Consider the following 113,674-nt stretch of genomic DNA (forward strand, 5'->3'; position numbering starts at 1 on the left):
CCAAGCTGCTGCCGGCCGAGCAGTACAAGAATGCGTACCCGATCGCCGATCCGGCGGCCTGGGAACAGAGCGCCAAAGCGCTGCCGCGTCTGTGGCAGGAAAACGTCATTATGTTTATGCAGCAGTGAGTTAACGCACCATGAAAACGATCCTCGTGCTGCTGGACGGCCTCAACTACCGGGTGGCGCACGACGCCATGGGGTATCTGCAGGCCGAATGCGCGGCGGGACGCGGGCGGTTGTACCTGCTGGAGAGCGAGTTGCCCTCGCTCTCCCGGCCGCTGTATGAATGCATCCTCACCGGCGTCACGCCGGTGGAGAGCGGCGTGGTGCACAACCACGTCTCGCGCCTTTCTCATCAACAAAGCGTGTTTCATTACGCGCGCGCCGCCGGGCTGACCACCGCCGCCGCCGCGTATCATTGGTTCAGCGAATTGTATAACCGTACGCCGTTCGACGCCGCGCGCGACCGCCACACCGACGCTCCCGAGCTGCCGATTCAGCACGGCCATTTCTATTACGACGACGGCTATCCCGACAGCCATCTGTTCGACGACGCCGAAAGCCTGCGCCAGCGTCATCAGCCGGATTTCCTGCTGATCCACCCGATGAACATCGACGACGCCGGGCACCGCTTCGGCCTCTCTTCGCCGCAGTACCGCAACGCGGCGCGCCGCGCCGACGGCTCGCTGTCGCGCTATCTGCCCGAGTGGCTGGCGGCCGGTTATCAGGTGCTGGTTACCGCCGACCACGGCATGAACGACGATCGCAGCCACGGCGGGGTGTTGCCGGAAGAGCGCCAGGTGCCGCTGTTCGTGTTCGGCGCGGGCTTCAGCCTGGACGACGCCGATCCGCAGCAAACCGAGCTGTGCGGCACGATCTGCGATCTGCTGCAGGCGCCGCACGACAAGCCGCGCTGTCGGGCGCTGCTGGCGCAGGATGCGCGATGAACAGCAAAACCAAATGGATCGCCGCGCTGTGCCTGCTGCCGTTTATCGTGCTGTTCGGCGCGTTTCAGATCGCCCCGCTGGTGTGGATCGCGGTTCACAGCTTTTTCAGCGAGAGCGGCGGCTGGGGATGGGGCAACTATGTCGATATCCTCACGTCGCCGTTCTACCTGCAGGCCTTTCAGTTCTCGCTGGAGATCTCGCTGTGGTCGAGCGTCTACGGCTTGCTGATTGCATTAGTGGGCAGTTACTCACTTCGCCAGCTCGGCCAGACCCGCTTTCATGACTTCGTGATGTCGTTCACCAACATGACCAGCAACTTCGCCGGGGTGCCGCTGGCGTTCGCCTTCGTCATTCTGTTGGGGTTGAACGGCTGCCTGACGCTGCTGCTGCGCAAATACGGTTTGATGGAGAGCTTCAACCTCTATTCGAAGAGCGGCCTGATCGTGCTGTATACCTACTTCCAGATCCCGTTGGGCGTGCTGTTGCTGTATCCGGCGTTCGATGCGCTGCGCGCCGATTGGCGCGAGTCGGCGGCGCTGCTCGGCGCCGGCCCCTGGCGCTACTGGCGGCATATCGGCCTGCCGGTGTTGGCGCCGGCGCTGATGGGCACCTTCGTCATCCTGCTGGCCAACGCGCTGGGCGCCTACGCCACGGTGTACGCGCTGACCACCGGCAACTTCAACGTGATCCCGATCCGCATCTCGGCGCTGGTGGCGGGGGACATCTCCCTCGATCCGAACCTGGCCAGCGCGTTGGCGATGCTGCTGGTGGCGATGATGGCGTTTATCACGGTGATCCACCAATGGATGCTGCGCAGGAGCTACCTCAATGCGCGCTCATAATCGGATGGAGAATGCTCATGTCGCGTGTTGAACGCCTGTACCACCGCACGGTGACCGGCCTGCTGCTGTTGATTCTGCTGCTGCCGCTGGCGGCGACGCTGGTTTACGCGCTGGCCACCCAGTGGGGCGCCACCATTTTGCCGGACGGTTTTACCCTGAAATGGCTGACGGCGTTGTGGAGCGATTCGCGCTTTTTGCTGGCGCTGTGGCACTCGCTGCTGATCTGCTTTGGCACGTTGCTGCTGTCGGTGGTGGTGATCCTGCCGGCGATGTTTGTGATCGCTTACTACTTCCCCAAGCTGGACGCGGTGATGAACGTGCTGATCCTGCTGCCGTTCGCCGTGCCGCCGGTGGTGTCGGCGGTGGGGCTGATGCAGCTGTTCGCCGCCGATCCGCTGCCGCTGCTCGGCACCCCCTGGATTTTGGTGGGCTGCTATTTCACCATCGCGCTGCCGTTTATCTACCGCGCCATCAGCAACAACATGCAGGCGATCAACCTGCGCGATCTGATGGACGCCGCGCACCTGCTCGGCGCCAGCACCTGGCAGGCGGCGCTGTGGGTGGTGCTGCCGAACCTGCGCAAGGGCGGAACGATCGCCGTGCTGCTGTCGTTTTCGTTCCTGATCGGCGAGTTCGTGTTCGCCAACCTGCTGGTGGGCAGCCAGTATGAAACGCTGCAGGTCTATCTGTTCAATATGCGCAACGGCAGCGGGCACTTTACCAGCGCGCTGGTCATCTCCTATTTCGCCGTGGTGCTGCTCGTCACCTGGCTGGCGAACCTGCTGAATAAAAACAAGGGCTAACCCGATGGCTTATCTCAACGTCACCCGCCTGAACAAACACTATGGCCAGACCCAGGTGTTTCAGGATATCGATTTCACCGCCGAAGAGGGGGAGTTCGTCACCCTGCTGGGGCCTAGCGGCTGCGGCAAATCGACGCTGCTGCGCTGTCTGGCCGGCCTGACCCCGGTCGACAGCGGGCAAATTTTGCTGCAGGGCCAGGATCTGGTGCCGCTGGCGCCGCAAAAGCGCGGCATCGGCATGGTGTTTCAAAGTTATGCGCTGTTTCCCAATATGACGGTGGAAGGCAACGTGGCCTTCGGCCTGAAAATGCAGAAGCTGGCGGCCGGGCAGATCGGCCAGCGGGTGCAGGAAGCGCTGGCGCTGGTGGAGCTGAGCGATCTGGCGAAGCGCTATCCGCATCAGTTGTCGGGCGGCCAGTGTCAGCGCGTGGCGTTGGCGCGATCGCTGGTCACTCGCCCGCGTCTGCTGCTGCTCGACGAACCGCTGTCGGCGCTGGATGCGCGTATTCGCAAACACCTGCGCGAGCAGATCCGGCGCATTCAGCGCGAGCTGAACCTGACGGCGATCTTCGTCACCCACGATCAGGAAGAGGCGCTGACCTTGTCGGATCGCATCGTGCTGATGAATAAGGGGCAGATCGTGCAGAGCGGCGATGCGGAAACCCTGTATACCCAGCCGGCGGATGCCTTCGCCGCCGGGTTTATCGGCAACTACAACCTGCTGAGCGCCGAACAGGCCGGCCGCTTGACCGGGCGCAGCTATGTCGGCAAGGTGGCGATCCGCCCCGAATCGATCGGCCTGTTGCCGGCCGGACAGGGGATCGGCGGGGTGATCCTGGGTCACAGTTTGCTCGGGAATGTGGTACGGTATCGGATTCAGGTTTGCGAGGTAGAATTGCTGGTTGACGTGCTCAATCGTTCGGTGGCCGACCTGCGGCCCGACGGCGCGGAAATTGGGCTACACTTGGAACCTGTTGTATTGCGGGAAGTTGCATGACTTCGCAGCGCGGCGCCGGGGCCTTCCCGCCGCCGCATTAACCCTTCTCTTCTGCGGTCTGCCGCCCGCCCGCTGTCCTGCCAGACCCACGCCCGGCAGGCGGGACCGCGCGCTGTATCCGTCATCCTTTGGCTCGCCTCTCTGCGTCGCGTGACAAGCATCGGGTATCAGCCTCCTTTGGCCGGGCGTTAATGGAGCGTATCTTCCGTGCTGACCCTTCTTCACCTGCTTTCGTCCGTGGCGCTGTTGGTGTGGGGCACCCACATCGTGCGCACCGGGATCATGCGGGTTTACGGCGCCAATCTGCGGCGCGTGTTGAGCGACAGCGTTGAGAAAAAACCGCTGGCGTTCGTTTCCGGCATCGGCGTGACCGCGCTGGTGCAAAGCAGCAACGCCACCGCACTGCTGGTGACCTCTTTCGTCGCGCAGGGGCTGGTGGGGCTGGCGCCTGCGCTGGTGATCATGCTGGGCGCCGACGTCGGCACCGCGCTGATGGCGCGCGTGTTGACCTTCGATCTTTCCTGGCTGTCGCCGCTGCTGATCCTGGTCGGCGTCTTCCTGTTCCTCAGCCGCAAACAGATGCGGATCGGCCAGATCGGGCGCGTCCTGATCGGCCTTGGGCTGATCGTGCTGGCGCTGGAGCTGATCGTCGCCGCCGCCACGCCGATCACCCAGGCGGCCGGGGTGAAAGTGCTGTTCTCGTCGCTGACCGGCGACGTGATGCTGGATGCCCTGACCGGCGCGCTGTTCGCCATCGTCAGCTATTCCAGCCTGGCGGCGGTGCTGCTGACCGCCACCCTGACCGCATCCGGCGTGATTTCGCTGAAGGTGGCGCTCTGTCTGGTGATCGGCGCCAACCTCGGCAGCGGCCTGCTGGCGATGATCAACGCCAGCGGCCAGAACGCCGCGGGGCGGCGCGTGGCGCTCGGCAGCCTGCTGTTCAAGCTGGTGGGCTGCATACTGGTGCTGCCGTTCGTCTCCTATCTGGCGGATTTGATGGCTCAACTGCCGGGCGGCAGCGAAGAGCTGGTGATCTATTTCCACGTGTTCTACAACCTGATCCGCTGCCTGGTGATGATCCCGTTGGCCGGGCCGATGGCGACGCTGTGCGAACGGCTGATCGTCGACGAAGCGGCTGACGATCCGCGCATGCGGCCGCGCCATCTGGACGCCAGCGCGCTGGACACGCCGACGCTGGCGTTGGCCAACGCGGCGCGCGAAACGCTGCGCATGGGCGACGTGGTGGAACACATGATGATCCTGCAACGTGAGGTGCTGCACGGTAAGCAGGGGGTCGATAAAGAGGTGCGGCGCCTCGACGATGACGTCGACGTGCTGTACACCGCCATCAAGCTGTATCTGGCGCAGATCCAGAAGGAAGATCTGGGCGAGGAAGACTCGCGCCGCTGGGCGGAGATCATCGAAATGGCGCTCAACCTGGAACAGGCGGGCGACATCATCGAGCGCATGGCCGGCGATGTGGGCGCCAAGTCGCACGCCGCGCGCCGCGCTTTCTCGGCGGAAGGGTTGGCGGAGCTGGACGGACTGCACGAACGGCTGATCGGCAATCTGCGCCTGGGGCTGTCGGTGTTCCTGTCCGGCGACGTCACCAGCGCCAAGCGCCTGCGCCGTTCCAAGCACCGTTTCCGCATTCTGGATCGCCGCTACGCGCACGCGCACGTCGATCGTTTGCACCAGCAAAACGTGCAGAGCATCGAGACCAGTTCGTTGCATTTGGGATTGTTGGGGGACATGAAGCGCCTGAACTCGCTGTTCTGCGCCGTGGCTTACAACGTGTTGGATCAGGATGCCAAGGACGACGATCGCGACTGGGAAGACACCCCGAGCACGCTGTAAAAAAAACGCCCCCGGTTTTAACCGGGGGCGTTGCGTTGGGGGGCGTGTTATTTGCCGCTGAACACCCCGGCTTTGGCGTCCGCTTGCTGAGTTGAAGCATGGCCGCTGGCGAACGGTACGTTGCCGTCAACGCTTTGCTTCGCCGCGCCGCCTAGCAGCCCGCCGATCGTGGCGGCCGCATCGACGCGGCCGCCGCCCTGATAGCGCTGGCCGCTGACGTCCTGCTGGCTGACCTTGCCGCCGCCCAGTTCCACCTTGCCCTGCTGGCTGCGGATCTCGCCGCCGGTCAGTTGGGTTTGGCCGCCGACCTGCAGCGCCACGCCGTTCTTGCCGGTAATCGCCGACTGCTCGCCAACCGCGTTGTTGTTCACCACGTCGGCATTGACCTTGAGGTGCCCCTGGCGACCGGCCGGGCCGGTGATGCTGTCTTTCACCGCGCCGCCGACGGTGCGTGCGCCGCGATCCCACAGCGGGCCTTGCGGTTTTTCACCGGCCGGCGTTGCCGGCAGCGTGACTTTGCCGTCGGCCTTGCTGAAGCTGACCGCGCCGGTGGTGTCCTGCTGCGGATCGAGGCGACGCGCCACGCTGTTGTACTTGTCGGTGGTGGCGTCGGCCACTTTGTTTACCCCGGCCTCCAGTTTCTCTTTCACCTTACCGGCGTAGCGCGGCGTGCCCACCTTCGACAGCTTGGAGGTGACGCTGCTGCCCGGATCGTTGCTGTGGCTCAGGCCGGCATCCACATCCACCTTCACGCCTTTCTCAACGTCTTTGCGGCTTTCAATGCGCAGATCGCCGCCCACCTTGCCCTGGACGCTGTCGGCATCGACGCGCGCCCCGGCGAGACGGGTGTCCTTGCCGCTGTTGATCGCCACGTCGCCCGCGGTGATGCCGGCGTTGGCGTGGGTGGTTTTATCCTGCTGTTCCACGCCGACCTTCAGACCGGCCCCCAGCGTATGGGTGTCTTTGCCGGTGTTCGGATCGATCTTGCCGCCGGCGTCCTTGTTGAACGTTTGGCCGCCTCTGGCGTTGGCTTTGATGCCCAGATTCCAGTTGTCCTTATGCTGCTCGTTTTTGGCGGACTCCAGCAGGATGCCGCCGTTTTTCGCCTCGAGCGCGGCGCTGCCGCCGCTGACTTTGGCACCCTGCAGATGCAGCGCGTCATCGCCTTTGCCGTTGGCGGACAGGGTGACCTTGCCGTCTGAGGCGATAGTGGCGCCCTGGCGTTCTGTCGCGGACTCATTCACCTTGGCGATGTCGAATGCGACGCCGGCGGAGAGGCTGCCGCCGGTTTTTTCCTTGCTGTCGCTGCTGCCGGCGCCCAGATCGATATTGCCGGACAGCTTGCTCTCCTTACGCGTTTGGGTCGATTCCGCCGCCCGCAGCGCGACCTGATTGCCCGCGCTCAGAGTGACGTCGCCCCGGCTCTTGACGTCGGTGCCCTGCAGCGTCAGATCGCGGCCCGCCTTCAGCTCAACGCCCTGTTGGCCGCTGACGTTGCCGACCTGCGCGGTGCTGCTGCTGCTTTCGCCGTTATGGGTGCCGCCGCCGAACCCGGCGCCGAAGTTTTTACTGTCGGCGGTGAAACCGCCCTTGGCGGAGGCTTTGACGTTAAAGCCGCTGTGGCTTTCGCTCTGTTTGTCGCTGGCCTGATCAAGACGGATATCGCCGCCGGCGTTGACGGCGGTTTTACCGCTGCCCCCGTTCAGCGCGGTGCCCTGATAGACCGCGTCTTTTTTCACGTTGACGTTGATGCCGTTGGCCGCGTCGATCGAGCCGGTCACCGCCTGGCTCGCGCTGCTGTTGCTGCGCTGAGTGCCGCCTTCGCCCTTGGCGTCCACGGTCAGATCGCTGCCGGTGGTGGTGTAGACGCGCACGCCGGCGCTGCCGCGGGTGTCGCGGCTCTGCTCGTCCTGACGGTTCGCCGCGGCTTCGCTGCGGTGGCTGTCCGCCGTCAGCGTGACCGCGCCTTTGTCAGCTTGATATTGCGTGCCCTGATCGCGCACTTCGCCTTTGGCGTTGATGTCGATGCTGCCGGCTTTCACCGAGCTGACCACCGCCTGCGAGCTGCTGCTGCGTTTTTCGCTGCTGCCGCCCTGTGCGCCGATATCCAGGCCGACGTTAGGCGCGCCGATGCCGCCGATGTCGTTGATGACGCCGGTGGCGTCCAGCTTGGCCGCCTTGCCGACCGCACGCTCGACCGGACGAGTGACGGCGCTGTAATCGACGTTGGCGCCGATGTTCACGCCGACGTCGGTTTTGGTGGTGGTGCTGCTGGTGGTGTCGGCGGCGGCCAGATGATCGACGCCCGCGGCGTTTTCTTGATAGGCGCCGCCGACGCTGTGTTGCGCGCCTTGCTGGGTCAATTTGTCACGGGCGTTGACAGTCAGGTTGCCTTTGACGTCGCTGCCGGAGGTGACTGCCTTGCTGCTCTGCGCCTGCGTTTTGCTGTTCTCGTAACCGGCCTCTACGCCGCTGCCGAGCTTGTCGATGCCGCCGGTGTAGTAGAAACCGCCGCCGACCTTGGTCTGCTCGGTGTTCGAGGTGGTTTTGTCGTCGGCCGCCAGGAACGAAACCTTATTGCCGCTGACGCTGGCGTCGCCTTTGTCGGCGACCAATTTGGAGCCGCTGAAGGTCACGTCCTTATCCGCTTCGAGCTTCACGCTGCCGCCGCTGAGGGTGGCGCCACGATTCTCGGTGCGGGTAGTTTTCTCGCTGTCGCGGGTGTGTTCGATGCGTACACCGGCGCGGTATTGCTTGTCGCCGGCTTCTTTGGCGTAGCCGTTGACGGTAAGCGCGGTCTTCTGCTCGTCGATGTTCTGCTGCTGCTCGGCGGCCTTGACGTTGATGTTGCCGGTCTGTGAGGTGACGTTCAGTTCGCCGCCGCTGGCGACCTGGCTGCCGATCACGTCGGTATCCTTACGGCTGACCAGCTTCAGGTTGGTGTCGGACTTCAGTTCGCTGGCGGTACTGCTCTGGTAGCTGTTGTCTGCCTTGTGCGAGCTGCTGGTGATGTTGAACACGGTGCCGGTGCGCGCGTCGATTTTGTCCACGGTGGTGCTCAGCGCGTTGTCGATGCGCAGGCCGCCGTGGGTGGCGGTGACTTCGCCACCTTTCTGGCCGCGCGCCTTGCTGCCGGTGATGGTGACGCCCTGCTGGCCGTTCAGGCGCAGGGTGCCGCCGCTGGTCAGTTCGGAAGCGTGGCTGACTTCGCGGCGGTTGCTGTTGTTCTTGTTGTCGCCGCCGCCGATGCCGCCCCAGGAGGTTTTGTCATCGCGCACCGCTTTGGCGTTGGCGGTTTTCTGCACCCCGATCTGGATCTGGTTGTCTGCGTCGATCGTCAGATCGCGCTGGGCGTGGACCCTGGCGCCCTGGGTTGCGACATTGCGGCCGGCTTTCAACGTCAGTTCGCCCTGGCTGCGCAGTTCGCTGGCCTTCAGGCTTTCGCTTTCGTCGCTGCTGCTCCAACTGCCGGTGCGCAGGCTGGAGGTGTGGTTGCGCTGGTAGCCGCGTTCGCTGGACTTATCCTTCTCCACCAGCCCGGCGAGGTGCGCGTCGCGCGCCGCTTTGACGCTCAACGCCCGGTCGGCGCTGACGTTGGCGCCCAGCAGCGTCACGTCTTCCCGGGTGCTGACGAGTTTGGCGTTGCCGCTGGCGGCGACGGTGCTGCCCGCCTGCTGCTGCTGCTCGCGCTCGCGGGTGACGTCGTATTGCCAGGAGTAGAACCAGCGGTTGTCGGTGTGACCTTGGGTTTGCTTCAGCTGTTGGCCGTCGAGCGTCAGCTTGCCGCCCTGCAGGGTAATGTCTTCGCCGCGAATATCGGTGGCGGTAAGGTGCGCGTGATTATCCGCCACCAGGCTGATGTTCTTGCCTTTCAGCTCGGTGCGGGTCAGCTTCTGGCTGCTGCTGCGATCGTTGACGTAGATGCCGCCGCGGTAGTTCTGGTAGTTGTCGCCGCCGTTGCGGTTGCTGCCGGCGTCGTCGACGCGGCTTTCGCTGCGGATATCATAGGCTTTCACCTTGAGCTCGTTGCCGGCGGCCAGCTTGCCGGCCAGCTTCACGCCGCTGCCTTGCGCGGTGTTGATGATGTTGATGCGCCCGGCCTGCATGCTGCCGAGGTAGTAGCTGTCCAGCGCGGTCGTCGGTTGCTCGCTGGCCAGCACCTTGCCGTCGCGCGCCACGCGGTTAAGGCCGCTGATGGCGTTGATCGCCGCCGGCGTCACTTTGCCGTTGCGGTGGGTGAAGTCTTGTACGATGACGTCGCCGCGGCTGTCTATCTTCGGCGCGATCAAATCCAGCACGCCGCCGGCGTTCAGGGTGCCGTTGAGGCTCAGGGTATTGCGGTTGCCCAGAGTGCTGTAGCCCTGCAGCAGGCCGTTTTCCACCAGCGGGTTGCCGACCACCAGCGAGGAGCGGCTGGTGTTGATGAACCCGCAGCCCTGGCAACTGATGCCGTTCGGGTTGGCCAGCACGTAGTCGGCCGCCATGCCGAAGATCTCTTGCTGGCCGTGCAGCAGCGACGGATTGCGGCCGATCACTTCATTGAGGATCACGCTGGCTTCGCGCCCGCCCAGATTGGGGTTGGCGCCCAGTTGGCCGGCCAGCTGCGACAGCCCCGCCTCGCGGGAGTTGTTCAGCACCGCGCCGGGCTGGTTGACGTTGAAGTCCTGATATTGGTTATGCGACAGCCCGTTGCCGTTCGGCGCGACGATGTCGACCACCTGGGCGCCGGTGGCGGCGGTGGAAACGCCGGGGCCGTTGGCGCCGTTGGCCGCGACGATCTCACCGGCGTAGGCGCCGGCGGAAGCGGCGAGAATTATCGCCAGCGCGGCGGCCAGTTTGCCTGCCGCCGAAAGTCTGAAGTTATTATTTTTCATCCATGTATCTCCGTATATTGCCGTGGGGTCCTGCAAACTGCTGATTAAAAGGTGTAAGAAAAGCGCGCCAGCACCTGAACGGGATCTTCAGGCGTGGCGTGGTTCGACAAAATCCAGCCGCGGCTGACCTCCAGATCGACCAGCGCCTGCCGGTAGCGTAACGTGGCGCCGCTGCTCACCCCGGCGCTGCTGCGCCAGCCCGAGTTGTCCTGACGCGGCAGAATGCGGCCGACGTCGGCGCCAAGGCGCGGCGTCAGCGTGGCGGCACCTAAATTGAAGCTGCGCGACAGCGTGTTCTGCAGATACCAGCCGTTGTCGCCGGACTGGGTGCTGCGGCTGAAGCCGCGCACGGCGCTGCGATCGGTAAGGCTAAGCCACTCCACGCCGGGCAGCGGGTCGCGGCTGTATTGGCCGTAGAACAGGTTGTTGAGCTGATAGGTGGCGTCACCCAGCTTGAGGCGCTGGCTCAGGTTGGCGAACAGCTTGCCCTTGGTGAACTGGCTGTCGAGGTGCACCGAACTCGGGTGGCGATCGGCGCCCAGCCAGGGCAGGCCCTGCTCGACGCTGAGGTTGGCGCTGAATACCCCATGGGGCAGAATTTGCAGGTGGCTGGCGCTCAGCTCGGCCAGGGTCAGCGTTGGGCTGCTGACCTCAAGACGCACGCTTTCGAAGTAGTTGTCGATGCGCTTGTAGGTCAACTGGCCGCTCAGGCTGTCTATCTGATCGTGGTCGCGATAAAACACGTAGTCGCTGCGCAGCCCGTACTGTTGAGTCTGACCGTGCAGTTTGACCACGTTGTGCGGCAGCTGCTGGTGGTTCTCATAGGACGAGAAGCTGGCGAACCCGCTGAAGGTGAACGCGCCGTACGGCAGCGAATAGAGCAGGGTGTAGGCGCGGTTGTAGCGGTGAGCCGGGTTTTCCAGCGTGCTGTTGGCGTTCAGGCTGACGAAGTCCGACAGGCCGAACGGGCTGTCCAGCGTGGCGGTGGCGCGCGCCAGCCACTGGCCGGTGCTTTTCTGACCGTAATTATCCGTGCCGGCGGTAATCAGCCAGGGCTTGGCGTGCTGATTGCGCAAACGAATGACCGAACCGCCAACCTGGCGGCCGGGTAATATATCCAGCTTGGTGGTATTCGATTGCAAACGATTGGCCTGATCCAATCCTTGATCGAGTTCGGTTAATTTCAGCGGCTTGCCTTCCAGCCCAGGAAATAATAATCGGCTGTTGACCCAGCGATCGCCGCCTTCTATTTTCTCGATAAATCCTTCGGTCACGCTCAGCCCCAATTCCCCCTGCGAATTAGGGCGAACAATTTGCACGCGCGCGGTGATATAGCCTTTTTGCACATAAAGGCGCGTTAATTCGCGGGTCAGGCGATTGATATCGTTGCTGCTGATGCAGTTTTCCGGCAGCGCGCTCAGGGCCGACAAATCGGCCGGCGAGAGCAGGGTAATGCCTTGCAGGTAAACGCCGGCGATCGGCAGGCACTGCGCGGATTGCGGCAGGGCGGGCGCGGCCGGTTCCGGTTCCGCCAGCAGGCGCTGTTGCTTCAGTTGCTGATAGCGGCGCTGTTCAATCAGCTGGTTGACTTCACGCGTGCTGTCTTGCAGCGCGCGGCGTGATTCCCCCATCGACATATCCCGCATCATGTGGGCATCCGGCAGGGTTTCAGCGGAAAGGGCCGTGCTGACCAGCAGCATCAAGGCGGTGATTTTTTTTATCATTGTAATCCATTATGAGAGGCTGCCGGGGCAGCCAGCCCAATCCATGAGGTTAACCACGGGCGACCGACGGCCGGCCCGAAATAATGAGCGACATGCACATTGCGAGGTATCTCGATTTGCCGCAGCAAATAAGACGGTGGGTATAGATCTAAATAATAATTAGGCTGCTTCTTTTTTGGCGGGCAACCCTGGTGACTTAATTAATTAAAAAAAGTGGAGCATCTCTCCCCCTTGCCAACATTATCGGCATGGATAGGAAGAATCTGAATTTTTATTTTTCACGGATGATAGAGGATGGGGGGAATTATGACAATCCGACCAGTGGGAAATACGAAATTTCGCAGAGAAGAACGGGGACGCAATTGTTTGCGTCCCCGCAGGCGGTTTATTTTTTCTTGATGGGGCGGCCGGACCAATAACCCGCCAGCAGCGAGCCGGAGAGATTGTGCCAGACCGAGAACAGCGCGCCCGGCAGCGCGGCCAGCGGCGAGAAGTAGATTTTGCCCAGCGTGGCCGCCAGCCCGGAGTTCTGCATGCCGACTTCAATCGCCAGCGTGCGGCAGGTGGATTCGTCGAAGCCGAACAGCTTGCCGCCCCAGTAGCCGCTCAACAGACCGATGCCGTTGTGCAGGATCACCGCGACGATCACCACCAGGCCGACCGAGGCGATGTGGCTTTGGCTGCCCGCCACCACCGCGCTGATGATCGCCAGGATGCACACCATCGACAGCGCCGGCAGCAGCGGCTCAATGCGCTTCACCGTTTTGGTCAGGGTATGGTGGACGATCAGGCCCAGGCCGATCGGGATCACCACGATCTGCAGGATGCTGAGCAGCATGCCCATGATATCGACGCTGATTTCGGCATCGACGTACAGGCGGGTCAACAGCGGCGTGGCGAACACCCCCACCAGCGTCGAAACTGCCGAGATGGTCACCGACAGCGCCACGTCCCCCTTGGCCAGGTAGATCATCACGTTGGACGCGGTGCCGCTGGCCACGCTGCCCACCAGCACCATGCCGGCGGACAGATCCGGCGGCATGCGGAACAGCATCGCCAGGATCCAGGCCGCCAGCGGCATGATCAGATAATGCAGGAAGATGCCTGCCGCCACCGGGCCGGGGCGCGCCAGCACGCGTTTGAAGTCGTCGAGCCGCAGCGTGACGCCCATGGCGAACATGATCAGCATCAGCAGCGGGCTGACGTAGGGGCCGATGCCGGTAAAGGTGCTCGGCGTGTAATAGGCGGCGACGGACAGCAGTATCGCCCACAGGGGGAATAAGCGCGTGAGTATTGCCAGCATGCAGGTTTTCCTTAGCCAGATTGAGAACGGTGGGTGTGGTTGTGTTTTTTTGCGGGTTCAACAAGCTGAACCCCTGCCGGTTTTGAACGGATTTTTTAGACGCAGGGGCGCAGCATGCTGCGCCCGCAATCAGGGATAATGACTTATTCGAACAGGTTGTGGTGCAGGGTGCGCACCACCTGCTCGGCTTCTTCGCCCGGCACCAGGAAGCACAGGTTATAGCTGCTGGCGCCGTAGCAGATCAGGCGGATGTTGAACGGATCGAGCACGCCGAACACCTCTTTGCCCACGCCGCAGGCCCGCGACAGCTGGTTGCCGATGATCGCCACCAGCGCCAGGTTTTCTTCCACTTCCACCCGGCACAGCGACGACAGCTCGGTCAACAGCGAGGTAGTCAGCAGGCTGCCGCCGACGGAGGTGGCGCCGGTGGTATCCATGGTCAGCGCGATGCTGACTTCCGAGGTGGTGATCAGATCGACGGAGATATTGTGGCGCGCCAGAATGTTGAACACCTCGGCTAGGAAGCCGCGCGCGTGCAACATGTTCAGGCTGTGCAGCGTCAGCAGCGTTTGCTTGCGTCGCAGCGCCAGCGCGCGGAACAGCGGCGGGTTCTCGGTGGTGTTGCACACCAGCGTGCCGCCGGCCGCCGGATCCTTGCTGGAGCCGACGAACACCGGAATGTCGCTGCGCACTGCCGGCAGCAGGGTGGCCGGATGCAGCACTTTGGCGCCGAAGGTGGCCATTTCCGCCGCCTCTTCGAAACCGATTTTATCGATGCGCTTGGCCGCCGGCACCACGCGCGGATCGGTGGTGTAGATGCCCGGCACGTCGGTCCAGATATCCACCCGGCCGACGCCGAGCGCCTCGCCGAGCAGCGCGGCGGTATAGTCGCTGCCGCCGCGGCCGAGCGTGGTGGTGCGGCCTTTCGGTTCGCTGCCGATAAAGCCCTGGGTGACCACCAGCGCCTCTTGCAGACGCGGCCGCAACTGCGCCTGCGCCAGTTCGCTGAGCGCGGCGCTGTCCGGCACGGCGCGGCCGAAGTGATCGTCGGTGCGCATCACTTTACGCACGTCGAACCATTCGGCCTGCACGTTGCGGGCGCGCAGGATTTCAACGAACAGCAGGGTGGACATCAGCTCCCCATGGCTGACCAGCTCGTCGGTCAACGCCGTCGAGGTGGCCAGCGACGCGGCCTCCGACAGCATGGCGATGTTTTCCAGCAGGCGGTCTATCTCGTCGCGGATCACCGCAGGTGCCGCGAGGCGATCGAGGATGGCGTACTGGATGCGACGAATTTCATCAAGCTGGTAGTTGCGCTTCTCGGCCTCGCAACCTTCGGCCAGGGCGACCAACAGGTTGGTGACGCCCGCCGAGGCGGACAACACCACCAGGCGGACCTGCGGGTTGGCCAGCACGACGTCGGCGCTGCGGTTCATGGCTTCAAAGTCGGCGACGCTGGTGCCGCCGAACTTGGCTACCACGGTGGAATTCTGGGGTACTGCTTGGTTCATGTAGAAACCTCGTGTCAGGGATGCCCGTTTGGGGGCACTGTAATTCCATAGCCTTGGCACAAGGGGAGAGCGGTAAACAGGGGGCAGGCGTAGAGGTCAGGCTACGATACACCCAGAAGCGCCCCACCTTGTCGATCGCCCTGCGGGCGATCCCCTGGTGACAACCCAGGGGATTCAGCCCCTGTAGTCGATACGATAATGGCCGGCCATTACCCTACCTCGGCGTCGCTCCCCCTCGGGTGCCGTCAACGGAGAAACGGCTCCTCTGACACTCTACCTGGGCGACGCGCCTCTTCTGGCTTGCGCACCGGGTGCGCAAGTAGGCTGTTAGGAATAGCCGGTTATCGTCATTCTGTCAACGTACAGACGGTGAGGGATTTTCATCTTGCACCAGCGCGATAAGCGTACAGGGCATCGCAGGCGTGGAACCGGCGCCAATCGGTTGCAGAGAACCGTCTTCCTTTTGGCTGAATAACGGGATAACGCCCTGATGTTTTTCCAAATACTCCAACCAACCGAAATTTTCGTTCAATTTGGTCGCTTTGATGGTGGCCCCCCTGGCGAGCAGGCTGCTCAGACGGCCGTAGGTGGCTTCCTGATTAAATAAAATTTCGTGCCGGCGGAAACGCGAACTTTCCGCGCTGGCGCCGCGCCCTTTCAACGGCGCCCCCGAACGAATGGCGAACACGTGATCCTCGCCGAAGAGGTGGCCGAAGTGATAGACGGCCAGCGCGTTTTGGTGACGATTGGGCGACAGCGCCAGCACCTGGGCGATATTGCTCAGATCGAGATAGTTCTCGGCGTGTTCGGAGTAGGCGTGGCCATAGTAGGCCGGAATGCCGTCCATGCGCGCCTGACGGTAGTATTCCCAGCTGCTGTCGGTGACGATCACCGGCACGTTCAGCTTGATCAGCGCCTGCGCCAGCATGCGCGCCACGCTGTTGGCGCCGACGATCAGCACGCCGCGCGGTTTCTGCTGCTGCACCCGCAGCCAGCGCGCCATCATGCCGCTGGTCAGGCTTTGCAACACCACGGTGCCGATGATGATGGCGAACACCACGGTCACCAGCCGGTCGGCGCCCTGATAGCCACTGCGCTGCAGCGTCAGCGCGAACAGCGAGCTGACCGCCGCGGCGACGATGCCGCGCGGGGCGATCCAGCACAGCAGCAGCCGATCGCGCCAGTGCAGGGAAGAGCGCCAGGTCGACACCGCGATGCACAGCGGCCGGGCGATGAACTGCACCGCCAGCAGCAGCAGCAGCAGCGGCCAGCCCATGTTCCACAGCGCCTGGATGTCGAGCCGCGCCGCCAGAATGATGAACAGCGCCGAGATCAGGATCGCCGACAGCTCCTCTTTGAACGCCAGAATATCGCTGGTGTCCACGTCGCGCATGTTGGCCAGCCAGATGCCCATGACCGTGACGGTCAGCAAACCGGATTCGTCGGCGATGGCGTTGGAAACGCCGAAGGCGGTCAGCATGATCGCCAGCACCGCCAGGTTCTGCAGGTAGCGCGGCAGCCAGACGCGGCGCAGCGCCAGGCCCAGCAGGTAGCCGAACAGCGCGCCGGCGATCAGGCCGACGGCGGCGGTCACGCCCAGCGTCCAAAACAGGTGGGTATAGGATTCCGCATTCTGCTTCAGCACGATGAACTCGAACACCAGCAGGGTGAAGATGGCGCCGACCGGATCGATGACGATCCCTTCCCAGCGCAGCACCTGGTTGATATTGGCGTTCGGCCGCACGACGCGCATCAGCGGGGCGATCACCGTCGGCCCGGTCACCACCGTCACCGCGCCGATCAACGCCGCCAGCTCCGGCGGGAAATCCAGCAGCCACCAGCTGGCGAGGCTGATGACCAGAAAGGTGACCAGCATGCCGACGGTGACCAGATTGCGCACCACGCCGCCAAGGCCGCGAATTTCCTCGAAACGCAGCGTCAGCGCCCCTTCGAACAGGATGATCGCCACCGACAGCGACACCAGCGGAAACAGCAGATCGCCAAACAGCAGATCCGGCTGCACCAGATGCACCGTCGGGCCGAGCACGATGCCGAACAGCAGCAGCGGCAAGATGGCCGGCAGGCGCAGCAGCCAGGCCAGCCACTGCGCCAGCAGCGACGCCAGGCCGATAAGCACCAACATGAGTGGGGCGGATAATTCCATAAGCGAGATCCCTTTCAAATGACGAAATAAGCGACGATGACACAGCCTGATGACAATTCGGCAACCCCGATAACAGGCCGTTAGCCAAAAGTATAGAGTGAAAGCTGAAACGAGGCGGCAATGCGTTGACAGTTAGCGCCTATCGCAAGAAAAGCGATCATAATCACAGTCGAACAGGCTACAATCGGACAAACGCGTCATTTTTATTCTCAAGCCTAAGAGTGTTGCTATGAAAAATATCAATCCTAGTCAAACCGCTGCTTGGCAAGCCCTGCAGCAACATTATGCACAGATGAAAGACGTACGGATCGCCGACCTGTTCGCCGAGGACAGCGATCGTTTCTCCAGGTTCTCCGCGACCTTCAACGATCAAATGTTGGTGGACTATTCCAAGAACCGCATCACGCAGGAAACCCTGGAGAAGCTGCAGGCGTTGGCGAAAGAAACCGATCTGCAAGGCGCCATCAAATCGATGTTCGCCGGTGAGAAGATCAACCGCACCGAAGATCGCGCGGTGCTGCACATTGCCCTGCGCAACCGCAGCAACAGCCCGATCCTGGTCGACGGCAAAGACGTGATGCCGGAAGTGAACGCGGTGCTGGCCAAGATCAAACAGTTCTGCGCGCGCGTCATCGGCGGCGAGTGGAAAGGCTACACCGGCAAGCCGATCACCGACGTGGTGAACATCGGCATCGGCGGTTCGGATCTCGGCCCTTACATGGTGACCGAAGCGCTGCGCCCTTATAAAAACCACCTGAACATGCACTTCGTCTCCAACGTTGACGGCACCCACATCGCCGAAACGCTGCAGCCGCTGAACCCGGAAACCACGCTGTTCCTGGTGGCGTCCAAAACCTTCACCACTCAGGAAACCATGACCAACGCCCACAGCGCGCGCGACTGGTTCCTGAGCAGTGCCGTCGATCAACAACACGTGGCCAAGCACTTCGCTGCGTTGTCCACCAACGGCAAAGCGGTGGCCGAGTTCGGCATCGATACCGACAACATGTTCGAATTCTGGGACTGGGTCGGCGGCCGTTACTCGCTGTGGTCGGCGATCGGTCTGTCGATCGCGTTGTCCATCGGTTACGACAACTTCGAGCAGCTGCTGAGCGGCGCGCACGCCATGGATAAGCACTTCGCCGAAACGCCGGCGGAGAAAAACCTGCCGGTGCTGCTGGCGCTGATCGGTATTTGGTACAACAACTTCTTCGGCGCCGAAACCGAAGCCATTCTGCCGTACGATCAGTACATGCACCGTTTTGCCGCTTACTTCCAGCAGGGCAACATGGAATCCAACGGCAAGTATGTCGATCGCAACGGCAATCCGGTGGATTACCAGACCGGCCCGATCATCTGGGGCGAGCCGGGCACTAACGGTCAGCACGCGTTCTACCAACTGATCCACCAGGGCACCAAGCTGGTGCCGTGCGATTTCATCGCGCCGGCCATCAGCCATAACCCACTGGGCGATCACCACGCCAAACTGCTGTCCAACTTCTTCGCCCAGACCGAAGCGCTGGCGTTCGGCAAGTCGCTGGAGACGGTGGAAGCCGAGTTCGCGGCGCAGGGTAAAACCCCTGAGCAGGTCAAACACGTGGCGCCGTTCAAAGTGTTTGAAGGCAACCGTCCGACCAACTCGATCCTGCTGCGTGAAATCACCCCGTTCAGCCTGGGCAGCCTGATTGCGCTGTATGAGCACAAGATTTTCACCCAGGGCGCAATCCTGAACATCTTCACCTTCGATCAGTGGGGCGTGGAGTTGGGCAAACAGCTGGCCAACCGCATCCTGCCGGAACTGGCGGGCAGCGAGAAAATCAGCAGCCACGACAGCTCGACCAATGCGCTGATCAACCGCTTCAAGGAATGGCGCTAATCGCCTGATCTGAGCCAATAAAAAAACCCGCCGCGGCGGGTTTTTTTACGTCTGCGAAAAGTTACAGGTTGATAGGCACTTCGAAGCTGACGCCCGCACCTACGTCATCAGCGGTGCTGTGATCGTTGTCGGTGTACCACAGGCTGGTGTCGAACTTAACCTGTGACGGGAAGGTGTAACCCCAGCCGAGCTGAATGCCTTTCAGCGTATCGGAACGCGGGAATGCCCGGTTGATGGTTTGGTTGTTCGGATTCACCTTGGCGTATACCAAGCGGGTGCTCCAACGCTGGCTGTCGTCCAGCACCAGCTCGACGCGACCGGACAGCATCTGGCCGTCGCCGCCCATCGCATGGCCCAGCGGGTAACCTTGCTGGTAGTAACCGCCCCGATAGACGTAGTGGTTGTACATCACGTTGTTGGCGTTGCCGTTAGAACGGGTATCAGAACCTTCGATATGCCAGTTGATGGTGGTCGGGCCCCATTCCGGATGGCCTTCAAGCCCCAACATATAGGCATTATGCGAAGGCAACATGCCGGCTTCATCTTCGCCGGTGATTTGGCCATAAAGGCTGACCGGCATGCCGACTAGCGGCTGCAGCTTGAGTTTGAAGTCAAAACCGCCCAACTGGTTGCCCGGATCGTTTTTCGGATCGCCGGTATTGTCGTTGCCGGTTACGCCATCCCAGAAGGAACGCCAGGAGTGCGGACGGCCATCACCGCCCCACATCATGACGCGTGAAGCGCCCAGCTCCAGGAAGTCGGTCGGCATCATGGTCAGGCGACCGCCGAACAGTTTGGTATCCGGCACGGCAGCGTACTGCGACAGCTGGCCGGCGGACAACTGGTATTGCCAGCGGCCGATCCACGACAGCCACGGGGTTTCAAATGGCGATTGGTCGGCGCGCTGCAGCATGAAGCCGGCGACCGGGCGCGCGGCATCGGAGCGGATCAGGCTGCCGTCGTAACCCGGGCCCCACCACTGGGAGACCTCGCCGAAGGAGAGCCATTGGTTCCAGATTTTCACCGCGCCGTAGGAGCCGTTCATATTGAATTTGGAGCCATCGCTGACGCGCTGGTCGCCTTCCACCGAGCCTTGCAGACGCACGTCCCAGAACTCGCCGTTGGCGCCGGCGCCGATGGTCAGGCGATCGTCGGCGTACTCGTTTTGGCCGAAGCCCTGCGGGGTGCCGGGTTTATCGGTCGAGGCGTAACCGCTGACGCGGATGTTGGCTTTCAGGGCGTCAACGCGGCGTTGCACGCGGTCGATGACGTTTTTCTCGGTATTGGTGACCGGTTTGGCCTGCGCGATAACGGAACTGATCTCTTCCTGACTCAGCGGCCAGGTGGACAGGCTGACGTTGATGACGCCGCGGTCAGACAACCAGGCGAGATCGTTACGCAGATCGTTGTCAGGGGCTACCAGGCCGGCGGCGTGGCCGGACAATGCACAGGTAAACAGGCCCGCAGCGACCAGTCCGTTAAGTTTAGCGCGCATAAAGAATTCCCTTGTTAATTCGAGGTTATTGGTTTTATGTAAAGATCTCTGTGACCCATGATAGTTGACATTTCGATTTGCTACAAATCTATAAGCCAGAAACATCTTATTATAACTTTATGAATTAAATGGGGTTTAAAGTGCTTTCGCGAAGGGCGTAATTTTTAGGACAATGCCTATATTGGCAAGCTTGAATCATATAAGCGGTATTCAGAGAGAGGTTTTATGGCAAAAACGTCGCGTTCGATAATGATAGCGAAAGGGCTGCAGCGAGTGCTGAACGTGGGCCTTCTGCTGCTGGCGGCAATTCTGGTGGTGTTTCTGGTCAAGGAAACCATCCATCTGGCGAAGGTGTTATTTATCAACAGCGAAGAGTCGTCCTCTTACCTGTTGATTGAAGGCATCGTGATTTATTTTCTGTACTTTGAATTTATCGCCTTGATCGTCAAGTATTTTGAGTCGGGTTATCATTTCCCGCTGCGCTATTTTATTTATATCGGCATTACCGCGATTATTCGTTTGATTATCGTGGATCACAAAAATCCCATCGACACCCTGATCTACGCGGCGGCGATATTGGTGCTGGTGGTGACGCTCTATCTGGCCAACACCGATCGCCTGAAACGGGAGTAGCGATAAAAATGGCGGCCAAAGGCCGCCAAAGACACAGGATATCATTACCCGTCGTCTTTCAAGCGACAGCGTTGTTGACTGCACTCGCTAACCCCAGTTACTTACTGAAGTAAGCGCCTGGGCTTAGCGAGCTGGTCGCCTGGCTGTAACTTGAAATCCATAGGGTAAAAGATAAGGAAAAACATCAAACGCACTGCAGTGGCACAAATTACCCCTTCACGCCGCCGGCCGTCAGGCCGCCCACCAACCAGCGCTGCGCCAGCAGGAACACGGCGGTAATCGGTATCGCCGACAGCACCGCGGCGGCGGCGAAATCGCCCCACAGGTAGTTCTGCGGGTTGAGATATTGCTGCATGCCCACCGCCAGCGTGTAGCTGTTTACATCGCGCAGCAGCAGCGACGCCACCGGCACCTCGGTGATGGCGGCGATAAACGACAGAATGAACACCACCGCCAGAATCGGCACCGACAGCGGCAGGAGCACCAGCCGGAACGCCTGCCACGGCGTGGCGCCGTCCAGCGCCGCCGCCTCTTCCAGCGAATTGTCGATGGTTTCGAAATAGCCCTTGATGGTCCAGACATGCAGCGCGATGCCGCCCATATAGGCGAAGATCACGCCGCCGTGGGTGTTGAGGCCGATAAACGGAATGTACTGGCCCAGGCGATCGAACAAGGCGTACAGCGCCACCAGCGACAGCACCGCTGGAAACATCTGGAAGATCAGCATGCTTTTCAGCAGCGTGCTCTTGCCGCGAAAACGCATGCGGGCGAAGGCGTAGGCGCAGGTGGTGGACAGCGTCACGATGCCGATGGCGGTGATCGCCGCGATCTTGACTGAGTTCCACAGCCACAGCAGCACCGGGAACGGCGGCGGCGTCACGCTGCCGTCGGCGTGGGTGACGCTGAAGCCGAGCGCCAGCCGCCAGTGATCCCAGGAGAGGGTTTCCGGTATCAGGCTGCCGGTGGCGAAGTTGCCGGCGCGCAGCGAGATGGCCACCACCATCAGCAGCGGGAACATGATCAGGGCGATAAAGCACAGCATCAAAATGTGGGTCATCCACAGGCGCAGGCGCTGGGATTTGGGTTGAACCATGGCCATCGTTATTCTCCCTAATCGAAGTTCATCTTGCTGGCTTTCAAATTCAGGATCGCCAGCGCGCCCACCAACAGGAAGATCAGCGTGGCGATGGCGGCCGCCAGCCCGAAGTCTTGCCCGCCGCCGCCTTCGAAGGCGATGCGGTAGGTGTAGCTGACCAGCAGATCGGTATAGCCGGCCGGCGTGGTGGTGCCGATCATGTCCGGGCCGCCGTTGGTCAGCAGCTGGATCAGCACGAAGTTGTTAAAGTTGAAGGCGAAGCTGGCGATCATCAGCGGCGTCAGCGGCTTGATCAGCAGCGGGAAGGTGATGCGGAAGAAGTTTTGCCACGGGTTGGCGCCGTCCATCGCCGAGGCCTCGTACAGATCGTCCGGGATGGCCTTCAGCAGCCCCATGCACAGGATCATCATGTACGGGTAGCCGAGCCAGGTGTTGACGATCAGGATCATGCTCTTGGCGGTGAGCGGATCGCTGAACCAGGCCGGTTTGATGCCGAACAGGTGGCTGAGCATCATGTTGATCTCGCCGAAGCTCTGGTTGAACAAGCCTTTGAAGATCAGGATCGAGATGAACGACGGTACCGCATAGGGCAGGATCAGCAGCACGCGGTAGATAGCCTTGCCTTTCAGCGCTTCCCACTGCACCACGCAGGCCAGCACCATGCCGACCGCCACGGTGAGGATCACCGTCATCACCGAGAACACGAGGGTCCAGATGAAGATCGACACGAACGGTTTTTTGATGCCCTCGTCCTGCAGCACCCGCAGGAAGTTTTTCCAGCCGGTGGTGACGGTATAGCCTGGGCTCAGGGTTTCCTGCGCCCAGCCGCCGTCGGCGTTGATCGCCTGATAGAAGCCGATGTCGCCGTTCGGCCGGTAGCGCACCTGAGTCTGGTTATTGGTCAGCGTGCTGCCGTCTTGGTCCAGCGTATACAGCGGACGGGTGCCGGAGAACTGGCGCAGGGAGCTCATGCGCAATTCATCGCCGTCCGGCAGCTGCGCCACCAGTTGGCTCAGCGCCTGCCGGTTCTGGGTGATCACCCGCAGCGTGGCGGGTTCGCCCTGCGGCGCGGCGCTCTGGGCCGTCAATTTCAGGGGGAGCGGCGGCGTCGCGTCGAGGCGGAAAGGCTCGGAAATCAGCGGCTGTTCACTGTCCGGCGAGGTCAGCTGCAGGCGCCACTGCTGGTTTTCCGCCGGGTAGAGGCCGAAGGTGAACGTTTTGCCGCTTTGGAACTGACGCTGCATCAATACCGATTGCGCGCGCTCAAACGTCAGCTGGTTGGTGCTGCTGTAGTTGGTAAAGGCGATGGCGATGGTGCAGATCAGCGGGAACAGGACGAACAATCCCATGCCGGCGACGCCGGGATACACATAGCGCCAGGCGTAGGCGCGGCGGTTGGCGAAGACGTAAAGCCCGGCGCTGACCAGGATCAGCGTCAGGATAGCGAACAGGTATTCACCCTGTGCATACATCAACACAATCAGGTAGCAGGTCACCAGGCTGAACAGGCCGACCACCAGCCATTTCAGCGCGTCGCTTTGCCACCACTTCGATTTTTTACGCGCGGGCGTCCCGGCGTGAGCGAATTGCATAGGGCGTTCCTTTCTGTGAAGCAACGGCGGGGCGCCACGGCGCCCCGCACGACGACATTACTTGGTGATACGGGTCTGCACATCGTCCAACGCGGCTTTCACCGTTTGGCGGCCGCTGACGGCGTTGAGCACCGCGCTGCGTTCGGCGTACCAGAAAGCGCTCATCTGCGGAATGTTCGGCATGATCTCCCCGTTTTGCGAGTTCTGCATGGTGGCGGCGATCTTCGGATCTTTGGCCAGCGTTTCCTGGTAGGACTTCAGCGCCACCGCGCCCAGCGGTTTGTCTTTGTTGACGTCCGCCAGCCCTTCGTTGGTCAGCAGATAGTTCTCGAGGAACTCGGTCGCCAGTTCTTTATTCGGGCTGGCGGCGTTGATGCCGGCGGTCAGCACGCCGACGAACGGTTTGGACGGTTTGCCTTTGAAGGTCGGCAGCAGCGTCACGCCGTAGTTGATTTTGCTCTGCTCGATGTTGTTCCAGGCCCACGGGCCGTTGATGGTCATCGCGGTCTGGCCTTTGTTGAACGCGGCTTCGGCGATCGAGTAATCGGTATCGGCGTTGATGTGTTTGTTTTTCACCAGATCGACGATGAACTGCAGGCCGGCCTGCGAACCGGCGTTGGCGACGCCGACATCCTTGATGTTGTATTTGCCGTTCTCATACTTGAAGGCATAACCGCCGTCGGCGGCGATGATAGGCCAGGTGAAGTAGGGTTCCTGCAGGTTCCACATGATGGCGCTTTTGCCGCTGGCGCGCAGCTGTTTGTCCAGCGCCGGGATCTCTTCCCAGGTCTTCGGCGGCTGTTTGACCAGGTCTTTATTGTAAATCAGCGACAGCGCTTCGACGGCGATCGGGTAGCCGATCAGCTTGCCGTCATAGCGCACGGCGTCCCAGGTGAACGGGAACAGCTTGTCCTGGAAGGCTTTGGACGGGTGGACTTCGGCCAGCAGGCCGGACTGCGCATAGCCGCCGAAGCGATCGTGGGCCCAGAGGATGATGTCCGGGCCGTCGCCGGTGGCGGCCACCTGCGGATATTTCTCTTCCAGCTTGTCGGGATGCTCGACGGTGACTTTGATGCCGGTGTCTTTTTCGAATTTCTTGCCGACTTCGGCCAGGCCGTTATAGCCCTTGTCGCCGTTGATCCAGATAACCAGTTTGCCTTCCTCTATCTTGGCGAAGGCGGAAGAAGAGAGCACCAGAGTAGCCAGTGCCGAGAGCGCCAGCGTACGGGCGAGGGTAATGCTGCGAGTCATAATCCAGTCCTTCTTTTTGTGGGCACATAAATCAAGGAGAGACGTTTCGCGATCATAGTGGGTCACAACGCGACATATTCTCATCCTCCCCCCCTCTACGCCCCAGAGATGAGGAGTGTGATCCAGTTAACGTTGCGCTCTATTCTGTGGCGTCAGGCACAAAATAGGGGGGCGATTTTTGCCGGTTTGATCACAGATTTGCCTTAAGCGCGGAACTTCTCATCGCCGCGGTCGTTCTCTCATCCTCCCGTCTCCTCCCCCATGAAAAATCCTGTTACGGATGATTACCCTTTCCGGCGACTCCCGCACTATCGGCCCATCGATTTTCAACGCCACGCGCAGCAGGGATACCGGATTTATGTCGTCAATGCCTATCGCCACTCAGCCCACCCTGTACCGGATCCATCCGGCCAGTTTCCGTGACGGAAACGGGGACGGCGTGGGCGACGCGCACGGCATGCTGGCGGCGCTGCCGTACCTGAAAGCACTGTCGATCGACGGTCTGTTGCTGCCGCAGACGCTGGCGCCGGAGGCCGAAACGGCGGTGACGGGCGAAGGGCTGACGCTGTGGTATGCCGACGAAGCCCATCGCGTTCGTCATGCCGCCGCCGCGCAGCGGTTCGCCCACGGCGCGCTGGCGCTCGACGTGATGCCGTTCAGCGCGGAAAAGCTGGTGGCGGTGCTGCACGCCCGCCGCGCCACGTTGGCGGACAGCCTGTGGAGCACCGGCGACGCCGATCAGCCTCGGGTGGTCAGCCGCTGGGGGCAGGGCGACCTGCGTTCCGCCGCCGCCTTTTTGACGCTGCTGGCGATGTTGCCGGCGCCGATCTGCCTGTACCAGGGCGAGGAGCTGGGGCTGCCGCACGCCGCCGGCCTGCAGGATCCGCGCGGCGCGCAAACGCCGATGCCGTGGCATGAAGCCCCCGAACAGGTCACCGCCGGGGAGATCAGCTGGTATCAGCAGGTGGCGATCGAACACCGCGCGTTGGCCATCAGTCGCCAACAGCACGACAGCCACTCCACCTTGCGTTACTGCCAGACGCTGCTGGCCCTGCGCCGTTCGCCGCTTTTCCAGCGCGGCGAGCTGAGCGCGGTCAGCCAGCGCGATGGCGTGGTGCGCTTACTTATTACCCATCAGGATCAATGCCTTGAAGCGCTGATAAACCTGCAGCCTTATACTCAGGCGGCCGCGCCGTCTGAGGCGACCTTGCCGTTGGCATGGCAGCACGGCGCGCAGCAAGAGGGTCATCAATGGGTTTTGGCGGGTTTTGCCTCCGCCATTTTCACACGACATGTTAACTGCGAAAGCAGGGGAGTAACGCATGGCTAGCGTGACACTGCGCAGCGTTTATAAGGCCTTCGGTGAGGCCGTGATTTCCAAAGACGTCAATCTGACCATCGAAGACGGCGAGTTTGTGGTGTTTGTCGGGCCGTCGGGCTGCGGCAAATCGACGCTGCTGCGCATGATCGCCGGGCTGGAGGACATCACCTCCGGCGACCTGCTGATCGGCGAGAAACGCATGAATGAAGTGCCGCCTTCCGAGCGCGGCATCGGCATGGTGTTCCAGTCTTACGCGCTGTATCCGCACCTGTCGGTGGCGGACAACATGTCGTTCGGCCTGAAGCTGGCCGGCGCCAAGAAAGCGGAAATCAATCAACGGGTGAACCAGGTTTCCGAGGTGCTGCAGTTGGCGCACCTGCTCGATCGGCGGCCGAAGGCGCTGTCCGGCGGGCAGCGTCAGCGCGTGGCGATCGGCCGCACGCTGGTGGCCGAGCCGGACGTGTTCCTGCTCGACGAGCCGCTGTCCAACCTCGACGCCGCGCTGCGGGTGCAGATGCGCATTGAGATCTCCCGTCTGCACAAGCGCCTGCAGCGCACCATGATTTACGTCACCCATGATCAGGTCGAAGCGATGACGCTGGCCGACAAGATCGTGGTGCTCGACGCCGGTCGCGTGGCGCAGGTCGGCAAGCCGCTGGAGCTGTATCACTACCCGGCCAACCGCTTCGTCGCCGGGTTTATCGGCTCACCGAAGATGAACTTCCTGCCGGTCAAGGTCACCGCGGCGGAGCCGCGACAGGTGCAGGTCGAACTGCCCAACCGCCAGCTGGTCTGGCTGCCGGTGGAAGGCGCGGGCGTCCAACCCGGCGCCAACCTGTCATTGGGCATTCGCCCTGAACATCTGCTGCCCGGCGAAGCCTCTGAAGTGCGGCTTACCGGCGACGTGCAGGTGGTGGAGCAGCTCGGCAACGAGACGCAAATCCATATCCAAATCCCGGCCATCCGTCAAAACCTGGTGTACCGCCAGAATGACGTGGTGCTGGTAGAAGAAGGTGCCACATTCGCCATCGGCCTGCCGCCTCACCGCTGCCACCTGTTCCGTGAAGACGGTACGGCATGTAAACGGCTGCACCAGGAGCCGGGCGTTTAAAGCATCAAAGTCGGTATAACAGGAGAATAATGATGACTACTCTGCGCAAACTTCCTCTGGCACTGGCTGTCGCCGCCGGTGTTCTCTCTACTCAGGCGCTGGCCGTGGATTTCCACGGTTACGCCCGTTCCGGCATCGGCTGGACCGGCAGCGGCGGTGAGCAACAGTGCTTCAAGGCCACCGGCGCCGCGAGCAAATACCGTCTCGGCAACGAGTGCGAAACCTACGCCGAGCTGAAACTGGGGCAGGAAGTGTGGAAAGAAGGCGACAAGAGCTTCTATTTCGACACTAACCTGGCCTATTCGGTTTCGCAGCGTTCTGACTGGGAAGACGTGACCCCGGGCTTCCGCGAAGTGAACGTGCAGGGTAAAAACCTGATCGAATGGCTGCCGGGCTCCACGCTGTGGGCCGGTAAGCGTTTCTATCAGCGTCATGACGTTCACATGATCGACTTCTACTACTGGGATATCTCCGGCCCGGGCGCCGGTCTGGAAAACATCGATCTGGGCTTCGGCAAGCTGTCCGCCGCCGTGACCCGCAACTCGGAATCCGGCGGCTCTTACGGCTACCTGGATAACGAATGGAAACAGCGTCCGACCGTCAACGATACCTTCGACGTGCGCTTGGCCGGGCTGGAGCTGAACCCGGGCGGCACCCTGGAGCTGGGCGTGGACTACGGCCGAGCCAATGCGCAGGACCACTACCGCCTGGCCGACGGCGCCAGCAAAGACGGCTGGATGTTCACCGCCGAACACACGCAAAGCATCCTGAACGGTTACAACAAATTCGTGCTGCAGTACGCCACCGACTCGATGACCTCGCAGAACAACGGCCGCAACGAAGGCGCCACCATCGATAACAACGGCAAGATGATCCGCGTGTTGGATCACGGCGCCATCGACTTCAACGATCAGTGGGCGCTGATGTACGTCGCCATGTTCCAGGACATTGACCGCGACAACAACAACGGCACCACCTGGTACACCGTCGGCGTGCGTCCGATGTACAAATGGACGCCGATCATGAGCACCCTGCTGGAAGCCGGCTACGACAACGTCAAATCTCAGCGCACCGGCGATCGCAACGGCCAGTATAAAGTGACCCTGGCGCAGCAATGGCAGGCGGGCAACAGCATTTGGTCGCGTCCGGCCATCCGCCTGTTCGCCACCTACGCCAAGTGGGACGAGAAGTGGGGCTACGCCACCGGCGATGACACCGGGTATAACGCCGGCACCGCTTACAACGACACCAGCATGCATACCTTCAGCCGCGGCAAGGATGACGAAGTCACCTTCGGCGCCCAGATGGAAATTTGGTGGTAACGACAGGGCGGGGAGGGCCGCCGGCTCTCCCCCAACCGCATTCGCCGCGACCCGATCTCTTGCCTGATCCGCCGCGGTGCTGAAAGAGGATATAACGATGAAAAAGAATCTGCTGTCACTCTGCCTGTCGCTGGCGCTGACCGTCGGCGCGCCTTTGGCGGCCAACGCCGATACGCCGGCCAACGTTTCCGTCGCCCCGGCCATCAGCGCCGACACGCTGCAAAGCCTGACGTGGCAGCCGCTGCAGCCGCCGGTGTCGCAAGAAGTGAAGCTCGACGCCGTTAGCCCGCAGCTCAATCAGGGCGACATTCAGGGGGCGATCGCCGCCTATACGCTGCCGGCCGATCGCGGTTCGCTGGAAGTGACGCTGAGCAGCCTCGCCAAGAACAATTCGCTGTACGCGCCGAGCGTGCTGGTGCTGGACGAGCATCTGCGCCCGGCGGCGTATTACCCGAGCAGCTATTTCCCTTACCAGCCGCCGGGAGCGATGTCCTCCGATCGCCTCGAAGGCACGTTGAAACTGACGCCGGCGCTCGGTCAAAAACAGATTTACCTGCTGGTGTACACCACCCGTCAGGATTTGGCGAAAACCACGCAGCTGACTAACCCGGCCAAGGCCTACGCGCAGGGCGTGGGTAACGCGGTGCCGGATATCCCGGATCCGATCGCCGGCCACGCGACGACCGGCACGCTGAAGCTCAAGGTGACCGCGGAACAGGGCACCGGCAACGTGATGATCGGCATGCTGCAGCCTGCGCCGACCGTGGCGCCGGTGGTGGTGGGATCAACCGCACCGGCCGCCGTGACGGCGCCTGCACCGACGCCGGAGAAACCGGCGGAGCCGATGCTCAACGATACCGAAAGCTACTTCAATAACGGCATCAAGCAGGCGGTGAAGGCGGGCGATATCGACAAGGCGCTGAAACTGATGAATGAGGCCGAGAAACTGGGCTCGACCACTGCGCGTAAAACGTTTATCAGCAGCGTAAAAGGCAAGGGGTAACACCCGACGCTGCCGATGCTGGCTCGATGATTGGTGCGCTTTGGCGCACCTTTTTTCATCCGCGGGCCAGCGTTGCGCCAATCAACGCCAGCAGACGGGCGTTATCGACCTGCTGCATGATGCGCACCGGCTTACCCTGCGGCGGCGGCATGCCGACCGTCAGGCGCAGGCTGTCCGGCCGCCAACGGCGTGAGCTGCCGCGCGTCAGCGCCCCTTCCAGCGCCACATCCACATGGAACATCTCGGTCGTGACCAGCTGCGGTGCCAGCAGCCAGGCGATCACCAGCGCATCATGGATCCAGCAGCCCGGCAGGCGCCGCGTATGGCGCGAATAATCGATCCACGGCTGCGTGGTGGCGCGCAAATAGCGGCACAGCGGCGTATCCGGCTGCGTCAGTGCGGCCAGATCCGCCTGGGTCAGCATGGTCTGGGTGGTGACGTCCAGCGGCGCCAGCGTGATAGCGGCGCCGCTGTTCAGCACCAGCCGCGCGGCTTCCGGATCCAGGCCGAAATTGGTGTCCTTGATGTATCCCTCGACGTTGAACACGCCGCCCATGATCACGATCTCTTTTACCGCCTGCGCCATCTGCGGGTACAGCTGCATGGCGTGCGCAACGTTGGTCAGCGGGCCGATCGCCGCCAGCGTTATCTCGCCGGGATGGCGGCAGATCAGCTCGCCGATGGCGATGGCGGCGTCCGGTGCGGGCGCGTTGGCGAGTGAGGGCGCAGGCAAGTCGCGCCACAGCGCCGCCAGCTTGGGATCGGCGATCGGCCTGTCCAGATGCGCGCGCCATGGCTCCGGCGGCTCGCTCAGGGCGCGCGCCGCGCCGAGGGCGACCGGCACCTGGTAGCCGCTTTGCGCCAGCAGCTCGCTGGCGACGGCGAAGCCCACTTCGCGCGGGGTGTTGCCGGCCACGATGCTGATCAGTTCCAGCTGCAGCTGCGGTTTGGCCGCCAGCGCCAGGGCCAGCGCCAGGCCGTCGTCGACGTTGGCACCGGGAACGCCGTTGCCGGGATCGCAATCAATGATCAAACGCATAGAAGGTGTCCTGAAAAACCGCTAACAGCCGCACGAGCGGCGGATGCGCAGTTGAAAAGCGAATTCATGCAGCTCGGCGGGCGCGGCGCCGGCGGCCAGCATGGCGATGGCCCGCTTGGCCATGGCGTCGATAGGCTGCTCGACCGCGCTGAGCGGCGGCACGCTGAATTCGGATTGCTGCGTGCCGTTAAAACAGATCAGCGCCAGATCGTCCGGCGCGCGCAACCCATGCTCCGCCAGCGCCGACAGGCAGCCGAGCGCCTGCTGCTCGTTGGAGGTGAAAACGGCGCGCGGGCGCGGGCCTTGCACCAGGCGCTGGGTGGCCTGGTAGCCGCCCTGGCGGGTGTAAGGCGCCTCGAAAATCCACTCGTCGCGCGGCGCAATGCCCGCCTCCAGCAGCGCATCGCGCCAACCGTTCAGGCGATCCTGCGCGTTGAGCATGGTTAGCGGACCGATAAAAATGCCGATGTCGCGATAGCCGTGCTGCAGCAGATGGCGGGTCGCCTGGCAGGCGGCGTCGCGCTCGTCGACGCGGATGGCGCAGACGCCAGCCTGGCTGTCGATAGTGTCTATCATCACGCAGGGCGTGCCGGAGGCGCGGATCAGCTCGAACCACGGATGGCGATCGACGCTGGTGTACAGCAGGCCGTCGACCTGGCGACGCAGCAGGTTATTGATCAGCTCATACTCGCGCTGCCGGTCATCGCCGGCGTCGCCCAGCAGCAGCACGCGGCCGCGGCTGAAGGCCTCCTGCTGCAGCGCCCGCGCCAGCGTGGCGAAGAACGGGTTGGAAATATCCGGCACCACCAGCCCGTAGGTTTGCGTGCTGCCGGAGGCCAATGCCCGCGCGATGTCGTTCGGCCGGTAGCCGGTCTGCTCGATCGCCGCCAGCACGCGCAGCCGGGTGGCTTCCGCCACCGGGCGCGGGCCGTTGTTGATCACATAGCTGACCACGGCGACGGAGGTGCCCGCTACGCGGGCCACGTCGGCGCGGGTAACGCGTCGCGCGGAGTGATTATCCAAATTGAGGTCCTGTTCGCCTTCTCGCTACGCGGCATCCTGCGGCAGGTTGAGATCGCGGCCGCGGGTTTCGGGAGCAAAGAAGGTGGTGATTAAGCCGATGGCCGCCATTACAACAAAATAGCAGGCGACAGGCCACCAGTGACCGAAACCGGACAGCAGCGCGGTGGCGATCAGCGGCGCGGTGCCGCCCGAGAGGATCGAACCGAGCTCTTTGGCGAACGCCATCTTGGAGTAGCGATTCTTCACGCCGAACAGTTCGACGCCGTAGGCCGCCTGAACGCCGAAGATCCCCAGCGACGCGATGCACATGCCGACCACGATCACCGAGATGACGATAGCCGGTTCACGGCTGTCGAGCAGCCAGAACGCCGGGAAGGCATACAGCACCAGCAGCAGGCAGAACCAGCGGTAGGTAATGCGGCGGCCGAAACGATCGGACAGCCAGCCGGCCAGCGGGATCACCAGAAAACCGCACAGCGAGGCGATCAACACCGCCAGCGCCGGCACCGATTTATCGACCATCAGCACCTTGGCGACATAGCCGACGATAAAGCCCTGGCACAGGTAGGAAGGGCCGTTTTCGCCGATGCGCAGGCCGAGCATCACCCAGAACGCTTTGGTACGTTGCAGGTAGCTGCGCGTATCCGGCGCGGCCTGGGCGGCGTCCAGCATGCGCTGGTGGTTTTGCTGCAGCTCGCGTTCGAACACCGGCGTTTCCCGCACGTGACGGCGCAGGTACAGCGCCACCCCGGCGATCAGAATGCTGGCGAGGAACGGAATGCGCCAGCCCCAGCTCATCAGATCTTCCTTGTCCAGCTGCAGCACCAGCAGCCATACCAGCGACGCCAGCAGGGTGCCGCTGTTGGAGCCGATGGCGATGATCGACGCCACCAGCCCGCGCCGCTTGGCCGGCGCGTATTCCGCCAGCATCACCGCGCCGCCGGACAGCTCCGCACCGGCGCCGAACCCCTGCGCGAAGCGCAGGATCACCAGGCAGGCGGGCGCCCAGACGCCGATTTGCGCATAGGACGGGATCAGGCCGATCAGCGTGGTGGAGAGGCCCATCAGCGCCACGGTGGTGATCAGCACCACGCGGCGGCCTTTGCGGTCGCCGATCCAGCCGAACACCAGCGCGCCGATCGGCCGCGCGACGAAGCCGACGGAGTAGGTGGCGAAACTGGCCAGCAGCGCCACCAGCGGCGTGGCTTCCGGGAAGAACACGTCGCCGAACACCATGCCGGCCGCCAGGCCGTACAGCGCGAAGTCGACGTATTCCATGGCGGTGCCGAGCCAGCAGGAGAAGGTGGCGCGCCAAAATTGGCTGCGCCCCTCTTTGGTCGCCAGGCGTTCATCGGCCGCCAGCGCGGCGTCGGCGGTCTGTGAAGGGGCAAGCGTTGTTTCGCTCATGGCAGTGCTATCCTCTTTTGTTCTGCGCCTGGAGGGGCGCGGTTAAAGATGGTTTCCCTGGTGCCGGCAACAAAGGTGTGCCGACAAATCATGTCGGACGCATGGCGATTCAACGCTGCTGTATCAGGGTATCTACGCGCGTAGATAACACAACGCGAGGAAGCTGAAACTTTGCGGGCGATCACAGAATCGTCAGCGCGCCGGGAAATGAAGATAGAGAATGCGGATGGCAAAAAGATGACAGAACCCCGGTTTTTCCGGCCGATAGGCCTGCCGTTTTCGCCACGAATCAGCCTGCCGCTTTCGCATTTCTGCGCTACAATGGGGGCCTGTTAACAGTTTGTATCGTCTGGCGCGCCGTACCGGCTGCGGTTCAGGCGAGGAGTAAAGCAATGTCTGGCATCAGGGATTCCATCCTGCCGCCGCTGGAGTGGTTATCCGAACAGGATCCTCCGGCGCCCGCCGCCGTCAGCGACTGGCTGATGGAGTTAGGCTCCATGACCCGCCGATTTGAACGCCATTGCGCCCAGGTGCGCGTTGAACCGCAGCGCGAATGCTTCGTCACGCGCGAGGCGCTGGGCGACGAGGCGAACCACCTGCCCGACAGCCCGCGCTACTGGCTGCGCGAAGTGGTGCTGCTGGGCGACGACCAGCCCTGGCTGCTGGGGCGCACGGTGATCCCGGAACATACGCTGACCGGCCCCGATCAGGCGTTGGTGGATCTGGGGACGCTGCCGCTCGGGCGCTATCTGTTCAGCAGCGGCGATCTGACCCGCGACTATATCCATATCGGCCGGCAGGACGCGCTGTGGGCGCGTCGTTCACGGCTGCGGCTGGCGGGCAAGCCGCTGCTGCTGACCGAACTGTTTTTACCGGCTTCGCCGCTGTATTCAGCGGTTCCCGCATAAGAGAGGAGAGCAAGACGTTGGAGGGAAGCGTGACTCAAAGTAAATGGCGGGCTTACAGCCATTTGATGCGCATTGATAAACCGATCGGCACGCTGTTGCTGTTGTGGCCGACGCTGTGGGCGCTGTGGCTGGCCGGGAAAGGCGTGCCGCCGCTGTCGATTCTGGTGGTGTTCGTGCTCGGCGTGTTCCTGATGCGCGCCGCCGGCTGCGTGGTGAATGATTACGCCGATCGCGCGGTGGACGGCTACGTAAAGCGCACCGCCGGGCGGCCGATGCCGAGCGGCCGGGTGAGTGCGAAAGAGGCCAAGGTGCTGTTCGTGGTGCTGGTGCTGATCTCGTTCTGCCTGGTGTTGACGCTGAATGCGATGACCATCTGGCTGTCGCTGGCGGCGCTGGCGCTGGCCTGGGTGTATCCTTTTATGAAGCGGGTGACCAACCTGCCGCAGTTCGTGCTGGGCGCCGCGTTCGGCTGGGGCATTCCGATGGGCTATGCGGCGGTCAGCGAATCGCTGCCGCTCAGCTGCTGGCTGCTGCTGCTGGCGAACATCTGCTGGACGGTGGCCTATGACACGCTGTATGCGATGGTCGATCGCGACGATGATCTGAAAATAGGCATCAAGTCCACCGCTATCCTGTTCGGGCGTTATGACAAGCTGATCGTCGGGCTGTTGCAGTTCGCGACGCTGTTGTTGCTGGTGTGGGTCGGTTATCTGGCACAGCTCGGCGGCGCGTTTTACTGGTCGCTGTTGCTGGCGGGCGCGCTGTTCATTCACCAGCAGAAGCAGATCGCCGGGCGCGAGCGCGAGGCCTGTTTCAAGGCCTTCCTGCAGAACAATTATGTCGGGCTGGTGGTGTTTATCGGCATCGCGCTCAGCTATCTGCCGGCGTAACGGTTTCCTGCAGCAAGAAAAAAGGCACCCCTCGGGGTGCCTTTTGTGTTTCCGCGCCGGGCGAAATCACTCGTCTTTCTCTTCTTGCGCATCGGTTTGCGGCAGAGCGTTGGTCTCTTCCGGCATGTTGACGCTTTCGATAGTCAGCTTGATTTCCGGCGTGATCAGATCGCTCAGCATGTTGTACACCTCGAGGGTGTGCTCGCGGATCGCATCGCCGCTGTCGTTGATGTAGCCTTCTTCGCGCAGCGTCGCCACCAGGGTGGAGAATACCGCCTTGTCGAAGAACTCCGGCGCGTTGATGCCGTGCAGCACCGACAGACGCTGCGCCATGATGCGGCTCTCTTTCTCCAGCGCGCCGCGGTTGATGCTCGGGTTGGCGCTGAGGATCGACATAGTGATGGCGTAGCGTTGCAGGGTTTCGCGCACCCCGGCGGCCAGCAGCTGCAGCGGGCGAATGCGCGCCGGGTTCAGCACCAGCTCGTCGCCTTTGTCGCAGATCAGCTGTTGGCGGATCAGCTCGTCGATCATCGGCCGCAGTACGTCCGGCAGCTGCTCCTTGTCGTTATGCAGGAACAGCTCGGCTTTCAGCATCGGGTAAATCATGCCAATCTGGCGCAGCAGTTCGGCGCGCGATACCCGGCGATGATGCATGACGATGCTGGCGATCAGCGACGGCAACACCAGCAGGTGGTGGATGTTGTTGCGGTAATAGGTCATCAGCACCGCCTGCTCGCGCGGCAGAATGATGATGTCGCCGATGTTGTCCTTTTCCACCTCGAACTTGTTCATGTTCAGCGCGTGATCCAGCAGCTCGTCCGGCGTCTGCGACGGTACGGTGACGTCATGCGCGTAAGGCGCGTTGCGCATCAGCTGCAGGTAGCACTCGAGCTGCTCGAGCAATTGTTCGCGGGTCAGCGAACGCTGGCGCGAGGCCAGCAGCGCGGTGGAACACAGGTTCATGGCGTTGGCCGCGGCGGCATTGTTGATGCGCACCATGATCTGGCCGGCGAGATCGTTGACCGTCGGCGTCAACCAGCTTGGGCGCTGAGCTTCGATCGGATCGATCGACTCGCGCCACTGCGGCACGTGCTGGTTGAGGTAAGCGGTCAACGGCAGCGGTTCGCCGAAGTTGACGTAACCCTGGCCCAGATTGCGCAGTTTGCGCAGGCCGCGCAGCATCTGCAGCAGGCTCTCTTTTTCCTTGGTGGCGCCGCGCAGCTCTTTGGCGTAGGTGCCCACTTCCATCACATGCTCGTAGCCGATGTAGATAGGCACCAGCGTGATCGGACGGGCGCCGCCGCGCAGCATCGCCTGGATGGTCATCGACAGGGTGCCGGTTTTCGGTTCCAGCAGACGCCCGGTGCGGGAACGGCCGCCTTCCACGAAGTATTCCACCGAGTAACCGCGGGTGAACAGCTCGCCGAGGTATTCGCGGAACACCGTCGAGTAAAGCTTGTTGCCCTTGAAGGTGCGGCGGATGAAGAACGCGCCCAGACGACGGAAGATCGGGCCGGCCGGCCAGAAGTTGAGGTTGATGCCCGCAGCGATGTGCGGCGGCACCAGGCCCTGGTGATACAGCACGTAGGACAGCAGCAGATAGTCCATGTGGCTGCGGTGGCAGGGCACGTAGACGATCTCGTGGCCGTCCTGCGCCAGCTGGCGCACGCGCTCGGCGTTGGTGACGTTGATGCCCTGATACAGCCGGTTCCAGGTCCAGCTCAGCACGCGATCGGACAGACGCACGGTTTCGTAGGAGAAGTCGGCGGCGATCTCTTCCATCAGCGCGATGGCGTTCTGCTGGGCCTTCTCGTGCGAGATCTTCTTGCTGCGCGCTTCGTCCTCGACCGCTTTTTCGATCGCTTTGGACGCCAACAGCTTGTTGAACAGATCCTGACGGGCCGGCAGGCTTGGGCCTACTGCGGCCAGGCGCTGACGCGAGAAGTGCATGCGCGCCACGCGCGCCAGTTTCTGCGCGATGGTTTTATCCGTGCCGTGTTCGGTGGCCATGCGGCGCAGCGAAACGGTGTTGGAGAAGCGCACGAAGCTGTCGCGGCCGAGCCACAGCACGGCGAAGAATTTTTGCACGCCGTTCAACAGACGCAGGTGCGGCGTGCCGTGGCCTTCGCGGCCCGGCGAGCGGCCGAACATGACCGAAACCGGCAGCATCTGAATGTCGAGATCCGGATTGCTGCGATGCAGATCCAGGTAGTCGTGGAACAGCTTTACCGACTCTTCTTTCGGGGTGTAGTAGCGGAACACGCGCGGGCCGTCGTGAATGAACACGTAGCTCGGCAGCACGGTGCCGTCGATCTCCAGCGCGTTGAGCGGATCGGGCAGATCCTGCGCCAGGCACTGGGTGCGCAGCGTCAGCAAATCCGCCTTGGAATTGTAAGGTAAAACATACAAAATCGGCCGTGAGGGATCCAACCCTAGCTCGGTAACCGGATCTGAAGGGATGACCTTACTTCTTACCAACAATTTAAGTGGTAAATTCAATATTTTATAATAAATTTTACGCCAACCTGACATAACAACGTGAAGCCTCTTGTTAGCAATGCGCCGCAAGCATACCAGAAACCGGGTAGCAGATCTGTGGTGTTCGAAAACCGAGAGCCGTCAGCGCGGACTGTTCTAGACTCTTTTTATTATGACCGACCTCTGAGAAAGGCACGAAAACATGGCAAACCAAGCAACCGGATTGACCCGCATCATCAAGGCCGCCGGCTATTCTTATAAAGGGCTTTCCGCCGCCTGGCAACACGAGGCGGCGTTCCGCCAGGAACTGGTGGTGACCCTCCTGGCTATCATACTGGCTGTCTGGCTGGACGTGGGTGCGATAGCGCGCATTTTATTGATCGGATCGGTGACGCTGGTGATGATCGTCGAGATCCTGAACAGCGCGATCGAGGCGGTGGTGGATCGCATCGGCAGCGAACACCATGAGCTGTCCGGGCGGGCCAAGGACATGGGATCGGCGGCGGTATCGCTGGCGATCGTACTCGCGCTGTTCGTTTGGGGCACGGTCTTGTGGCAGCATTTTGGCTGACGCAAAGCGCCTACTGACTGATTTTTATTTATTCTTCGGTTCCCAATCCGCGCTTACCTGTATATACTCACAGCAAGACTGTATAAACAAACAGGGGGCGGAATGAAAGCACTAACTACCAGACAGCAAGAGGTCTACGATCTGATTCGCGATCATATTTCGCAAACGGGCATGCCGCCGACGCGTGCCGAGATCGCGATGCGTCTGGGGTTCCGTTCGCCTAACGCCGCCGAAGAGCACCTGAAGGCGCTGGCACGCAAAGGCGTGATCGAAATCGTCTCCGGCGCGTCGCGCGGTATCCGCCTGCTGATGGAAGAAGAAGAAGGGCTGCCGCTGATCGGCCGCGTCGCCGCCGGCGAGCCGCTGCTGGCGCAGCAGCACATCGAAGGGCACTACCAGGTGGATCCATCCCTGTTCAAACCGAGCGCCGATTTCCTGTTGCGGGTGAACGGCATGTCGATGCGCGACATCGGCATTCTGGACGGCGATCTGCTGGCGGTGCACAAAACGCAAGACGTGCGCAATGGCCAGGTCGTGGTCGCGCGCATCGAAGACGAAGTGACGGTCAAACGCTTGAAAAAGCACGGCAACGTGGTTGAACTGCTGCCGGAGAACAACGAATTCCAACCGATCGTGGTCGATCTGCGCCAGCAGAATTTCACGATCGAAGGGCTGGCGGTCGGCGTGATCCGCAACGGCGACTGGATTTAATCGCCGCGCCATTACCGCCGCTCCCTGTATCAATCGCCCCTGTTTTGGGGCGTTTTTGTTTCTGACTTCGCCCTTCGTCACTCTGTCACAGGAACATCCCATCATGCGCCTGATTTCCGCCTTCACCAGCGACACCGATAAAGCCCTGTGGCGCCTCGCCCTGCCGATGATTTTCTCCAATATCACCGTGCCGCTGCTCGGGCTGGTGGACACCGCGGTGATCGGCCACCTCGACAGCCCGATCTATTTGGGAGGCGTGGCGATCGGCGCGGTGGCGACCAGCTTCCTGTTCATGCTGCTGCTGTTCCTGCGCATGAGCACCACCGGCCTCGCGGCGCAGGCGCTGGGAGCGAAGAACCCGCAGGCGCTGGCGCGCGCCTTTATGCAACCGCTGCTGCTGGCGTTGTTGGCCGGAGGGGCGATCGTCCTGTTGCGCTACCCGCTGATCGAACTGGCGCTGCGGATCGTCGGCGGCGATGGCGAGGTGCTGGAGCAGGCGCGGCGTTTTCTTGAGATCCGCTGGTTGAGCGCGCCGGCGGCGCTGGCCAACCTGGTGCTGCTGGGCTGGCTGCTCGGCGTGCAGTACGTGCGTGCGCCGGTGATCCTGCTGATCGTCGGCAACCTGCTGAACATCGTGCTGGATATTTGGCTGGTGATGGGCCTGGGTTGGAACGTGCGAGGGGCGGCGGCGGCCACCGCCATCGCCGAATATGCCACGCTATTGCTCGGCCTGTGGCTGGCGTGGCGGGTGATGCGTCTGCGCGGTATTACCCTGGCGATGTTGCGTCAGGCCTGGCGTGGCGATCTGCGTCGCCTGCTGGCGCTCAATCGCGACATCATGTTGCGTTCATTGCTGCTGCAGCTGTGCTTTGCGTCGCTGACCATTTTCGGCGCTCGCCTGGGGAGCGATGTGGTGGCGGTTAACGCGGTGTTGATGAACCTGCTGACGTTTACCGCCTATGCGCTCGACGGCTTCGCTTATGCGGTGGAGGCCCATTCCGGCCACGCCTACGGCGCCCGGGACGGCAGTCAACTGCGTAAGGTGTGGCACGCGGCCTGCAGGCAGGCGGGGCTGGTCGCGTTGGCCTTCGGCCTGGCGTATGCCGTTACCGGCCAGCAGATCGTGGCGGCGTTGACCTCCCTACCGGAGCTGCGCGCGTTGGCCGCCCACTATTTACCGTGGCAGGTCATTTTGCCGCTGGTCGGGGTGTGGTGCTATTTGCTGGATGGTATGTTTATCGGCGCCACGCGGGGCGCTGAGATGCGTAACAGCATGGCGGTGGCCGCGGCAGGGTACGGTCTGACGCTGTTCAGCGTGCCGTTGCTTGGCAACCACGGGCTTTGGCTGGCGCTGGCGGTGTTTCTGACGTTGCGTGGCGTGGCATTGGGCTGGATTTGGCACCGCCACCAGGTGCGCGGCAGTTGGTTTACTGCACATTAAACCGGACGTTTTGTTGGGTTAATGGTTAGTTTTTCTTATGATTTTGGTCATGTTTGCTTACATGTTTTCAGCCTTGGTCTGTTCGCGTTAGTTTGTTGTTTGTTGGCGTTTTTTGTTTTTATTTTGTTTGTTAATGGTTTTTTATTCTGTGCTTTGGCTTTTTTATTTCCATGTTTAACTAGAATGAATCATGTGGCTGGTAAATGAAGGGGAGCGGTGCTTCTTAAGGTGAAGGAAACATCGGCCAGAAAAATTTCTGGTTAACCCCGGCCGGCAACAGGGATCACTGATTCACCACAGGTTAACGGAGAGACTATGAATAAAGATCAAGCCGACGGTAACTGGAAGCAGCTGAAAGGCAAAGTGAAAGAGAAATGGGGCAAGCTGACCGATGACGATCTGACGGTCATCGAAGGGAAACGCGAACAGCTGGTCGGCAAAATTCAGGAGCGCTACGGTTACCAGAAAGAGGCGGCCGAAAAAGAGGTGAAGGCCTGGGAAGATCACACCAAACACCGCTGGTAACACGCAGGGCCGCCACTGACGGCGGCCGGCAACAGCGCAGGTCGGCGTCGCTCCATCCTCTGGCGCCCCGGCCGCAGGTACAGGGAAGTACCTGACTTCGTCTTACTTCTTCTTGATGGCGATGCTGTGATCGTGTTCGGCGCAGTCATGCTTGCTGTCACAAGCTTCAACTTCAACGCAACCGGCGCACAGACCGTGCGCTTCCACCACGCTGTGCCGCAGTGCAAATCCGGCTTCCTGTGCCAGCTTCTGCAGCGTTTCCTCCACGCCTTCGGTGGTGCGTTCGGTCACCTGGCCGCAGCGGTCGCAGATAAACAGCGCGGACGTATGCATCGGCTGTTCGAAATGGTGGCACAGCACGTAGCTGTTGGCCGATTCCACTCTATGGATAAACCCTTGCTCCAGCAGAAAATCCAGCGCGCGGTATACCGTCGGCGGCTTGGCCTGCGGTTCGGCGACGCGCAGCAGATCGAGCAGGTCATATGCGCTGATTGCACCGGGTTGCTGAGTCATCAGACGCAGCACTTCCAGCCGTTGCGGCGTCAATCGCACATTGCGTTGCTGGCAGAGGCGTTCAGCCTGCGCCAGCAGCTTTTCCTGGGTGGTTGAGTTCATCGCAAATATCCCGGTACGTAAAAAAGCCGATTTTACCATGATTACGGCGAATCGCCGAGAGTTGCCCCCTTTTCCCCTGATGATAGCGCAGGGAAAGGCGCGTCGATCGCGCTAAAAGAGAGATGCGTCACAACTTTTCCCCGCCGTCGGGTGGCAAATCAACGTTGCCGGTTTTAGCGCTGGAGAGCGGGGGGCGAGCGCGGTATAACGCCTTTCACCCGCGTGATGAGCAGGAGCCCTGTGTGATGACGGAAAGAGAGAAGCTGTTAAGCGGCCTGGAGTACAACAGCCGCGATGAAGAACTGATCGGGATGTACCATCGGGCGAGGGCGTTGATCAAAAGCTTGGGGGCGCTGGACTCGCATCAGGCGGACGAGAAAAACCGCCTGCTCGGTGAGCTGTTCGGCGCCTGGGGGGAGGCGAGCTGGATTGAAACGCCATTCTGGTGCGACTACGGGCAGCATGTCCGCATCGGTAAAAACTGTTTTATCAACGTCAACGCGGTGTTCCTCGACTGCAATACCATCACCATCGGCGACAACACGCTGATCGGCCCCAACGTGCAAATCTATACGCCGAGCCACCCGCTGAAGGCCGCAGAGCGCTTCACCGGCGATCCGGATTTCCCTTTCCGCACCTCGGCGCAGCCGGTGTCCATCGGCAACAACGTCTGGATCGGCGGCAACGTAGTGATCCTGCCGGGAGTGACTATCGGCGACGGCACCACCATCGGCGCGGGCAGCATCGTCACCGGCGACATCCCGGCCAACGTGCTGGCGCTGGGGCAGCCATGCCGGGTTATCCGCTCGTTGGAATAGGGCGTTATCGACGAGCAGGAGGCAAGGGGGCGGGATGGCGTTCTTTGCGGTGCGGGCCGTCGTTTGCCAACGGGCGGTCATCGGCCAATGCCAGGCGTGCGGCCGCCAAACGGCTCATGACGGTGCCGATCGGCACCGCCAGCACTTTTGCGGCCTCCCGGTAAGACAGCCCTTCGACATACACCAGAAACAGCGCGTTGCGCTGGGCCGTCGGCAGCCGGCTGACGCGCCGCATCACTTCATGGAGCCAGACCGGCTGTTCGCCGTTGTCCGCATCGCCCAGCTCTTCCGCCGCCATGCAGCCTTGCCCCTGGCGAAGATGTTGGGCGCGAACTTCATTGAGCCAAATGGAGTGCAAGATGGAAAACAGCCAGCGATCCAGGTGTGAACCGGGGGTGAATTGCGCGGCGCGCTCCAGCGCACGCAGGCAGGTGGCCTGCACCAGATCGTCGGCGACATCCCGCCGGTGCGAGAGCACCAGCGCATAGCGCCACAGGCGGGAGAGATAGTGGCCGAGTTCATCGCGTATCGCATCGCCGCTGATAGTCACCTCCGCAGGCGCGTCGGATCACGATTCCGGGTGGCGGTCGATGGCCGCCGCCAAATCGCGGTACTCCTCGCACCCGGTGCCGCACAGCGACTGGATCACCTGCAGCTGTTGGCGAGCCAGATCGGGCCGGCCTTTCAGCATATAGGCTTCCCCCAGGTACTCGCGCACTTTGGGGTATTTCGGATCGAGGGCTACTGATTTTAAATAATAGCCGATCCCTTCATCGGTGCGGCCAAGCTTGCGCGTGGCGTAGCCACGATAGTTCAGCGCAACGGCGGTGTTGGGATTTTTCAACGTATTGAGCATATCGAGCGCTTCCTGATAACGGCCGCTTTTCGCCAGTGCATAGGCGTAGTGAGTGCGGTCGGCGTCGTCGACCTTGCCGCTTTTATCTACCATGCAAGTCTGAGTTTTGCTGTCGTAGACCTGGCCTTTCGGACAGGTTGGCGGGGTTTGGCCGCTGCCGTCGCCGCCCATCGCCAGCGCCGCGCCGGACAACAGCAGGCAGCCGGCAATGGCCGATGCCAGCAGGCGTTTAATGAAGCTGTTCATGGTTATGTCCTCAAGGCAGAGGCGCCGTGCGCGCCCGTAATGAGATAACACCTGAACGAGCGGGTTTATTCGCCTTGTCTCCGCTTATTTTTGCCGGCGGCAAGCGGGTTTTCCCAACGGCGCCGATTGTCGTTATAATAGCCGTTTGCGGCCGCGTGCCGTTCGTTGAACCCAGACAGACTCAGGTAGCCAGTAACTCAGCATGACGAAAGACAACCACGCCCCAACCTACGCCGCCAATCGTTTCTCCATCGCGCCGATGCTCGACTGGACCGATCGTCATTGCCGTTACTTCCACCGCCTGCTGACCAAGGAAACGCTGCTGTACACCGAGATGGTGACCACCGGCGCGATCATCCACGGCAAGGGCGACTATCTGGCCTACAGCGAAGAAGAGCATCCGGTGGCGCTGCAGCTGGGCGGCAGCGATCCGGCCGCGCTGGCGCATTGCGCCAAGCTGGCGGAGCAGCGCGGTTACGATGAGATTAACCTCAACGTCGGCTGCCCGTCCGATCGGGTGCAAAACGGCATGTTCGGCGCCTGTCTGATGGGCCAGGCGGCGCTGGTCGCCGATTGCATCAAGGCGATGCGCGACGTGGTGTCGATCCCGGTGACGGTGAAGACCCGCATCGGCATCGACGATCAGGACAGCTACGCCTTCCTGTGTGACTTTATCCAGACCGTCGCCGGGCGCGGCGAGTGCGACATGTTCACCATCCACGCGCGCAAGGCCTGGCTCTCCGGCCTCAGCCCGAAAGAAAACCGCGAAGTGCCGCCGCTGGACTATCCGCGCGTCTATCAGCTGAAGCGGGATTTCCCGGCGTTGACCATCGCCATTAACGGCGGGGTGAAAACGCTGGAAGAGGCGCGGCAGCACCTGCAGCACTTGGACGGCGTGATGATGGGGCGCGAGGCGTATCAGAATCCGGGTATCCTGGCGCGGGTCGACAGCGAACTGTTCGGCGCGCAGACCGCGGTGCCGGACAGCGTGGCGATCGTCGAAGCGCTGTATCCGTATATCGAGCGCGAGCTGTCTAACGGCACCTATCTTGGCCACATTACTCGCCATATTCTCGGTCTGTTCCAGGGCGTGCCGGGCGCGCGCCAGTGGCGTCGCCATCTGAGCGAGAACGCCCACAAGCCGGGCGCCGATGCGCGGGTGGTCGAGCAGGCGCTGGCGCTGGTGCGTCAGCCGCGCGTCGAAATGGCGTAATCCACAAAAAATTTGACCAACAGTTAGTCTTTTTCGCCAGGCGTTCGGTGCGTTACCGGATGCCTGTCCTCTGTTTTCAATAGGTTAGCCCATCCGCCGTTCTGGCACGCTTCTTGTAATCCACTCTGCAGATACGTTGTATTGCAAAGGAGCAATCATGTTGGAAATCTTCTTTCTCATTGGTTTTGTGGTGATGCTGACGGTGACCGGCATCTCGCTGCTGGGGATCTTCGCTGCGCTGTTGGTGGCGGCGGCATTCATGCTGTTGGGCGGGCTGTTCGCGGTGGTCATTAAGCTGCTGCCGTGGCTGATTTTGGCGGTGGTTGGGGTATGGATTTACCGTTCAATGCAGAAACCCCAGATCCGGCGTTACTGATTTTTTGCTGAATAATCAGACAGTCACACTGAAACTTGCACAATTTCCCGCACCGCGAATGCGGCAGCGATCACAGCTTGGCAGTTTTCCCCGGCGATGTGGCACATAAAGCGTGTTTTTTGCCGGACGGGGCTGTTAGGATGTGGGTCGATGCAGTGATGCGACCGATTTCATCACCGTGAGAGACAACCAAAATTCGTGTTGCTAAAGCAACCCCTGTCTCTGGCGGACTCTGCTCTACCCCTACAAAACGCAGTAACAGAAAGGGCTCCGCAAGGAGCCCTTTTCTTTGGCCGCGATCAGGGGATCAGCAGGCTGGAACCGCTGGTGCTGCGGCTTTCCAGCACCTGGTGCGCACGCTGGGCGTCGGCCAGCGCGAATTTCTGCTCGTCTCTCACCCCCACCCGAATGGCGCCGCTGCCGATCAGCGAGAACAGCTCGTTGCTGGCGTACTGCAGCTCGGCGCGGTTGGTGATGTAGCCGTTGAGGGAAGGGCGGGTGACGTACAGCGAGCCCTTCTGATTCAGCAGCGCCAGATCAACGCCGGTCACCGGGCCGGACGCGTTGCCGAAGCTGACCATCAGGCCGCGCCGCTTCAGGCTGTTGAGCGAGGCCTGCCAGGTGCTTTGCCCCACCGAATCGTACACCACGCCGACCTTCTCGCCGTGCGTCAGCTCGGCCACCCGCTGGGCGATATCCTCTTTATGGTAGTTGATGGTGGCCCAGGCGCCGGCCTGCTTCGCCAGCGCCGCCTTCTCGTCGGAGCCGACGCTGCCGATCAGGCGCGCGCCCAGCGCTTTGGCCCACTGACAGGCGATCAGCCCGACGCCGCCGGCGGCGGCATGGAACAAAAATACTTCACCCGGCTGCACTTCGTGGGTCTGGCGCAGCAGATAGTGCACCGTCAGCCCTTTCAGGAAAGAAGCGGCGCCTTGCTCAAAGCTCAGGTTGTGCGGCAGCAGCGCCACTTTCTCTTCCGGCACGTTGTGGATCTCGCTGTAGGCGCCGAGCGACGACTGCGCATACACCACCCGGTCGCCCGGTTTGATCGCGCTGACCCCGGCGCCGACCTTGACCACCACGCCGGCCGCTTCGGTGCCGAGGCCGCTCGGCAGGCTGGCCGGCGCGTACAGCCCGCTGCGCACATAGGTGTCGATGTAGTTGATGCCGATCGCCTTGTTCTCGATCTGCACTTCACCGGCAGCCGGATCGAGCGGTGTAAAATCAACGTATTGCAAGACTTCCGGTCCGCCGACGGCGGAGAATTGAATGCGCTTGGCCATAGGGTTACCTCGTTGGAGTGTCTGATTTCACCCTATTCTTTTTAGTATCGGAGATCCAGTTCGCCCGTGCGGGGGTCAATACCTTTTTTGCATCGGTTATGACGCAAAAATCACGTATACTCTCGCGTCAGGATCCTTCATTCGCAACCGGATAAAGACTACGTTTCATGGCAGGAAAAAAACCAACCAACAAAACAAACGCGGACGAAACCAGAGAGCGTTCCAGAGATCGTCAGATGGAAGGGCTGAAGATGCCGCCGCACTCGCTGGAGGCCGAGCAGTCGGTGTTGGGCGGTTTGATGCTGGATAACGAGCGTTGGGACAACGTGGCGGAACGCGTGGTCGCCAACGACTTCTTCAGCCGCCCGCATCGCCTGATCTTTACCGAGATGCAGCGTCTGCTGGAGATGAGCAAGCCTATCGACCTCATCACCCTGTCCGAATCGCTTGAACAGAAGGGCGAACTGGACTCGGTGGGGGGCTTCGCCTACCTGGCCGAGCTGTCGAAAAACACCCCGAGCGCCGCCAACATCGGCGCCTACGCCGACATCGTGCGCGAGCGCGCGGTGGTGCGCGAAATGATCTCGGTGGCTAACGAAATCGCCGACGCCGGCTACGATCCGCAGGGCCGCAGCAGCGAAGACCTGCTCGATCTGGCGGAATCCCGCGTATTCCAAATCGCCGAGAACCGCGCCAGCAAAGACGAGGGCCCGAAGGGCATCGAACGCATCCTGGAAGACACCGTCTCGCGTATCGAACAGCTGTATCAGCAGCCGCATGACGGCGTGACCGGGGTAGATACCGGCTATCAGGACCTCAACAAGAAAACTGCGGGCATGCAAAAGTCCGATCTGATCATCGTCGCCGCCCGTCCATCGATGGGGAAAACCACCTTCGCCATGAACCTGTGCGAAAACGCCGCGATGACCCAGGAGAAACCGGTGCTGATCTTCAGCCTGGAGATGCCCGGCGAGCAGATCATGATGCGTATGCTGGCGTCGCTGTCGCGCGTGGATCAGACGCGCATCCGTACCGGCCAGCTCGACGACGAGGACTGGGCGCGCATTTCCAGCACCATGGGCATCCTGCTGGAGAAGCGTAACATGTACATCGACGACTCCTCCGGCCTGACGCCGACCGAAGTGCGCTCGCGCGCGCGGCGCATTTTCCGCGAGCACGACGGGCTTAGCCTGATCATGATCGACTACCTGCAGCTGATGCGCGTGCCGGCCTTGTCCGACAACCGTACGCTGGAGATCGCCGAGATTTCGCGCTCGCTGAAGGCGCTGGCGAAAGAGCTGCAGGTGCCGGTGGTGGCGCTGTCGCAGCTGAACCGAAGCCTGGAGCAGCGCGCCGACAAACGCCCGGTCAACTCCGACCTGCGTGAATCCGGCTCCATCGAGCAGGACGCCGACCTGATTATGTTCATCTATCGTGATGAGGTGTATCACGAGAACAGCGATCTGAAAGGGATCGCGGAAATTATTATCGGTAAGCAGCGTAACGGCCCAATCGGCACCGTGCGCCTTACCTTTAACGGCCAGTGGTCGCGTTTCGATAACTACGCGGGGCCACAATACGATGACGAATAATCAGCTAAGGAACTGAAATGAAAGCGGCAACCGCTGTAATCGACCGCCGCGCTCTGCGACATAATCTGCAACAGGTGCGCCGCCAGGCGCCGCAAAGCCGCCTGATTGCCGTTGTGAAAGCAAACGCTTATGGACATGGCCTGCTGGAAACAGCACACACCCTGCAAGACGCCGACTGCTACGGCGTGGCGCGTATCGGCGAGGCGCTGATGCTGCGCTCCGGCGGCATCGTCAAGCCGATCCTGTTGCTGGAAGGCTTCTTCAGCGCCGAAGACCTGCCGGTGCTGGTGGCGAACAACATCGAAACCGCGGTGCACAGCATCGAACAGCTCGAGGCGCTGGAACAGGCCGAACTGGCGCGCCCGGTGCCGGTGTGGATGAAGCTCGATACCGGCATGCATCGGCTGGGGGTGCGCCCCGAACAGGCGGAAGCGTTTTATCAGCGCCTGTGCGCCTGCCGCAACGTGGCGCAGCCGGTCAATATCATGAGCCACTTCAGCCGCGCCGACGAGCCGGAGTCCGACGCCACCCTGAAACAGATCGCCTGCTTTGAGCAGTTCGCGCGCGGTAAACCGGGCCAGCGCTCGGTCGCCGCTTCCGGCGGCACGCTGCTGTGGCCGGACGCCCACAACGAGTGGGTGCGTCCCGGCATCATTCTGTACGGCGTGTCGCCGCTGGATAACGGCAGCGGCGCCGAGCATGGTCTGCAGCCGGCGATGACGCTGAAATCCAGCCTGATCGCGGTGCGCGAGCACAAGGCTGGTGAAGCGGTGGGCTATGGCGGCACCTGGATCAGCCCGCGCGATACTCGCCTTGGCGTGGTGGCGATGGGGTACGGCGACGGCTACCCGCGCAGCGCGCCGACCGGCACGCCGATCCTGATCAACGGCCGCGAAGTGCCGATCGTCGGCCGGGTGTCGATGGACATGATTTCGGTCGATCTCGGGCCGGACGCCGCCGATAAGGTGGGGGATGAAGCGGTGCTGTGGGGGCCGGCGCTGCCGGTCGAGCGCATCGCCGTCTGCACCGGCATCAGCGCCTACGAGCTGATCACCAAGCTTACGCAGCGCGTGGCGATGGAATACATCGGCGACTGATACGCCGCAGGGGCCGACGCGCGTCGGCCCCGTTTCTCAGCGGGTTACTTCTTTACCGCCAACCACTTGTCGATAACCTTCTGATACTCGCCGGTCGCCTTGGCCAGGTGCAGCCACTGATCCACATACAGTTTCCAGCTCAGATCGTCGCGCGGCAGCATGTAAGCCTTTTCGCCGTACTGCATCGGTTTGGTCGGATTCACCGCGCACAGCTTCGGATAGCGCTTCTGCTGGTACAGCGCCTCGGAGGCGTCGGTGATCATCACGTCCGCCTTGCGATCCACCAGCTGCTGGAAAATGCTCATGTTGTCGTGCGTCAGCGTCAGCTTGGCTTTTGGCAGATAGGCGTGCACGAAGGCTTCGTTGGTGCCGCCCGCCGGTTCCAGCAGACGCACCGATGGTTTGTTGATCTGTTCTATCGTGCGGTATTTCTTCACGTCGGTGCAGCGCACCAGCGGAATTTTGCCGTCGGTATCCAGCTTGTCGGCGAAGAACACCTGTTTTTGGCGCTCCAGCGTGACGGAGATGCCGCCCATGGCGATGTCGCACTTGCCGGAGGCGAAGTCCGGTGTCAGGGTTTTCCAGCTGGTTTTCACCCACTTCACCTTGGCGCCGAGGCTCTTCGCCAGCGATTCCGCCATGTCGATATCGATGCCTTCATAGCTGCCATCTTCCTTGAGGAAGGTGTAGGGCTTGTAGTCGCCGGTGGTGCAGACCTCCAGGGTCTTTTGCTGCAGCACTTTGTCCAGGTGGGATTGCGCGCCGGCGCTGCCGGCGGCGAGCAGCAGCGCGAGAGGGAGTAACTTTTTCATCTGGCGTCCTTTTTATACATTCGTGGTTTTATGCGTTACTTCGCCGTTAATTGTCGTTTGCCTGCATGAGTTAGCCGTTTTTTATGCCGCTTACCGGCGAAAACGCCGGGCGTTGCTGCTGTACGCGATTTAAGCGCCAGGGTGTGACGTCGGCAACGGTAAAAAAACTGGTAGGCTGTAACGTCAACATTTATTAACACAGTTTACAGGTGGCTATGTACAACATTGACGATTTTGATATGAAAATCCTGACGCTGTTACAGGCCAACGGCCGTTTGACCAATCAGGAGCTGAGCGAACTGGTGGGGCTTTCCGCTTCCCAGTGTTCACGGCGGCGCATCAGCCTGGAGCAGGCGCAGCTGATCCGCGGCTACCACGCGCGGCTGGCGCCGGAGGCGGTCGGCCTGGGGCTGGTGGGGCTGATTGAAGTCAGCCTGATCACGCACGCTCAGGAGCAGATCGACAGCTTTCATCAGATGCTGGAGGACGTGGACGCGATCCTGGACGCTTACAAGACCACCGGCGACGCCGATTACCTGCTGAAAGTGGCGGTGGCGGACCTGCCGGCGCTGAGCGAGTTCATCAGCCAGACGCTGTCGCCGCACAAAAGCGTGGCGCATATCAAAACGGCGGTGGTGCTCAATCGCATCAAGGAAAACGGTTTGTTGCCGGTGACGCGAGAAAGCTGAAACCGAATACGCTTTTCCGTCTATATTAGGAACGTAACGCTGTGCCCAAACCACAATAAATAAACCAGGAGAAAAAAACGTGTTCCAGAACGTTGACGCCTATGCCGGCGATCCCATTCTGTCGCTGATGGAAAAATTCAAACAAGACTCGCGCGCGCACAAGGTGAACCTGAGCATTGGCCTGTACTACGATGCGCAGGGCGTCATTCCGCAGATGCGTGCGGTCGCCGCGGCGCAAGCGCAGTTGAACAGCGTCGAGCACGGCGCCTCGGTATACCTGCCGATGGAAGGGCTGCAATCCTACCGCACCGCCATCCAGCATTTGCTGTTCGGCGAGCAGCACCCGATGCTGCAGCAGGGGCGCATCGCCACCATTCAGACCGTCGGCGGTTCCGGCGCGCTGAAAGTGGGCGCCGACTTCCTGAAAAGCTACTTCCCGAATTCGCAGGTGTGGGTCAGCGATCCCACCTGGGAAAACCACGTCGCCATCTTCAGCGGCGCCGGTTTCAAGGTGAATACCTATCCGTATTTTGACGGCGAAAGCCTGGGCGTGAAGTTCGACGCCATGCTGGCTGCGCTGAAACAGCTGCCGAAGCACAGCATCGCGCTGCTGCATCCGTGCTGTCACAACCCGACCGGCTCAGACCTGACCCCCGCCCAGTGGGACGAAGTGATCAAGGTGATCGCCGATCGTGAGATCATTCCGTTCCTCGACATCGCCTATCAGGGCTTCGGCGGCGGTATGGAGCAGGACGTCTACGCCATTCGCGCCATTGCGGCGGCCGGCTTGCCGTGCCTGGTGAGCAACTCGTTCTCGAAGATCTTCTCGCTGTACGGCGAGCGCGTCGGCGGCCTGTCGGTGGTGTGCGAAAGCGAAGAAGCGGCCGGGCGCGTGCTGGGCCAGCTGAAGGCGACCGTGCGCCGCAACTACTCGAGCCCGCCGAACTTCGGCGCGCAGCTGGTGGCTAAAGTGCTGAACGACGCAGAGCTGAAAACCCAGTGGCTCAATGAAGTGGAAAGCATGCGCACCCGCATTCTCGAAATGCGCCACGCGTTGGTGGACACCCTGAAGAGCGCGCTGCCGCAGCGCAACTTCGATTACCTGCTGGCGCAGCGCGGCATGTTCAGCTACACCGGCTTCAGCGCGGCGCAGGTCGATCGCCTGCGCGAAGAGTTCGGCGTCTACCTGATCCACAGCGGCCGCATGTGCGTGGCCGGCCTGAACCACGACAACGTGCGTCAGGTAGCCGAGGCGTTTGCTGCGGTGCAGTAACGCCTGTTAGTCTGAACGGACGTTCATCGGGAGCGATAGCGATATCGCTCCTTTTTTATTGCCGGCGCGCCGCCGAAGTTGCCGCAAACCGGAGAGAGAATATACTGATTGAGGGGCGCTCACTCATGTGGCATCAGCAAACGCTAATCCTCAGCGCAAAAGCGCGTGGCTTTCATCTGGTTACCGACGAGATCACCAACCAGTTAACCCACTTACACCGCCTGCAAACCGGCCTGCTGCATCTGTTGCTGCAGCATACCTCGGCCTCGCTGACGCTCAACGAGAACTGCGATCCCACGGTGCGAGCCGATATGGAGCAGCATTTCCTGCGTCAGGTGCCGGAAAACGCCCCCTATCAACATGACTACGAAGGGCCGGACGACATGCCGGCGCACATCAAATCCTCGCTGCTGGGCGCTTCCTTGACGCTGCCCGTCAGGCACGGGCGGCTGATGTTGGGCACATGGCAGGGCATCTGGCTGGGGGAGCACCGCATCCACGGCGGAGCACGCCGTATTGTGGCCACATTACAGGGGGAATAACCCAATGAATAACAGCGCATTGCTGGAGTACTGCATGGCGAAGCCGGGCGCGGAGCAAAGCGACCAGAACCAGTGGCAGGCCAGCCAGATCAAGGTGGGCGACGTGATGTTCGCCATGGTGTGCGAAGTGGAAGGGCGGCCGGCGCTGGCGGTCAAGTCCAGCCCGGAGCTGGCGGAAAGCCTGCGCGAACACCACCCCGAGATCGTCGCCTGCGACGGCCTGAACAAGGCGCACTGGAATACGGTGTTTCTCGACGGCAACCTGCCGAACTCGCAGTTTTATACGCTGATCGACAGCTCCTATCAGCTGGTGGTGGAAGGCCTGCCCGAACACGTGCGCCAGGAACTGCGCGCCTGATTGCCGGGCGGCGCCGCCGCCCGTTTTCTCCTGCTTTCTCGCGTTAAACTGTGATCGCGGCTTTAAATTGGGAACGTTCCCTTTTTATTGCCGGACTAAAGCGGCTACGCTTGGGCATTCAAGAAACGCGGATGAAGGAGGCCGACATGGCCATGAGCGAAGAAAAGCGCAAGATGATCGCCGGAGAACTATACGACGCCGGCGATGAACTGCTGCGCAGCGAGCGTCGGCGCGCGCGCCAGATAACGCATCGCTACAACCACTCATCGCCGGAAGAGGGCGAGCTGCGCAAACAGTGGCTGGACGAGCTGCTGGGCGGCTATCAAGGCGGCGCCATCGAGCCGACGTTCTGCTGCGACTACGGCTATAACATCTATCTCGGCAAGAACTTCTACGCCAATTTCGACTGCGTGATCCTCGACGTGTGCGAGGTGCACATCGGCGACAACTGCCTGCTGGCGCCGGGCGTGCATATCTACACCGCCACCCATCCGCTGGACGCCGAGACCCGCGCCGGCGGTGCGGAGTTCGGCAAGCCGGTCAAGATTGGCGACAACGTGTGGATCGGCGGGCGCGCGGTGATCAATCCGGGCGTGACCATCGGCGATAATGCGGTCGTGGCCTCCGGCGCGGTGGTGACCAAAGACGTGCCGGCCAACTGCGTGGTGGGCGGCAACCCGGCGCGCGTGCTGAAAACGCTGTAAGCCCTCGGGCGGATTAAAACATGCTGCCATGGCGCTCGAAGCCGTGCATCTCGATGTCTTTGAGCGCCTTGAAGCGTTTGACCATCACCGCATGGTCTGACAGCAGATTGCTGATGCGAACAAACAGCTCCTTGTTCTCTTCTTCGCACTGCTCCAGCCAGGCCTGCGGATTCACGCCGTGCTGCATCCAGGGGCCGACGGCCAGCAGCCGCACCGTGTTGGCGTAGTTCGGGCACACCGCGAGCGCCACGCGATCGGCGGAATACTCCTGCGCGCGAGTGGTCGCCAGGCCGGGCAGCACCAGCGACTGCGGCACGACGCCGATCGCCAGACGCCACAGCGACACGTGCCGCAGCTTGTGATGGGCCAATTCATGGGCCAGCACGAACTCCACGATCTCCGGCGCGGTGGGCATCAGCATGGCGATTTCAGCATGGATCACCACGTAGCGCTGGCGGCGGTTGCATTCCAGCGCGAAGGCGTTGACCACGCCGTTGCCGTTGGTCAGATAAAGCTTGGGCAGCGTCTTGAGTTCCAGCCGACGGCCGATATCCTGATACAGCGCGAACAGTTCCGGAAATTGCGCCGGCCCGATGCGCAAGGCGTTGGATTTCGCCTGTGCGGCGAGATAGAAACGGTAAATATAGAAAGCGATCGGGATCAGCGGTAATAACGCGAGCAGGCTGAGGGTATCCAATGTTTCCTTGGCGTCGTCTCCCAACCCAAGTGCAGTTCCATCCGTATTTACCACGACGGCGGCGATGCCAAATAAAAAACCGAACAAGGTAATTATCGCCGATAGCCAGATCATGGGCATTTCCCAGCGGTGGCGAAATGCGGTGAAATTACGACATTCCGTCGCATGATGTTGACACATAAAATATCCTTAATAAGGGAAAGCCACGCCTGACATTGTCAGGTAAATAATGAATGTTTAATTATCCATCCGTTTACCTAACACTCAGCTAAACTGTAGTTCGTTTTTTAATCATGGCGTTTATCCCTTCCTGCACAGACTTAGACAAAAATGTCAGAAACTGTAGCTGGCGCTGGTGAAGGCCATGCCCGAGGTGGTTTTCTCAACGATGGGGCTGTCGGCCGCGTCGCCCAGCAGGCGCGTTACGCCGACCCCGGCCTGGAAGGCCACGTTCGGTCGCCATTGGTAGTTGAGCGCGGCGGTGAGCGTCGCGTCCTTGAAGCCGCTGCCCGGCCGATACGCGCTGAAGGCGCTGTGCTGCGCCTGCTGCGACGTCACGCCGAAATAGCCGCGCTGATAGCCGCTGTTGGCCCAGGTGGTGGAGAGATTGCCGATAAGCGTCAGCTGTTCGCTGAGCGGATATTGCCCGGTCAGTCCGCTTTCCACATAGGCGGTGTGGCCCAGTTCTTCCCCGCCGTAGCTGCGTTTGCGCGTCGCCTGCATCCCTTTGACATAGGCGCGGAAGGGGTCGAGTTGGTAGCTCAGCTCAGCGCCGGCTTCCAGCGCGCCGCCCAGTTTGCCCATGCCTTTGAGCCGGGTGTTGCGCCCGCGCAAGGTTTTGATTTCCTCGTCACGGCCGGCGTCATAGTTGAGCAATAACGCGATGCCGACGGGCCCGGCGATGGGGAATTGCCAGCGCGCCCCTTCGCTGCCCGCGCTGAATTCTCCCCAGCTGGCGTTTTGATAGCCGGCATTCACCTGATACAGCGGTTCAATGCTGTAAAAAGACGAGCCTTCATAGGCGGGAGCGACGGCGAGGCCGCCGGCGAGCGTTAAAGACGCTTCGCCGTCCTGCGCCTGACCGGCGAGGGGAAAAAGAAAGAGCAGGGCGGCGGCAGAGGTACCCAGTTTATTATCCACGTTAAACACCTTTATATCATCCCATTGAATAAACGGCCCGCAGGCCCACGTTTAAATGACGGCTTATTGATAAACGCCATGTTTATATTGATTAATCGACAGGCGACGGCGCGCCATTGGCGTTATTTCACCGCAATAGTGAAACGCATGGGGAATAAACAAAAGCCAAACAAATGGCATGATGGGGCGAGTTTATTATTGGCTGGGTTCAAAGCGCCTGTTTTTAAAGGAATGATGCAGCGAAGGGTATTTAATGTTTCTCGCAGAGGGATAGGTTGATTGCTCAACGAGGCGGAATAGGGCGCCTCGTTGAGCGTATCATCCGCCGTTATTTTTCCAACAGCGGTTTCAGGAAGCGCGCGGTGTGCGATTTTTCACACTCGGCGACCGTTTCCGGCGTGCCGGCGACCAGGATCTCGCCGCCGCCGCTGCCGCCTTCCGGCCCCAGATCGACGATCCAGTCGGCGGTTTTGATCACGTCCAGGTTATGCTCGATGACCACGATGGTATTGCCCTGATCGCGCAGCTGATGCAGTACCGCCAACAGCTGTTGAATATCGGCGAAGTGCAGACCGGTGGTCGGTTCGTCGAGAATATACAGCGTCTGGCCGGTGCCGCGTTTCGACAGCTCGCGCGCCAGCTTGACGCGCTGCGCCTCACCGCCGGAGAGCGTGGTGGCCGACTGGCCGAGGCGGATGTAGGACAGGCCGACATCCATCAGGGTTTGCAGCTTGCGCGCGAGCGCCGGCACCGCGTCGAAGAAATCGCGCGCTTCTTCGATGGTCATCTCCAGCACTTCGTGGATGCTCTTGCCTTTGTACTTCACTTCCAGCGTTTCGCGGTTATAGCGTTTGCCTTTGCACTGGTCGCACGGGACGTAGATGTCCGGCAGGAAGTGCATCTCGACCTTGATCACCCCGTCGCCCTGGCAGGCTTCACAGCGCCCGCCCTTGACGTTGAAGCTGAAGCGGCCCGGCGTATAGCCGCGGCTGCGCGACTCCGGCACGCCGGCGAACAGCTCGCGCACCGGGGTGAAGATGCCGGTGTAAGTGGCCGGGTTGGAGCGCGGCGTGCGGCCGATCGGGCTCTGATCGATATCGATCACCTTGTCGAAATGTTCCAGGCCGGTCACTTCGCGGAACGGCGCGGGCTCGGCGATGGTGGCGCCGTTAAGCTGGCGCTGGGCGATCGGGAACAGCGTATCGTTGATCAGCGTCGACTTGCCGGAGCCGGACACGCCGGTGATGCAGGTAAACAGACCGACCGGCAGCGTCAGCGTCACGTCCTTCAGGTTGTTGCCGCGCGCGCCGCTCAGCTTCAGCACCTTGGTCGGATCGGCCTGCACGCGCTGCGCCGGGATGGCGATCTCGCGTTTGCCGCTGAGGAACTGGCCGGTCAGCGATTCCGGCTGCGCCATGATGTCATCGACGGTGCCTTCCGCCACCACCTGGCCGCCGTGCACGCCGGCGCCGGGGCCGATGTCGATCACGTGGTCGGCGGCGCGGATGGCGTCTTCGTCATGCTCCACCACGATCACCGTGTTGCCGAGGTTGCGCAGGTGGATCAGCGTTTCCAGCAGGCGCTCGTTGTCGCGCTGGTGCAGGCCGATCGACGGCTCATCCAGCACGTACATCACGCCCACCAAACCGGCGCCGATCTGGCTGGCCAAGCGGATACGCTGCGCTTCGCCGCCGGAGAGCGTTTCCGCCGAACGGGACAGCGACAGGTAGTTCAGGCCGACGTTCACCAGGAACTTCAGGCGATCGCCGATCTCTTTCAGCACTTTCTCGGCGATCTTGGCGCGCTGGCCGCTGAGCTTCATGTTCTGGAAGAACGTCATCGCATGGCCGATGCTCAGATCGGAGATCTCCGGCAGCGTGGTGTCTTCGACGAACACATTGCGCGCTTCTTCACGCAGGCGGGTGCCGTGGCACGAGGCGCAAGGGCGGTTGCTGATGAACTTCGCCAGCTCTTCGCGCACCGCGCTGGATTCGGTCTCTTTATAGCGGCGCTCCATGTTGTGCAACACGCCTTCGAACGGGTGGCGGCGCACGGTGGTGTCACCGCGATCGTTGATGTATTTGAATTCGATCGACTCTTTGCCGGAGCCGCTCAGCACCGCCTTCTGCACGTTGGCGCTCAAGGTGTTGAACGGCGCTTCGACGTCGAACTCATAGTGCTCCGCCAGCGAGCGCAGCATCTGGAAGTAATAGAAGTTGCGGCGATCCCAGCCGCGGATTGCGCCGCCGGCCAGCGACAGCTCGGGGTTTTGCACCACGCGATCCGGATCGAAGAACTGTTGCACGCCCAGGCCGTCGCAGGTCGGGCAGGCGCCGGCCGGGTTGTTGAAGGAAAACAGGCGCGGTTCCAGTTCGCGCATGCTGTAGCCGCAGATCGGGCAGGCGAAGTTGGCGGAGAACAGCAGCTCGTCCGCTTTTTCGTCGTCCATGTCCGCCACCACCGCGGTGCCGCCCGAGAGCTCCAGCGCGGTTTCGAACGATTCGGCCAGGCGCTGCGCCATGTCGTCGCGCACCTTGAAACGGTCGACCACCACTTCGATGGTGTGTTTTTTCTGCAGCTCCAGCTTCGGCGGATCGGACAGATCGCACACTTCACCGTCGATGCGCGCGCGGATATAGCCCTGAGCGGCCAGGTTTTCCAGCGTTTTGGTGTGTTCGCCCTTGCGATCTTTCACTACCGGCGCCAGCAGCATCAGGCGCTTGCCTTCCGGCTGGCTCAGCACGTTGTCGACCATCTGGCTGACGGTTTGCGCCGCCAGCGGCACATGGTGATCCGGGCAGCGCGGCTCGCCGACGCGGGCGAACAGCAGACGCAGGTAGTCGTGGATCTCGGTGATGGTGCCGACCGTGGATCGCGGGTTGTGCGAGGTGGATTTCTGCTCGATGGAGATCGCCGGCGACAGACCTTCAATATGGTCGACGTCCGGTTTTTCCATCAGCGACAGGAACTGGCGCGCATAGGCGGAGAGTGATTCGACATAGCGCCGCTGCCCTTCGGCATACAGCGTATCGAAAGCCAGCGAAGACTTGCCGGAACCGGACAGGCCGGTGACGACGATCAGTTTGTCACGCGGGATGATCAGGTTGATGTTTTTCAGATTATGGGTTCGAGCACCACGAACTTCGATATTGTCCATTTACACTTCCCGTCTTGATGATACACCGCGCCTGTCGCGATTTTTGCGGGGGATTTTGTGATGGATCTCGCAAAAAACCGGCACAGCCAGGTCGAAACGCATAATTATGACACAAAAAAACCTGAATGGATATCCAGTATGCGAATGCAATAAGGTCGATTGGAAAGACAATTCTGGAATGCAATTCGCACTTATCAACACGGGTGTGGTTTCGTACTCAGCGTGGTAAACTGACGCGTTTATACTGTGTAGAAATCAATCATCGGGAGAAGTGCTCATGGCCAGCAGAGGCGTAAACAAAGTAATTCTGGTCGGGAATCTGGGTCAGGATCCAGAAGTCCGTTACATGCCGAACGGCGGCGCAGTGGCCAACATTACCCTGGCGACCTCCGAAAGCTGGCGTGACAAAGCGACCGGCGAACAGAAAGAGAAGACCGAGTGGCACCGCGTTGTGCTGTTCGGCAAACTGGCTGAAGTGGCGGGCGAATACCTGCGCAAAGGCTCTCAGGTCTATATCGAAGGCTCCCTGCAGACCCGTAAATGGCAGGATCAGAGCGGCCAGGATCGCTACACCACCGAGATCGTGGTTAACGTCGGCGGCACCATGCAGATGCTGGGCGGCCGTCAGGGCGGCGGCGCACCGGCAGGTCAATCTGCCGGCGGCCAGGGCGGTTGGGGCCAGCCTCAACAGCCACAGGGCGGCAACCAGTTCAGCGGCGGCCAGCAGCAGTCTCGTCCGGCGCAGAACAGCGCTCCGGCGACCAGCAACGAACCGCCAATGGATTTCGACGACGATATTCCGTTCTAAGCCTGGTAACAGCGCTAAAAAAACCCCGCTCAGGCGGGGTTTTTTGTGTTCGTTAGCCGCTGATTTTCTGCGGCGGTGTTGCCAATCAGTAAATTGCTACCGGGTTGATGTTGACCTGGGTTGAACCGACATACAGCGGTTGCCCCAGTACGAACAGGAATTCCCAGGTTTTCGTGCGCACCAGTGGGCGGCTGTCGATCAGTTCCAGGTTATAGACGCCGCGTTTGGCCAGCAGGTATTGGTTGACCGGGAACTCTTCGTCATTTTTCGGGTTAGGGTATACTTCGGAAGCCCAGGTATCACCGCCGAAGGCCACGATGCCTTGGTCAGCCAACCATTTCGCCGCTTCCATGCCGATACCCGGTTCAACTTCCAGGAACTTTTTATTGTCTTTGCCAATCAGCTCCAGCCAGCCGGTGTTGAACAAGACAACGTCGCCTTTGCGTAAACTGATGCCCTGCTTTTTAAGCACCGCTTGAATATCCGCAACGGAAAATTCGGTGCCGCCCGGAACGATCGCTTTATTATAATAAGCCGTCATATCGAGTACGACGCCGCGTGTGACCATGGGCGGCACTTTTTCCACGCCCAATTTTTTCACGCCATCTACGGTGACGAAATCCGCCGCCTTATTGCCGTTATAATAAACATTGTCGATGCCGATATGGCCAATGCCATTCAACTGAGTGCCGACGCCGGTCCAGGCATTCACCAATTCATCATTAAAGGTGAATTTATTTGGGCCAAGCGTTTTACCGTCCTGCTGACCAGGCTGAATATTATATAAGCGGAAGCTGCGGTGGCGGAACGCCGGGAAATCTTTATCGACGGGCACCGCCAATGACAATGTCTTGCCTTGTTTTACCAACTGCACGGACTGTAATACCCCTTCTGGCGTGAGCAGGTTGGCGGCGCCGATTTCGTCTTTTGCACCGTAAACGGAAGGATACCAGTCTGACGGCTGAGCGGCGGACTCTGCGGCGTGTGCAGGCACTGTGGCAAGCAAAGGCAGCAAGAGGGAGAGGCGATACAATGATTTCATCAGTGACTCATCCTTATAAAAACGTATTGCAGGGTGAATGAAAATGAGCCGTCCGGACATGGGCGACATCAGGCCGCCGAATAATAACCGGTGGAGAAAGAAGCTCATTTTTGGGTGCGCGGGGTGTATTAGCGTAATGCCTTATAACAAGGCGTGGTGAATAACCACCCGACGATGACTTCTTTATGCGGAAATAAATAACGCCGGGCGAGCGGCGTCATTGATATTATTTTTTCAGCTCAGCACTCATGGTGACGAAATTACCCATATAGGCGCTGGTGATTTTGTAGCCGCTTGCGCCGGCCTCTTGCGCTTTTTTAGCGATGAGGGCTTCGGTGGAATCCAGCGTGCTGCCGGTTGCGGTAACGCTCTCTGCTGCAGCGTTAAACGACAGCGTGGAAAAAAGAGCGAGTGAAATAACGGTGGTCATGGTTTTCATATCTTTATCCTGTGTTCGACAATTCGAAAAATAAGGGTGTCCGGTACGACACGATGGAGCGAAGGATAAAGGGGGCAGTGAGGTGAATAAATAACAGAATCGTCAATAAACTATTCCGTTTTTGTACATAAACTGATTCGATTGTTGTCTTTCACGCGGGATTGGCGGCGTAAAGCGTGGGAAGGGGAAACAAGCGTGCATAGACGTCGTCAGGCTTGCATACTGCGGCAAGCCAATAAAAAGCCCCTCGCGGGGCTTGGATGTTACGCCGAGAAGCCGCCGTCGATGCTCAGGCTGGCGCCGGTGATGTAACCCGCCTGCGGGCCCGCCAGGTAAGCGACAAAACTGGCGATCTCTTCATCTTTGCCGTAGCGGCCGATCGCCATCAGCTGCTTGAGCTGATCGGCGAACTCGCCGGCGTCCGGGTTCATTTCGGTGTCCACCGGGCCGGGCTGCACGTTGTTGACGGTGATGCCGCGCGGGCCGAGATCGCGCGCCATGCCTTTGGTCAGGCCGACCAGCGCCGATTTGCTCATCGCATACACCGCCGCGCCGCCGAACGGCACGCGTTCGGCGTTGGTGCTGCCGATGTGGATGATGCGCCCGCCGTCATTCATGTGGCGCGCCGCCTCTTGGCTGGCGACGAATACGCTGCGCACGTTGACCGCCAGCATGCGATCCAGATCGTCCAGCGCCAGCGCTTCGGTGCTGCCCAATGTAAACACCCCGGCGTTGTTCACCAGAATATCCAGGTTGCCGAAGTGGCTCACCGCCTGGCGAACCGCCTGCTGCAGCGCCAACGCATCGGCGCTGTCGGCCTTGATGGCGAGGGCTTTGCCGCCGGCGGCGGTCACGGCGCTCGCCACCGCTTCGGCGCGATCGGCCGAGGCGGCGTAGGTAAAGGCGACGGCGGCGCCTTCGTTCGCTAACCGTTTCACGATGGCGGCGCCGATGCCGCGGGAGCCGCCCTGAACGAATGCGACTTTGCCTTGCAGAGGTTCTGCTGTCGTCATGCTATTTCTCCAAAGTGGGTGAGGGTATTGCGCTGTCATTCAGTATGGGTGAAATGAATGGCGATCACTGTCCACAAAGAGCTCTGGCCGCCTGAAACGAGAAAAGCCCCTTGCGGGGCTTCTTTCTTCCGTCGATTGGCTGTCCGACGATCAGTTGAAGATTTCTGCGGTGCCGTACAGTTTGTTTTGGCCGCCGGCGGCGACGATGCGGTAGGAACTGGCGCCCGACGCAGCGGCTTTGCTGGCAAGTTCGCTTTCCAGCGCGCTCAGGTTGGCGGCGCCGCTCACGGTGACTACGCCGATTTTCTGCGCGTCTGCGGCTGGCTGGCTGGTTGGCAGGTCAGCGGCGAAGGTCGCGAAAGAAGCGGTAGCCAGCAGTGCAGCGGTAGCAAAAATTTTGACGTTTTTCATGATGTGTTCCTCAGAGTATTTATTAGGTGAGAGCGCGTTGTCTCTCGATGTGTTAAATACTAGTGCACCGGGTGTGAATAAAAAATCGGAGAGTTTTGAGTATCTCTGTCAAATAAATTGATGGTTTTTCAGCCGTTGGCGTGCGGCAAAAATTGCCACTACCCTTTACAGACGATCCTTAACCGGAGAAGCGTCATGACGGTAAACGCGTTTATCGGCAGCTGGGCGTTGGTGTCGTCGGCGTTCAAAAACCAGAACGGCGAGCTGAATTACCCGCTGGGCGAGCAGGTGTTGGGGCGCATCCACTATGAGGCCAACGGCACGATGGCGGCGCAGCTATACAGCGACGTGCGGCCGCGTTTCGTCGCCGACGATTTGGCGCAGGGATCCGAGCGGGAGATCCATGCCGCCTTCATCAATATGATTTGCTATTTCGGCCGTTATCAGGTGGAAGAAAGCGAGCAACGGGTGGTGCATCAGGTTGAAGGCTGCTCGTTCCCCAATTGGATAGGCAGCCGTCAGGTGCGCTTTTACGCCTTTAACGCCGATCGGCTGACGTTGCGCACGGTGCCGCTGCAGCTCGGCAACGGCGTGCAGATCGGCGAACTGGTGTGGCAGCGGACAGGAGCGTCATCATGATCATTGTTCATCATCTCAATCACTCGCGGTCGCAGCGCATTCTGTGGTTTTTGGAAGAGCTGGGCGTGCCCTATCAGGTGCAACGCTACGAGCGCGATCCGCACACTCTGCTGGCGCCGCCGGCGCTGAAAAAGATCCACCCGCTGGGCAAATCGCCGGTGATCGTCGATGGCGATCTGACGCTGGCGGAATCCGGCGCCATTATCGAATACTTGCAGGAAGCCTACGACGCACAGGGCATGTTTATGCCGACGGACTTCCACGCGCGCCAGCAATACCGCTACTGGTTGCACTACGCTGAGGGATCGCTGATGTCGCTGTTGGTGATGAAGCTGGTGTTCAGCCGTCTCGGCCAGCCGCCGATCCCCTGGCTGCTGCGGCCGGTGGCGGGCGCGATCGGCAAGGGCGTACAGCGCGAATACCTCGACAAACAGATCGCGCCGCACTGCGAGTATCTCGAACAGCACCTGAACAAGGGCAGCTGGTTCGTCGGCAACGATTTCAGCGCGGCGGACATACAGATGAGCTTCCCGCTCGAGGCGATGGCGGCGCGCGGCGCGTTGGACAATTGCCCGAAACTGCGCGGCTTCCTGCAGCGCATCCACGCCCGGCCCGCTTACCAGCGGGCGCTGGAACAGGGCGGCCCTTACGACCTGCTGAGTTAAGCGGATGGGCTATACTCGATGGGGTCATTCTTCATCGGAGGTAGCCCATGGCTACGCAAATCTTCGTAAATCTGCCCGTACGCGATCTGCCCGCCTCTATGGCGTTTTTCACCCAGCTCGGCTTCAGTTTCAACCCGCAATTTACCGACGATACCGCCGCCTGCATGGTGGTCAGCGACACGATTTACGTGATGCTGCTGACTCACGACAAATTCAGGATGTTTACCCCGAACCCGATCGGCGACGCCAAACAGGCCACCGAAGTGTTGGTGTGCCTGTCGCAACCCAGCCGGGCGGCGGTGGACGAACTGGTGCGCAAGGCGATCGCCGGCGGCGGCAATACCTATCATCCGCCGCGGGACTATGGCGTGATGTACGGCCACGGATTTCAGGACCTGGACGGCCATATCTGGGAATTGATGTATATGGATCCCGCAGCGGTGCAGGCGCAATAAGATCGCCGTGAAACAGGCTGGCAGGGGCGCCGGATCGCCCCGTCTTTTCGCGCAGAAGCCTTTCCCGCCGCTTTCTGCATAAATTGCCGCGATCTTTAGTTGATTAGACGCTAGGGAAGGCAGGATAATCGTTTGCCTTGAATAAACCACCATAAATCACCCGTACCGCGCGCTGCGAGTTAAACGTTTGCCTTGGTGCGCATCGCCGTTGGCGGTGCGACGGAAGGGCAAGGAAGCGGAACGTGACGTAAACGATTACGTAGCGATCAGGCGCGGGCGAGATTACAGGCCTGCTGCGACGGGCCGATTCATGAAACACAGGGGAAGTAACCTATGTCGAACTCTCAAGCGAACCACGCCGCAAAACCAACCGGCGGGCTTGATGGCTATTTTAAAATTTCCGCGCGCGGCAGCAGCGTGCGTCAGGAGGTGGTGGCGGGGCTGACCACCTTCCTGGCGATGGTGTACTCGGTGATCGTGGTGCCGAGCATGCTGGGCAAAGCGGGCTTCCCGCCGGCGGCGGTGTTCGTTTCCACCTGTCTGGTGGCCGGTCTGGGCTCGCTGCTGATGGGGCTGTGGGCTAACCTGCCGATGGCCATCGGCTGTGCGATCTCGTTGACCGCCTTTACCGCTTTCAGCCTGGTGCTCGGCCAACATATCAGCATTCCGGTGGCGCTGGGCGCGGTGTTCCTGATGGGCGTGCTGTTCACCGTCATCTCGGTCACCGGCATCCGCGCCTGGATCCTGCGCAACCTGCCGATGGGCGTGGCGCACGGCACCGGCATCGGCATCGGGCTGTTCCTGCTGCTGATCGCCGCCAACGGCGTCGGCCTGGTGGTGAAGAACCCGCTGGATGGCTTGCCGGTGGCGCTCGGCGCGTTCACCTCTTTCCCGGTCGTCATGACGCTGGTCGGCCTGGCGGTGATCTTCGGCCTGGAGAAACTGCGCGTGCCCGGCGGCATTCTGCTGGTGATCATCGCCATTTCCATCATCGGCCTGATCTTCGACCCGGCGGTGAAATATCAGGGGCTGTTCGCCATGCCGAGCCTGGCGGACGCTGACGGCAAATCGTTGATCTTCAGCCTGGATCTCATGGGCGCATTGCAGCCGGTGGTGTTGCCGAGCGTGCTGGCGCTGGTGATGACCGCGGTGTTCGACGCCACCGGCACCATCCGCGCGGTAGCCGGGCAGGCCAACCTGCTGGACAAAGACGGCCAGATCATCAACGGCGGCAAGGCGCTGACCTCAGATTCCCTGAGCAGCATCTTCTCCGGGCTGGTGGGCGCCGCGCCCGCCGCGGTCTACATCGAGTCCGCCGCCGGCACCGCCGCGGGCGGCAAGACCGGCCTGACCGCCACCGTGGTCGGCGTTCTGTTCCTGCTGATCCTGTTCCTGTCGCCGCTGGCCTATCTGGTGCCGGTCTACGCCACCGCGCCGGCGCTGATGTACGTCGGCCTGTTGATGCTGAGCAACGTCACCAAGCTGGACTTCAACGACTTCGTCGACGCGATGGCCGGCCTGCTGTGCGCCGTGTTCATCGTGCTGACCTGCAACATCGTCACCGGCATCATGCTGGGCTTCAGCTCGCTGGTCATCGGCCGCATCTTCTCCGGCGAATGGCGCAAGCTGAACATCGGCACCGTGCTGATCGCCGTGGCGCTGGTGGCGTTCTACGCCGGCGGCTGGGCGATTTAAGCCTCTTGGGTTTCCCTCGCCCATCGGGCGGGGGAGCCTGTGACGGCAATTCCCTTCTTAAGATAAGTCTTCTTCTGCTCTGCACCGCGTTTTGAAAGGCACAACAAGCTTTAACGGCTGTAAAAAAAGTGATCTACTATCGGGACCAACGCAGGCCCTGAGCCGATGTCGTCTGAATCGTAGAGTCTAAGGAAAGCATGGAAATCTTTTTTACAATCCTCATTTTGATCCTGGTGGTCTCCCTGTCCGGGGTGGTGACGCGCATGTTGCCGTTCCAGGTGCCGCTGCCGCTGATGCAAATCGCCATCGGGGCCCTGTTGGCCTGGCCGCATTTCGGGCTGCACGTCGATTTTGATCCCGAACTGTTCCTGGTGCTGTTCATCCCGCCGTTGCTGTTCGCCGACGGCTGGAAAACGCCGACGCGCGAGTTCCTGCATCACGGGCGTGAAATTCTCGGCCTGGCGCTGGTGCTGGTGCTGATCACCGTGGTCGGCGTCGGTTATCTGATCTACGCCATGGTGCCGGGCATTCCGCTGGTGGCGGCCTTCGCGCTGGCGGCGGTGCTGTCGCCGACCGATGCCGTGGCGCTGTCCGGCATCGTCGGCAAAGGGCGGATTCCCAAGCCGATCATGGGCGTGCTCGAGGGCGAGGCGCTGATGAATGACGCGTCTGGCCTGGTGTCGCTCAAGTTCGCCATCGCGGTGGCGATGGGCACGATGGTGTTCACCGTGGGCGGCGCGACCCTTGAATTCCTCAAAGTGGCGATCGGCGGCCTGTTGGCCGGCGTGGCGGTCACCTGGACTTACAGTAAATCGCTGCGGGTGATGAGCCGCTGGAGCGGCGACGATCCGGCGACCCAGATCGTGTTCCTGCTGCTGCTGCCGTTCGCGTCCTACCTGATCGCCGAACATATCGGCGTTTCCGGCATCCTGGCGGCGGTGGCGGCGGGGATGACCATCAGCCAATCCGGCGTGATCCGCAACGCACCGCTGGCGATGCGCCTGCGCGCCAACAGCGTATGGGCGATGCTGGAATTCGTGTTCAACGGCATGGTGTTCATCATGCTGGGCCTGCAGCTGCCGGGCATTCTTGAAACCTCCATCCTGCAGGCGGAGCTGGATCCGACCATTCAGACCTGGTATCTGTTCGCCGACGTGGCCACCATCTACGCCGCGCTGCTGGTGCTGCGTTTCACCTGGCTGTGGGTGATGAAGAAGGCCAGTAACCGCTTTATGAAAAAGCGTCCGCTGCAGTTCGGCGATTACAGCACGCGTGAGCTGTGGGTGGCGTCGTTCGCCGGGGTGCGCGGGGCGATTACCCTGGCCGGCGTGCTGTCGATACCGCTGTTGCTGAGCGACGGCACCGCCTTCCCGGCGCGCTATCAGCTGGTGTTTATCGCCGCCGGGGTGATCCTGCTGTCGTTGATTGTCGGCGTGCTGGCGTTGCCGCTGCTGTTGCGCGGCGTGCAGGTGACCGACAAGAGCGCCAGCAAGCAGGAAGAGCGCATGGCAATCGCCATGGCGGCCGAGGTGGCGATCGAGAGCGTGAATAAAATGGAAGAGCGCCTGGTCGCCGATACCGAAGAGAACCTCGATCCGCAGGTGTTGAAAGAGGTCAGCTCGCGGGTGACGGGCATGCTGCGGCGGCGTATCGCGTCGAAAGACGATATCGAGAATGCGCTGGCGATGGAAAACCTCGAGCGGCGTTTCCGCCTGACGGCGCTGCGCGCCGAGCGCGGCGAGCTGTACCACCTGCGTGCCACGCAGAAAATCAGCAACGAGACGCTGCAAAAACTGCTGCACGATCTCGATTTGCTCGAAGCGCTGTTGATCGAGCGCGAGGGGTAAACGCAGAGGGAGGAATAAACGTTTTTCCTCGTTATCCCCATCGTGAAGGGCCGCCTGTGCGGCCCTTGTTTTTTGGCTACTTGACCGGCGGCCAGTAGTCGCGGCAGCAGGCGATCCAGGCCTGCGCGCTGTGCGACAAATAGCTGCCCTGGCGCCAGATCAGGCCGATTTTCCATTCCATGCGCGGTTCCAGCGGCAGCCAGACCAGGTTTTCCTTATCCAGCCAGCGGCAAACCGGCTCCGGCAGCATGGCGATGCCCACGCCGGCCTGCACCATCGAGGCGAGGAAGTCCCATTGGCCGCTGCGCACCGCGATTTGCGGTTCAAAACCGGCCAGGCGAAACGCCTTCATCAGCATCTTGTACAGCGCAAAGTCTTCGTTATAAATCAGGATCGGGCTGTCGGCCAATTCGGCGATATTGATGCTGGTGCGGTTGAGCCACTGCGGCGTGCGCGGCGCCACCACGCACATCGGGTGGCCCAGCAGCGGCAGAAAGGTCAGCGGCTGCTCCGAGTCGAAGGGCAACACCGTCATCGCCAGATCCAGTTCGCCGGACATCACCGCCTGTTCGACCGACAGCCCGCCCAGCTCGGAAATCTTCAATTCGATGCCGGGGTAGGTCTGACGAAAGCGGCGGATCAGATCGGCGATTTGCCTGCCGACCATCGGCGGAATGCCCAGCCGCAACACGCCCTTTTTCACCGAGCTGATGTCTTCCAGCTCCGCCTCCAACTGGCGGAATTCGTCGAGGATCGTCAGGCCGCGCTGATACACCGCCTGGCCGCTGTCGGTCAGGCGCAGCTTGCGGCCTTCGCGGATCAGCAGCGTGCATTCCAGCTCCTCCTCCAGATGCCGCAGCATTTTGCTGATGGTGGGCTGGGTGACGAACAGTTTTTCCGCCGCGCGGGTGAAGCTTTGCTGGCGCACCACTTCAACGAAGTAGCGCAGGGTGCGGACATCCACGTTAGGGTTCTCCTTGGGGACGCTACCGGCGGGAAACTATTCCCGGACGGCATGATGTCGATAATTTTAATTCATTTCAGGCGTGGTTTCCCGGCTGCGTATACTGTAGGCCGTCAATTATTGTTTGAGGTCATCTTTCATGTCTCTGGCGTTACGCCGCGTTGCCCCCTCCCTGCTGACCCGTTTGCAGGTGCCGATTCAGGTGGCGTTGTATGCGGCGCTGTTCCTGATCGCCGATCGCCTGGTGCAACAATTCCACCTGCCGCTCCCCGCCAATATCGTCGGCATGCTGATGCTGCTGGCGCTGATCCTGCTGCGCATTCTGCCGCTCAACTGGGTCAAGGCCGGCTCCCGCTGGCTGCTGGCGGAAATGCTGCTGTTTTTCGTGCCGGCGGTGGTGGCGGTGGTCAACTATGCCCAGCTGCTGATGGTCGAGGGCTGGAAGATCTTTCTGGTGATCGCAGTCAGCACCGTGCTGACGCTGGGCGCCACCGGGCTGGTGGTGGACAGGGTGTATCGGCTGGAGATTTGGCTGCAGCGGCGGAAGCAGCGCCATGAATGATTTTATCCTTAGCCTGGCCTGTTTTCTGGCGACGCTGGCGCTGTATTTCGCCAACAAGAAACTCTATCGCCGCCGCCGCACGTTGCTGCTGATGCCGCTGGTGCTGACGCCGATGATTCTGGTGCTGCTGCTGGTGGTCACCCATATCTCCTATCAGGACTACATCGGTGAAACCCACTGGCTGCTGTGGCTGCTGGGGCCGGCGACCATCGCCTTCGCGGTGCCGGTGTACGAGAATCTGCATATCATCCGTCGCCACTGGCTGTCGCTGACCGCCGGGGTAACGACCGCGGTGCTGGTGGCGGTGTACAGCTCGGTGTGGCTGGCGCGCCTGTTGACGCTGCCGGAAGAGGTGCAGCGCAGCCTGGCGGTGCGGTCGATCACCACGCCGTTCGCGCTGGAGGCCGCCAAACAGATGGGCGGGCAGCCGGATCTGGTGGCGCTGTTCGTGGTGATCACCGGGGTGTTCGGCATGGCGGTGGGGGATATTTTGTTTTTGCGGCTGGCGGTGCGCAGCCGTCTGGCGAAGGGCGCCGGATTTGGCGCCTCGTCGCACGGCGCCGGCACTGCCCGCGCCTATGAGCTGGGGCCGCAGGAGGGCGTGGTGTCGAGTTTGGTGATGATGCTGGCCGGCATCATCACGGTCGTGGCCGCGCCATTGATCGGCCGGCTGATGTGGTAAGGAGATGGCCTGCGGCGAACGGCGCCGCAGGCCGTAGAGCGTCAAGGAAGGTTGCCGAGCATCGCCGGCGTGCGCAATGACTGTCGCAAGGCGCGTCCTATCTCCTCGTGGCTGAAGATAATAGAGTGATGATTGCAGGCTAGCGGGTGCACCTGCAGATGTTGGCTGATTGCCGACAGGCCATTGTCGGCAATCGCCAGAAGTTCCCGCTCATCGCCCAGGCCGGTGATATTCAGGTTTGCATCTTCGGTTGCCTTGAACAGCGTGATGCGGGCATGTTGCAACGGTGCGCTGAGCGTTTGTTTCGCCAAAGCCAGTTCCGTCGGCTCTGCTTTTAATGCCCGGTCGGCGGCCTCACCGTCAATACCCAACATGGCCAGCATCGCCGCCAACATGCCCGGCTCGCTGCGGATTTGGAATGGGGTTCGGTAGAAGGTATCAAGCAGGAACAGTTGGATATCGCGATAGCCCTGACTTTCCAGCTGAGCGGCCATTTCCAGCGCGATCAAGCCCCCTAGCGACCAACCCAACAGACGGACGGGGCGTGCCGGTGACAGCCGCATATGGCCGAGATAATACGCCGCCAGCTCGCGTAGCGAAGTGATGTGCGGCTGTTGGAACAGATTGTAATTGTTGATACCTAACACATTGAAATCTTTTTCTAAATAGTTCGCCAGATCGCGATACACGTCGCAGCCGGTGACGGCTGGGTGGATCATCCAGACGCTTTCGGCGGCGATGGCGTGATTCAGGCGCTCCACCTGTTTAAAGGTAAAACTGGCTTGATTCAGACGCGTCAACAGCTGCTGCAGGGGTTCTGAGGTGGCCGGCGTCGTTGCGGGTACGCCATCGGTGAGAATACGGGCCTGGCCGCGCAGCGTCGGGTGAGCAAACAGCGTTTTAATGCCTAGCGAATGCCCGTGTCGCTTCAGTTTGACCAGCAGTTGAATGGCGTGCAACGAATGGCCGCCCAACGCGAAGAAGTCATCGTCGCGGCCAATACGCGTTGTACCGAGCAGCTCGCTCCACAGTTCGGCAAGCTGCTGTTCCAGATCGCCTTGCGGGGCTTCATAAGCAGCGGTTTTATGCATGTTGGCCGGTGCCGGTAAAGCCTTGCGATCCAGCTTGCCGTTGGGCGACAACGGGAAAGCATCCAGCCGGATAAAACAGGACGGCACCATAAAGTCCGGCAGGTGTTGCTGCAATTGCCGACGCCATGCGGTGACGTCGGCCGTTTGCTCAGGGGCGATGACATAGGCGACCAGGCGTTTGTCGCCGCTTTCGTCTTCCCGCGCCAGAATGGCGGCGTCTTCAACGCCCGGACACTGTCTGAGCTGCTGTTCGATCTCGCCTAATTCAATACGCAGGCCGTGGATTTTGACCTGGAAATCGTTTCTGCCCAGATACTCAATGTTGCCATCCGGCAGCCAGCGGGCGAGATCGCCGGTTTTATACAGGCGAGCCTGCGGCTCGGGGCTGAAGGGATCGGCGATGAAGCGTTCGGCGCTCAGCTCCTCGCGATTCAGATAGCCGCGAGCAACCTGAATACCGCCGATATGCAATTCACCGGCGATACCAGGGGGTAACGGCTGCAGTTGGTCATCGAGAATATGGAGCTGGGTATTGGCAATCGGTTTACCGATCGGTACCAAGGGGCGTGGATCATCGGGTAGACATTGCCAGCTGGAAACGTCTACGGCCGCTTCGGTCGGGCCGTAGAGATTGTGCAGTTCCGCCTGCGGTAACTGCTGCAGGCAGCGTTGTACCGTCGCGAGCGGCAACGCCTCGCCGCTGCACATAATGCGTTTCAGAGAGGCACACTGCGCCATATCACCGTGACGTAAAAACAGTTGTAGCATCGAGGGGACAAAATGCAGTGTGGTCACGCCGTGCTGCGCGATGCAGGCGCTGAGATAATCCGGTTCCTGGTGACCACCGGGTTTGGCGATGGCCAGCCGGGCACCGATCATCATCGGCCAGAAAAACTCCCAGACAGAAACGTCGAAGCTGAACGGCGTTTTCTGCAGCACAACATCCTCCGGCGTCAGTGGATAAGCCTGCTGCATCCAAAGTAAACGGTTGATCACCCCGCGATGCTCATTCATCACCCCTTTAGGTTTTCCCGTCGAGCCGGAGGTATAGATCACATAAGCCAGGCTGCGTTGCACATCGGCGGCCAGTGGCGGCGGGTTGTCATCCGGCGCTTGTCGCCACAGGTAGCTCTCACGCTGTAGGTGTAACCGTGGCACGGCGATGTCGCGTAGCGGGCGCAGCGCGTGTTCGCCGCCATCGTCGATCAGCACGAATCGGGCACCGCAATCTTGCAGCATGTGACGCAGACGGTCTTGTGGGTAGTCGGGATCGATCGGTACATAGGCGGCGCCCGCCTTTAGGATGGCGTACAGAGCAATCACCATATTCGGGCTGCGGTTGACGCATACCGCGATGCGATCGTCAGTCTGTAAGCCCTGCAGCCGGAGAAAAGCAGCCAATCGATTAGCCCGCTGATTGAGCTGTTGATAACTGATCTCCTGGTTTTCGTAGCACAACGCCGGTGCTTCCGGCGTCAGCGCGGCCTGCCGTTCCAAGAATTGGTGTATGCCTTCCGGCATGTTTGCCCATGTTTGCCGGGTTTCATTCCATTGATGGAAGATTTGCTGTCTTTCCTGCGGTAACAGCAGCGGTAACTGCCCCAGCGGCAGCGCCGGATCGCCGTCCAGCAGCGTATCCAGCAGGTGCAGTATGCGGGCGGCGATGCGCTCACCGTCTTCCAGGCTGAACCAGGCCTGGTTGAGGTTGAATTCCAGCAGCGGATCGTCACCTGGATGGTAATGGCGCAGGTAGATGCCGAGGGGCAACTGTTCCTGACCGTGGTGCAGGTTTTCCACCTTGAACTGGCTGCTCTCCAGTTCGATGTCAGTCGGAAAAACCTCCAGCGAAAAGCTGATGTCGAACAGCTGGCGCCGCCCCTGCTGATGCAGGTTCAATTGGCGGTTGAGTTCGGCAATGGGGAAGCGCTGGTGGCGATAGCATTGGCGCAGTTCGCTGCCGATTTGCCGCAGTAAGTGGCCGAAGGATTGCTGTGAATCGACCGTGATGCGCAGTGGGATCATTGAGGAAAACATGCCCAAGGTTTGCTTGTGTTCGGCGGTACTGCGGTTATGTACCGGCACGCCTAGCGTGAATTGATCGGTTTGCCAAATCCGGGCGAACCAGGTGGCCAGCAGAGCGCTAAAAAAATGCATCGCAGAACCGCCCTGTGCGGCGGCGTACTGCTCCAACCGAAGGAAACGCTCGCGTGGCAACCGCTTGATTATCTGGTTGCTGGGGTAGGTTTGTTGCTCGCAGTGATTTTGGCGGCGTTCCAGCATGGAGGGGGGCGCGTTGACGAAGCGTTCCAACCAAAAATCACGATCGCGCCCGTAGCGTGGCGACTGTTGATAGGTTCGATCGCTGATAACGAAGTCTTGGTAACGAGAGCGGGTGACTTCGTTTTTTACTCCTGTTTTTAATTGCTTATAACGCTCCATGATCATTTTGCTCAGCAGCGAAATTGAGGTGCCGTCCGCGATCAGGTGATGGGAAGCGAGTAGCCATAGCGTGCTGGATTCACTGACTTTGGCCAGGTGGCAGCGCCAAAGCAGGCTGTCATACAGTGAATAAGGCTGCAGGAATTGAGAACGAAGGTGTGTCTCTGCCTGGCCGACGGCATCCTGTCTCTGTGAAAAGTCGTGGTAGTGCAGGTCGATATAGGCCCGGTCGCGGGGTTCCTGAATAATGCCTTGCGGCGTTTCTTTCAGCGTGGTTTGCAGCGCATCATGCTGTTGTTGTATTTGCCGTATGGCTTCTTGAAACAGCGGCAGCGAAATCTCGCGCTCTACGCGCCATAAACACCCAACGTTATATAAGGGGATGTCGGGGTTTAAAGATTGGTCTAGCCACACGGCTTGTTGCACGGTCGACAGGGAATAAGCGGACACGGAACCACCTCCACAAATAAGGAATTAAGCGAATTAAATAGAGTGAGTCGTAGCCAAGCACTCGAACATTATAAAAGGTGGTTGTTAAATTAGCCTGCTTTTACATTAAATATTTTTAATTGTTTTTGTGTAATTATTTTTATTGTTCTTATTTCATATGAAATAATTGACAATGACTTTAATTTTAAATTAATTATTTCCTCATTCTGCTTTCAGGTGGCTATCACGGAAGATCGTTTTTGTTGGTTTTTTGAACGACTAAATTTATGTATGTTTTTGTTTTATGGTGATTTTTATTTATTTTGAGTTTGGCGTGAATTGCCGGGGGCGGTGAGGGTATCACTTGGGAGAGCATGGATGCTTCTTTATCAGGAAAGGATAACGGACTGAATCATAAAATATTATAAAGAATTTCTTATGTTATATAATTATAAATGCAATGATAAAAATGAAGTTTATTGCCGATTTATGGTTTTGTTTATTTTTAATTTTGCTGTAAACCAGCAGGTTAATGTGACGATTAAATTAAACTGCGGTGAATAATCCATTATGCGGAAATTAATCGGTTAACTTGGATGAGCGGATAAATACATAGGGGGAACGCTGAAAGGTATTCAAATGAAAAAACGCAGCGGGAATGTTGCCCCGCTGCGGCGGTAAGCCCCCTTGGTCAGGGAGAGCGCCGGATTAGCGTGCGGCGACTTTGACGAGTTCCACCACCAGCGGTGAAAGCTCGCCGCGCAGCGCGGCGCGTTCCGACTGGAACAGCGTGGCGGCGTAAAAACGCCGGCCCGGCAGTTCGATGGCGCGTACGTCGCCTTCGGTGTCGTGGCCGCTGATGATCAGCGGGAAACGCTGCAGATCGGCGACGAAGTCCGGATTCACGCCGAAGTTGCAGTGGTAGCCTTCATGGGCGTTCAGGCTGCCGTAGGCCTGCGCGACGCGGGTGTCAGGCTGAAAAACGATGTCGCCGGTTTTTTCCACCAGCGAGCAGCTCAATGGGGCGATCACCAGCCGGCCACCGCTGTCGGTTTCCGCATGACCGGCGTCGTGCCAGCCCATCACATTGCGGGCGTATTCGACGATGGCGTATTGAAAACCGCCGCAGGAGCCGAGGAACGGCACGTCGTTTTCCCGCGCATGACGGATCGCCATAAACGCGCCGTCGTCGTGACGATACGGGCTGCCTGGCACTACCCAGATGGCGTCGAAATCTTGCAGCGCGTCGGGGGAAGTCAGGGTTTCGGTCGGGAGCCACTGGGGCTGAACGTCGATGTCGAGGTGGGCGGCGGTGAGCTGGAGTGCCACGGGGATAGCCTGGTGGGCCACGGCTTGCGGGTTGTAATCACCGACCAGAGCAATGCGGACTTGAGCTTTCATCATTTCCTTTCCTGTGCGGGTAAAAAAGGAGATTACAGGAAAGCGGGAGCCCGAGCCGCAGATTTTTTAAACGCGGCGCACAAAAAAGCCCGGCGTTGGCCGGGCTGAAAAAAGAGGGTCAGTACAGCGAGGGCGCGCCAGCCGGTCGGGTTTTGAAACGGCGGTGCAGCCACATGTATTGCTCCGGCGCCCGCATGATCTCTTTCTCGATCACTTTGTTCATGTAAGCCGCGGCCGCCTGTTCGTCGCTCAGCGGATAGTCTTCCAGAGCCGGTTGGATCAGCAGGTCATAGCCGCGGCCGCCTTCGCGGCGGATCAGCACCACCGGCACCAGCGCCGGGTTGGCCATGCGCGCCAGCATGAAGGTGCCGCTGGTGGTGGCGGCCTTATCGACGGCGAACAGCGGCGCGAATACGCTGCCGCGCGGGCCATAGTCTTGATCCGGCGCGAACCACACCGCCTCGCCGCGCTTGAGCGCATGCACCATGCCGCGCAAATCCTTGCGATCGATCATCGCCTTGTTGGAACGCATGCGGCCTTTGGTCTGCGCCCATTCCATCGCCTTGTTGTTATGCGGACGGTACATCGCCATCATCGGCTGACACAGGCCCATCGCCCGGCCGCCCAGCTCCAGCGACATAAAATGCACGCCGATCACCAGCACGCCGCGATCGTCGCGCTGCGCCATTTTGAGGTGGTTGATGCCGGAGACGTTGAACCAGCGCTTGACGCGTTTATCTGACCAGAACCAGGCCATGCCGGTTTCCAGCAGGCCCATGCCGAGGGATTCGAAATTGCCCACCACTTTGCGCTCGCGCTGCGCTTCGTCCATCTCGGGGAAGCACAGCTCGAGGTTGCGACGGGTGATGGTGACGCGGCGCTTGAGAAAACGCATCGAGGTGCGTCCCATCCACACCCCCAGACGGTAGAGCAGCGGATAGGGGAGCTGTACCAGCAGGAACAGCAGAGCGAGGCCGAACCAGGTTAGCCAGTAGCGCGGGTGCAGCAAGGCCAGTTGAAATGCTTTGGCTGATTTCATAGAAACTCGTTTTATACGTTAAAAGGGGCAGCAAGCTGTAACGCATAAAGGTTCCACTCGATAGCGATACGACTACTCAGACACCCGGGTACGGCCAGGGTTTAGTCGGAATTCCATAATTGACTAAACATTTACATTCGAAGGGCGGTTTGCGCTGCTATCAGGCTTCGGAGGGATAGCTGTTGGCCAGCGGAGGCGGCTCTAGGAATGCTTATGCTAACACAGGGTACGGGGTGTGGCGGAAGAGGGGCATGCGAATATTCTCATTCGCGTTGCCCCTGAGTTGAGGATTGGCGCGTTTTACAGGCTGGGAATGATAATCGCGGCGAAGATCGCGGCGATCACCAGCCATTTCAGCAGGTAGTAACCGCGGCGGTTGCGCGCTTTCAGGCGTTGGCCGGCATCGCGCACCGCGTTGACGTATTTGAAGATGCGGTTGATGCCGCCGGTGCGGTCCTGATCGTCGTTCGGCGAACTGGCCGCCGACATCAGCGTAGCGCCGACCCAGTGGTTGACCGCCTGCGCCCAGCGCCATTTCATTGGCCGCTCGACGTCGCAAAACAGAATGATGCGCGTCTGATCGGTGGCGTTCTGCGCCCAGTGCACGTAGGTTTCGTCGAAGATCACCGCCTCGCCGTCGCGCCAGCTGTGCTGCTCGCCGTCTACTTCGATGAAGCAGCGATCGTCGTTGGGCGTCATCAGCCCCAGGTGATAGCGCACCGAGCCGGCGTAAGGATCGCGGTGTTTACCCAGGTGGCTGCCGGGTGGCAGCTCGGCGAACATCGCCGCCTTGACCGACGGGATGCGGTTGAGCAGCTCGACGGTTTTTGGACACAGCGTCTGCGCCGAAGGATGACTGTCGCTGTACCATTTCAGATAGAAACGTTTCCAGCCGCGTTTGAAGAAGGTGTTGAAGCCGGCATCGTTGTGCGACTGCGCCTTTTTGATGTGATCCTGCAGGCGCACCGCTTCTTCGCGGATCGTCTGCCAGTTGTCGGTCAGCGTCTGCAGCTCCGGGAAGCCTTTTTCGTCGAAATAGGGCTGTTTGGCGGGCAAACGGGAGAAACCGGTCATAAACATGTTGATCGGCCCCATAAACGTGGAGTGATCGAACAGCTGACGGGTAAGCTTTTGTTTCTCTTTGCCGCGGGAGTGTGCGTAGAGGAAGCTGATGATAAAAATGCCGATAATGATCGCGGCAACCATAGAATCCATCCCTGTTAGTGCTTGTTAAAAATTCGTACAAATTATAGTTTTGTGACAGGAAAAATTTAACTTTTTCGTGCGCTTTCCCCGCTCATGCTGCTTAGTGGCATAAAAAATCAATAAAACTGTTTGTAATAAAATTTTATATCGATTTTTTTGGTTTTAGTCCTATTCTTAAATCGTTCAAGGGGCGTTTCATGCCATCTTGTTTCATGACGAATGGCACGTATCTGAGAAAAGAGGGACTTATGAAGAAATCAATCATTGCCTTGTCTGCACTGCTGCTCGCTTCCCCGGTGTTCGCTGCTGAAACTGCGACCGACACCGCCGCTCACGCCAGCAACGAGGTCGTCGCTGAGGCGCATAAAGGGGCGGATACCGCCAAAGAAAAGCTGCACCAGTCTCAGGACAAGGGTGAAGAGCTGAAGCTGAAAGCCAAGCACGCCGCCGAAGGCAAGAGCGATAGCGTTGGCAGTAAAGTGAGCGAAGGCTCGCAAAAAGCCTGGCACTCCACCAAACAGGGTACGGAGAAGGCTTGGGACAAGACCAAGCAAGGGGCGGAAAGCCTCAAAAACAAAGCGACCGAGTAAGGTCTCCGCTTTTTACCCCAAGGGCCGCGTTGCGGCCTTTTTTATTGCCTGCAAACCGGGCGTGCCCTCGTTTTGTCGCTCCGAGCAAAACGTGAGAGTATTCTTCATCGATTGGCGACTCAATCGTAAGCAAGAAGGAAGCTCTATGAGATCCCACTGGATAAGGCGTTTATTGACTCCCTCACCAACCTGGACAGGCAGAGCATCGGTTATTTTGGGCCTACTGGTGTTTGTGGTGTTGAGCGGGCTGGATAGCCTGGGCGTGGATTTGGACGGGGGGAAGCGCTACGTGATGATCGCGGGCGTGGCGGGTATTTGCTATTTCATTGCCGGATATATTGATAAGCGCATTCCGCGCAAAGCCCCGCCTATGTAGGCACAAGACAGAAAAAGAAAAAGGCGCTTATCAAATGAGATAAAGCGCCTTTTCAACACGTTAACTGACTAGTATCAGTTCATGCCGTATTTTTTCAGCTTCTTACGCAGCGTGCCGCGGTTGATGCCCATCATCAGGGCTGCGCGGGTTTGGTTGCCACGGGTGTATTGCATCACCATGTCCAACAGTGGCTGTTCAACTTCAGCCAGTACCAGCTCATACAGGTCATTTACGTCTTGACCGTTCAGTTGAGCAAAATAGTTCTTCAGTGCTTGTTTAACCGAGTCACGCAGAGGCTTTTGAGTCACCTGATCTTGTGAGTTAACGGTAGAAACGGTCAGTACGTCAGAATTTACGCGTTGTTCGAACATAGTTCTGTCAGCTCTTTTTTTACGCTAAGATTTTCGAAATATGCCTCCAACGCCTCCAGCTGTTCGCTGGCATCCTCTATGGCGTTGAATGTGCGCCGAAACTGGTCATTCGGAGCGTGTTCCTGGAGATACCAGGACACGTGCTTACGAGCAATCCGGAATCCCTTGCCTTGGCCATAGAAGCCGTGCAATTCCCGAATGTGCCCAATCAACAAGCGCTTCACCTCGCCAAGCGGCATCGGCGGCAGCAACTCCCCAGTGTCCAGATAATGCTGGATTTCCCGGAAGATCCAGGGTCTCCCCTGAGCAGCGCGGCCTATCATCAGGGCATCGGCCCCGGTGTAGTCGAGCACTGCTCTGGCTTTATGCGGGTCAGTAATATCCCCATTCGCGATAATCGGAATGGAAACACTCTGCTTAACTGCCCGAATGCTGTCGTATTCCGCGTTGCCGTTAAACAGACAGGCGCGGGTTCGGCCGTGAATCGTCAGGGCCTGAATACCACAGTCTTCGGCCAGTTGGGCAATCTCTACACAGTTACGGTGCTCTGGCGCCCAGCCGGTGCGAATCTTCAGCGTTACCGGCACATCCACCGCGTCGACCACCGCGTGGAGGATCCGTTTAACCAGATCCGGGTACTGCAACAAAGCGGACCCGGCAAGCTTCCGGTTCACTTTTTTGGCCGGGCATCCCATGTTGATGTCGATGATCTGCGCGCCGCTGGCCACGTTGATACGCGCGGCGGCGGCCATATCATCAGGATCGCATCCGGCAATTTGCACGGAGCGGATCCCAGGTTCATCGCTATGCACCATACGCAGACGCGACTTATCCGTCCGCCACACCTCCGGGTTGGAGGAGAGCATTTCGGATACAGCCATCCCAGCACCCATTGCATGACAGAGGGTTCTGAACGGGCGATCTGTAATACCGGCCATCGGGGCCGCAATCAGGCAATTAGTAAGCTGGTGGTGTCCAATGCGCATAGACAAAGAGTGACCATACTGTGTCCGCAAGGGCGCGTATATTACGCATTTTTGCGTCGAGATGAAAGGCCAAACTTTAACCAATTGGCCCGATATTAGGACGAAAAATACGCTACGCGGCGATTCATAAAAATATTATATATATTTTACAATAAGTTGACGAAAAGTGCTTATTTTGTGTGCGGCAAAATATTCGCCTTTGCGCAGGATATTATCTGCATTCGCCCGCTATTTTTGCCGGGATAGCCTGCCTGGAAGGCGCATTCTCAGGGCGATCCGTCGTTGAGCGGCGAAAAATTGCATAAAATTTTGTGCCGCCCGAGGGCCGATCGCCGGACAAAAAAAATCCACCGGCGCAGGGCCGGTGGACGAGAGGGGCACTATACCGTGACGCTTACTTGCGGCGGCCGGTAATGCGGCACCACTCTTCGCGCTCGGCGACCGGATCGAGCGTGAACTTCTCTGCGTAGGCTTCCGCTACGCTGCTCGCCTGGCTGGCCAGCACGCCGGACAGCCCCAGATGGCCACCGGCCTTCGGCAGACAGCCGATCAGCGGCGCCAGCTCGCGCAGCGGGCCGGCGAGGATGTTGGCGACCACCACGTCCGCCAGCAGGTCGGCAGGCTGGTCTTTCGGCAGATACAGCTCCAGACGCTCTGAAACGCCGTTACGCTGCGCGTTGTCGCGGCTGGCCTGAATGGCCTGGGGATCGATGTCGATGCCGATAGCGCGCGCCGCACCCAGCTTCAGCGCGGCGATCGCCAGGATGCCGGAGCCGCAACCGAAGTCGATAACGGTTTTGCCGGCCAGATCGAGGCCGTCCAGCCACTGCAGGCACAGCGCGGTGGTCGGGTGGGTGCCGGTGCCGAACGCCAGGCCCGGATCGAGCATCACGTTGACCGCGTCGGGATCGGGCACGTCACGCCAGCTCGGGCAGATCCACAAGCGCTCGCCGAAGCGCATCGGATGGAAGTTGTCCATCCACTCGCGCTCCCAGTCCTTGTCTTCCAGCTGTTCTATCTTGTGGCGGAAACCGGCGCCCAGCAGCGGGTGCTGTTCCAGCATCGCCACCACCTCGGCCATATCGGTTTCGGCGTCGTACAGGCCGATCACATCGGTGTCGCCCCACAGCAGGGTTTCACCCGGCAAGGGTTCGAACACCGGATTGTCGTGGGTGTCCTGGAAGGTCACCGACACGGCGCCGCTTTCCACCAGCGCGTCGCTCAGGTCTTCCGCCTGGCTGCCGGTGGTGTTCAGTTTGAGTTGGATCCAAGGCATAGCAATTCTCTTCAAGAGGGTAATGATGACGCCGCCCGGCGCTTTTCGCCGACGACGTTACCGAGATAAAACGCCAACAGGCTGAGCAACAGCGAAGGCACGATAGGGTGCAGCCCCGCCGGTTGCAGGTTGAAGCTGGCCAATAGCGTATAGCATACCGCACCCGACACCATTGAGCTAAGCGCTCCCTGTGCATTGGCGCGTTCCCAATACAGGCCCAGCACCAGCGGCCACAGGAAGACCGCCTCCAGCCCGCCGAAAGCCAGCAGGTTGAGCCAGATGATCATCTCAGGCGGCCGCCAGGCCGCCAGCAGCACCAGCAGGCCGAGGATCAGCGTGGTCAGGCTGGAGAAGCGCTTGATCAATCGCTCGTTGTGGATCTGCTGCGGCCGCACGCCCAGGTAGAGATCCTTGATGATGGTGGCGGAGGATTGCAGCAGTTGGGCGTTGATGGTCGACATGATCGCCGCCATCGGCGCCGCCAAAAAGATCCCGGCGGCGTACGGCGGCAGCACGGTGATCATCAGCGTTGGGATCACCTGATCGGGGATCTTGAGATCGGGCAATACCGCGCGGCCGAGCGCGCCGGCCAGGTGCATGCCGAACATCAGCACCGCCACCACCACGGTGCCGAGCAGAATGCCGCGATGCACCGCCTTGCTGTCCTTGTAGGAGATGCAGCGCACGGCGGTGTGGGGCAGGCCGATCACCCCAAAGCACACCAGGATCCAGAATGACGCCATAAACGGCAGGCTGAGGATCTGATCGCCGCCCTGCGGCGACACCAGCGCCGGATCGATCTGCTGCAGTTTGCTTACTGCGCTGTCCAGTCCGCCGGCGGCATGGATCACCGCCACCAGCAGCAGCACGGTGCCAAGCAGCATCACCAGCCCCTGCATGGCGTCGTTCAGCACGCTGGCGCGGAAGCCGCCGAAGGCAGTGTACAGCGCGATGCTGATGCCGAAGATCAGCAGGCCGGTGTCATAAGGAATGCCGGCGGCGGTCTCCAACAGGCGGGCGCCGCCGATGAACTGCACCGTCATGGCGCCGAGGAACGCCACCAGCAGGCTGAGGCTGGCCAGCCACACCAACAGGCGGCTTTGGTAGCGGCCATACAGCATGTCATTGAGGGTAATGGCGTTGTAGCGTCGCGCCAGGATGGCGAATTTCTTGCCCAGCACGCCGAGCGACAGCCACACCGCCGGCAGTTGGATCATCGCCAGCAGTACCCAGCCCAGGCCGTATTTATAGGCGGCGCCGGGCCCGCCGATAAACGAGCTGGCGCTGATGTAGGTGGCGGTCAGGGTCATCGCCAGCACAAAGCCGCCCATCGAGCGGTTGCCGAGGAAGTATTCGCTGAGGAAATTTCCGTTCTGACGGCGGCGATAGGCATACACCGACAGGCCGAACACCAGCAACAGGTAGGCGACCAGCGGCAGGATCACTTCAGTTTGCATCGCTGTCCTCCAGCGAAATGTCGCGGAACACCGTGCGCACCATCAGCCAGCACAGGCCGATGAACAGCAGCGGCACCAGCAGGCAGGCCATTTCGAACCAGTGCGGCAGGCCGGTGACGCCGATGGCGCTGTCCGGCAGGTAGGCCGCCAGCCCCCAGGCCAGCAGGTAGAGCAGCGTCAGCCCCAGCGCCCAGCGCGCTTCGCGGTGCGCCTGAATAAAGCGTTTGTCCATCCGTGTCTCCCATAGGTTTACGGTGATGGATTCATCAAAGGTAGGGAATTTTACGGCATGACGGCGTTTTGCCAAGCCGTTACTGGGGTCAGCGCCAAAGAAAAAGGCCGGTGATTAACCGGCCTTTCGTCAGACGATGCTGCGTGCCTGCTTAGGTTTCCTGCAGACCCAGCTTCTTCTCCAGATAGTGGATGTTGGTGCCACCGTGCTGGAAGTTTTCGTCGTTCATGATCTTCTGCTGCAGCTCAACGTTGGTTTTGATGCCGTCGATGATCAGTTCAGCCAGGGCGTTTTTCATGCGGGCAATCGCCACGTCACGGTTTTCGCCGTAGGTGATCAGTTTGCCGATCATGGAGTCATAGTACGGCGGTACGGTATAACCGGCGTAGATATGAGATTCCCAACGCACGCCGAAACCGCCTGGCGCGTGGAAGCGGGTGATCTTGCCCGGGCTCGGCAGGAAGGTGTTCGGATCTTCGGCGTTGATACGGCATTCTACCGCATGGCCGTGGATCTTCACTTCTTCCTGTTTGATCGACAGCGGCTGACCGGCAGCGATGCGCAGCTGCTCTTTGATCAGATCCACGCCGGTGATCATTTCGGTAACCGGGTGCTCTACCTGAATACGGGTGTTCATTTCGATGAAATAGAACTCGCCGTTTTCATACAGGAACTCGAAGGTGCCCGCACCGCGATAGCCGATTTCCACACAGGCTTTCGAGCAGCGCTCGCCGATATAGCGGCGCATTTCGCTGGTGATGCCCGGCGCCGGCGCTTCTTCGACCACTTTCTGGTGGCGACGCTGCATGGAGCAGTCGCGCTCGGCCAGATAGATGGCGTTGCCCTGGCCGTCGGCCAATACCTGAATCTCGATGTGACGCGGATTCTCCAGGTATTTTTCCATGTACACCATGTCGTTGTTGAAAGCCGCTTTGGCTTCCGCTTTCGTCATGTTGATGGACTGCTCAAGGTCTTTGTCACTGCGCACGACGCGCATGCCGCGGCCGCCGCCGCCGCCGGAGGCCTTGATGATCACCGGATAACCGATGCGCTTGGCGAAGGCACGGTTTTTATCCATGTCATCGGTCAGCGGGCCGTCGGAGCCCGGCACGCATGGCACGCCGGCTTTTTTCATGGCGTTGATCGCGGAAACCTTGTCGCCCATCAGGCGGATGGTTTCGGCTTTCGGGCCGATGAAGATGAAACCGGAGCGTTCAACCTGCTCGGCGAAGTCGGCGTTCTCGGACAGGAAGCCGTAGCCCGGGTGGATCGCCACTGCGCCGGTGATTTCCGCCGCCGAGATGATGGCCGGGATGTTCAGATAGCTTTTTACCGATGGCGCAGGACCGATGCAGACGGTCTCGTCGGCCAGCAGAACGTGTTTCAGATCGCGGTCGGCCGCGGAGTGAACCGCAACGGTCTTGATGCCCAGTTCTTTACAGGCACGCAGGATGCGAAGCGCGATCTCGCCGCGGTTGGCGATAACAATTTTATCAAGCATGGGGGCGCCTCGTTATTCGATGACGACCAGCGGCTCGTCATATTCGACCGGCTGGCCGTTTTCCACCAGGATGGCTTTCACGACGCCGGACTTGTCCGCTTCGATCTGGTTCATCATTTTCATGGCTTCAACGATGCACAGGGTATCGCCGGCGTTCACTTTCTGGCCCACTTCCACGAAGGCTTTCGCGTCCGGGCTTGGGGTGCGGTAGAAGGTGCCTACCATTGGGGAACGAACGACGTGGCCACTCACGGCCGCCGGTGCTGCAGGGGTTTCTGCCGCAGGCGCGGTGGCAACGGCGTTAGCCAGGGCTGGCTGCTGCTGTGCCGGCATCGCGTAGGCCTGCTGCATGACGGGATAAGCCTGCGCCGGTGCGGCACGGCTGATGCGAACCGATTCTTCGCCTTCAGAGATTTCCAGTTCAGAAATGCCTGATTCTTCAACCAGTTCGATCAGTTTCTTGATTTTACGAATATCCATGAGTGTGATTCCGTACTCTTTTTGTGGAGCAATTAGTGGGTTTTCGACAGACGGTTAACCGCTGCCTGTAAAGCGAAAGCGTAGCCATCCGCGCCGAGGCCGCAAATCACGCCTACCGCTACGTCTGAGAGATAAGAGTGATGGCGGAAAGGTTCGCGGGCGTGCACGTTGGACAGGTGGATCTCGATGAACGGGATCTGCACCGCCAGCAACGCATCGCGCAGCGCCACGCTGGTATGCGTGAACGCCGCCGGATTTATCAGAATGAAATCGGTATTGCCGCGCGCCTGATGGATGCGATCGATCAGCTGATGCTCGGCGTTGGACTGCAGATGGCTCAGGGTAATATCCAATGCGGATGCCTGGTTTTCCAATCCGTTAACAATCTCTGTCAGCGTCGTGCTGCCGTACTTCTCCGGCTCACGCGTCCCCAGCAGATTGAGATTGGGGCCGTTCAGAAGCAAAATGTGAAACTTATCCGCCATTGTGCTGGTATCTCCGGCAATAAAACCATCATCGTAGAAAATAACCCGATGTTACCGATTTGTCACCTGTTAAGGGGCAAATTCACCCTGAGAACAGAAACAAGGTCGGGCATTATAACGATATCGTAGCAATTCGCAGCTAAATACTGGTCTTATCAGCGAAGATATTCAACCCCAAATCGACGAACTCGGGGAGCCGTGACAGGAATATGAGCGCTGGAACACAAAAAAAGTTCCCGCCGGCGGCGCGCGTTTTTCAGAGGCAATCCCACGCGCCGCCGCGCGATTCAGCGCCACCAGGCGCGGAATTTCTTGTAACGCAGGCCTAACAGCGCCACCGCCAACAGCGCGTAAATGAACGGCTGGGGTGAAAACGTTTTGACCGACCACAGATAGTGGATGGGCGCGAGGATCGCCGCCAGATAGACGAAGTTGTGCAACGTTTGCCATTTGGCGCCCAGTTTGCGCATTGCCCACAGCGTCGAGGTGGCCGCCAGCGCCAGCAGGATCAGCCAGGTGAGGATGCCGAGCGTCAGATACGGGCGGTTCACCAGCTCGCTGCCCAGCAGGCCGAGATTGCTCAGCCCCAGTTCCAGCGTGGAGTAGCTTATCAGGTGCAACGTGCCCCAGGCAAAGCACCACAGCCCGACCAGGCGGCGGCAGCGGATCAGCAGCGGTTGCCGGGCGTAGCGCGCCAGCGGGGCGATAGCCAGCGTGGCCAGCAGCAGTTTCAGCGTCATTCTGCCGGTAAAATGCTGAATGTCCTTGGACGGATCGGCGCTGAACCAGCCCTGATCCACCGCCAACACCAGCCAGAGAAAGGGCAAAAACGCCGCCAGATGCAGGGCGGCTTTCAGCCATTTGATATGAACAGGCGTCAGGCGCACTTAGAAATTCTCCCGCAGGTCCATGCCGTGATACAGCGACGCCACCTGATCGGCATAGCCGTTAAACAGCAGAGTCGGTTGGCGTTTGACGTCGAGTATGCCGCCGGCGCCGATGAAACGCTCGGTGGCCTGCGACCAGCGCGGATGATCGACGTGCGGATTCACGTTGGCGTAAAAACCGTACTCGTTCGGCGCAGATTGGTTCCAGGTGGTCGGCGGCTGATCGCGCACCAAACGGATATGTACGATCGACTTGATGCCTTTGAAGCCGTATTTCCACGGCGTAATCAACCGCAGCGGCGCGCCGTTTTGCGGCGGCAGGGTTTTGCCGTACACGCCGACGGTCAGCAGCGCCAGCGGATGCATCGCCTCGTCCAGCCGCAGCCCTTCGACGTAGGGATATTTCAGGCCGCCGCCGATAAAGCGATCTTTCTGGCCGGGCATCTGTTCCGGATCGTACAGCGTCTGGAAGGCCACGTAGCGCGCGCTGCCGTTCGGCTCGGCCAGCTTGAGAAGCTTGCCCAGTTCGAAACCGATCCATGGGACCACCATCGACCAGGCCTCGACGCAGCGCATGCGATAAATGCGCTGCTCCAGCGGGAAACGCTTCATCAGATCGTCGATATCCAGCGTTATCGGCTTCGCCACTTCGCCGTCGATGCGCACTTTCCAGCCTTCGGTCTTCAGCCCGCCGGCGTTGGCGGCCGGATCGGCCTTGTCGAGGCCGAACTCATAGAAGTTGTTGTAGCCGGTGACCTTGTCTTCCGGCGTCATCGCCAGCTGCGCCTGCCAGGCGGCCGGTTTGCTGAATTCCAGCGCTTTGCCCGGCGGCGCCTTGGGACGATCGTTGCCTTTGAACCACGACAGCAGGTCCGCCTGTGCGCCGGTAGGCAGCGCCAGCGTGGCGGCGGTGATGCCGAGCGCCTGCAGCACTTTGCGCCGCTGGTGGAATACGCTCTCCGGCGTGACGTCGGCCTCGGTCAATTTGGGGTGTTTGTTCATGCTATGTTCTCCGCGACTGATGCCCGCCGCCCGCGAGCGGTTAACGGGGCTCCATGAAATAAGCATGGCGCTAAAGCCGGCCGGAAGCGAGGGGACGCGGGAAAATATGAAATTTCGCAGACGCCGGTGAGCCCCCCGTCGCCGGGGGGAGTCCGTCAGCGGATTTTCACCAGAGTGCGGCCGGTGATTTGGTTGTTCAGCAGCGCGGCGGCGGTGGCCGGCGCCTGTTCGAGGGTGATTTCGTGCGTGGCTTGCTGATAGAAACTGTCCGGCAGAATGCCGGCCAGCCGTTCCCAGGCGGTTTGGCGGCGATGCAGCGGCGTATGCACCGAATCCACCCCTTGCAGGCGCACATTGCGCAGAATGAACGGCATCACGGTGGTCGGCAACTGATAGCCGCCGGCCAGGCCGCAGGCGGCGACGGTGCCGTTATAGTTCATCTGCGCCAGCACCCGTGCCAGCAGTTTGTCGCCGACGGTGTCCACCGCGCCGGCCCACAGCTGTTTCTCCAGCGGACGCGGCGTGTCGATATAGCCATCGCGCGACATCACCTCTTTGGCGCCGAGCGCTTTCAGGTAGTCCGTATTGCTGTCGCGGCCGCTGATGGCGGTCACCCGGTACCCCAGCGCCGCCAGCAGGGCGATGGCGGTGCTGCCCACGCCGCCGCTGGCGCCGGTAACCAGGATATCGCCGTCGTCCGGGTGTACCCCGCCTTCCTCCAGCGCCATCACGCACAGCATGGCGGTAAAGCCGGCGGTGCCGATGATCATCGCCTTGCGCTCATCCAGGCCGTTCGGCAGCGGCACCAGCCACTCGCCGGAGACGCGGGCCTGCTCGGCCAGGCCGCCCCAGTGGTGTTCACCCACGCCCCAACCGGTGAGCACCACGCTTTGCCCCTCTTTAAAGCGAGCGTCACCGCTGTGGCACACGGTGCCGGCGAAGTCGATACCCGGCACCATCGGGAAATGACGCACGATCTTGCCTTTCCCGGTGATCGCCAGCGCATCCTTGTAGTTCAGGCTGGACCAGTTGATGTCGACGGTAACATCGCCTTCCGGCAACCGATCGCTGCCGATATCTTTGATATGAGCCAGAGTTTGGTCGTCTTGTTGTTCCAATAACAGTGCACGCATGTCACTCTTCCTCTCGTTTACACTTTTCTATCAATGGCTGAATCACATTTATTTGACTATATGCATAATAAGCGGCCCAAGTCCTGATAAAGGACAAAAACGGCGCTTGCAGGTTTAATTCCTCAGCAAGGCTTGTTAGGGTTGGACGGCCCCTTTTAGCTAAAGGGTGAACACTCACTTAACCATAGCGGACAAGGCACAGGGATGCGATTTACCACCAAACTCTCTGCATTGATCACTCTGTTGGTCGCGCTGGCGATGTTTTTGATGCTGATGGGATGCTCATACAGCTTCTTTTACGTTACCCAGGATCGCCAGGAGCGTCGCTTTGATTCGCTGGTCACGTCTCTCGATCAAGCCATGTTGCGCGAGTCGCCGCGCGATCAGGAGAAATGGTTGCCGATTGTCATGCGCCCGCTCGGCATTGTGTCGATCCGCGTAGAGGCCGGCGCCAGCAAGCTCCTCGACTATAAATTGCCGACGGCGAAAAAAGAGCCCTGGGATGCGCTGAACGGCTATCGTCAGGTCTCGCGGCCGCTGTTGCAGCACCCGGGCAGTACGCTGCAAATCACCTACCTCGATCCCTTCGCCAGCGATGTGCGCACGTTGCAATCCACGGCCGCCGTCACGCTGTCGATCGTCGTTATGGTGGTGATTTTGCTGTTCAGCCTGCGCTGGCTGCGTGAACAGGCCGACGGCGAGGATCGTCTGGAGCGCCGCGCGCGGCGCATTCTGAACGGCGAGCGCGAAAACGTCATGCAGGGCGACGTGCGCGAATGGCCGGCCAACGTCAGCGGGGCGCTCGACCGCCTGCTGGCCGATCTGGCGGAAGCCCGGGAGGAGCGCAGCCGGGTCGATACGCTGATCCGCGCCTTCGCGGCGCAGGACGCCAAAACCGGGCTGAACAATCGCCTGTTCTTCGATAACCAATTGACCACTCAGCTGGAAGAGGAAGGCTCGCACGGCATCGTTATGATGGTGCGGCTGCCCGATTTCGAGACCCTGCGCGACACGCACGGCAGCGTGGCGGTGCAGGAGCTGATGTATTCGCTGGTCAATCTGCTGTCTACCTTCGTGATGCGCTATCCGTCGGCGCTGCTGGCGCGCTATTTTCACAGCGATTTTACCGTCTTGCTGCCGCATCGCACGCTGAAGGAGGCCGACGGCATCGCCTCACAGCTGGTCAACGCCATCGATGCCTTGCCTTCCACGGCGATGATCGACCGTGAGGCCTTCCTGCACATCGGCATCGTGGCGTATCGCAGCGGCCAGACCACGGAGCAGGTGATCGATTACGCGGAGCAGGCGACGCGGCACGCCACGCTGCAGGGCGAAAACGGTTGGTACGTGTACGACAGCCAGGTGCCGGAAAAGGGGCGCGGCAGCGTCAAGTGGCGCACGCTGCTGGAACAGGTGCTGGCGCGCGGCGGCCCGCGGCTGTATCAGAAACCGGCGGTGACCGTGGAAGGCGAGGTGCACCACCGTGAGATCATGAGCCGAATTTATGACGGCGCCCAGGAATTGCTGCCGGCGGAATATATGCCGCTGGTGGAGCAATTGGGGTTGGCGGAGAGTTACGATCGCCAACAGGTGAGCCGCATCATCCCGTTGCTGGCGCAGTGGCCTGAAGAAACGCTGGCGTTCCCGCTGTGCGTGGACTCGATTTTGCAGCGTTCTTTCCAGCGCTGGCTGCGCGATACGCTGTTGCAGTGCGAAAAAAGTCAGCGTCGACGAATTCTGATTGAACTTGCGGAGGCAGATGTGTGTCAACATATCGACCGTTTGCGTCCGGTGCTGAGGTTGCTGTCAGGGCTGGGTTGCCGCCTGGCGGTGTCCAAAGCGGGGTTAACCGTGGTCAGTACGTCCTATATCAAGTCGTTGCAGGTGGAGATCGTCAAGCTCCACCCGGGGTTGGTGCGGAGTATCGATAAGCGGGACGAAAACCAGCTGTTCGTGCAGAGCCTGACCGGCGCCTGCGCGGGCACGCGCGCTCAGGTGTTCGCTGCCAGCGTACGTACGCGCAATGAATGGCAGACGCTGAAAGAGCGTGGGATCCATGGCGGGCAGGGCGACTTTTTCGCGTCGCCGGAACCGATCGACATGGGGCGTAAAAAATATTCACGTCGTTATCGTGTTTAAGCTGATTGACGGACAAAAATTGACGTAGAATGAGGACCGGATCCATCTGGGCCTCGTTACCGTCTTTTTGGAGTTTTTTCCAAACTGCCTGCGACAACAACGCCTATTTGAGATAGGCTCTTGTCTGCCTTTATCTGGTTGACGTTGGTAGGTGCTTACCACCGGCGGCAATCAGGGAATATGTTAGATTTTATGAGCTGTGTTACGCCGTTTCGTGCGTTGACAGGGTGGTAAACTGAGCCTTTGTTCAGGGAATTCAGGCCTCATCCAATTTCCGTGCATTCGAGCAGAAACAATACAGACTATTTTTCACCGAAGTAGAACGTTTTTGCGCCTTGTCGCTGCTTCGTGTGGTTGGTAAAGTAGGCGGATTTTATTTTCCGCCCCCAGCTTGCAGGATTATCCTTTCGTTATGTTTAAGAAATTTCGTGGCATGTTTTCCAACGACTTGTCCATCGACTTGGGTACCGCCAATACCCTGATTTATGTTAAAGGGCAAGGCATCGTACTGAATGAACCTTCGGTGGTTGCCATTCGCCAGGATCGTGCCGGCTCCCCAAAGAGCGTTGCGGCCGTCGGTCATGACGCCAAACAGATGCTGGGCCGCACCCCCGGCAACATCGCGGCTATTCGCCCGATGAAAGACGGCGTGATCGCCGACTTCTTCGTGACCGAAAAAATGCTGCAGCACTTTATCAAACAGGTTCACAGCAACAGCTTTATGCGCCCAAGCCCGCGCGTGCTGGTCTGTGTGCCGGTCGGCGCAACCCAGGTTGAACGCCGCGCTATCCGCGAGTCCGCCCAAGGGGCCGGCGCGCGTGAAGTGTTCCTGATTGAAGAGCCGATGGCGGCGGCGATCGGTGCAGGTTTGCCGGTTTCCGAAGCGACCGGCTCCATGGTGGTGGATATCGGTGGCGGTACCACTGAAGTGGCGGTGATCTCGCTGAACGGCGTGGTGTACTCCTCTTCCGTGCGCATCGGCGGTGACCGTTTCGACGAAGCCATCATCAATTATGTGCGCCGCAACTATGGCTCGCTGATCGGCGAAGCCACCGCAGAGCGCATCAAGCACGAAATCGGTTCTGCCTATCCGGGCGACGAAGTGCGAGAAATCGAAGTGCGCGGCCGTAACCTGGCTGAAGGCGTGCCGCGCGGCTTTACCCTGAACTCCAATGAAATCCTCGAAGCCCTGCAAGAGCCGCTGACCGGCATCGTCAGCGCGGTGATGGTTGCGCTGGAGCAGTGCCCGCCAGAATTGGCCTCCGACATTTCCGAACGCGGCATGGTCTTGACCGGCGGCGGCGCGTTGCTGCGCAACCTCGATCGCCTGCTGATGGAAGAAACCGGCATCCCGGTCGTGGTGGCGGAAGATCCGCTGACCTGCGTGGCGCGCGGCGGCGGCAAAGCGTTGGAAATGATCGACATGCACGGCGGCGATTTGTTCAGCGAAGAATAGTCAGCCCCTGGAAGGAGGAATCGTATCGGATGAATGCGCACAGCGAAAATCGGGTACGGTTCCTCTTTCTGTTGTCGAGGAACTCGCATAATTTATGAAGCCGATTTTTAGCAGGGGGCCTTCCCTGCAACTGCGACTTTTTTTGGCGGTGATCGCGGCCATTGGCCTGATCGTTGCCGACAGCCGGCTCGGCACGTTCGTGAAGATACGTAACTACATGGACACCGCAGTCAGCCCTTTCTATTTTCTGGCCAACGGGCCGCGTAAAGTTTTGGACAGCGTGTCGGAAACGCTGGCCACCCGCCAACAGCTGGAGCTGGAAAACCGAGCTCTGCGGCAGGAACTGCTGCTGAAAAACAGCGATATTCTTCTTCTTGGCCAATTCAAGCAGGAAAACGCCCGCTTGCGCGAGCTGCTGGGTTCCCCGCTGCGCCAGGACGAACACAAGATGGTCACCCAGGTGATCTCCACCGGTTCCGATCCGTACAGCGACCAGGTCGTTATCGACAAAGGGTCGGACAACGGCGTCTATGAAGGCCAGCCGGTGATCAGCGACAAGGGCGTGGTTGGCCAGGTCGTGGCGGTGGCGAAGGTGACCAGCCGCGTGCTGCTGATCTGCGATGCCTCGCACGCGTTGCCGATTCAGGTGCTGCGCAACGATATTCGGGTGATCGCCGCAGGCAGCGGCTGCGCCGACGATCTGCAGCTGGAACACCTGCCGAACAATACCGATATCCGCGTTGGCGACGTGCTGGTGACCTCCGGCCTCGGCGGCCGTTTCCCGGAAGGGTATCCGGTGGCGGTAGTCTCTTCGGTCAAGGTCGACAATCAACGCGCTTACACCGTGATTCAGGCGCGGCCGACCGCCGGTCTGCAGCGCTTGCGCTACCTGCTGCTGCTGTGGGGCGCCGATCGCAACGGCGACATGCCGTTGCCGCCGGACGAAGTTCACCGCGTGGCCAATGAGCGCCTGATGCAGATGATGCCGCAGGTGCTGCCGCCTGCCGGTTCGGTCGGGCCGCAGCTGCCTGCGCCGGCCACCGGCGTGGCGCCGCAAACCGTCGCTCCGGCGTCTGCCCAGCCTCCAGCCCAGCCTGCTGCGGCGGGAGTGGTGCAATGAACAGTTACCGCAGCCACGGGCGCTGGATCATCTGGCTGTCGTTCCTGGTGGCGTTGGTGCTGCAAATCATGCCGTGGCCGGAACAGATCTACATGTTCCGGCCTTCGTGGCTGGTGCTGATCCTCATCTACTGGGTGATGGCCTTGCCGCACCGCGTCAACGTCGGCACCGGTTTCGTGCTGGGGTTGATCATGGATCTGATCCTCGGCTCCACGCTGGGCGTGCGCGCGCTGGCGCTGGGCATCATCGCCTACCTGGTGGCGTTCAAATTCCAACTGTTCCGCAATATGGCGCTGTGGCAACAGGCGCTGATCGTCGTGCTGCTGTCGCTGTCGATGGACGTGGTGGTGTTCTGGGCTGAGTTTTTAGTGATCAACGTCTCTTTCCGCCCAGAGGTGTTCTGGAGTAGTGTGGTAAACGGCATTTTGTGGCCGTGGTTATTCCTGTTGATGCGCAAAATCCGCCGTCAGTTCGCCGTACAGTAAGGGTATCTCAATGACTTCGCTTTATCTGGCCTCCGGCTCCCCACGTCGACGTGAACTGCTGACCCTGCTGGGCGTATCGTTCGACATCCTGTTGACGCATACCGAAGAGCAGCGCCGGGAAGGCGAAGCCGCAGAAGCCTATGTGCGCCGCCTGGCGCAGGACAAGGCCAAAGCGGGCGTGGCGCTGGCGCAGGAAGATCGGCCGGTGCTGGGCGCCGACACCATCGTGGTGCTCAACGGCCGGGTGCTGGAGAAGCCGCGCGACGAAGCCCATGCGGCACAGATGCTGGCGGCCCTGTCGGGCAAACAGCATCAGGTGATGACGGCGGTGGCGATCGCCGATCGCCAAGACGTGCGTTGCCAGCTGGTGGTGACCGACGTGACGTTCCGCAGCCTGTCGCAACAGGATATCCGCGACTATATTGCTACGGGCGAACCGATGGATAAAGCGGGCGCCTACGGCATTCAAGGAAAGGGTGGTTGTTTCGTCAGAACGATAACCGGGAGTTATCACGCGGTGGTCGGTCTGCCACTGGTCGAAACACATGAGCTGCTCAGTAATTTTGTCGCATTACGTGATGTAAGAACCGGTTGATGGGCGCTGCCATTATCGACCGGCTCTGAGGAGAAGGCATGACAGCTGAGCTACTGGTTAATATCACACCGTCTGAAACGCGGGTCGCCTATATCGATGGCGGCATTCTGCAAGAGATTCATATCGAACGCGAATCCAAACGCGGCATCGTCGGCAATATCTATAAAGGGCGCGTCAGCCGCGTCCTGCCGGGGATGCAGGCGGCGTTCGTCGACATCGGCCTGGACAAGGCCGCCTTCCTGCACGCCTCCGACATCATGCCGCATACCGAATGCGTCGCCGGCGACGAGCGGAAAAACTTCCACGTGCGCGACATCGCCGAGCTGGTGCGCCAGGGGCAAGACCTGATGGTGCAGGTGGTGAAAGATCCGCTCGGCACCAAGGGCGCGCGTCTGACTACCGACATTACGCTGCCTTCGCGCTATCTGGTCTTCATGCCGGGCGCGGCGCACGTCGGCGTGTCGCAGCGCATTGAAAGCGAAGCCGAGCGCGAACGCCTGAAGTCCATCGTTGCGCCGCACTGCGACGAGCTGGGCGGTTTTATCATCCGCACCGCGGCGGAGGGCATCGGCGAGGAGGAGCTGGCGCAGGACGCTGCGTTCCTCAAACGCCTGTGGACCAAGGTGATGGAGCGCAAGAAGCGCAACCAGACCAAATACAAGCTGTACGGCGAGCTGGCGCTGGCGCAGCGCATCCTGCGCGACTTCGCCGGCGCGGCGCTGGATCGCATTCGCGTCGATTCGCGGTTGACGCACGATCTGCTGGTGGAGTTTACCGGCGAGTATATCCCGGACATCACCCGCAAGCTGGAGCTGTATACCGGCAGCCAACCGATTTTCGATCTGTACGATGTGGAAAACGAGATCCAGCGCGCGCTGGAGCGCAAGGTGGAGCTGAAGTCCGGCGGTTATCTGATCATCGATCAGACCGAGGCGATGACCACCGTCGACATCAACACCGGCGCCTTCGTCGGCCACCGCAACCTCGATGAAACCATCTTCAATACCAACATCGAGGCGACGCAGGCCATTGCCCGCCAGCTGCGGCTGCGCAACCTGGGCGGCATCATCATTATCGACTTCATCGATATGAACAACGAAGAGCATCGCCGCCGGGTGCTGCACTCGCTGGAGCAGGCGTTGAGTAAAGATCGGGTAAAAACCACGATCAACGGCTTCTCTCAGCTAGGCTTAGTTGAAATGACGCGTAAACGAACGCGTGAAAGCATTGAACATGTGCTCTGTCACGATTGTCCTACTTGCAATGGGCGCGGCACCGTGAAAACGGTGGAAACCGTGTGCTACGAGATCCTGCGCGAAATTGTGCGCGTGCATCACGCCTACGATTCCGATCGCTTCCTGGTGTACGCCTCCGCGGCGGTCGGCGAAGCGCTGAAGAGCGAAGAGTCGCACGCGCTGGCCGAAGTGGAGATCTTCGTCGGCAAACAGGTGAAGGTGCAGATCGAACCGTTGTACAGCCAGGAGCAGTTCGACGTCGTCATGATGTAGCCCGCCCGACATCGGTAGGGGCCCGGCACGCCGGGCCCGTCAGTGCATAGATATTCCCGTTGCCAGGCAGCGGAGCAAGGAGAACTGCGTGAGGCGACTGCCTGGGATTCTGTTAGCAACAGGCGCCACCCTAATTGTGATTGTGGCGCTGCTGATCAGCGGGCTGCGCCTGATGCTGCCGAAGCTGAACGACTACCGCCCGCAACTGCTGGCGCAGGTGGAGAAGCTGTCCGGCGTGCCCGTGCGGATGGATTTCGTGCAGGGCAGCTGGGAAACGTTCGGCCCGCAGCTTGAAATGCGCAACCTGAGCGCTACGCTGCCCAAAAGCGATGTGCATATCGAGCGCGTGACGCTGGCGTTGGACGTGTGGCAGTCGCTGCTGCACTGGCGCTGGCAGTTCCGCGATCTGACCTTCTACCAATTCCGCCTCGACTTGAACGCCACGCTGGGCGGCGACCAGCAGGGCGAAGGCCTTGAGCCGGGCAAGATCAGCGATCTGATGCTGCGCCAGCTCGATCACTTCGATTTGCGCGACAGCCGTATCTCGTTCCTGACGCCCGCCGGCGCGCGCGCCGAATTTGACATTCCCCAGCTGACCTGGCTCAACGGCCGCGATCGCCACCGCGCCGAGGGGCAGATCAGTCTGTCTACGCTGAACGGCCAACACGGCGTGGTGCAGCTGCGCATGGACCTGCGCGATAATCAGGGCCTGCTGGATACCGGCACGGTCTACCTGCAGGCCGATAACATCGACATGAAACCCTGGTTTACCCGCTGGCTGCGCGCCAACACCGGGCTGGAAAGCGCCGACTTCAGCCTGGCGGCCTGGCTGCAGGTGCAGAACGGCCAGATCGCCGGCGGCAATGCGTTGCTCAAGCAGGGGGCGGCCAACTGGGACACCGGCGCCGCGCAGCACCGGCTGGACGTGGATAATCTGGCGCTGTCGCTGCGCCGCCAGGGCACCGGTTGGCAGCTCGACGTGCCGCAACTGCGGTTGAGCACCGACGGCCAGGCCTGGCCGCAGGGCGGGCTTTCCGCGCTGTGGCTGCCGGAAAACACTGAATTCATGGGGCCGGCGCAGAATGAAGAACTGCGTGTGCGCGCGACTGATATTCAGCTGGAGCGTCTGTCGGCGCTGTTGCCGACCTTCTCCTTCCTCAGCCCGGACGTGCTCGACCGCTGGAACGATCTGCAGCCGCAGGGGCAATTGGAAGCGCTGGCGCTGGACATTCCGCTCAAGCAGCCGGAAAAGAGCCGTTTCCAGGCGCTGTGGCGCGATGTCAGCTGGCAGCGTTGGGAACTGCTGCCGGGCGTTAACCACTTCTCCGGGGCGTTGAGCGGCGGGGTGGAGAACGGCCGCCTGACGCTGGGGCTCACCGACAGCACTCTGCCTTACGGCGACATGTTCCGCGCGCCGCTTGAAATCAGCCGCGCGCGTGGCGCGCTGACCTGGCGTTACAACGATCAGGGCTGGGAACTGGCGAGCCAGGGGCTGGACGTCAAGGCGAAGTCGCTGTGGGTCAACGGCGATTTCCGTTATCAGCAGCCGGCCAAGGGCGATCCGTGGCTGAACATCCTGGCGGGCATCCGCCTGTATGACGGCGCCGACGCCTGGCGCTATTTCCCGGAACCGTTGATGGGCAAGCATTTGGTGGACTACCTGAGCGGCGCCATTCAGGGCGGCCAGGTAGATAACGCCACGCTGATTTATTCCGGCGATCCGCAGCACTTCCCGTATCGCAAAAACGAAGGACAGTTCGAAGTCTTCGTACCGCTGCGCCATGCCACCTTCCAGTTCCAACCGGGCTGGCCGGCGCTGACCGATTTGGCGATCGATCTCGATTTCGCCAACGAGGGGCTGTGGATGCATGCGCCGCAAACCCGGTTGGGCAAGGTGGCGGGTAAAAATATCAGCGCGGTGATCCCGGATTACCTGAAAGAGCGATTGCTGATCGACGCCGAAGTCGCAGGCGCGGGCAGCGATGTGCATGACTACTTTATGCAGACGCCGTTGCACGATTCGCTGGGGGCGGCGCTGGAGCAGCTGCAAATTGGCGGCGATGTCAGTGGGCGCTTACATCTGGATATCCCGCTGGACGGCGAGCAGGTCAAAGCCACCGGTGAAGTGGCGCTGAACAATAATTCGTTGCTGATAAAACCGCTGGAAAGCGAGCTGCAGAAGCTCAGCGGCAAATTCCGTTTCAACAACGGCAATCTGGAGAGCGACACCCTGTCGGCCAACTGGTTCGGGCAACCGGTGGCGGTCAACTTCACTACGCAGGAAGGCGAGCGTGACTACAAGGTCAACGTTGGTCTGAAAGGAGACTGGCAGCCGGGCAAGTTCCCCGGCCTGCCGAAAGAGGCCGCCGATGCGCTCAGCGGCAGCGCGCCCTGGCAGAGCCAGGTGGCCATCACGCTGCCGCACCAAGGTTCGGCCAGCTACGATATCGGTCTCGACGCGGATTTGAAGAAAGTGAGCAGTCACTTACCTTCGCCGCTGGACAAGGCGCCAGGAGAGGCGCTGCCGGTGAACGTCAAGGTCAAAGGCGGTTTGAACGGCTTCATGTTGACCGGTAGCGCGGGCAAACAGAACCGTTTCAACAGTGAATGGAACTTCGATAAAAAACAGGTGAATCTGGCGCGCGCCGCTTGGCAAACCAACGGGGGCGGCACGCCGCCGCTGCCGGCCGGCAAGTCGATGACGCTGAATCTGCCGGCGTTGGACGGTGAGCAGTGGCTGGCGCTGCTCGCGCCGGCGCTGAAACAGGGCGGCGGCAGCGGCCAGGTGGGCGGTTTCAGCTTCCCCACCACCGTGGCGCTGACCACGCCGCAGTTGCTGTTGGGCGGCCAGGCCTGGCATAAGCTGACGCTGTCGGCCGAGAAACAGCTTGGCGCTACCCTCGTGAGCGCCAAGAGCGACGAAGTGGACGGCAGCCTGCGGGTGGCCGATCGCGGGCCGTGGCGCGCCGATATCAATTATCTGTATTACAACCCGCAGTTCGCAGAGACGAAAAACGCGGCGGGCACGCCACCGCCGTCGACCGAAAAAGTTTCCTTCCGCGACTGGCCTTCGCTGATGTTGCTCTGCAAGTCGTGTTGGGTGCTGGGGCAGAACCTCGGCAAGGTCGAGGCGGATCTGACTAATCGGGGCGATACTCTGACGCTGGATCACGGCCTGGTCGATACCGGCCAAGGGCGCATGACCGCCACCGGCCTGTGGAAACAAAACGCGCAGGAAGAGCGCAGCTCGCTGAAAGGCAAGCTGCTCGGCGGCAAGATTGATGAAACCGCCGCCTTCTTTGGCATCACCATTCCGCTCAAAGGGGCGCCTTACGACGTGGATTTCGATCTGTACTGGCATGGCACGCCGTGGCAGCCGCGGGTCGATACGCTGAGCGGCGCGTTGCAGGTCAAAATGGGCAAGGGCGAGATCGACAGCATGGGCGGCGGCCGCGCCGGTCAGCTGCTGCGGCTGGTCAGCTTCGACGCTTTGCTGCGCAAGCTGCAGTTCGACTTCAGCGATACCTTCGGCAAAGGTTTCTACTTTGATTCCATCCGCAGTACCGCCTGGCTGAAAGATGGCATAATGCATACTGATAATCTATTGATCGATGGCTTGGCGGCGGATATTGCTATGAGCGGCCAGATCGATTTGGCGCGCCGCCGCATCGATATGGAAGCGGTGGTGGCGCCGGCGATTTCAGCGACCGTCGGCGTGGCCACGGCGTTTGTCGTTAACCCGATCGTCGGCGCGGCGGTGTTCGCCGCTTCGCAGGTGCTGGGGCCGCTGTGGAGCAAGATTTCGCTGATTCGCTACCATATCGGCGGCGATCTCGACCAGCCGAAGATCAATGAGGTACAGCGTAAGTCAAAGGAGGATAAGGCGTCATGAGGAATGCTAACGTTGCGTTGTTGCAGTTGTGCAGTGGCGATCAGGTACGCGATAACCTGGCCCAGATTGAACAGCAGATTAAGCAGCTCAATGCCGGGGTAAAACTGGTCATGACGCCGGAGAACGCGCTGCTGTTCGCCAACTCCGCAGCCTACCGCCAACAGGCGGAAAAACAGGGCGATGGCCCGCTGCAGAATGCGGTGCGCGAACTGGCGCGCCGCTATGGCGTGTGGTTGCTGGTGGGCTCGATGCCGCTCGTCAGCCGTGAGAACCCGGAGCTTATCACCACCAGCAGCCTGTTGTTCGACGAGCAGGGCGAGATCCGCGCCCGCTACGACAAGCTGCACATGTTCGATGTGGACATCAACGACGCGCACGGCCATTACCGCGAGTCGGATACCTACCAGCATGGGCAGCACCTGACGGTGGTGGATACGCCGGTCGGGCGTTTGGGCATGACCATATGCTACGATCTGCGCTTCCCCGCGCTGTTCCAGGCGCTGCGGGCGCAGGGCGCCGAACTGATTTCGGTGCCGGCGGCCTTTACGCGGGTAACCGGCGAGGCGCATTGGGAAATCCTGCTGCGCGCCCGAGCGATCGAGAACCAGTGCATGATCCTGGCGCCGGCGCAGGTGGGGCGCCACGGGCCGACCCGTCGCACCTGGGGCCACACGCTGGCCGTCGACGGCTGGGGCAAGGTACTGGCCGAGAACCCGGACGCCGTGGCGGCACTGAAGGTGCGCGTGGACGCCGCAAGCCTGAAAAATATTCGTGCGCAGATGCCGGTGCTGCAGCACAACCGATTCCAGACGTCGCTGACGGCGCCGTCTGACAAGTTATCCTCCAATCAAGAGTGAAACCATTATGAGTCTGACGTTTGTCAGTGAGCAGTTACTCGCTACCAACAAGCTGAGTCATCAAGACCTGTACTCGGTACTGGGTCAACTGGCAGAACGCCGTATCGACTACGCCGATCTCTATTTTCAGTCCAGCTATCACGAAGCCTGGGTGATCGAGGACGGTATCATCAAGGATGGCTCTTACAATATCGATCAGGGCGTCGGCGTGCGCGCCGTCAGCGGTGAGAAGACCGGGTTCGCCTATGCCGATCAGATCACTCTGAATGCGCTGCAGCAGAGCGCCCAGGCGGCGCGCAGCATCGTGCGCGAGCAGGGCGACGGGCGGGCGCATACCCTGGGCGAAATCGGTTATCGAGCGCTGTACCCGCTGCTCGATCCGCTGCAAAGCCTGCCGCGCGAAGAGAAAATCGCCCTGTTGCACCGCGTCGACAAGGTGGCGCGCGCCGCCGATGCGCGGGTGCAGGAAGTGAACGCCAGCATCACCGGCGTTTACGAGCAGGTGTTGGTGGCCGCCACCGACGGCACGCTGGCGGCGGACGTTCGCCCGCTGGTGCGCCTTTCCGTCAGCGTGCTGGTGGAGCAGGACGGCAAGCGTGAGCGCGGCTCCAGCGGCGGCGGCGGCCGTTTCGGCTATGACTACTTCCTGGAAACTGTCGACGGCGACGTGCGCGCCGATGCCTACGCCAAAGAAGCGGTGCGCATGGCGCTGGTCAACCTCGGCGCGGTAGCGGCGCCGGCCGGCAATATGCCGGTGGTGTTGGGCGCCGGCTGGCCGGGCGTGCTGCTGCACGAAGCGGTGGGCCATGGCCTGGAAGGCGACTTCAACCGGCGCGGCACCTCGGTGTTCAGCGGCCATATGGGCGAGCGGGTGGCGTCTGAGCTGTGTACCGTGGTGGACGACGGCACCCTGCAAGGGCGCCGCGGTTCGCTGGCGATCGACGACGAAGGCGTGCCGGGCCAGTACAACGTGCTGATCGAAAACGGCGTGCTGAAAGGCTACATGCAGGACAAGCTCAACGCGCGCCTGATGGGCGTCGCGCCGACCGGCAACGGCCGCCGCGAGTCCTACGCGCATCTGCCGATGCCGCGCATGACCAATACCTACATGCTGGCGGGTAAATCGACGCCGGAAGAGATCATCGCCAGCGTTGAATACGGCCTGTACGCGCCGAACTTTGGCGGCGGCCAGGTGGATATCACCTCCGGCAAGTTCGTGTTCTCCACCACCGAAGCCTATCTGATCGAGAAGGGCCGCATCACTAAACCGGTGAAGGGGGCGACGCTGATCGGCTCCGGCATCGAGGCGATGCAGCAGATCTCGATGGTCGGCAACGATCTGGCGCTCGATAAAGGCGTGGGCGTGTGCGGCAAAGAAGGCCAGAGCGTGCCGGTGGGCGTCGGCCAACCGACGCTGAAACTGGACACGCTCACCGTCGGCGGCACTGCGTAATTTTTCCTCCAGGGGCCACGCGTTGGCCCCTCAATCATGCTCCATTTTGCGGCCTTTCTCGCATTCGTAACGCTAAGCGCGGCAGGACGCCGTAGCCTGCACGATATAATGGAATAAAATTGACGTGGCGAAAAAACAGAGCAATACGATGATGACGCGTCTGGCTATACCCGCCCGGCGTTGGCTGCTGGCGCTGGGCGTCCTGTCCCTGACGGGCTGCGCCCGCTCCGATGCGCTGTGGGGCGTGGTCGATAAGCTTTGCATGGCCAATTATCAGCAAAAGCGCGATCCGGCGCCCTGTGAGCAGATTTATATGCCGCAGGGGAAGGCCCAGGGCTTCAGCGTGCTGCAAAATCCGCGTTACCCCTATCATTTTATTCTGGTTCCGACGGCGCCGCTCTCCGGCATCGAAAGCCCGCAGCTGTTGGCCGGGGAACGGACGGACTATTTTGGCTATGCCTGGCTGATGCGTTATCGGCTGGCCGCCGAATATGGCGGGCCTGTGCCGGATGATATGTTGGGCATGGCGATCAACTCCGCATACGGCCGCAGCCAAAACCAATTGCATATTCACCTGACCTGTCTGCGTGAGGACGTGCGGCGTCAATTGCAGGCGGAACGCCCCTACATACAGGAACAATGGCGGCCCTTGCCGGATAAGCTGTTGCGCCACACCTACTACGCGCGCCGCGTGATGCAGCCAACCGCGATGGGCGTTTACCCGATTAAGGATCTGGCGGATTATTTCCATCTGTCGCCGCCGCAGATGGCGGAATATGGCGTGGCGTTAGTGCCCACCACGTTTGGCGGCCAACAGGGGTTTATTTTGCTGGCCTCGAAGCGCGGCTGGGACGTCGGCAACCGCGCTTCGGTAGAGTCGCTGCTGGATAAAGAGTGCGCGATTTTGCCGCGTTAATTTTGCGACATAAAATGACGCAGGTGAGAGCGGCGAAGCATCGCTCTCACCTCGTTGTCCCTACCTGAACCGCGCATCCCGCGCAAACAGAAAAGCGGCTTCCCGCTGGCGAGCATCGGCTTGTGCCTGATCCCCCTGATAGCGCAAGATCATGATCAGCGTGGCGTAGACGTTGGCGTCGATGCGGCGCTGCAGATAGGCATTGGCCCACTGCCGATAGCCGGTCAACAGGGCATCATCGCGCGTTTGGTTATAGACCAGCAGCGCGTGAGATTGCTCGTCGAAGGTTTTGCGCTCCCGGTAGATCCAGGCGGCCGGCGGCGGCATCTGCTCGATGCTGTCGATGTTGGCCAGCATAGTGCGCTCCGACTGAGTGAGCGCCATGCGCCCTTGCCAGGCGAAGGCCGCCATCACCAGCACGCCGAGCGCCGCCATCGCCACCGGCAGGCTCAGGGCTTTGGCGAACGGCAGCGGGCGGGGCTCGCCGGTTTGGCCGTCCAGCAGCGCCAGCAGCAGCAGAAACGCCAGCCAGTGCGGCGCAGACAGATAGAAAGGGTATTCCAGCTGAGTGTGTATCAGCATCGGCAGCAGCACCAGGAACAGGCCGACGCGCGCACCGTTCTGCTGTTCTCGATCCCGTTGCCAGGCGCTTTTCAGCAGCCGTACGCCGGCGGCAAGGACGATAGCGATACCCGCCAGCGCCGTCAGGCCGCCCTCGACCCACCACAGCAGGATTTCATTGTGCGGATGCCCGGCGACTTCCAGCACTTCTCTCCAGGGCATTGTCTGCAGGCGGAAGTGCGCGAAGCTGTATTCAAAGCCGCCGTAGCCCCAGCCCAGCAGCGGCTTGGCCAGGATCATGGCGCCGACGTCGTGCAGCATGGTCAGGCGCGCGCTGTTGGAAAGCTCCCGTCCGATCAGGCCAGCGCGGCCATTCAGACCAAAACCGGTGAACAGCACCGTCAGACCGATCGCGGCGCCCAGCAGCAGCGCGCCGCCGGCCCAGCGGCTTGCGGCCGGGCGTTGGCGGGCAAAGCGCCACAGCAGCAGCGCCGCCGCCAATGCGGCCCCCAACCAGGCGGCGCGCGACTGGATCAGCACCAGCAGGGCGGAGAAAGCGGCCAGCAGCGCGAGCAGCGGGATTTGCCGCCGTGTCGGCGCAGAGAAGGGAGCCAGCAGCAGCCAGAGCGCCAAAGCCAGCCCGGTGGCGATAAAGCTGCCCAGCACGTTCGGCTGCTGAAAGACGCCGTAGACCCGGCCGCCGTTAGGGGATACCCAGGCCAGCGCGGGGGCGAACAGCTGTAAAGCCGCCAACAACGCCTGAATGCCGACGGCAAACAACAGGCCGAACAGCAGCAGCTCGCGCTGCCGTGCGGTGACGCGCAGCTGCAGGCAGGCGACATAGAACAACCAACCGCCGAGCAAACCGGCGCAGCGCCACAGGGCGTCTTCGCGCCATTCGGGGCGGGTATACAGCAACGGCAGCGCCAGCACGGCGATGCCGAGCAGCAACAGGCGCGCGGTGGGCGTGAGCGAAAGGTGGATGCGACCCAGGCAAACGGTAAACGTCACGATCAGCGTAGTGAGCGCCATGACGCCCCAGGCCAGAATGTTTTGCGGCAGCGCCAGACCGTCGCCGCCCATGTTGGGGTAATAAATCGGCAGGACCGCCGCCATCCAGATCAGCAGCAGGGGCAGCACGGCGATGGTCGCTGCGTTAGCGGGAGATTTATCGGCCATGGTTAACCTGCCAAGGCCTGATAGCGTTTATTAAATGCATGTTTTGATTATTCCCTATCCTTTATCCTGGTGTTGAAATGCGTGTAATGTTGAAATCGAAAATGTCTCACGGGAAATTTAAACCGTCTTTATGGTAAAGCGATAAATAATGTTTGCCCTGAGAATGCGCGAGGCTGTTTTCCCAAAGAAAGGTTAAGCCGTATTTTTCACTCGCAAAAGGCATTTTTGTTGTTTGCAAAAACAGACGCGCTATTTTCTCAAATCTATTGTGATTCAGTCAATTTTTAATCTTAATATTATTTTTATTAATTAAAATCAATGCTTTGTCTGTGATTCTCGCGTGTGTGGATATCGAGGGGCATCCCGGCAATGGTCTATATTGGCAGGCAGTGTGAAGAATAAAAGAGGTATCTGCTTGTTTAATTGATGCCGTCAGTGGCGGCGTGAGGGCGGAGATTTACTTCATCGTTTCCCATTGCTGGTTTTTAAATTCAATGTGATTTTCATGGTTTTAATTTTATTAAGATTCTTCCTGTCTTTATCTATTTTTTAAATTTTCATGAAATAATTTATTATTAGGATTGTTCTGCTGCATTGGAAATAAAAGCGGTTATGACTTGGGCCTCCCGTTGCCGCGGCAGAATACGGACTAACGCGCCTGCCCAAGCGCGTTAATCTCGTCTCTTGTGCGCTTACTCCACGTCGCCGATCCGCTCCAGCGCATCCACCACCAGATCCCAGAATTTATCCTGATCCAGTTTGACCGCGACCTGGGTGTGGCAGTCCGGCGGCGGCGGCGCGCGGAAGTCCGCGACCGTCATGCCCAACGTCAGGGTGCCGGTCAGCTCGATATCCACCGGCACTTTGCGCACCGACATAACGCTCGGATCGATCACATAGGCCACTGCGCAAGGATCGTGCACCGGCGGGGCGCTGAAGCCCTGCGCCTGTTGGTACATACGGCCAAAGAATGCCAGCAGTTCGCCGACGAAGGTGGCCGGCCGGGTGCCGAGGGCGGCGATACGTTCGCAGACTGCCGGCGTGGCCAGCGCCTGGTGGGTGAGATCCAGCCCGACCATGGTCAGCGGCCATTTTTCATTGAACACGATGTGCGCCGCCTCGGGATCGATTTTGATATTGAACTCCGCCACCGCGCTCCAGTTGCCCACATGATAGCCGCCGCCCATCAGCACCACTTCTTTGACCCGCTCGGCAATGCGCGGCTCTTTACGCACCGCCATGGCGATATTGGTCAGGCCGCCGGTCGGCACCAGCGTCACGCTGCCGGGCGGGTGAGCCATCACGGTCTCAATGATCAGGTCAACCGCGTGGCGCGAGTCCAGCTGCAGGTGGGGTTCCGGCAGCACCGGGCCATCGAGCCCGGAGTCGCCGTGAATGTCGGGCGCCACTTCGATATCGCGCACCAGCGGGCGCGGGCAGCCGGCGGCGAAGGGCACGCCGGTGATGTTGGCGATGCGCGCCACCGCCAGGGCGTTGCGCGTCACTTTGTCCAGCGTTTGGTTACCCACCACGGTGGTGACCGCCAGCAGGTCGATCTGCGGATTGCCCCAGGCCAGCAGCAGGGCGATGGCGTCGTCATGCCCCGGGTCACAGTCCAGTATGATTTTTTTCATGGTTATTCCTGATGCAGGGAGAGGTGCCCGCAGCATAACGCAGCGCAGCGGCGTGGGATAATGCCGATGATGCTTTTGTTAACGGCATCAAAGCCTTGCCATTATTACGATGTAATGAAACGTAAATCCTCATCGCCGGGCTTTACCCTGGAGTTTACTCCAGGGTTTACAGTGAGCTTCAGCGTTAATGCACAGAGGAGAGGCGGGATGAGCTTACTGAAAAGGTTGTTGGGGCAAGGCGGTATTAACGGCGGTCATCGGCGCGCGGGCCACGGCGGTGGCCACCATGGCAACCGCTATAGCCAGCATGGCGAACAGGGGCCGCAGTGCCAGGAATGCCAGGCCGTGAATAAGCCGGGCGCGCGTTATTGTCACCGCTGCGGCCAGCCGTTTGCCGCGGTGAGCGCCACCTGCGGACAGTGCGCCGCGCCGTTGCCGCCGGGCAGCCGCTTTTGTCCGCAGTGCGGCGGCGGTGTGCCGTGAATCGGGGCGGCTGGACGGTCGCGCTGCTGCTCGGCGCCATGGCGCTGTGGACGTTGCTGGCCTGGGGCGTATCCGGCCTGCTGACCTGGCTGCCGACGTTGGCGGAGGCGGCCGGGAACGCAACGTTGCCGGTGAACGGTGCGCTGAGCCTGGTGCCGCAGACGGTGTTGGACGCCTGGCTGCCGTGGCTGAAACAGCTGGGCAGCGGGCTGGCGAGCTATTTTCCTCTGCTGCTGGCCTGGGCGGGCTACGCCGTCTGGCTGCTGTGGGGCATCGGCATGTTGGCGCTGATGCTGCTGGCCGCGCTGGCGCGCCGCTATTTAAGCGCTGCTCAGCGATAGCCCTGATAGACCGCCGCTACGCGTTCGAAATAGTCGGTTAAATAGTTGATGCACACCTGTACCTTCAGCGGCAGTTTGTCCTTCTCGGTATAGAGCGCGTAGATCGGCCGCGGATCCGAATGGTAGCTTTTGAACAGGATCTCGATCTCGCCGCGTTTGATCTCTTCGATCACCCACATCAGCGGGGCGTAGGCGATGCCGGCGCCGTTTTTCAGCCAACGGATCATGGTGGAGGAGTCGTTGGTGACGAAGCGCCCCTGCGGGGAAATGCGCGTGGTGATGCCTTCCGGCGACATCAGTTCGAATTCGCTGTCGGGCCGCACGCTGTACTCCAGCCAGGAAAAGTTGACCATGTCGCTCGGCTTCTGCGGCGTGCCGTGCTGGCTCAGGTAGCTTTTGGCGGCGCACACCACCATCGGCATCTGCCCCAGGCGGCGCGAGAACAGACTCGAGTCTTGCAGCGCGCCGGTGCGGATCACCAGATCCAGACCGTCGGTGATGAGATCCGGCGCCGGTATGCCGGTCACCAGGTTGACCGTCAGACCCGGGTACTCTTTCATCATCTCGGCGGTCATGTTCGCCAGCACGTTTTGCGCCATGGTGGACGAGCTGCCGATGCGCAGCGTGCCGGCGGGCGTATTGTTAAACGCGTACAGCTGCTCATGCACTTCGCTGACTTCCTGCAGCATGCGTCGGCAGCCCTGATAGTAAATCTTGCCGGCCTCGGTCAGGCCGATGCTGCGCGTGCTGCGGTTCAACAGCTTGACCTGCAGCTCATTTTCCAGTTTCGAGACGGTTTGGCTGATCGATGAAACGCTCATGTCGAGTTGACGCGCGGCCGCGGTAAACGACCCGAACTCAACCACTTTGGCGAATACCGACATGCGTTTTAATCTTTCCATTATTCACTCTGGCTTAAAAGTGATTTAGATCACAGATTGTTGATGCCTTGATAGTAAGCAGGCTAATATAACGTGGTCGGGTGAATAGACCTCACCAACGTGCGAGAGCGAGCGGCGACGTCATCCTGCCGCTCCTCCGGCACCCTCGCAATCCCTGTCGTGGATGTCTGCCCCAAAGTTTAACCTTTTTTCGGGTTCGTGACCTGGACAAGCTGCCTGGTCAAGATTTGTGGCGCGCGCACGCTAAAATGTAAAGAGAATGTGAATGGCGAGACCTGTCTTTCCCCGGCGCAGTGAACAATAAGGAAAAAGTGATGAGTTTGCTTCCGGTTATGGTCATCTTCGGACTGTCGTTTCCGCCGGTGTTTTTCGAGCTGCTGGTGTCGCTGGCGCTGTTTTTTCTCTTGCGCCGCCTGCTGCAGCCGACGGGGATTTACGATTTTGTCTGGCATCCGGCGCTGTTTAATACCGCGCTGTATTGCTGCTTGTTTTATCTGATTTCGTGTCTTTTTGTTTGAGGTCGCTGTGAAAAATTTTTCGATAAAAATAACCCGAATCGCGATCACTTTGATTCTTGTGCTGCTGGGCATTGCCGCGGTATTCAAGGCCTGGGTGTTCTACACCGAGTCGCCGTGGACGCGTGACGCCAAGTTCACCGCCGACGTGGTGGCGATCGCGCCGGACGTCAGCGGCCTGCTGACCGACGTGCCGGTGGTGGACAACCAACTGGTCAAGAAAGGCCAGGTGCTGTTCGTGGTCGATCGGCCGCGTTATGAGCAGGCCTTGGCGGAAGCCGGCGCCGACGTCGCCTACTATCAGACGCTGGCGGCGGAAAAACGGCGTGAGGCCGGCCGCCGCGTGAAGTTGGGCGTGCAGGCGATGTCGCAGGAAGAGATTGACCAGTCGAACAACTCGCTGCAGACCGTGCAGCACCAGCTGGCGAAGGCCATTGCGGCGCGCGAGCTGGCGCAGTTGGATCTGGAGCGCACCACGGTGCGCGCCCCGGCCGATGGCTGGATCACCAACCTCAACGTACACGCCGGTGAATACATCACCCGCGGGTCGGTCGCGGTGGCGCTGGTGAAGAAAGATTCCTTCTACATCCTGGCGTACCTGGAAGAGACCAAGCTGAACGGCCTGAATAAGGGCGATCGCGCAGAGATTACCCCGCTCGGCAGCAACCGCATCATGCATGGCACCGTCGATAGCGTGGCGGCGGCGGTGAACAACAGCAGCAGCACGGTGAACAACAAAGGGTTGGCCTCGATCGACAGCAACCTGGAGTGGGTGCGCCTGGCGCAGCGCGTGCCGGTGAAGATCCTGCTGGACGCCAAGGACCAACAGCATCCGTACCCGGCCGGCACCACCGCCACCGTGGTGATCGTCGGCAAGAACGATCGCAATGCCGACAGCGGCTCGCCTTTTGTGCGCCTGATGCACCGGCTGCGTGAGTTCGGCTAATGAGCAGCCCAACCTTTATCCGGCTGAGATTTGCCTTCAAACTCAGCTTCGCGATTGTGTTTGCGCTGTTCGTCGGCTTCCATCTCAATCTGGAAACCCCGCGCTGGTCGGCGATGACCGCCGCCATCGTCGCCGCCGGCCCGGCCTTTGCCGCCGGCGGTGAACCCTTCTCCGGCGCCATTCGCCATCGCGGCTGGCTGCGCATCATCGGCACCTTTATCGGCTGCTTCGTCGGCCTGCTCATCATCATCACCACCGCCCGCGCGCCGGTAGTGATGCTGATGCTGTGCTGCATGTGGGCCGGTTTCTGCACCTGGCTCTCTTCGCTTATCAAGGTGGAGAACTCCTACGCCTGGGGGCTGGCCGGCTATACCGCGCTGATCATCATCGTGACGGTCGCCACCAGCGAGGCCCACCTGCTGGAAGCGCCGCAGTTCGCCATCGAGCGTTGCAGCGAGATCGTGCTGGGGATCGTCAGCGCCGTGTTGGCCGATCTGCTGTTTTCGCCGCGTTCGATCAAGCAGGACATCGATCGGGCGGTGGATAAGCTGCTGGTGGATCAATACCGCCTGATGCAGATGTGCATCAGCCATGCCGATAAAGAGGACATCGACCGCGCCTGGAGCAATCTGGTGAAGAGCACCACGGCGCTGGACGGCATGCGCAACAACCTGATGATGGAATCCTCGCGCTGGCAGAAGGTCAACCGACGGGTGAAAGCGCTGCATACCCTGTCGCTGACGCTGATCACCCAGGCCTGTGAAACCTATCTGATCTTGTTGAATCACCCGCAGGCGCTGAAAGAAAGTTTGCGGGAACAGCTGATGGTTCCGGCGGAGACCCCGCAGGAGATCCACAAGCGCATGAAGCTGTTGCGTCAGGTGCTGACCACGCATCGCTCCGAGGAAACGCTGCCGACCATCACCGGCTGGGTCGGCGCGGCGACGCGCTACCTGCTGCTGTCGAAAGGCGTGCACACCAACTGCAGCATCAGCGCGGTGGAAGAGGGCGTATTGAGCAATGAAACCGTGGTCAAGCCGACCTCGGCGGAAGGGCATCACGCGATGATCAACGGCCTGCGCACCTTTGTGGCGACGGCCTTCGGCTGCCTGCTGTGGCTGTGGACCGGCTGGACGTCCGGCAGCGGTTTTATGGTGATCATCGCGGTGATCACCTCGCTGGCGATGCGCACCCCGGCGCCGCGCATGGTGGCGATGGATTTCGTGCTGGGCATGCTGGCGGCAATCCCGGTCGGTTCTCTGTTCTTCATGGTGATCCTGCCGGCGACCCAGCAGAGCATTTTGCTGCTGTGTCTCAGCCTCGGCCTGCTGGCGTTTTTCATCGGCATCGAGGTGCAGAAGCGGCGGCTCGGTTCGCTGGGGCTGTTGGCGGGGACCATCAACATTCTGGTGCTGAGCAACCCGATGGAGTTCAACGTGACCCAGTTTCTCGACGGGGCGCTGGGCCAGTTCCTCGGCAGCTGCGTCGGGCTGATGGTGCTGCTGCTGATCCGCGATAATTCGCGCGAACGCACCGGCCGCACGTTGCTCAACCAGTTCGTCAGCAGCGCGGTGTCGGCGCTGACCACCAAGGCGGCGCGCCGTCGGCAAAACCACCTGCCTGCGCTGTATCAGCAGCTTAATCAGCTGCTGATGATGTTCCCGAACGACATCGCCAAGTATCGTCTGGCGCTGAACCTGATCATCGCCCACCAGCGCATGCAGCGAGCGGAAATTCCGGCCAGCGAAGAGCTGTCGGCCTTCCACCGCCAGATCCGCAGCACCGCCGATCGGGTGGTCTCCGCCAAGAACGACGTCAAGCGCGCCTATTACTACGATCGCTTGCTGGGCGAAATGAACGAGTACCAGCAGAAGCTGGTCGACAATCAGGCGCCGCTCAGCGTCACCGGGCCGGTGAAACGCCTGGCCGACATGTTGCACCGCTACCGCCACGCCTTGATCGATTGATGCGTTCCCTCCTGTTGCGCCGCGCTGTGCGGCGCCTTCCCTGACTATACTGTAAGCAGTCGTTGTTCGGCGGGCCGTCTCAGAGCAGGCGGCTCGTTTTCAGAGAGACTCCGAGTGCCAGAACGGCTGGAAAGTGGCATCATTGACATGAATGGATGAAACCCTCACTGCCGCGAAAACGCAATGTGTCGGTCATCTTAGTTTCATCCAGCTCGACTATATACCTAACTAGCCTGGGGGAGCTGCGGCGCCTCCGGCGGCATAATTTCAGGGAATGTCATGAACAAGCGGATTCTGTTGGCGATTGTCATCGCCGTGGTCATCGCCGTCTTCAGCGCGTTGCGCGGCAACGAGCACCGTGCGATCGGCGGCAATGCGGCGGTGGTGCAAGCGCCGGCGGGGCAGCAACAGAGCATCGATCGGCTCACGCAGCAGCAAACGGTGGTGAGTTACCTGCAGCAGCATCAGCGGCTGCCGGATTATTACATCACCAAGAAGCAGGCGCGCGAGCAGGGCTGGGACCCGCGTTCAGGCAACCTCTGTTCGGTATTGCCGGGCAAGGCGATTGGCGGCGATCGATTTTCTAACCGTGAAGGGCAACTGCCGAGCGCCGGCGGCCGGGTCTGGCGTGAAGCGGACATCAATTACCAGTGTGGCCGGCGCGGCGCCGATCGCCTGCTGTATTCGAGCGACGGTCTGATCTTCGTCTCGCGTGACCATTACAAAAACTTCATTCGTGTGGAGTGAGTTTGATGGCAAAAGTAGAGTTTGATTTTGAGCAGATCCAGGATGTGCCGGCCTTCTACCGTGATTTCGCGCATAAGTTTGCGCTGGACGAGGGGTTTGGCGCCAACCTCGACGCGCTGTGGGACGTGGTGACCGGCGATATCGGTCTGCCGGTGGAAATCGAGTTCACCCACCTCAATGCCCGCAGCAAGCGTCGTTTTGGCGCGATCATTCTGTTGTTTGAAGAAGCGGAAGAAGAGCTGGAAGGCAGCCTGCGTTTCAATATCCGCGAAAGCAGCGGTGAACCGGCGCATCACCGGGGATGAAACGGGTTCATCCCGGGATGGCGGCGGCGTTTAGTCAGCCGCTTCGGCCAGCTCGCGCAGGTATTGGAAGATCTGGCGGTAAGCCTTAGGCGGCTTGTTGGCGGCCTTCTCTTTCTGCGCATTGCGCACCAGTGAACGCAGCTGTTGACGATCGGCGGCCGGATACAGATCCAGGATCGACGGAATGACGTCATCGCCTTCTTCCACCAGGCGGTCGCGCAGCGCTTCCAGCTTATGGAACAGCGAAACCTGTTGGTTGTGGCGGTTTTTCAGCTTGTCGAGCGCGGTCTGGATCGGCTCGATATCGCGGGCGCGCAGCATCTTGCCGATCAGCTGCAGCTGACGGCGACGGCCTTCTTTCTTGATCTTCTGCGCCAGCTCGATGGCGGCGCGCAAATCTTCGTCCAACGGAATGCGATCCAGCGCGTTTTTGCCCAGATCGACCATTTCGGCCCCCAGGTCTTTCAGCGCTTCGGCATCACGTTTAATTTCACTTTTACTGACCCAGATAATCTCGTCATCGTCCTCGTTTTCATTCTCCGGGACATCGTCGAGCCAGTCTTCAGGCTGTTTGTTCATGGTAGGCTCCGTTAAAAAGAGGCTAATCCTAACAGGTTGTCCGGCAACCCGCCAATTGCGTGCCCTGAGCAAACTGAGTATAGCTGCCGCGCTGGGGCATTATCATGTCTAGGTTCCTGTCCTCTGAATTCATGCTGTTGTTTTTATCATCATGTTTGTATAAAATTTTATACAAAAGGAGGTGGTATTCATGGATGATGGCATCGAGAAAGCCATTGATTGGCGCGGTTCATCGTTAGAGGATTTGTTGGCCTTTCCAATAGATGCGCGAAAAGCGGCAGGATTTGAACTGAGTAAAGTGCAAAGAGGTTTGGAGCCCGGTAATTGGAAAACGATGACCAGTTGTGGAAGTGGCGTTATCGAAATCCGTTTATATGCCATCGGCGGAGCGTTCAGGGTGGTCTATGTGGCAAAGTTCAGCGAAGCGATCTACGTTCTGCACAGCGTTCAAAAGAAGGCGGAGAAAACCAGCCGCCACGATATTCAGATAATCAAAGCGCGTTATGACGCGGTCATTAATGAGCGGAGTAAAGGTCATGACCAAGCCGATTGATACCGGTTCGCGCCACATTACGCCAGCAGGCGGCAATGTGTTTGCGGATTTGGGGTTTTCCGCCGATGAGGCTCGGCAATTGCAAGCACAGTCCAATGCGGAGATTGCGCAGCTTATCGCACTAAAAAAACAGCTGATGGGAGAGATCAGCGCGTGGATTGAGGAAGAAGGCTATCGCCAGGAAGAGGCGGCGCGTTATCTGCACACTTCCCGGCCGCGCGTGTCCGACGTGGTGAATCAGAAAACCGAGAAATTTACGTTGGATGCGCTGGTCAACATGATGGCGAATATCGGCAAGTCGGTAAAACTTATCGTCGAGTGACGCGCGAGTTTTGTATTTTATCCCGGCCTTACCGTTCGGCTTTATGCGAAATTCAACGCGGTTCCTGTTAGACTCAACGGCAGAGATCTCAGGATTTTTGCGCGCCGCCCCGCGTGCACAACTACGCCGCTCCGGCACTTTTCTCAACGATTTTCTGATTAATTATGGCAGATTGATGAAAGTAGTCACTCAAGTTGCAGAACAGCGCAAGGCGCTGGAACAGGCCGTTTCTCAGGCTCTGGAGCTGGCACGCGCCGGTTCCGACGCGGCGGAAGTCGCGGTCACCAAATCGACCGGCATCAGCGTCAGCACCCGCTTCGGCGAGGTGGAAAACGTCGAGTTCAACAGCGATGGCGCGCTGGGCATCACCGTGTATCACCGTCAGCGCAAAGGCAGCGCCTCTTCCACCGATCTCAGCCCGGATGCCATCG

102 protein-coding genes, 1 pseudogene and 1 riboswitch (1 of these 104 cut by a window edge) are annotated in these 113,674 nt (G+C 60.5%); of the genes and pseudogenes, 58 read left to right on the forward strand and 45 right to left on the reverse strand.

What is annotated here, in order from left to right:
* From ACSBQS_RS16685 to ACSBQS_RS16710, 6 genes and pseudogenes are all read left to right on the forward strand, one after another.
* Positions 1-128, forward strand: a pseudogene (locus ACSBQS_RS16685) (ABC transporter substrate-binding protein); the annotation flags it as partial.
* Between the two features lie 11 nt (positions 129-139).
* Complete coding sequence (locus ACSBQS_RS16690; protein WP_016930299.1) at positions 140-949, forward strand: alkaline phosphatase family protein; 810 nt, start codon at positions 140-142, stop codon at positions 947-949.
* Positions 946-1,791: an ABC transporter permease gene (locus tag ACSBQS_RS16695; RefSeq protein WP_099784424.1), complete on the forward strand. Its 846-nt coding sequence runs from the start codon at positions 946-948 to the stop codon at positions 1,789-1,791. Before ACSBQS_RS16690 ends, ACSBQS_RS16695 begins: the two co-directional genes overlap by 4 nt.
* A gap of 17 nt (positions 1,792-1,808) precedes the next feature.
* Positions 1,809-2,594 carry an ABC transporter permease gene (locus ACSBQS_RS16700; RefSeq protein WP_033644383.1) on the forward strand — a complete coding sequence of 262 codons (786 nt, stop codon included), beginning with the start codon at positions 1,809-1,811 and terminating at the stop codon, positions 2,592-2,594.
* 4 nt (positions 2,595-2,598) lie between these two features.
* Positions 2,599-3,591, forward strand: a complete 993-nt coding sequence (locus ACSBQS_RS16705; RefSeq protein WP_033651200.1) for an ABC transporter ATP-binding protein — start codon at positions 2,599-2,601, stop codon at positions 3,589-3,591.
* A gap of 207 nt (positions 3,592-3,798) precedes the next feature.
* Complete coding sequence (locus tag ACSBQS_RS16710; RefSeq protein ID WP_033644385.1) at positions 3,799-5,448, forward strand: Na/Pi cotransporter family protein; 1,650 nt, start codon at positions 3,799-3,801, stop codon at positions 5,446-5,448.
* 47 nt (positions 5,449-5,495) lie between these two features.
* On the opposite strand, the gene ACSBQS_RS16715 is transcribed toward ACSBQS_RS16710, so the two are convergent.
* The 5 genes from ACSBQS_RS16715 to ACSBQS_RS16735 all read right to left on the reverse strand — a co-directional run bounded on the left by ACSBQS_RS16715 (position 5,496) and on the right by ACSBQS_RS16735 (position 17,024).
* Complete coding sequence (locus ACSBQS_RS16715; RefSeq protein ID WP_434991240.1) at positions 5,496-10,322, reverse strand: hemagglutinin repeat-containing protein; 4,827 nt, start codon at positions 10,320-10,322, stop codon at positions 5,496-5,498.
* 44 nt (positions 10,323-10,366) lie between these two features.
* The gene (locus ACSBQS_RS16720) at positions 10,367-12,046 is read right to left on the reverse strand and encodes a ShlB/FhaC/HecB family hemolysin secretion/activation protein (RefSeq protein WP_033644387.1); all 1,680 of its coding nucleotides are present in this window, start codon (positions 12,044-12,046) and stop codon (positions 10,367-10,369) included.
* Between the two features lie 385 nt (positions 12,047-12,431).
* Positions 12,432-13,349, reverse strand: a complete 918-nt coding sequence (gene panS / locus ACSBQS_RS16725; protein WP_033651203.1) for a ketopantoate/pantoate/pantothenate transporter PanS — start codon at positions 13,347-13,349, stop codon at positions 12,432-12,434.
* Positions 13,350-13,492: 143 nt separating this feature from the next.
* Entirely contained in the window at positions 13,493-14,860 is a 1,368-nt protein-coding gene (gene lysC / locus ACSBQS_RS16730; RefSeq protein WP_042785471.1) for a lysine-sensitive aspartokinase 3, read from the reverse strand.
* A gap of 108 nt (positions 14,861-14,968) precedes the next feature.
* Positions 14,969-15,163: riboswitch (Lysine riboswitch) on the reverse strand.
* Between the two features lie 52 nt (positions 15,164-15,215).
* On the reverse strand, positions 15,216-17,024 hold the full coding sequence (locus tag ACSBQS_RS16735; RefSeq protein ID WP_004936687.1) for a cation:proton antiporter: 1,809 nt from the start codon (positions 17,022-17,024) through the stop codon (positions 15,216-15,218).
* A gap of 229 nt (positions 17,025-17,253) precedes the next feature.
* Here ACSBQS_RS16735 and pgi point away from each other — a divergent pair, with 229 nt between their 5' ends.
* Positions 17,254-18,900, forward strand: a complete 1,647-nt coding sequence (pgi, locus tag ACSBQS_RS16740) for a glucose-6-phosphate isomerase (protein WP_033644392.1) — start codon at positions 17,254-17,256, stop codon at positions 18,898-18,900.
* A gap of 61 nt (positions 18,901-18,961) precedes the next feature.
* On the opposite strand, the gene ACSBQS_RS16745 is transcribed toward pgi, so the two are convergent.
* Positions 18,962-20,395 (reverse strand): capsule assembly Wzi family protein, encoded by a 1,434-nt coding sequence (locus ACSBQS_RS16745; protein WP_147881353.1) that lies wholly within the window; start codon positions 20,393-20,395, stop codon positions 18,962-18,964.
* Between the two features lie 225 nt (positions 20,396-20,620).
* On the opposite strand from ACSBQS_RS16745, the gene psiE reads away from it, so the two are divergent.
* Positions 20,621-21,028, forward strand: a complete 408-nt coding sequence (gene psiE / locus ACSBQS_RS16750; protein ID WP_015379238.1) for a phosphate-starvation-inducible protein PsiE — start codon at positions 20,621-20,623, stop codon at positions 21,026-21,028.
* 208 nt (positions 21,029-21,236) lie between these two features.
* On the opposite strand, the gene malG is transcribed toward psiE, so the two are convergent.
* Genes malG through malE form a run of 3 tightly spaced genes read right to left on the reverse strand, consistent with a single transcriptional unit; the run spans position 21,237 to position 24,967 of the window.
* Complete coding sequence (gene malG, locus ACSBQS_RS16755; RefSeq protein WP_033651207.1) at positions 21,237-22,127, reverse strand: maltose ABC transporter permease MalG; 891 nt, start codon at positions 22,125-22,127, stop codon at positions 21,237-21,239.
* A gap of 11 nt (positions 22,128-22,138) precedes the next feature.
* Positions 22,139-23,716, reverse strand: coding sequence for a maltose ABC transporter permease MalF (gene malF, locus ACSBQS_RS16760; RefSeq protein WP_172755530.1), 1,578 nt, complete (start codon positions 23,714-23,716; stop codon positions 22,139-22,141).
* 57 nt (positions 23,717-23,773) lie between these two features.
* Positions 23,774-24,967, reverse strand: coding sequence for a maltose/maltodextrin ABC transporter substrate-binding protein MalE (gene malE, locus ACSBQS_RS16765; RefSeq protein ID WP_033651209.1), 1,194 nt, complete (start codon positions 24,965-24,967; stop codon positions 23,774-23,776).
* A 358-nt stretch (positions 24,968-25,325) separates the two neighbouring features.
* Here malE and ACSBQS_RS16770 point away from each other — a divergent pair, with 358 nt between their 5' ends.
* From ACSBQS_RS16770 to malM, 4 genes are all read left to right on the forward strand, one after another.
* Positions 25,326-26,297 (forward strand): alpha-amylase family glycosyl hydrolase, encoded by a 972-nt coding sequence (locus ACSBQS_RS16770; protein WP_182074504.1) that lies wholly within the window; start codon positions 25,326-25,328, stop codon positions 26,295-26,297.
* Entirely contained in the window at positions 26,290-27,399 is a 1,110-nt protein-coding gene (gene malK, locus ACSBQS_RS16775) for a maltose/maltodextrin ABC transporter ATP-binding protein MalK (protein WP_016930284.1), read from the forward strand. The genes ACSBQS_RS16770 and malK overlap by 8 nt, the downstream gene beginning before the upstream one ends.
* Positions 27,400-27,431: 32 nt before the next feature.
* Entirely contained in the window at positions 27,432-28,721 is a 1,290-nt protein-coding gene (locus ACSBQS_RS16780; protein WP_072626867.1) for a maltoporin, read from the forward strand.
* Between the two features lie 97 nt (positions 28,722-28,818).
* A complete protein-coding gene (malM, locus tag ACSBQS_RS16785; RefSeq protein WP_197749956.1) occupies positions 28,819-29,724 on the forward strand; it encodes a maltose operon protein MalM in 906 nt (301 codons plus the stop codon).
* 55 nt (positions 29,725-29,779) lie between these two features.
* On the opposite strand, the gene ACSBQS_RS16790 is transcribed toward malM, so the two are convergent.
* Genes ACSBQS_RS16790 through ACSBQS_RS16800 form a run of 3 tightly spaced genes read right to left on the reverse strand, consistent with a single transcriptional unit; the run spans position 29,780 to position 33,193 of the window.
* Entirely contained in the window at positions 29,780-30,763 is a 984-nt protein-coding gene (locus ACSBQS_RS16790; protein ID WP_089195236.1) for a nucleoside hydrolase, read from the reverse strand.
* A 21-nt stretch (positions 30,764-30,784) separates the two neighbouring features.
* Positions 30,785-31,786, reverse strand: a complete 1,002-nt coding sequence (locus ACSBQS_RS16795; protein WP_047026580.1) for a LacI family DNA-binding transcriptional regulator — start codon at positions 31,784-31,786, stop codon at positions 30,785-30,787.
* 24 nt (positions 31,787-31,810) lie between these two features.
* On the reverse strand, positions 31,811-33,193 hold the full coding sequence (locus ACSBQS_RS16800; RefSeq protein WP_033651213.1) for an MFS transporter: 1,383 nt from the start codon (positions 33,191-33,193) through the stop codon (positions 31,811-31,813).
* A 392-nt stretch (positions 33,194-33,585) separates the two neighbouring features.
* On the opposite strand from ACSBQS_RS16800, the gene ubiC reads away from it, so the two are divergent.
* Together ubiC and ubiA are read left to right on the forward strand one after the other, a co-directional pair.
* On the forward strand, positions 33,586-34,101 hold the full coding sequence (gene ubiC / locus ACSBQS_RS16805) for a chorismate lyase (RefSeq protein WP_033651214.1): 516 nt from the start codon (positions 33,586-33,588) through the stop codon (positions 34,099-34,101).
* A gap of 17 nt (positions 34,102-34,118) precedes the next feature.
* On the forward strand, positions 34,119-34,991 hold the full coding sequence (gene ubiA / locus ACSBQS_RS16810; RefSeq protein WP_025304455.1) for a 4-hydroxybenzoate octaprenyltransferase: 873 nt from the start codon (positions 34,119-34,121) through the stop codon (positions 34,989-34,991).
* Between the two features lie 66 nt (positions 34,992-35,057).
* Here ubiA and plsB read toward each other — a convergent pair whose 3' ends face one another.
* Complete coding sequence (gene plsB, locus ACSBQS_RS16815) at positions 35,058-37,523, reverse strand: glycerol-3-phosphate 1-O-acyltransferase PlsB (protein WP_046897191.1); 2,466 nt, start codon at positions 37,521-37,523, stop codon at positions 35,058-35,060.
* A 148-nt stretch (positions 37,524-37,671) separates the two neighbouring features.
* Between plsB and ACSBQS_RS16820 the strand changes: the two genes are divergently transcribed.
* The 4 genes from ACSBQS_RS16820 (at position 37,672) to ACSBQS_RS16835 (ending at position 40,717) form a co-directional block, all read left to right on the forward strand.
* Entirely contained in the window at positions 37,672-38,040 is a 369-nt protein-coding gene (locus ACSBQS_RS16820; protein WP_033651215.1) for a diacylglycerol kinase, read from the forward strand.
* Positions 38,041-38,142: 102 nt separating this feature from the next.
* Positions 38,143-38,751 carry a transcriptional repressor LexA gene (gene lexA / locus ACSBQS_RS16825; protein WP_025160136.1) on the forward strand — a complete coding sequence of 203 codons (609 nt, stop codon included), beginning with the start codon at positions 38,143-38,145 and terminating at the stop codon, positions 38,749-38,751.
* A 103-nt stretch (positions 38,752-38,854) separates the two neighbouring features.
* A complete protein-coding gene (dinF, locus tag ACSBQS_RS16830; RefSeq protein ID WP_033644406.1) occupies positions 38,855-40,192 on the forward strand; it encodes an MATE family efflux transporter DinF in 1,338 nt (445 codons plus the stop codon).
* A 315-nt stretch (positions 40,193-40,507) separates the two neighbouring features.
* Complete coding sequence (locus tag ACSBQS_RS16835; protein WP_004936743.1) at positions 40,508-40,717, forward strand: CsbD family protein; 210 nt, start codon at positions 40,508-40,510, stop codon at positions 40,715-40,717.
* A 102-nt stretch (positions 40,718-40,819) separates the two neighbouring features.
* Here the strand turns inward: ACSBQS_RS16835 and zur are convergent, their stop codons facing one another.
* Complete coding sequence (gene zur, locus ACSBQS_RS16840; RefSeq protein WP_015379223.1) at positions 40,820-41,332, reverse strand: zinc uptake transcriptional repressor Zur; 513 nt, start codon at positions 41,330-41,332, stop codon at positions 40,820-40,822.
* A gap of 245 nt (positions 41,333-41,577) precedes the next feature.
* Here zur and ACSBQS_RS16845 point away from each other — a divergent pair, with 245 nt between their 5' ends.
* Entirely contained in the window at positions 41,578-42,150 is a 573-nt protein-coding gene (locus ACSBQS_RS16845; protein ID WP_042785466.1) for a sugar O-acetyltransferase, read from the forward strand.
* Between the two features lie 4 nt (positions 42,151-42,154).
* On the opposite strand, the gene ACSBQS_RS16850 is transcribed toward ACSBQS_RS16845, so the two are convergent.
* Positions 42,155-42,700 carry an RNA polymerase sigma factor gene (locus tag ACSBQS_RS16850; protein ID WP_033644408.1) on the reverse strand — a complete coding sequence of 182 codons (546 nt, stop codon included), beginning with the start codon at positions 42,698-42,700 and terminating at the stop codon, positions 42,155-42,157.
* An 18-nt stretch (positions 42,701-42,718) separates the two neighbouring features.
* Complete coding sequence (locus tag ACSBQS_RS16855; protein ID WP_197749954.1) at positions 42,719-43,252, reverse strand: tetratricopeptide repeat protein; 534 nt, start codon at positions 43,250-43,252, stop codon at positions 42,719-42,721.
* A gap of 202 nt (positions 43,253-43,454) precedes the next feature.
* On the opposite strand from ACSBQS_RS16855, the gene dusA reads away from it, so the two are divergent.
* Together dusA and pspG are read left to right on the forward strand one after the other, a co-directional pair.
* Positions 43,455-44,465, forward strand: coding sequence for a tRNA dihydrouridine(20/20a) synthase DusA (gene dusA, locus ACSBQS_RS16860; protein WP_042785464.1), 1,011 nt, complete (start codon positions 43,455-43,457; stop codon positions 44,463-44,465).
* 157 nt (positions 44,466-44,622) lie between these two features.
* Positions 44,623-44,841 carry an envelope stress response protein PspG gene (pspG, locus tag ACSBQS_RS16865; protein WP_099784404.1) on the forward strand — a complete coding sequence of 73 codons (219 nt, stop codon included), beginning with the start codon at positions 44,623-44,625 and terminating at the stop codon, positions 44,839-44,841.
* Positions 44,842-45,140: 299 nt separating this feature from the next.
* Here pspG and ACSBQS_RS16870 read toward each other — a convergent pair whose 3' ends face one another.
* Complete coding sequence (locus tag ACSBQS_RS16870) at positions 45,141-46,124, reverse strand: quinone oxidoreductase (RefSeq protein ID WP_434991241.1); 984 nt, start codon at positions 46,122-46,124, stop codon at positions 45,141-45,143.
* 167 nt (positions 46,125-46,291) lie between these two features.
* Here ACSBQS_RS16870 and dnaB point away from each other — a divergent pair, with 167 nt between their 5' ends.
* Positions 46,292-47,716, forward strand: coding sequence for a replicative DNA helicase (gene dnaB / locus ACSBQS_RS16875; protein WP_025160134.1), 1,425 nt, complete (start codon positions 46,292-46,294; stop codon positions 47,714-47,716).
* 17 nt (positions 47,717-47,733) lie between these two features.
* Entirely contained in the window at positions 47,734-48,813 is a 1,080-nt protein-coding gene (gene alr, locus ACSBQS_RS16880) for an alanine racemase (protein WP_434991242.1), read from the forward strand.
* 44 nt (positions 48,814-48,857) lie between these two features.
* Here alr and ACSBQS_RS16885 read toward each other — a convergent pair whose 3' ends face one another.
* Complete coding sequence (locus ACSBQS_RS16885; protein WP_033651220.1) at positions 48,858-49,625, reverse strand: transporter substrate-binding domain-containing protein; 768 nt, start codon at positions 49,623-49,625, stop codon at positions 48,858-48,860.
* A 215-nt stretch (positions 49,626-49,840) separates the two neighbouring features.
* Between ACSBQS_RS16885 and ACSBQS_RS16890 the strand changes: the two genes are divergently transcribed.
* The 5 genes from ACSBQS_RS16890 to maa all read left to right on the forward strand — a co-directional run bounded on the left by ACSBQS_RS16890 (position 49,841) and on the right by maa (position 53,191).
* A complete protein-coding gene (locus tag ACSBQS_RS16890) occupies positions 49,841-50,314 on the forward strand; it encodes an Lrp/AsnC family transcriptional regulator (protein WP_025304444.1) in 474 nt (157 codons plus the stop codon).
* A gap of 79 nt (positions 50,315-50,393) precedes the next feature.
* Positions 50,394-51,587 carry an amino acid aminotransferase gene (locus ACSBQS_RS16895; RefSeq protein ID WP_164057677.1) on the forward strand — a complete coding sequence of 398 codons (1,194 nt, stop codon included), beginning with the start codon at positions 50,394-50,396 and terminating at the stop codon, positions 51,585-51,587.
* 125 nt (positions 51,588-51,712) lie between these two features.
* Positions 51,713-52,129, forward strand: coding sequence for a secondary thiamine-phosphate synthase enzyme YjbQ (locus tag ACSBQS_RS16900; RefSeq protein WP_016930264.1), 417 nt, complete (start codon positions 51,713-51,715; stop codon positions 52,127-52,129).
* A 4-nt stretch (positions 52,130-52,133) separates the two neighbouring features.
* Positions 52,134-52,487, forward strand: a complete 354-nt coding sequence (locus ACSBQS_RS16905; RefSeq protein ID WP_019453210.1) for an MmcQ/YjbR family DNA-binding protein — start codon at positions 52,134-52,136, stop codon at positions 52,485-52,487.
* A 146-nt stretch (positions 52,488-52,633) separates the two neighbouring features.
* The gene (maa, locus tag ACSBQS_RS16910) at positions 52,634-53,191 is read left to right on the forward strand and encodes a maltose O-acetyltransferase (protein WP_269474413.1); all 558 of its coding nucleotides are present in this window, start codon (positions 52,634-52,636) and stop codon (positions 53,189-53,191) included.
* A gap of 13 nt (positions 53,192-53,204) precedes the next feature.
* Here the strand turns inward: maa and ACSBQS_RS16915 are convergent, their stop codons facing one another.
* From ACSBQS_RS16915 to uvrA, 3 genes are all read right to left on the reverse strand, one after another.
* On the reverse strand, positions 53,205-54,002 hold the full coding sequence (locus ACSBQS_RS16915) for a M48 family metallopeptidase (protein ID WP_158524121.1): 798 nt from the start codon (positions 54,000-54,002) through the stop codon (positions 53,205-53,207).
* Positions 54,003-54,221: 219 nt separating this feature from the next.
* Complete coding sequence (locus tag ACSBQS_RS16920) at positions 54,222-55,028, reverse strand: MipA/OmpV family protein (RefSeq protein WP_033651345.1); 807 nt, start codon at positions 55,026-55,028, stop codon at positions 54,222-54,224.
* Between the two features lie 328 nt (positions 55,029-55,356).
* A complete protein-coding gene (uvrA, locus tag ACSBQS_RS16925; protein ID WP_033644422.1) occupies positions 55,357-58,185 on the reverse strand; it encodes an excinuclease ABC subunit UvrA in 2,829 nt (942 codons plus the stop codon).
* 277 nt (positions 58,186-58,462) lie between these two features.
* On the opposite strand from uvrA, the gene ssb1 reads away from it, so the two are divergent.
* Entirely contained in the window at positions 58,463-58,993 is a 531-nt protein-coding gene (ssb1, locus tag ACSBQS_RS16930; protein ID WP_004936793.1) for a single-stranded DNA-binding protein SSB1, read from the forward strand.
* An 85-nt stretch (positions 58,994-59,078) separates the two neighbouring features.
* Here the strand turns inward: ssb1 and ACSBQS_RS16935 are convergent, their stop codons facing one another.
* The 4 genes from ACSBQS_RS16935 to bhsA all read right to left on the reverse strand — a co-directional run bounded on the left by ACSBQS_RS16935 (position 59,079) and on the right by bhsA (position 61,898).
* Positions 59,079-60,143 carry a cyclase family protein gene (locus tag ACSBQS_RS16935; RefSeq protein ID WP_231922813.1) on the reverse strand — a complete coding sequence of 355 codons (1,065 nt, stop codon included), beginning with the start codon at positions 60,141-60,143 and terminating at the stop codon, positions 59,079-59,081.
* A 118-nt stretch (positions 60,144-60,261) separates the two neighbouring features.
* Complete coding sequence (locus tag ACSBQS_RS16940; protein ID WP_033644427.1) at positions 60,262-60,474, reverse strand: DUF1471 domain-containing protein; 213 nt, start codon at positions 60,472-60,474, stop codon at positions 60,262-60,264.
* A 263-nt stretch (positions 60,475-60,737) separates the two neighbouring features.
* Positions 60,738-61,487, reverse strand: coding sequence for a 3-oxoacyl-ACP reductase family protein (locus tag ACSBQS_RS16945; RefSeq protein ID WP_434991245.1), 750 nt, complete (start codon positions 61,485-61,487; stop codon positions 60,738-60,740).
* Positions 61,488-61,637: 150 nt separating this feature from the next.
* Positions 61,638-61,898: a multiple stress resistance protein BhsA gene (bhsA, locus tag ACSBQS_RS16950; RefSeq protein ID WP_042785456.1), complete on the reverse strand. Its 261-nt coding sequence runs from the start codon at positions 61,896-61,898 to the stop codon at positions 61,638-61,640.
* Between the two features lie 195 nt (positions 61,899-62,093).
* Between bhsA and ACSBQS_RS16955 the strand changes: the two genes are divergently transcribed.
* The 5 genes from ACSBQS_RS16955 to ACSBQS_RS16975 all read left to right on the forward strand — a co-directional run bounded on the left by ACSBQS_RS16955 (position 62,094) and on the right by ACSBQS_RS16975 (position 67,199).
* On the forward strand, positions 62,094-62,537 hold the full coding sequence (locus tag ACSBQS_RS16955; protein WP_197666822.1) for a lipocalin-like domain-containing protein: 444 nt from the start codon (positions 62,094-62,096) through the stop codon (positions 62,535-62,537).
* Positions 62,534-63,202: a glutathione S-transferase family protein gene (locus ACSBQS_RS16960; RefSeq protein ID WP_434991246.1), complete on the forward strand. Its 669-nt coding sequence runs from the start codon at positions 62,534-62,536 to the stop codon at positions 63,200-63,202. The genes ACSBQS_RS16955 and ACSBQS_RS16960 overlap by 4 nt, the downstream gene beginning before the upstream one ends.
* A 47-nt stretch (positions 63,203-63,249) precedes the next feature.
* On the forward strand, positions 63,250-63,657 hold the full coding sequence (locus ACSBQS_RS16965; protein WP_015379207.1) for a VOC family protein: 408 nt from the start codon (positions 63,250-63,252) through the stop codon (positions 63,655-63,657).
* A 333-nt stretch (positions 63,658-63,990) separates the two neighbouring features.
* Entirely contained in the window at positions 63,991-65,352 is a 1,362-nt protein-coding gene (locus ACSBQS_RS16970; protein ID WP_434991247.1) for an NCS2 family permease, read from the forward strand.
* 197 nt (positions 65,353-65,549) lie between these two features.
* Positions 65,550-67,199: a Na+/H+ antiporter gene (locus ACSBQS_RS16975; protein WP_004936822.1), complete on the forward strand. Its 1,650-nt coding sequence runs from the start codon at positions 65,550-65,552 to the stop codon at positions 67,197-67,199.
* 76 nt (positions 67,200-67,275) lie between these two features.
* Here the strand turns inward: ACSBQS_RS16975 and ACSBQS_RS16980 are convergent, their stop codons facing one another.
* Positions 67,276-68,163, reverse strand: coding sequence for a LysR family transcriptional regulator (locus ACSBQS_RS16980; protein WP_033651228.1), 888 nt, complete (start codon positions 68,161-68,163; stop codon positions 67,276-67,278).
* Between the two features lie 139 nt (positions 68,164-68,302).
* On the opposite strand from ACSBQS_RS16980, the gene ACSBQS_RS16985 reads away from it, so the two are divergent.
* Together ACSBQS_RS16985 and ACSBQS_RS16990 are read left to right on the forward strand one after the other, a co-directional pair.
* On the forward strand, positions 68,303-68,725 hold the full coding sequence (locus ACSBQS_RS16985) for a CidA/LrgA family protein (protein WP_434991248.1): 423 nt from the start codon (positions 68,303-68,305) through the stop codon (positions 68,723-68,725).
* Positions 68,718-69,407 carry an LrgB family protein gene (locus ACSBQS_RS16990; protein WP_004936833.1) on the forward strand — a complete coding sequence of 230 codons (690 nt, stop codon included), beginning with the start codon at positions 68,718-68,720 and terminating at the stop codon, positions 69,405-69,407. The genes ACSBQS_RS16985 and ACSBQS_RS16990 overlap by 8 nt, the downstream gene beginning before the upstream one ends.
* Positions 69,408-69,448: 41 nt before the next feature.
* Here ACSBQS_RS16990 and ACSBQS_RS16995 read toward each other — a convergent pair whose 3' ends face one another.
* The 4 genes from ACSBQS_RS16995 to lpxO all read right to left on the reverse strand — a co-directional run bounded on the left by ACSBQS_RS16995 (position 69,449) and on the right by lpxO (position 77,012).
* The gene (locus tag ACSBQS_RS16995; RefSeq protein WP_434991249.1) at positions 69,449-73,387 is read right to left on the reverse strand and encodes a non-ribosomal peptide synthetase; all 3,939 of its coding nucleotides are present in this window, start codon (positions 73,385-73,387) and stop codon (positions 69,449-69,451) included.
* Between the two features lie 687 nt (positions 73,388-74,074).
* Positions 74,075-74,770, reverse strand: a complete 696-nt coding sequence (locus tag ACSBQS_RS17000) for a CTP synthase C-terminal region-related (seleno)protein (RefSeq protein WP_434991250.1) — start codon at positions 74,768-74,770, stop codon at positions 74,075-74,077.
* Between the two features lie 115 nt (positions 74,771-74,885).
* Entirely contained in the window at positions 74,886-75,806 is a 921-nt protein-coding gene (gene lpxP, locus ACSBQS_RS17005) for a kdo(2)-lipid IV(A) palmitoleoyltransferase (RefSeq protein ID WP_033651230.1), read from the reverse strand.
* A 300-nt stretch (positions 75,807-76,106) separates the two neighbouring features.
* Positions 76,107-77,012, reverse strand: a complete 906-nt coding sequence (gene lpxO, locus ACSBQS_RS17010) for a lipid A hydroxylase LpxO (RefSeq protein WP_033651231.1) — start codon at positions 77,010-77,012, stop codon at positions 76,107-76,109.
* A gap of 248 nt (positions 77,013-77,260) precedes the next feature.
* On the opposite strand from lpxO, the gene ACSBQS_RS17015 reads away from it, so the two are divergent.
* Positions 77,261-77,602, forward strand: coding sequence for a hypothetical protein (locus tag ACSBQS_RS17015; RefSeq protein ID WP_016930249.1), 342 nt, complete (start codon positions 77,261-77,263; stop codon positions 77,600-77,602).
* 145 nt (positions 77,603-77,747) lie between these two features.
* Positions 77,748-77,978, forward strand: coding sequence for a hypothetical protein (locus tag ACSBQS_RS17020; protein WP_147320677.1), 231 nt, complete (start codon positions 77,748-77,750; stop codon positions 77,976-77,978).
* Between the two features lie 74 nt (positions 77,979-78,052).
* Here the strand turns inward: ACSBQS_RS17020 and fis are convergent, their stop codons facing one another.
* The 11 genes from fis to acuI form a co-directional block, all read right to left on the reverse strand.
* On the reverse strand, positions 78,053-78,349 hold the full coding sequence (gene fis / locus ACSBQS_RS17025) for a DNA-binding transcriptional regulator Fis (protein WP_000462905.1): 297 nt from the start codon (positions 78,347-78,349) through the stop codon (positions 78,053-78,055).
* Positions 78,331-79,335 (reverse strand): tRNA dihydrouridine synthase DusB, encoded by a 1,005-nt coding sequence (gene dusB, locus ACSBQS_RS17030; RefSeq protein ID WP_033644443.1) that lies wholly within the window; start codon positions 79,333-79,335, stop codon positions 78,331-78,333. The genes fis and dusB overlap by 19 nt, the downstream gene beginning before the upstream one ends.
* Before the next feature lie 394 nt (positions 79,336-79,729).
* Positions 79,730-80,611 carry a 50S ribosomal protein L11 methyltransferase gene (prmA, locus tag ACSBQS_RS17035; protein ID WP_033644444.1) on the reverse strand — a complete coding sequence of 294 codons (882 nt, stop codon included), beginning with the start codon at positions 80,609-80,611 and terminating at the stop codon, positions 79,730-79,732.
* 11 nt (positions 80,612-80,622) lie between these two features.
* The gene (gene panF / locus ACSBQS_RS17040) at positions 80,623-82,068 is read right to left on the reverse strand and encodes a sodium/pantothenate symporter (protein WP_004936863.1); all 1,446 of its coding nucleotides are present in this window, start codon (positions 82,066-82,068) and stop codon (positions 80,623-80,625) included.
* Positions 82,058-82,300: a YhdT family protein gene (locus ACSBQS_RS17045; RefSeq protein ID WP_033644445.1), complete on the reverse strand. Its 243-nt coding sequence runs from the start codon at positions 82,298-82,300 to the stop codon at positions 82,058-82,060. Before ACSBQS_RS17045 ends, panF begins: the two co-directional genes overlap by 11 nt.
* Positions 82,301-82,451: 151 nt before the next feature.
* Positions 82,452-83,801, reverse strand: a complete 1,350-nt coding sequence (gene accC / locus ACSBQS_RS17050) for an acetyl-CoA carboxylase biotin carboxylase subunit (RefSeq protein WP_033651233.1) — start codon at positions 83,799-83,801, stop codon at positions 82,452-82,454.
* A gap of 12 nt (positions 83,802-83,813) precedes the next feature.
* The gene (gene accB, locus ACSBQS_RS17055; RefSeq protein WP_033636178.1) at positions 83,814-84,281 is read right to left on the reverse strand and encodes an acetyl-CoA carboxylase biotin carboxyl carrier protein; all 468 of its coding nucleotides are present in this window, start codon (positions 84,279-84,281) and stop codon (positions 83,814-83,816) included.
* Between the two features lie 32 nt (positions 84,282-84,313).
* Positions 84,314-84,766 carry a type II 3-dehydroquinate dehydratase gene (aroQ, locus tag ACSBQS_RS17060; protein WP_004936891.1) on the reverse strand — a complete coding sequence of 151 codons (453 nt, stop codon included), beginning with the start codon at positions 84,764-84,766 and terminating at the stop codon, positions 84,314-84,316.
* A 287-nt stretch (positions 84,767-85,053) separates the two neighbouring features.
* The gene (gene msrQ / locus ACSBQS_RS17065; protein ID WP_016930241.1) at positions 85,054-85,653 is read right to left on the reverse strand and encodes a protein-methionine-sulfoxide reductase heme-binding subunit MsrQ; all 600 of its coding nucleotides are present in this window, start codon (positions 85,651-85,653) and stop codon (positions 85,054-85,056) included.
* Positions 85,654-86,655: a protein-methionine-sulfoxide reductase catalytic subunit MsrP gene (msrP, locus tag ACSBQS_RS17070; protein ID WP_147838563.1), complete on the reverse strand. Its 1,002-nt coding sequence runs from the start codon at positions 86,653-86,655 to the stop codon at positions 85,654-85,656.
* Between the two features lie 155 nt (positions 86,656-86,810).
* Positions 86,811-87,788 carry an acrylyl-CoA reductase (NADPH) gene (gene acuI, locus ACSBQS_RS17075; RefSeq protein ID WP_172755850.1) on the reverse strand — a complete coding sequence of 326 codons (978 nt, stop codon included), beginning with the start codon at positions 87,786-87,788 and terminating at the stop codon, positions 86,811-86,813.
* Positions 87,789-87,992: 204 nt separating this feature from the next.
* On the opposite strand from acuI, the gene csrD reads away from it, so the two are divergent.
* From csrD to ACSBQS_RS17125, 10 genes are all read left to right on the forward strand, one after another.
* Positions 87,993-89,927 (forward strand): RNase E specificity factor CsrD, encoded by a 1,935-nt coding sequence (csrD, locus tag ACSBQS_RS17080; RefSeq protein ID WP_096242628.1) that lies wholly within the window; start codon positions 87,993-87,995, stop codon positions 89,925-89,927.
* Between the two features lie 412 nt (positions 89,928-90,339).
* Positions 90,340-91,383: a rod shape-determining protein MreB gene (gene mreB / locus ACSBQS_RS17085; protein WP_003855260.1), complete on the forward strand. Its 1,044-nt coding sequence runs from the start codon at positions 90,340-90,342 to the stop codon at positions 91,381-91,383.
* A 94-nt stretch (positions 91,384-91,477) separates the two neighbouring features.
* A complete protein-coding gene (gene mreC, locus ACSBQS_RS17090) occupies positions 91,478-92,503 on the forward strand; it encodes a rod shape-determining protein MreC (protein WP_033644451.1) in 1,026 nt (341 codons plus the stop codon).
* Positions 92,500-92,988, forward strand: a complete 489-nt coding sequence (mreD, locus tag ACSBQS_RS17095; RefSeq protein ID WP_004936918.1) for a rod shape-determining protein MreD — start codon at positions 92,500-92,502, stop codon at positions 92,986-92,988. Before mreC ends, mreD begins: the two co-directional genes overlap by 4 nt.
* Positions 92,989-92,998: 10 nt before the next feature.
* Entirely contained in the window at positions 92,999-93,583 is a 585-nt protein-coding gene (locus ACSBQS_RS17100; RefSeq protein WP_033644452.1) for a Maf family protein, read from the forward strand.
* A gap of 38 nt (positions 93,584-93,621) precedes the next feature.
* Positions 93,622-95,091: a ribonuclease G gene (gene rng, locus ACSBQS_RS17105; protein ID WP_019453170.1), complete on the forward strand. Its 1,470-nt coding sequence runs from the start codon at positions 93,622-93,624 to the stop codon at positions 95,089-95,091.
* A gap of 88 nt (positions 95,092-95,179) precedes the next feature.
* Complete coding sequence (gene yhdP / locus ACSBQS_RS17110) at positions 95,180-98,983, forward strand: AsmA2 domain-containing protein YhdP (protein ID WP_434991251.1); 3,804 nt, start codon at positions 95,180-95,182, stop codon at positions 98,981-98,983.
* Positions 98,980-99,840, forward strand: coding sequence for a deaminated glutathione amidase (nit1, locus tag ACSBQS_RS17115; RefSeq protein ID WP_033644455.1), 861 nt, complete (start codon positions 98,980-98,982; stop codon positions 99,838-99,840). Before yhdP ends, nit1 begins: the two co-directional genes overlap by 4 nt.
* A gap of 7 nt (positions 99,841-99,847) precedes the next feature.
* Positions 99,848-101,293, forward strand: coding sequence for a metalloprotease TldD (tldD, locus tag ACSBQS_RS17120; RefSeq protein WP_033651236.1), 1,446 nt, complete (start codon positions 99,848-99,850; stop codon positions 101,291-101,293).
* Positions 101,294-101,444: 151 nt separating this feature from the next.
* Entirely contained in the window at positions 101,445-102,209 is a 765-nt protein-coding gene (locus ACSBQS_RS17125; RefSeq protein WP_047026591.1) for a CDP-diacylglycerol diphosphatase, read from the forward strand.
* Between the two features lie 60 nt (positions 102,210-102,269).
* Here the strand turns inward: ACSBQS_RS17125 and ACSBQS_RS17130 are convergent, their stop codons facing one another.
* Both ACSBQS_RS17130 and ACSBQS_RS17135 read right to left on the reverse strand, forming a co-directional pair.
* Complete coding sequence (locus ACSBQS_RS17130) at positions 102,270-103,949, reverse strand: Wzy polymerase domain-containing protein (RefSeq protein ID WP_434991252.1); 1,680 nt, start codon at positions 103,947-103,949, stop codon at positions 102,270-102,272.
* A gap of 692 nt (positions 103,950-104,641) precedes the next feature.
* A complete protein-coding gene (locus ACSBQS_RS17135; protein WP_047026566.1) occupies positions 104,642-105,583 on the reverse strand; it encodes a nucleoside hydrolase in 942 nt (313 codons plus the stop codon).
* A gap of 207 nt (positions 105,584-105,790) precedes the next feature.
* Here ACSBQS_RS17135 and ACSBQS_RS17140 point away from each other — a divergent pair, with 207 nt between their 5' ends.
* Together ACSBQS_RS17140 and ACSBQS_RS17145 are read left to right on the forward strand one after the other, a co-directional pair.
* On the forward strand, positions 105,791-106,066 hold the full coding sequence (locus tag ACSBQS_RS17140; RefSeq protein ID WP_042785447.1) for a zinc ribbon domain-containing protein: 276 nt from the start codon (positions 105,791-105,793) through the stop codon (positions 106,064-106,066).
* On the forward strand, positions 106,063-106,407 hold the full coding sequence (locus ACSBQS_RS17145) for a hypothetical protein (protein WP_042785446.1): 345 nt from the start codon (positions 106,063-106,065) through the stop codon (positions 106,405-106,407). Before ACSBQS_RS17140 ends, ACSBQS_RS17145 begins: the two co-directional genes overlap by 4 nt.
* Here ACSBQS_RS17145 and aaeR read toward each other — a convergent pair.
* A complete protein-coding gene (gene aaeR, locus ACSBQS_RS17150; RefSeq protein ID WP_004936950.1) occupies positions 106,398-107,309 on the reverse strand; it encodes an HTH-type transcriptional activator AaeR in 912 nt (303 codons plus the stop codon). The two genes, ACSBQS_RS17145 and aaeR, sit on opposite strands and share 10 nt — an antisense overlap.
* Positions 107,310-107,623: 314 nt before the next feature.
* On the opposite strand from aaeR, the gene aaeX reads away from it, so the two are divergent.
* The 5 genes from aaeX (at position 107,624) to ACSBQS_RS17175 (ending at position 111,789) form a co-directional block, all read left to right on the forward strand.
* Complete coding sequence (gene aaeX / locus ACSBQS_RS17155) at positions 107,624-107,827, forward strand: p-hydroxybenzoic acid efflux pump operon protein AaeX (protein WP_004936952.1); 204 nt, start codon at positions 107,624-107,626, stop codon at positions 107,825-107,827.
* A gap of 7 nt (positions 107,828-107,834) precedes the next feature.
* Entirely contained in the window at positions 107,835-108,770 is a 936-nt protein-coding gene (gene aaeA, locus ACSBQS_RS17160; RefSeq protein ID WP_033644462.1) for a p-hydroxybenzoic acid efflux pump subunit AaeA, read from the forward strand.
* Entirely contained in the window at positions 108,770-110,737 is a 1,968-nt protein-coding gene (gene aaeB, locus ACSBQS_RS17165) for a p-hydroxybenzoic acid efflux pump subunit AaeB (RefSeq protein ID WP_033644464.1), read from the forward strand. The genes aaeA and aaeB overlap by 1 nt, the downstream gene beginning before the upstream one ends.
* 279 nt (positions 110,738-111,016) lie before the next feature.
* Positions 111,017-111,484 (forward strand): ribonuclease, encoded by a 468-nt coding sequence (locus ACSBQS_RS17170; protein WP_033644465.1) that lies wholly within the window; start codon positions 111,017-111,019, stop codon positions 111,482-111,484.
* Positions 111,485-111,489: 5 nt separating this feature from the next.
* Positions 111,490-111,789, forward strand: a complete 300-nt coding sequence (locus ACSBQS_RS17175) for a barstar family protein (RefSeq protein ID WP_033644909.1) — start codon at positions 111,490-111,492, stop codon at positions 111,787-111,789.
* 30 nt (positions 111,790-111,819) lie between these two features.
* On the opposite strand, the gene yjgA is transcribed toward ACSBQS_RS17175, so the two are convergent.
* Positions 111,820-112,368, reverse strand: a complete 549-nt coding sequence (gene yjgA / locus ACSBQS_RS17180; RefSeq protein WP_004936968.1) for a ribosome biogenesis factor YjgA — start codon at positions 112,366-112,368, stop codon at positions 111,820-111,822.
* A gap of 190 nt (positions 112,369-112,558) precedes the next feature.
* Between yjgA and ACSBQS_RS17185 the strand changes: the two genes are divergently transcribed.
* The 3 genes from ACSBQS_RS17185 to pmbA form a co-directional block, all read left to right on the forward strand.
* A complete protein-coding gene (locus ACSBQS_RS17185) occupies positions 112,559-112,921 on the forward strand; it encodes a type II toxin-antitoxin system RelE/ParE family toxin (RefSeq protein WP_197666817.1) in 363 nt (120 codons plus the stop codon).
* Positions 112,905-113,243 (forward strand): helix-turn-helix domain-containing protein, encoded by a 339-nt coding sequence (locus ACSBQS_RS17190; protein ID WP_033651243.1) that lies wholly within the window; start codon positions 112,905-112,907, stop codon positions 113,241-113,243. Before ACSBQS_RS17185 ends, ACSBQS_RS17190 begins: the two co-directional genes overlap by 17 nt.
* Positions 113,244-113,418: 175 nt before the next feature.
* Positions 113,419-113,674 carry the start of a metalloprotease PmbA gene (gene pmbA / locus ACSBQS_RS17195; RefSeq protein ID WP_042785444.1) on the forward strand. It continues 1,085 nt past the right edge of the window, so the window shows 256 of its 1,341 coding nt (coding positions 1-256); it begins with the start codon at positions 113,419-113,421; the stop codon falls past the right edge of the window.

This window comes from Serratia sp. H402Y, assembly GCF_051172415.1.
Lineage (GTDB): Bacteria > Pseudomonadota > Gammaproteobacteria > Enterobacterales > Enterobacteriaceae > Serratia > Serratia ureilytica.

Excerpts from the sequence above, each read along its gene's own strand:
- mreD (WP_004936918.1), top strand. The coding sequence starts at position 92,500 with ATGAACAGTTACCGCAGCCACGGGCGCTGGATCATCTGGCTGTCGTTC.
- ACSBQS_RS16700 (WP_033644383.1), top strand. The coding sequence starts at position 1,809 with ATGTCGCGTGTTGAACGCCTGTACCACCGCACGGTGACCGGCCTGCTG.
- rng (WP_019453170.1), top strand. The coding sequence starts at position 93,622 with ATGACAGCTGAGCTACTGGTTAATATCACACCGTCTGAAACGCGGGTC.
- yjgA (WP_004936968.1), bottom strand. The coding sequence starts at position 112,368 with ATGAACAAACAGCCTGAAGACTGGCTCGACGATGTCCCGGAGAATGAA.
- malK (WP_016930284.1), top strand. The coding sequence starts at position 26,290 with ATGGCTAGCGTGACACTGCGCAGCGTTTATAAGGCCTTCGGTGAGGCC.
- uvrA (WP_033644422.1), bottom strand. The coding sequence starts at position 58,185 with ATGGACAATATCGAAGTTCGTGGTGCTCGAACCCATAATCTGAAAAAC.
- lpxO (WP_033651231.1), bottom strand. The coding sequence starts at position 77,012 with ATGGTTGCCGCGATCATTATCGGCATTTTTATCATCAGCTTCCTCTAC.
- ACSBQS_RS16955 (WP_197666822.1), top strand. The coding sequence starts at position 62,094 with ATGACGGTAAACGCGTTTATCGGCAGCTGGGCGTTGGTGTCGTCGGCG.
- ACSBQS_RS17130 (WP_434991252.1), bottom strand. The coding sequence starts at position 103,949 with ATGGCCGATAAATCTCCCGCTAACGCAGCGACCATCGCCGTGCTGCCC.
- lysC (WP_042785471.1), bottom strand. The coding sequence starts at position 14,860 with ATGAACCAAGCAGTACCCCAGAATTCCACCGTGGTAGCCAAGTTCGGC.
- ACSBQS_RS17015 (WP_016930249.1), top strand. The coding sequence starts at position 77,261 with ATGAAGAAATCAATCATTGCCTTGTCTGCACTGCTGCTCGCTTCCCCG.
- ACSBQS_RS16820 (WP_033651215.1), top strand. The coding sequence starts at position 37,672 with ATGGCAAACCAAGCAACCGGATTGACCCGCATCATCAAGGCCGCCGGC.
- ACSBQS_RS16885 (WP_033651220.1), bottom strand. The coding sequence starts at position 49,625 with ATGAAAAAGTTACTCCCTCTCGCGCTGCTGCTCGCCGCCGGCAGCGCC.
- ACSBQS_RS17045 (WP_033644445.1), bottom strand. The coding sequence starts at position 82,300 with ATGGACAAACGCTTTATTCAGGCGCACCGCGAAGCGCGCTGGGCGCTG.
- ACSBQS_RS16945 (WP_434991245.1), bottom strand. The coding sequence starts at position 61,487 with ATGACGACAGCAGAACCTCTGCAAGGCAAAGTCGCATTCGTTCAGGGC.
- ACSBQS_RS16855 (WP_197749954.1), bottom strand. The coding sequence starts at position 43,252 with ATGAACAGCTTCATTAAACGCCTGCTGGCATCGGCCATTGCCGGCTGC.
- ACSBQS_RS16985 (WP_434991248.1), top strand. The coding sequence starts at position 68,303 with ATGTCTCTGGCGTTACGCCGCGTTGCCCCCTCCCTGCTGACCCGTTTG.
- ACSBQS_RS16845 (WP_042785466.1), top strand. The coding sequence starts at position 41,578 with ATGACGGAAAGAGAGAAGCTGTTAAGCGGCCTGGAGTACAACAGCCGC.
- nit1 (WP_033644455.1), top strand. The coding sequence starts at position 98,980 with ATGAGGAATGCTAACGTTGCGTTGTTGCAGTTGTGCAGTGGCGATCAG.
- malG (WP_033651207.1), bottom strand. The coding sequence starts at position 22,127 with ATGGCCATGGTTCAACCCAAATCCCAGCGCCTGCGCCTGTGGATGACC.
- malM (WP_197749956.1), top strand. The coding sequence starts at position 28,819 with ATGAAAAAGAATCTGCTGTCACTCTGCCTGTCGCTGGCGCTGACCGTC.
- ACSBQS_RS16965 (WP_015379207.1), top strand. The coding sequence starts at position 63,250 with ATGGCTACGCAAATCTTCGTAAATCTGCCCGTACGCGATCTGCCCGCC.
- malE (WP_033651209.1), bottom strand. The coding sequence starts at position 24,967 with ATGACTCGCAGCATTACCCTCGCCCGTACGCTGGCGCTCTCGGCACTG.
- ACSBQS_RS16690 (WP_016930299.1), top strand. The coding sequence starts at position 140 with ATGAAAACGATCCTCGTGCTGCTGGACGGCCTCAACTACCGGGTGGCG.
- ACSBQS_RS16790 (WP_089195236.1), bottom strand. The coding sequence starts at position 30,763 with ATGCGTTTGATCATTGATTGCGATCCCGGCAACGGCGTTCCCGGTGCC.
- ACSBQS_RS17000 (WP_434991250.1), bottom strand. The coding sequence starts at position 74,770 with ATGATGAAAGCTCAAGTCCGCATTGCTCTGGTCGGTGATTACAACCCG.
- accC (WP_033651233.1), bottom strand. The coding sequence starts at position 83,801 with ATGCTTGATAAAATTGTTATCGCCAACCGCGGCGAGATCGCGCTTCGC.
- ACSBQS_RS17100 (WP_033644452.1), top strand. The coding sequence starts at position 92,999 with ATGACTTCGCTTTATCTGGCCTCCGGCTCCCCACGTCGACGTGAACTG.
- csrD (WP_096242628.1), top strand. The coding sequence starts at position 87,993 with ATGCGATTTACCACCAAACTCTCTGCATTGATCACTCTGTTGGTCGCG.
- ACSBQS_RS16870 (WP_434991241.1), bottom strand. The coding sequence starts at position 46,124 with ATGGCCAAGCGCATTCAATTCTCCGCCGTCGGCGGACCGGAAGTCTTG.
- ACSBQS_RS17190 (WP_033651243.1), top strand. The coding sequence starts at position 112,905 with ATGACCAAGCCGATTGATACCGGTTCGCGCCACATTACGCCAGCAGGC.
- pgi (WP_033644392.1), top strand. The coding sequence starts at position 17,254 with ATGAAAAATATCAATCCTAGTCAAACCGCTGCTTGGCAAGCCCTGCAG.
- ACSBQS_RS17140 (WP_042785447.1), top strand. The coding sequence starts at position 105,791 with ATGAGCTTACTGAAAAGGTTGTTGGGGCAAGGCGGTATTAACGGCGGT.
- panS (WP_033651203.1), bottom strand. The coding sequence starts at position 13,349 with ATGCTGGCAATACTCACGCGCTTATTCCCCCTGTGGGCGATACTGCTG.
- ACSBQS_RS16975 (WP_004936822.1), top strand. The coding sequence starts at position 65,550 with ATGGAAATCTTTTTTACAATCCTCATTTTGATCCTGGTGGTCTCCCTG.
- aaeX (WP_004936952.1), top strand. The coding sequence starts at position 107,624 with ATGAGTTTGCTTCCGGTTATGGTCATCTTCGGACTGTCGTTTCCGCCG.
- ACSBQS_RS16800 (WP_033651213.1), bottom strand. The coding sequence starts at position 33,193 with ATGAGCGAAACAACGCTTGCCCCTTCACAGACCGCCGACGCCGCGCTG.
- maa (WP_269474413.1), top strand. The coding sequence starts at position 52,634 with ATGGCCATGAGCGAAGAAAAGCGCAAGATGATCGCCGGAGAACTATAC.
- ACSBQS_RS17170 (WP_033644465.1), top strand. The coding sequence starts at position 111,017 with ATGAACAAGCGGATTCTGTTGGCGATTGTCATCGCCGTGGTCATCGCC.
- acuI (WP_172755850.1), bottom strand. The coding sequence starts at position 87,788 with ATGCGTGCACTGTTATTGGAACAACAAGACGACCAAACTCTGGCTCAT.
- ACSBQS_RS16915 (WP_158524121.1), bottom strand. The coding sequence starts at position 54,002 with ATGATCTGGCTATCGGCGATAATTACCTTGTTCGGTTTTTTATTTGGC.
- ACSBQS_RS16935 (WP_231922813.1), bottom strand. The coding sequence starts at position 60,143 with ATGAGCTTCTTTCTCCACCGGTTATTATTCGGCGGCCTGATGTCGCCC.
- mreC (WP_033644451.1), top strand. The coding sequence starts at position 91,478 with ATGAAGCCGATTTTTAGCAGGGGGCCTTCCCTGCAACTGCGACTTTTT.
- bhsA (WP_042785456.1), bottom strand. The coding sequence starts at position 61,898 with ATGAAAAACGTCAAAATTTTTGCTACCGCTGCACTGCTGGCTACCGCT.
- aaeR (WP_004936950.1), bottom strand. The coding sequence starts at position 107,309 with ATGGAAAGATTAAAACGCATGTCGGTATTCGCCAAAGTGGTTGAGTTC.
- dnaB (WP_025160134.1), top strand. The coding sequence starts at position 46,292 with ATGGCAGGAAAAAAACCAACCAACAAAACAAACGCGGACGAAACCAGA.
- psiE (WP_015379238.1), top strand. The coding sequence starts at position 20,621 with ATGGCAAAAACGTCGCGTTCGATAATGATAGCGAAAGGGCTGCAGCGA.
- ACSBQS_RS17125 (WP_047026591.1), top strand. The coding sequence starts at position 101,445 with ATGACGCGTCTGGCTATACCCGCCCGGCGTTGGCTGCTGGCGCTGGGC.
- ACSBQS_RS16960 (WP_434991246.1), top strand. The coding sequence starts at position 62,534 with ATGATCATTGTTCATCATCTCAATCACTCGCGGTCGCAGCGCATTCTG.
- aroQ (WP_004936891.1), bottom strand. The coding sequence starts at position 84,766 with ATGGCGGATAAGTTTCACATTTTGCTTCTGAACGGCCCCAATCTCAAT.
- pspG (WP_099784404.1), top strand. The coding sequence starts at position 44,623 with ATGTTGGAAATCTTCTTTCTCATTGGTTTTGTGGTGATGCTGACGGTG.
- ACSBQS_RS16720 (WP_033644387.1), bottom strand. The coding sequence starts at position 12,046 with ATGATAAAAAAAATCACCGCCTTGATGCTGCTGGTCAGCACGGCCCTT.
- accB (WP_033636178.1), bottom strand. The coding sequence starts at position 84,281 with ATGGATATTCGTAAAATCAAGAAACTGATCGAACTGGTTGAAGAATCA.
- ubiC (WP_033651214.1), top strand. The coding sequence starts at position 33,586 with ATGTCTGGCATCAGGGATTCCATCCTGCCGCCGCTGGAGTGGTTATCC.
- lexA (WP_025160136.1), top strand. The coding sequence starts at position 38,143 with ATGAAAGCACTAACTACCAGACAGCAAGAGGTCTACGATCTGATTCGC.
- ACSBQS_RS16745 (WP_147881353.1), bottom strand. The coding sequence starts at position 20,395 with ATGCGCGCTAAACTTAACGGACTGGTCGCTGCGGGCCTGTTTACCTGT.
- ACSBQS_RS16835 (WP_004936743.1), top strand. The coding sequence starts at position 40,508 with ATGAATAAAGATCAAGCCGACGGTAACTGGAAGCAGCTGAAAGGCAAA.
- lpxP (WP_033651230.1), bottom strand. The coding sequence starts at position 75,806 with ATGAAATCAGCCAAAGCATTTCAACTGGCCTTGCTGCACCCGCGCTAC.
- ACSBQS_RS16705 (WP_033651200.1), top strand. The coding sequence starts at position 2,599 with ATGGCTTATCTCAACGTCACCCGCCTGAACAAACACTATGGCCAGACC.
- ACSBQS_RS16940 (WP_033644427.1), bottom strand. The coding sequence starts at position 60,474 with ATGAAAACCATGACCACCGTTATTTCACTCGCTCTTTTTTCCACGCTG.
- dinF (WP_033644406.1), top strand. The coding sequence starts at position 38,855 with ATGCGCCTGATTTCCGCCTTCACCAGCGACACCGATAAAGCCCTGTGG.
- mreB (WP_003855260.1), top strand. The coding sequence starts at position 90,340 with ATGTTTAAGAAATTTCGTGGCATGTTTTCCAACGACTTGTCCATCGAC.
- ACSBQS_RS16780 (WP_072626867.1), top strand. The coding sequence starts at position 27,432 with ATGACTACTCTGCGCAAACTTCCTCTGGCACTGGCTGTCGCCGCCGGT.
- dusA (WP_042785464.1), top strand. The coding sequence starts at position 43,455 with ATGACGAAAGACAACCACGCCCCAACCTACGCCGCCAATCGTTTCTCC.
- ACSBQS_RS16970 (WP_434991247.1), top strand. The coding sequence starts at position 63,991 with ATGTCGAACTCTCAAGCGAACCACGCCGCAAAACCAACCGGCGGGCTT.
- ACSBQS_RS16715 (WP_434991240.1), bottom strand. The coding sequence starts at position 10,322 with ATGAAAAATAATAACTTCAGACTTTCGGCGGCAGGCAAACTGGCCGCC.
- ACSBQS_RS17135 (WP_047026566.1), bottom strand. The coding sequence starts at position 105,583 with ATGAAAAAAATCATACTGGACTGTGACCCGGGGCATGACGACGCCATC.
- ACSBQS_RS16990 (WP_004936833.1), top strand. The coding sequence starts at position 68,718 with ATGAATGATTTTATCCTTAGCCTGGCCTGTTTTCTGGCGACGCTGGCG.
- plsB (WP_046897191.1), bottom strand. The coding sequence starts at position 37,523 with ATGTCAGGTTGGCGTAAAATTTATTATAAAATATTGAATTTACCACTT.
- dusB (WP_033644443.1), bottom strand. The coding sequence starts at position 79,335 with ATGCGCATTGGACACCACCAGCTTACTAATTGCCTGATTGCGGCCCCG.
- ACSBQS_RS17185 (WP_197666817.1), top strand. The coding sequence starts at position 112,559 with ATGGATGATGGCATCGAGAAAGCCATTGATTGGCGCGGTTCATCGTTA.
- ACSBQS_RS16905 (WP_019453210.1), top strand. The coding sequence starts at position 52,134 with ATGAATAACAGCGCATTGCTGGAGTACTGCATGGCGAAGCCGGGCGCG.
- ACSBQS_RS16890 (WP_025304444.1), top strand. The coding sequence starts at position 49,841 with ATGTACAACATTGACGATTTTGATATGAAAATCCTGACGCTGTTACAG.
- malF (WP_172755530.1), bottom strand. The coding sequence starts at position 23,716 with ATGCAATTCGCTCACGCCGGGACGCCCGCGCGTAAAAAATCGAAGTGG.
- fis (WP_000462905.1), bottom strand. The coding sequence starts at position 78,349 with ATGTTCGAACAACGCGTAAATTCTGACGTACTGACCGTTTCTACCGTT.
- ACSBQS_RS16735 (WP_004936687.1), bottom strand. The coding sequence starts at position 17,024 with ATGGAATTATCCGCCCCACTCATGTTGGTGCTTATCGGCCTGGCGTCG.
- ACSBQS_RS16900 (WP_016930264.1), top strand. The coding sequence starts at position 51,713 with ATGTGGCATCAGCAAACGCTAATCCTCAGCGCAAAAGCGCGTGGCTTT.
- ACSBQS_RS17175 (WP_033644909.1), top strand. The coding sequence starts at position 111,490 with ATGGCAAAAGTAGAGTTTGATTTTGAGCAGATCCAGGATGTGCCGGCC.
- panF (WP_004936863.1), bottom strand. The coding sequence starts at position 82,068 with ATGCAAACTGAAGTGATCCTGCCGCTGGTCGCCTACCTGTTGCTGGTG.
- prmA (WP_033644444.1), bottom strand. The coding sequence starts at position 80,611 with ATGCCTTGGATCCAACTCAAACTGAACACCACCGGCAGCCAGGCGGAA.
- ACSBQS_RS16695 (WP_099784424.1), top strand. The coding sequence starts at position 946 with ATGAACAGCAAAACCAAATGGATCGCCGCGCTGTGCCTGCTGCCGTTT.
- ACSBQS_RS17020 (WP_147320677.1), top strand. The coding sequence starts at position 77,748 with ATGAGATCCCACTGGATAAGGCGTTTATTGACTCCCTCACCAACCTGG.
- aaeB (WP_033644464.1), top strand. The coding sequence starts at position 108,770 with ATGAGCAGCCCAACCTTTATCCGGCTGAGATTTGCCTTCAAACTCAGC.
- ssb1 (WP_004936793.1), top strand. The coding sequence starts at position 58,463 with ATGGCCAGCAGAGGCGTAAACAAAGTAATTCTGGTCGGGAATCTGGGT.
- msrP (WP_147838563.1), bottom strand. The coding sequence starts at position 86,655 with ATGAACAAACACCCCAAATTGACCGAGGCCGACGTCACGCCGGAGAGC.
- zur (WP_015379223.1), bottom strand. The coding sequence starts at position 41,332 with ATGAACTCAACCACCCAGGAAAAGCTGCTGGCGCAGGCTGAACGCCTC.
- tldD (WP_033651236.1), top strand. The coding sequence starts at position 99,848 with ATGAGTCTGACGTTTGTCAGTGAGCAGTTACTCGCTACCAACAAGCTG.
- ACSBQS_RS16770 (WP_182074504.1), top strand. The coding sequence starts at position 25,326 with ATGTCGTCAATGCCTATCGCCACTCAGCCCACCCTGTACCGGATCCAT.
- alr (WP_434991242.1), top strand. The coding sequence starts at position 47,734 with ATGAAAGCGGCAACCGCTGTAATCGACCGCCGCGCTCTGCGACATAAT.